Source organism: Stappia stellulata (assembly GCF_020176715.1).
Taxonomy (GTDB): domain Bacteria; phylum Pseudomonadota; class Alphaproteobacteria; order Rhizobiales; family Stappiaceae; genus Stappia.
This window is the reverse complement of the sequence record NZ_JAIVMF010000012.1, coordinates 1-115,343: the sequence shown is the minus strand read 5'-3', so window position 1 is coordinate 115,343 and position 115,343 is coordinate 1. Positions and strand designations below refer to the sequence as shown.

Sequence of the window (115,343 nt, the reverse complement as noted above, 5' to 3'; positions counted from 1 at the left end):
CGCCGAATAGCGGCCAACGACCGGAACCGCGCTCCTCAACCCAAAAAGCCGGGCATCATGCCCGGCTTTTTCGCGGTCGTGCCCGCAGGCTCAATCCTGATCGGGAACCGGCACCGTGTAGTTCAGCGGCAGACGACCGCCATCCGCGTAGATCGTCTGGCCGGTGATGTAGCTTGCATCGTCGGAGGCGAGGAAAGCCGCCACGCCGGCGATTTCCGACGGCTCGCCGACGCGACGCAACGGCGTGCGCGACAAGACGCGTGCCTTCGCGGCCGGGTCGGAGTTCACCGAGGCCAGCATCTCCGTCATGATCGAGCCGGGACCGATGCCGTTGACGCGAATGCCGTATTCGGCGAGCGACAGCGCCGCCACCTTGGTCAGCTGGTTCAACCCGCCCTTGGAAACGGAATAGGGCACCTGGTTGGCGATCGCGAAGACCGCATTGACCGACGACATGTTGATGATCGTGCCGGGGGTCCCGCCGTCCTTGACCTTGGCGACCATGTGACGGGCCACCGCCTGGGAACAGAGGAACGCGCCCTTCAGGTTGACGGACAGGACCCGGTCGAAATCCGCCTCGTCGAGGTCGAGGAAGTCCGCCCCGACGACAATCCCGGCGTTGTTCACCAGAACGTCGATATCGCCGTAGGCATCGAGCGTCGCGGCCACGAGATTGCGCACGTCCAGCTTCTCGGCGACGTTGCAATGGACGTAGAGCACGTCCCCGAGCGCCTTGAGCTCCGCTTCCGCCGCCTCGCCGCGGGTTTCGTCCTGATCGGCGATGACCACCTTCGCCCCGTCCTGCACGAAGCGCTTCGCGATGGCGAAGCCGATGCCGCCGGCCGCACCGGTGACAATGGCAACTTTGTTTTCCAGGGACACTGGCATCCTCGTTTGTCGCGTTGTCCATATCCGAAGTGACCGGCCAGGGCCGGACATTGCCGCGACCATAGGCCGGGGAACCCAGCCTGTCGATGGGGCGCACGGCAACGGCGGCCGGACCGCCCGTCGAGGCCGGTGGACGCTGCGTCACCGCGCGCCGGCCCTGCAACCGGCATCGTCACACGGCAAGGCCGCGCGCCTTCAGCGCCTCCTCGATTTCCTCCAGAATCGCCGGGTCGTCGATTGTCGCGGGCACCCGGACCTCGGCCCCGTCGGCGATCTGGCGCATGGTGGCGCGCAGGATCTTGCCCGAGCGCGTCTTCGGCAGGCGTTCGACGGTGATCGCCAGCTTGAAGGCCGCCACCGGGCCGATCTTCTCGCGCACCCGCTTGACCAGTTCCGCCTCGATCTCCGCGTGCGGACGGTTGACCCCGGCCTTGAGCACGACGAACCCGCAAGGCGCCTGTCCCTTCAGCGTGTCGACCACGCCGATCACCGCGCATTCGGCGACATCTGGATGGCCCGCCAGCACCTCTTCCATCGCGCCGGTGGAGAGCCTGTGACCGGCGACATTGATGATGTCGTCGGTGCGCGCCATGATGAAGAGATAACCGTCCTCGTCCATCACGCCGGCATCCGCCGTCTTGTAGTAGCCCGGAAACTCCTCGAGATAGGCCTTGTGGAAGCGCTCCGGCGCCTGCCACAGCGTGGGCAGGCAGCCCGGCGGCAGCGGCAGCTTAACGACGACATTGCCCAGCGTTCCGGCCGGCACCGGATGCCCCGCATCGTCCAGCACCTGCACGTCGTAGCCCGGCATCGGCACGGTCGGCGAGCCATGCTTGACCGGCAGCAGGCCAAGCCCGAGCGGATTGCCGACGATGGTCCAGCCGGTCTCGGTCTGCCACCAGTGATCGATCACCGGCACGCCGAGCTGGTCCTCCGCCCATTGCAGCGTGTCGGGGTCGGCGCGTTCGCCCGCAAGGAACAGCGAGCGGAAGCTGGCGAGATCGTAATCGGTGATCAGTTCGCCGCGCGGGTCTTCCTTCTTGATGGCGCGAAACGCCGTCGGCGCCGTGAACAGGCTCACCACATTGTGCTCCGAGATCACCCGCCAGAACACGCCCGCGTCCGGCGTCCCGACCGGCTTGCCCTCGAAGACGATGGTGGTCGCGCCCTGCAGCAGCGGCGCATAGACGATGTAGGAATGGCCGACGACCCAGCCGACATCCGAGGCCGCCCAGAACACCTCCCCCGGTTCGATGCCGTAGATGTTGGTCATCGACCACTTGAGCGCGACCATATGGCCGCCGTTGTCGCGCACGACGCCCTTCGGCTGCCCGGTGGTGCCGGAGGTGTAGAGAATATAGAGCGGGTCGGTCGCCTTCACCGGCACGCAAGGGACGGTGCGCCCGGCGGCGAGCGCCTCGTCCATCAGCACGCCGAGATCGTGGTCGCGCCCGTCGGTCAGCACCGCCTTCGACTGCTCGCGCTGCAGCACGAAGCAGTTGGCCGGCTTGTGCGCGGACAGATTGATCGCCTCGTCGAGCAGCGGCTTGTAGGTCACGACCCGGCCCGGCTCGATGCCGCAGGAGGCGGCAATGATCGCGGTCGGCTTGGCGTCGTCGATGCGGGTAGCCAGTTCGTTGGCGGCGAAGCCGCCGAAGACGACCGAATGCACCGCACCGAGACGGGCGCAGGCAAGCATCGCCATCACCGCTTCCGGGATCATCGGCATGTAGATGATGACGCGGTCGCCCTTGGTGACGCCCTGGTCGCTCAGGACGGCGGCCATCGCATTCACCCGCTCCAGCGTTTCCTCATAGGAATAGGTCGCCTTCGCGCCGGTGATCGGGCTGTCGTAGATGATCGCCGGCTGGCCGGGGCGCCCGCGCTCCACGTGGCGGTCGAGGCAATTGTAGCAGGTGTTGCATTCCGCACCCGCAAACCACTGCCCGTAGCCGCCAAGGGTTTGGTCGAACACCTTGTCCCAGGGCTTGATCCAGTCGATCTCAGCGGCAGCCTCCGCCCAGAAGCCTTCCGGATCGCGTTTCCAGCCCTCATAGACCTCGTGATAGCGGCTTGCCATCTGACGTTCCTCCCTGTGCGACGCGCCCGCGTCCGTGCTCCGGTTGGCCCGGCGCCGGATTACGGGCGGCAGTGTGTCTCCTGTCCCTCGTGCATCGTATGTGCCGCCAGCCGCCCGCGAAAGGCAAGACTTGGGCGGCTACGACATTCGGTGAATGGGGAGTTTGCGTATGGTGGCGATCAGGGCCCCGAGTCTTCCAGAAGCACCCGGGCCGACGGGCGCAAGGCGGAATCCGTCTTCGCCGGACGAACGTGACAGCCGTCTCCGCAAAGCCTATGACAACAGCCGACCCACCCGCCGAACGAGTGCCGAATGACCCCCATCGCCGACCCGATGTTCTACGCCTTCGCGGTGCCTGCCGTCATCATGGTGGGCCTGGCGAAGGGCGGCTTCGGCGGACCGCTGTCGCTGCTTGGCGTGCCCTTGATGAGCCTGACCATCGCGCCGGTGCAGGCCGCCGGTATCATGCTGCCGATCCTCGTCGTCATGGACATGGCCGGGCTCTTCGCCTATCGCGGCATCTACGACAAGACGAGCCTGAAAATCCTGCTCCCGGCCGCGATCGTGGGGATCGCGATCGGCTATTTCACCGCCGCCGTGGTCAGCGAGGCCCATGTGCGCCTGCTGATCGGCCTGGTCGCCATCCTGTTCACGCTCAACGCGGTGATCGGCGCGCGGGCCGGCAACGTCGCGCGGGCCCAGCGGCCCTGGCTCGGGCGCTTCTGGGGCATGATTTCCGGCTTCACCAGTTTCGTCAGCCATGCCGGCGGCCCGCCCTACCAGATCTACATGCTGCCGCTGCGGCTCGATCCGGTGCGCTTTGCCGGCACGTCGGTGATCTTCTTCACCACGGTGAATGCGATCAAGCTGGTCCCCTATGCCGCGCTCGGCCAGTTCGCGGCGGAAAACCTGGCCACATCGGCGGTTCTCCTGCCGCTGGCCCCGCTTGCAACCTTCGCCGGCGCCTGGCTGGTGAAACGCATTCGCCCGGGGATTTTCTACAAGATCACCTATGCGGGCGTGGCCATCATCGGGGTCAAACTGTTCTGGGACGGGCTGAGCGCGCTGATCGCCTGATCCGCCGCCACCATTGCTGTTGATCGCGCGGCGCATTGCCGCTTTGATGGCGCGACGAACGGCGACCGCTTCGCGGACCCGCCGGAGCCTTCGGAGGACAGAATGGCCGATAGCGGCAGCCCCTACACGCGCGATCTCGACAAGACCCAGGCGAATTACACCCCCTTGTCGCCGTTGAGCTTTCTGGCCCGCGCCGCCAGCATCTTTCCCGATCAAACCGCCATCGTCCACGGATCGAGCCGCACGGTCTACGCGGAGTTTTATGCCCGCAGCCGCCGTCTTGCTTCCGCGCTTGCCGCGCACGGGATCGGAAAGAACGACACGGTCACGGTGATGCTTGCCAATACCCCGCCGATGCTTGAGGCCCACTACGGCGTGCCGATGGCCGGCGCCGTGCTGCATTCGCTCAACACCCGGCTCGATGCCGCGATCATCGCCTTCCAACTCGACCACGCAAACAGCAAGGTGGTGATCACCGACCGCGAGTTCGCCCCGGTGATGAAGGAGGCGCTGGCGCTGACCAAGGTGTCTCCGCTCGTGATCGACTACGACGATCCCGAATTTGCCCAGGAGGGGGAGCGGCTCGGCTCGCTCGACTACGAGGCCTTCGTCATGAGCGGCGATCCGGCGTTTGCCTGGTCGCTGCCGGAAGACGAGTGGGACGCGATCTCGCTGAACTACACCTCCGGCACGACCGGAAACCCGAAGGGGGTCGTCTACCACCATCGCGGCGCCTATCTGCTCGCCCAGGCCAACATCCTGACCGCCGGCATGGCGAAACACCCGGTCTACCTGTGGACCCTGCCGATGTTTCACTGCAACGGTTGGTGCTTTCCGTGGTCGATGTCGGTCGTTGCCGGAACCCATGTCTGCCTGCGCCAGGTGCGCCAGAAACCGATCTGGGATGCGCTGGCCGATGAGGGCGTGACCCATTTGTGCGGCGCGCCGGTGGTGATGTCGACCATCCTCAACGCCGCGGACGCCGACAAGCGCGATCTCGGCGGACGCGTGGTGGATTTCTTCACCGCCGCCGCCCCGCCGCCGGAATCGGTGCTCGCCGCGATGAAGGACGCAGGCTTCAACGTCACCCATCTCTACGGGCTGACCGAGGTCTACGGACCCGCTGTCGTCAACGAGTGGAAGCGCGAATGGGACGCGCGCCCGGCGGCCGAACAGGCGGCGCTGAAGGCGCGCCAGGGCGTGCGCTACGTTGCCCTGGAAGATCTCACCGTCCGCGATCCGGAAACCATGGAGGCCGTTCCCGCCGACGGCGAGACGCTGGGCGAGGTGATGTTTCGCGGCAACGTCGTGATGAAGGGCTACCTGAAGAACCCGCAGGCCACCGCAGAGGCCTTCGCCGGCGGCTGGTTCCATTCCGGCGATCTCGGCGTGCTGCATCCGGACGGCTACATCCAGCTCAAGGACCGCTCCAAGGACATCATCATCTCCGGCGGCGAGAACATCTCCTCCATCGAGGTGGAGGACGTCCTGTTCAAGCATCCCCAGGTGATCGCCGCCGCCGTGGTCGCCCGTCCGGACGAGAAATGGGGCGAAACCCCTTGCGCCTTCGTCGAACTCAAGACCGGCGCCAGTGTCACCGAAGACGAGCTTATCGCCTTCTGCCGCGAGCGCATGGCCCGCTACAAGGCGCCCCGCCATGTCGTCTTCACCGAACTGCCGAAGACCTCGACCGGAAAGATCCAGAAGTTCGTCCTGCGGGAAATGGCGAAATCCGTCTAGCGGACAACGGCGCCTGAAACGACAAAAGCCGCGGCGATGCCGCGGCTTCTGGTGTCGTGCGGCGGGACAGGCCCACCGGATTGCGTCATTTTGACTTCAGTGCAAGGTCGCGTCCGATTGCAGTTTCTTGATCTCGTCCTTGAGGTGAAGCTTTCGGCGCTTGAGCGAGGCAATCTCGAGCGAATCCGTGCTCGGGTGCCGCATCGCTTTTTCCAGTTCACGTTCAAGGTCGGAGTGGCGTTTCTGCAACTCGACGAGATGCGACTGAAGGGACATGGATAACCTCCTTGCCTATGCGCTTTTGACGACACGAGTGTGACACAGCAGGGACCGCCTGTCGAACGCTTCCCGGTTGCAGCAATGGCAGGGTTACCCAGCGGTTACGGCCTGTTCGACACCCTGCGACACGATGTCCGGTCCCGACATCTGCGGCGGCATTTCGAACCGCGCACATCACGGCCCTACCGCAAACCGCGCCCGCGCTGTATCCTGTCCGCCGGCGGCATGTCTTTGCCCTGCGGAAGGTGCAGGCAGGCGCCGATATCCGGTCCGGGCCACTTCGGACCGCACGCGTGGAGTAAGGCATGGATTCTGGCATGGGCAGCGCTCACGACGAGAACGCGGTTCGCAACGAGCTTGCAAGATTGCGGCAGGAACACCGCGATCTCGACATGGCGATCTCGGCGATGAATGACACCGGACGCAGCGACGCGCTGCAGATGCAGCGCCTGAAGAAGAAGAAACTGTCGCTGAAGGACCGCATCGCCACGCTGGAAGACAAGCTTCTGCCGGACATCATCGCCTGAGCGGCGCGCCCCGCCCGTCCGCGTTTCCGCAACCGCACTTGCGCCCGCCCCCGCGCTGCATATAGTGCGTGGCCTTTCAGGGAGCCTCCCCGCCGGGGAGCGCCGGACCGAACCGATCTGGGGTAACGGGCGCATGACAACGACACGGCCGCCGGTGGCGATCATCATGGGCAGTCAATCCGACTGGCCGACCATGAAGCATGCGGCGGAAACGCTCGACGCGCTCGGGATCGCCTATGACGCGCGGATCGTCTCGGCGCACCGCACCCCCGACCGGCTCTACGACTTCGCCAAGAGTGCGAAGGAGGCCGGCTTCAAGACCGTGATCGCGGGCGCCGGCGGCGCCGCCCACCTGCCCGGCATGACCGCCTCCATGACATCCTTGCCGGTCTTCGGCGTGCCGATCGAGTCCCGCACCCTGAAGGGCGAGGACAGCCTGCTGTCGATCGTCCAGATGCCGGCCGGCATTCCCGTGGGCACCCTGGCGATCGGCCGCGCCGGCGCCGTCAATGCGGCCCTGCTCTCGGCCGCCGTGCTCGCGCTCTTTGATCCCGCGCTTGCCGAGCGCCTCGAGGCCTGGCGCACGCGCCAGAGCGAGGCGGTTGCCGAGCGCCCGGTCGACGAGAGCTGACGCCGCCTCCGCCCGTTTCGCGCAGTTCCCCGCGCACCGCCCCGCGCCTCCAACAGACCAGCCCCGCCTTTCAGCCCAAGGATGCGAACACCATGACCACTCAGGCACCGACCCGCCCGCTGTCGCCGGGCGACACGATCGGGATCCTCGGAGGCGGTCAGCTTGGCCGGATGCTGGCGCTGGCCGCGGCCCCGCTTGGCCTGAAGACGCATATCCTGTGCCCGGACCCGGACAGTCCGGCCTTCGAGGTCGCCAGCAGTTTCACGATTGCCGGCTATGACGACATTTCCGCGCTCGACGTCTTCGCGTCGGCGGTCGATGTCGTGACCTATGAATTCGAGAATGTCCCCGGCCCCACGGCCGCGCATCTCGCAGAGCGGGTCTGCGTGCGCCCCGGCCCGACGGCGCTGGCCGTCTCCCAGGACCGGCTGAACGAAAAGACGTTCCTGCGCGATGCCGGCATTCCGGTCGCCGATTTCGCCCGCATCGATGCGGCCGGCGACATCGCGCAAGCGCTCGCGCAGCTCGGCGGCACCGGCATCCTCAAGACCCGGCGGCTCGGCTACGACGGCAAGGGACAGGTGCTCCTGCGCGACGGCGCCGATGCCGCGGCCGCCTTTCAGCAGATCGGCAAGGCCCCCGCCATCCTCGAGGCCTTCGTGCCCTTCGAGCGCGAGGTGTCGGTGATCGCGGCCCGCGCCGTCGACGGGACGGTGCGCGCCTACGACGTGGCCGAGAACGTCCACCGCGACCACATTCTTAAGACCTCGACCGTCCCGGCCGCGCTCGATGCGGAACTGGCGGCGGACGCCCGCGCGATGGCCGAGCGCATTGCCGACCAGCTCGACTACGTCGGCGTGATCGGCGTGGAGATGTTCGTTCTGCCGCAGGGGGCGGAAAGCCGCCTTGTGGTCAACGAGATTGCCCCGCGCGTGCACAATTCCGGTCACTGGACGCAGGACGCCTGCCTCGTCTCGCAGTTCGAGCAGCATATACGCGCGGTCGCCGGCTGGCCGCTCGGCAGCGCCGAACGCCACAGCGACGTGGTGATGGAAAACCTGATCGGCGACGAGGTCGACCGCTGGCAGGAGATCCTGCGCGATCCGGCGGCGGCGCTGCATCTCTACGGCAAATCGGACACGCGCCCGGGCCGCAAGATGGGCCATGTGAACCGCATCCGCCCCCAGCGCGCCTGAAGGCATCCGCGGCGAGCCGGGCGCACGCGGATGCACCCGCACGCGCGCGTTCGTTTCAGACCAGCCCGAGCCGTTCGCGCGCCGCGAAGCGCCACAGCAGCACGATGGAGACGGCCGCCAGGCCGAAGGCGAGCCCCCACCAGATGCCGATGCCGCCAAGCCCGAGCGGAAAGGCGAGCGCATAGGCCAGCCCCATGCCGCCGACCCAATAGCCGATGACGGCGATGACCATCGGCGTCTTGGTGTCCGACAGCCCGCGCAGCAGGCTTCCGCCGACCACCTGCGCGCCGTCGAAGATCTGGAACACGGCGGCAATCGCCAGGAAGGTCACGCCAATCGCCAGCACCTCGTCGGACTGCGGATTGCCGAGATCGAGAAACAGCGACACGAAGGGCTCGGGCTTCAGCCAGAACGCGACGGCGCAAATCACCATGAAGCCCATCGACACGGTCAGCGCTGCCCAGCCCGCGCGCCCCACCCCGGCGCGGTCGCCGCGCCCGGCGGCAAGGCCGATGCGAATCATGCCCGCCTGCCCCAGTCCGAGCGGAACCATGAAGGTGATGGAGGTCAGCTGTAGCGCGATGCCATGGGCGGCCAGCGGCACGGTGCCGATCCAGCCCATCATCAGCGACGAGCCGGAAAACAGCGCCACTTCGACGAGCAGCATGATCGCGATCGGCCAGCCGAGCCTGAGGATTTCGAAGAACTTCGACCAGTCGCTGCGCCACAGCCGACCGAACACCGCATAGCGGCGCAACTGCCGTTGCCGCAGCGTGTAGACGACGATGATGAGGAAGGTGGCGAAGGACGTGGCGACCGAGGCGATGCCCGCCCCGATCAGTTCCAGCCGCGGCAGTCCGAAATTTCCGAAGATCAGCGCATAGTCGATGAAGGCGTTGAACACCGCGCCGGCGATGGTCGCCCACAGCACCACCTGCGCCTTTTCCAGCACGGTGATGAAATTGCGCAGCGCCATTGTCATCAGCGAGGGAAACACCGAAAACATCATGATCCGCGCGTAGTCGCCCGCAAGCGCCGAGACGTCCGGCTGCTGACCGAAGGCCAGCAGGATATCCTCGGTGAACCACATGATGCCAAGCGTGGGGATCGAGTAGAAGGCAACGAACCAGAACCCCATGCGCACGGAGCGGCGCACGTCGCGCGGGCGGCGCTCGCCGCGCGCCTTCGCCGCGAGAGGCACGACGGCCTGGAGAACGCCGATGCCGAACAGCCAGATGACGATATAGAGGTTGAAGGCCAATACGGCGGCGGCGAGTTCCACCGCGCCGAGCCAGCCGATCATCACCACATCGGTGGTGTTGATCGCCATCTGCGCGACCTGGGCACCGGCAATCGGAATGCCGAGCCGCAGGCTCTGGAAGACCTCGGTGCGCCACGCGCCCGCTGTCTCCGCCATGCTGGACGCATCCGGCGCCGACGCTGTCATCTTCCTTTTCTCCCCGATCGGACCGGCTGACGGCCCCCGCGCGTGCGACCGGTCCCCTTTTCTGCCGGCCTGTGGTATCGTGCGCTCGTTGCAGCGTCCAGTGACCATCTCGGCGACGGGTCGCGGATCGTAAATATGCAAACGAAATACACATGCGAAGCGGCGCTTCAGGCACTTATGGCGGTGGACAACAACTCTGGCCTCTGCTAACTAGACGGCCTGATTAGCGACGTGAAAGCGGCGCGCCGGTGTCTTTTGCACAGCGCGCCCCAGGTTTGCAGCTGATGGCAGAGGCAAGCCGGTTTCGCTTCCGAGTCACACAGCGAGTCCAACTGGGTGAGATCCGGCACCGGATGCGGCAGTCGCATGGGTGCAAGAACGATGGGAAAAAACGCGTGCAGGTTCTGGTTCGCGACAACAATGTCGATCAGGCGCTCAAGGCGCTGAAGAAGAAAATGCAGCGCGAAGGCATCTTTCGCGAGATGAAACTTCGCGGCCATTATGAAAAGCCGTCCGAGAAGAAGGCCCGCGAGAAGGCGGAAGCCGTTCGTCGTGCGCGCAAGCTGGCGCGCAAGCGCGCTCAGCGTGAAGGTCTTCTGCCGAGCAAGGCTCCGCGCCGCTAGTCGTTCTGGATCGGCCTGCGCGGGTTCGCGCAGGACATCCAACGCCAGGCGCCCGGCTTGTCTTACACGCAACCTCGAATCAGCAGCACCGGATGCGCTCCGCCACAGCAGCGGTCGATCCGGGTAGCCTGTCAGGGACGTGCGTGATCAGGCGTGACGCCCATCGCAGGGACACAATCCTGCGTCAGGGTCGCGTCGTCGGAGTGATCGGGACCGGCTGCAGGGTTTGCGCATTGCGGCTCGATTGCAAACGCCGATAGTCTTGGCTTGGCGACGTCTGGAGCGGAACACGAACCGTCCGGAAAGGGCAGCGATGCAGATGGCGAAGGTGCAACACCGGGCCTCCCTGGCCGCAGTGATCTCCTGTGGTCTTCTGCTTTCCGCGTGCCAGACCGCCGGCGTCTCCGGTGTTCCGATCGACCGGTCGGCCGGCTCCGCTGCCAATATCGATTCGCTCAACGCGGTGATCGAGGCCAACCCGCGCGATGCGGCCGCCTACAACACGCGCGGCATTGCCTATGGCCAGGCGGGGCGGTTCAACAACGCGCTGGAAGACTTCAACACAGCGCTTCGGCTCGCCCCGGACTCCTTTCAGGCCTATGCCAACCGCGCGCTGGTCCATCGCCGGATGGGCAACACCCAGGCCGCCGTCTCCGACTACAGCTCCGCCCTTCGGATCAAGCCGGACTATGACGTCGCGCTTGTCGGGCGCGGCAACGCCTATCGCACCCTCGGCCGAAACGATCTGGCCCTTGCCGACTTCAATGCGGCGATCGCCATCGATTCCAGCAACGCCCGCGCCTTTCACAACCGTGGCCTGATCTTTCAGGCGCAAGGCCAGCATACGCGTGCCGTCGAGGACTTCGCGACCGCCATCGGCCTCGACCCCAATGCCGCCGAACCCTATATCGCGCGCGGCGTCTCCTATCTCGCGCTGAACGATCCCAAGGCCGCCTTCTCCGACCTGTCGGACGCGGTCAACCGCGACAAGCGGTCGGCGGTCGCCTGGGCGAACCGGGGCCTTGCGCTTGAGCTTCTCGGCAAGCCGACCGATGCGCGCCGTTCGTTCAACCGCGCGCTCGGCATCGATCCGTCCAACGAAATCGCCCGCGACGGCATCGGACGCCTCGACCGGGGCGGCTGACCGGGCCGCAAGACGCGGCATCGCGCCCGTCCCCAAACGCCCCCAATCCACACATCCTCCACAGGCTGTCCACAGGCGAACATCCGCATGCGCCTACGCGCATGATCGTGCCTGCAAAGCCCGTGCAAGCCTCCGCTTGCCCTAGCGTGACAGCCGTGCCGGCATCGTGCAGATGGCGCCTCACCGGTCACAGTGATGTGGAAGAGGGATCCGTCCGCCAGTCCGCTCGCGCTGCTGTCGGTGGATGAGGATCGTGACACCCGCCCTGAAATCGGGCGCGACAGCCGTCAAATGGGCGACTGGAGGCGCCTATCCTAAAAGAAAAGGACCGCGCGACCACAAAGTGGTCGCACGGTCTTGTCTGTCAGGCGGCTTGCGTCAGCGCAGCGCGACGACCGGAAGCAGGACCACCGCCGGTCCGTCGTCGAAGCGGTCCGCACGCGGTGCAGAGCCGGCGCCAGTGTCGAACCGGTTGGCGAAGACACGTCCGCTTGGCGACAGCAGCAGCTCAAGCCGGCGCTGGTTGGGATGCGACAGCGAGGCGAAGGTGCGGGTGCGGGTGGTCGCTGCACCGGAAATCAGCGCCGGCATCGAGCGGTCCGGAAGCGCGGCGAAAACCGCCAGCGGATCCTTGATCACGGGCGCGGGCAACTGGCCGGACATCGATCCGGAGGGCGCGGAGGCGGACTTCACGTCAGCCGCGCTGCGTCTCTTGGGGAGGGCTACGGCCGCCGTCGTGCCACCGCCAGCCGATGCCGTCACCGCCGGGGCATAAGCAAGGGTTGCGGCCGTCAGCTCCGCTTGCGGCTTGCGCGCAGGCTGGATGCCGCCGGTTACCGCCGCGATCGCCGAAGCGCCGTCGCTCGGTGCCGGGCGCGGGACGATGCCCTCTGCGGTCGGTCCCTGGCGAAGCTCCGCCGTTTTCGGCCGCGGCGTGATGGTCGGAGCCGCGCTCGCAACCTGCACCGGCTGATCCGCATTTGCGGGCGGGGTCTGTTCGACGGCGGGAAGACCGCTGGCGATCCGCTGAGCCTGGGCGTCAAGCGTTCCAGGTGCGACCGATCCGGCCGTTGCCGCGGCGACGATTGCCGCGAAGCCGGCCGGCTTGCCGCGCGGAACAACCTCGGCCACGACGACCGGGTCGGTCGCGCTCGGAGCCGACGGTTCCTCGGCGTCCGGCGTGCGCACGCCCGGGGGCGCCTGCGGCGGAACCGGCGGCGGCGTATCGGCCTGCACCAGACGCGAGCGCAAGGGAGCCGGCGGGGTCGGTGCGGAGGCGGAGGAGGTTTCCTCTTCCTCGTCGCTGGAGAAGATCCGGGCGATCAGCCCGGGGGAACTCGACGTATCGGTCGTCGGCGGACGCGAAATCCGGCGCGTGTCTTCAGCCGAGATGTCGGAGGAATTGCGGCGCACCGGCTGCGGTGCCGCGCTGGCGACCACGGTAGCGCGCGAGGAGCCGCTCTTCTTGCGCGCCAGAGCTTCCGCGTAGCGCGGCATCTTCTTGCCGTCGGTGGGAACGTGAATGGTGTCGCCGCGCGGGAAGACCTTGGCGAGCTGCCTGCGGGTCATGCGCGGCCAGTGCCGCACCGAGCCCGTATCCATATGCACGAAGGGCGTGCGCGATGTCGGATAGTAGCCGACACCGCCGACCTCCTTGCGCAGGCCGAGGGCGCGCAGTTTGGAGACATTCACGCCGGGAATGAAGAAGTCCATCGCGCGGCCACGGGTATGCTGGCTGGTCTTGGCGACACCGCGCGAGCGCCGGCGCAGCATGTTGTTCGTCGCCGGCGAGCGATAGCCCGAAACCACATGGATCGGCTTGCTGGTTCCCGCCTTCTGGTAGACTTCCCAGACGAGGTCGAACAGCTTCGGATCCATCTTGGTGATTTCATTGCGACGCCAGTCCCGCAGGAACCGGTTCAGCTCACGCAGACCCGACGACAGATACCGCCCGTTCTTCTTGAACGTGATCGAGACCCGCTCGTGGGTATGGGTGTTGTAGAGCTTCAGCGTGCGCGTCTCGGCAGACGCCGGCGCGACCGCGAGCGTTGCCATCGACAGGCAGACCGCCAGCGTGATCGCTGCAAGCGAGCGTAAGCGGCATCGCAGCCTGGAGAACAGTGCTTCGAGCAATGTCAGTCTCGCTAGTTTGTCGGCGGGATCGCCGAACACCCGCCCCCCGTCGGACTGGTGTAGGTGAGCGAAGTTAAGAAGCCTTTACCGTATTCAAGAATGAGCGCAAATCGTGGCAAATGCGCATCACAATCGAAAAATTTTCACGTTTTCGTTAAAACAAAGGCAAGGAGCCCGGCTTTCGAGGCGCCTCACCGCGCGCGGTCTACGCAGCGGATGTGCCTTTTTTGCGGCAGCTCCCGACCGGGAGCTGCGATCCCGCTCGTCCCCTCAGGAAAGGGTGCGGCCGGCACCAGCCGGCGCTTCTGAGTGAAATCGCGACCCGTCTAGCGATAGAGATCGTTCGATCCGCGCTGGCGCAGGCGGAAGACCTTGGCGCGCTGCTCGCGGATCGACAGCGTCTCCACGGCTTTCTTCGGGGCGGCGCGACGCACGGGGGCTGCGCGTTTCACCGGATCGGCGACCGCGAATTTCTGCCAGTCCTGCCAGCCCTCGATCTCGAGCGCCTTGGTCAGCCGCGCATTGTGCCCGTAGATGTCGGGACGGCGCTGCAAGCGGCCGGCTTCGTCCACATGGGCGGTGAAATAGGTCAGATGCACCGGAATGTGGCGCTTCAGGTCGACGCGCTTTTCGCTGCCGCCGACCATCTTCTTCAGCGCCGCCGCATCCCACTGCGGGTCGAGCTGCAGGAGCGCGTCGGCGAAATCGAACGGATCCTGGACGCGCACGCAGCCATGGGAGAACGCCCGCGCCGAGCGGTTGAACAGTCTCTTGGACGGCGTATCGTGCAGATAGACGGAATGCTGGTTGGGAAACATGAACTTGATCCGGCCAAGCGCATTGCCCGAGCCGGGACGCTGGCGGATGCGCACCGAGCGCAGGTTCACGCCGCTCCAGTCGATCGACGAGGGATTGACGACGCGCCCGCCGGCCAGGACCTCGTAGTTGCGCGAGCCCAGGTAGCCGGACGGATTGGCCCGGATCGACGGCAGCAATTCCTGCGAAGCGATGGAATAGGGAACATTCCAGTAGGGATTGACGATCAGGTGGTCCATCTCGTCGGAAAACACCGGCGTCTGGTTGGCCGGCTTGCCGACGACCACGCGGGTCTCGTAGACCTCATGGCCGTCCCGCACCAGGCGCGCCTTGAATTCGGGAATGTTGACGAAGACGTGGAAGGCGCCGAGGTCGCGCGGCAGCCAGCGCCAGCGCTCCATGTTGGCGATGACGTCGGAAATCGCCATGCCGTCATCGGCGGTTGCATTCAGCGCCAGCAACGTGCGCGGCCCGACGATGCCGTCCGCATGCAGGCCGTTTTGCTCCTGAAAGGCGAAGACAGCATCCTTCACCCCCGCGTCGAACAGCGTCGGATCGCCCGGCGTCTCGGCCTGCGCCGCAACAGGCGCATTGGTAGCGGCATTGCTCGCGCCCGGCTCCGTCGTCCCCGCGGCACCGGCTTGCGCCGTCTCCTGCGCCTCGGCAGGGTCCGCGGCGACTGTCGTGACGGCGGTTGCATCACGCGCCTCGGCGGGCGCCAGTCCGAGCCGGGCACGCAGGACCGCCACGCGCTCGTCCCGGACCCCTTCCTTCAGCACCTTGCCGGCGGGCACCACCGGGGGACCGCTTTCCTCGGCCGCCGCCTTGCGCAGGTCGGCGAGCGCCTTGCGCAGCGCCTGGAAGCCGGCGTGCGGCGGATTGTAGCCATCGAGCGCCGAAACCGGATCGGCGCTCGACGCCAGCGTCTCGAGCACCAGGGCGGGCTCCGGCTTTTCCGGCGCGGCGGTGATATAGCCCGACAGGCTCGAGGGCTCGACCCGGCCGGCCTGGGCATGCTCCGCATAGGTCAAAAGCGCTGCCGACAGCGCGCGTTCGAAGCGTGCCGCATCATCGGCGTCGAGGCGACCGACCTGGGAAATGAGATCGGCAGGCAGCGCGTAATCCGAAGGGGACAGCCCGTCGTCTTCGGCCCGTTCCATGCGGGCGACCAGCCGGTAGGCCGTCAGCGTCGGCGCACCATCGGCCGTCCAGAGCGGCTTGTGGTGCCGCCCGGCATAAAACGCGGCGACGGCCTTTTTGCTGTCGGACGTGAGATAGGAGAGCTTTGCATCCGGATCGCCCCGCGACGCTGTCTCCTCCAGAAGCAGCTGCAGCGCGGTCACCGGCTTCGGGTCCACGACCGAGCGCGTTTCCGCCGGATCCGGCGTCGCCGCGCCGGTCGTCGCATTGGCTGCGGCCCCGGACACCGCGGCCAGGCCGAAGACCGCCCCGGCAAGCGTGGTACGCAAGAGAACGGAGCGGAGTGACGTCGGCATGGTCTGAGAATCCTGAACACAATGGGCGGACCCCGATTCGGGCCCGCGGAAGCGGATGTCGTAAGGTTAACAAGCCCGGCAAAGCCGCTTGATGCAAGTCACGCGACCGCGAGGACGCGCCTATTCGGCGGCCTCTGCGTCCTGTGTTGCATCCAGGCCATAGTCCTTCAACTTCCGATAGAGAGTTGAGCGCCCGATGGACAACCTGCGCGCGACTTCCGTCATGCGCCCGCCGTAATGGTCGATGGCGGTGCGGATCATCTCCGCCTCGATTGAATCGAGCGCGCGGACATGGCCCTGATCGTCGAGACTGCGCAGATAGCCGAAGGGGACACGGGGTTCGCTTGGCTCCGCATGCCTGTCGGCATCCGCCTCCCCGGCCGTGCTCGGGGCACTGTCCGGGGCGGCCGACGCGGTCCCGCCGGTTGCCGGTCCATGGCCAGGGTCGCTCGCTTCGGGACTGTCGACGGATGGTTGCGGCGGAGCGGCGGCATAGCCGGCCGGCGCGGCACTCTCCTGCCCGCCGCCGCTTCCCGCGACGCTTGCCAGCACCTGGGGAAAGTCGTCGCGGGTCAGGTGATCGCCCTCGCACAGCACGACCGCGCGGAACACCGCGTTTTCCAACTGGCGAATATTGCCGGGCCAGTCATAGGCCTGAAGCATTGCCACCGCGTCGGGCGCGACGGAGGTGATATGCGGCCGCCCTTCCTCGGCGACGAAGCGCGCGAGGAAGTGGCGCACGAGGTCGGGAATATCCTCCCGGCGGTCGCGCAGCGGCGGCAGCCACAGCGGAAAGACGTTGAGGCGGTAGTAGAGATCCTCGCGGAAGCGCCCGTCCTTGACCAGGTCGACCAGCCGCCGGTTGGTGGCGGAAATCAGCCGGAAATCCACCTTCACCGGGCGCCGGGCACCGATCGGATCGATCTCGCCTTCCTGCAGCGCCCGCAGCAGCTTGACCTGGATGTCGGGCGGAAGCTCGCCGACCTCGTCGAGAAACAGCGTTCCGCCATGCGCTTCCTGGAACTTGCCGACATGCTTGTCGACGGCGCCGGTGAAGGCGCCCTTCTCGTGGCCGAAGAGGATCGATTCCACCAGATGTTCGGGGATCGCGCCGCAGTTCACCGTGATGAAGGGGCGCGCGCGCCGCTCGCTGGTTCCCTGAATGGCGCGGGCGATGAGTTCCTTGCCGACGCCCGATTCGCCCTCGATCAGCACCGGGATCTGCGAATGCGCGGCGCGGCTGCCGACGCGGATCACCCGCTCCATCGCCTCGGAGCGCGTGACGATGTCGTCAAAGGTGAAGGTCCCGCTCGACTGCTTGTGGATGCGGGTGATCTCGCCTTCCAGCGCCTTGATCTTCATGAAGGTGCGGATCGCGACTTCCAGCCGCTCCGGCGACACCGGCTTGACCACGAAGTCCTGAGCCCCGGCGCGGATCGCGTTGACCGCAGCGTCGATGCCGGCATGCGCCGTCTGCACGATGATCGGGATCGCCGAGCGCATCTCGCGCAGCCGGGCGATCACGCCCATGCCGTCAAGCTCGGGCATCACCAGATCGAGAATCAGCAGGTCGATGTCAGCGCCGTCGGGCCCCGATAGCACCTCGACCGCCTGCGCGCCGTTCTCGACGGTTCTGGAGCGATAGCCGAAGCGCTTGACCGCTTCCTCCAGCAGCCGGCGCTGCACCGGATCGTCGTCGGCAATGAGAATGCGTCCGCTTGTCGGGATCATGCCAGTGCGGCGCCTTTCGATTTTCAACCCTGTCTCAATTCGGGTCACCGTAGCGCCGGAGCGGTAAACAAATCGTCCATCTTTTGCGCGATGCAACGCGCCGGGGACGATTGAACATTGCCCTCAGCCCGCAATCCACAATATCCAGAAGGACACGACAGCAATTCAGGACCCTCTCGGAGACCTCATGACATTTGCGCGCCACTTTCCGCACACGCTCGCCGCACGGCCGTTCATGACAGGGCCGGCCTTCGCCACCGCAGGCCAGGGGGCCGACAGGCAGGAAAGCCTCGGGGACCTGCCGGAGTGGAACCTTGCCGATCTCTACCCCGCCCATGACGCGCCGGAGGTTACCGCCGACATGGCCCGCGCGGCCAAGGACGCGGCCGCCTTCGAGGCCCGCTACAAGGGCAAGCTTGAGGACATGGCGAAACGCTCTGGCGCCGAACTGGCGGGCGCGCTGAAGGAAATGGAGGCGCTGGAGGACCTGATGGGCCGCATCGCCTCCTATGCGGGGCTCTTCTATGCCGGCGACACCACCGACCCCGTGCGCCAGAAGTTCTATGGCGACGCACAGGACAAGCTGACTGCCGCCAGCACGCATCTGATCTTCTTCACGCTGGAGCTGAACCGCATTCCCGACGCAGTGCTCGACGTGGCGGCGCAAGATCCGGGTCTGGCGCATTATCGCCCCTGGCTCGACGACATTCGAAAAGCGCGCCCCTTTCAGCTCGAGGACCGCATCGAGCAGCTCTTCCACGAGAAGTCGGTGACCGGCGCCTCCGCCTGGAACCGCCTGTTCGACGAGACCATGGCCGGCCTGCGCTTCGAGGTCGACGGCGAGGAACAGGCGCTCGAACCCACCCTCACGCTGCTGCAGGATCCCGACGGCGCCACCCGCAAGGCCGCCGCCGAGGCGCTCGGCAAGACCTTCAAGGAAAACCTGTCCACCTTCACGCTGATCACCAACACGCTCGCCAAGGACAAGGAGATCTCCGACCGCTGGCGCGGCTTTGAGGACATCGCCGACAGCCGCCACCTCTCCAACCGGGTCGAGCGCGAGGTGGTCGACGCGCTGGTGGAGGCCGTGCGCGCCGCCTATCCGGACCTGTCGCACCGCTATTACGCGATGAAGGCGAACTGGTTCGGCAAGGACGTGATCGACTATTGGGACCGCAACGCGCCGCTTCCTTCCGCCGACAGCCGCAAGATCCCCTGGGACGAGGCCCGGTCGCTGGTGCTGGAGGCCTATGGCCGTTTCTCGCCGAAGATGGCCGGGATCGCCGACGACTTCTTCACCAAGGGCTGGATCGACGCGCCGGCACGCCCCGGCAAGGCGCCCGGCGCCTTCGCCCATCCCACCGTGCCCAGCGCCCACCCTTACGTTCTGCTCAACTACCAGGGCCGCACGCGCGACGTGATGACGCTCGCCCATGAGCTTGGCCACGGCGTGCATCAGGTGCTCGCCGCGCCCAATGGCGCGCTGATGGCCCCGACCCCGCTGACGCTTGCCGAAACCGCCAGCGTCTTCGGCGAGATGCTGACCTTCAAGGAGCTTCTGGCGACCGCGGAAACGCCGGAGCGCCGCAAGATCCTGCTCGCCGGCAAGGTGGAGGACATGCTCAACACCGTGGTGCGCCAGATCGCCTTCTACAGTTTCGAGCGCAAGGTCCACGCCGCGCGCCGCGAGGGCGAACTGACCTCCAGGGCGATCTGCGATCTGTGGATGTCGGTGCAGGGCGAGAGCCTCGGCCCGGCGATCCGCTTCGGCGACGGCTACGAGACCTTCTGGACCTATATCCCGCACTTCATCCATTCGCCCTTCTATGTCTATGCCTATGCCTTCGGCGATTGCCTGGTGAACTCGCTCTACGCGGTCTACGAAGGCGCCGTGGACGGTTTCCAGGACAAGTATTTCGCCCTGCTGTCGGCCGGCGGCACCAAGCACCATTCCGAGCTGCTCGCGCCCTTCGGGCTGGATGCCAGCGATCCCGCCTTCTGGTCGAAGGGCCTGTCGGTGATCTCCGGCTTCATCGACGAACTGGAACGGCTGGAAGACTGATGCCCGGGGGAACGGCCCGCTTCGACGACCCTCGGCGCGCGCCCTTCGCGCACACGCCCTATGACGGGTCGTCGAAGCCCTTCACCGTCGGGCTGATGCCGCTCGATCCGAACGACTGGATCGAGCCGGACGACCGCTTCGCCGAGCAGATGGCGGAAAAGGACCGGCTCTTCGCCGGGGCCGCCAGGGCGCCGGTGTTTCTCGCGGAAGCGGACACGCACGCGGCGCAGGCGGAGGTGCTCAAGATGCTGCGGAGCTACCTGCCGCAGCGCTTCCCGGATCTCTACGAACGAACGGCGAGCGGCCTTCGCCTCACCGCGACCGGACGCGAGATCGATCTGGACGCGGCGGACGACCCGCCGCTCAAGACGGCGGCGCGCCTTGTGCAGGAGGACCTCGTGCTGATGCGCAAGGGCGAGGACGGCTACCGGCTTGCGGCGGCCGCGCTGTGCTTTCCCTCGTCCTGGTCGCTGGCCGAGAAATTCGGCCAGTCGATGACGGGGATCCACGAGACCGTGCCCGGCTTCAACGGCGCCCGCATGGGCCAAATGGTGGCCCGCATCTTCGACAATCTGCCGGTGGAGCGCCCGTCCTGGCGGCTCAACTGGTCGCTCTACTCAAGCCCCGAGCTGCACCAGCCCCACGCCAAGCGCATCGACCCGCAGGCGAGCGACCCGAACCGCGTGGACCGCGGCGCGCTGGCCGGCGGCGCGGCGGAGGTCCCGCTCTTCGTGCGCGTGGAACGCCAGACCCTGCGCCGCCTGCCGGAAAGCGGCGACATCCTCTTCACTATCAAGGTGCATCACGACCCGGTCGCCGCCTTCGCCCGCCATCCGCAAGGCGCCGAACTTGCCGAGAGTCTGCGTACTCAACTGGAAGCGCTTGATGCCGACCAGCTTGCCTACAAGGGGCTGACCGGCGCGCGCGAGGCCATCGCCGCCCTGCTCCGCGAGCTTGCGGAGATCGCCGCAAGGGGCTGAGGCGATCCCGCATTGCGGCAATCCGCTCTGTGACCAAGCACGTAGATCCGGGTAACGTCGATCCGGCCAAAACGGCCGCCGCCTTTTCCTCAACGGAGACATCCGATCCATGCCGACACCGCCACGCGACCGGGAACAGAACCGCATGAGCGCGAGGGTCGGGCGCTACGCGCGGGTCGGCGCCAATGTCGGCGGTCTGGCGGCGAAACTCGCCGGCGCGCGGGTGTTCGGCTATCAGATCGACAACGAGAAGCAGGCGGCGGAACTGGCGGCCGCGCTCGGCGGCCTCAAGGGGCCGCTGATGAAGGTGGCGCAGCTTCTTTCCACCATCCCCGACGCGATCCCGCCGGAATATGCCACCGAGCTGGCGCAGCTTCAGGCCGATGCGCCGCCGATGGGCTGGCCCTTCGTCAAGCGGCGCATGTCGGCGGAGCTCGGGCGCGACTGGCAATCGCGCTTTGCCGAATTCGACCGCGCGCCGGCCGCCGCCGCCTCGCTCGGCCAGGTCCATCGCGCCGTCTCCAAGGATGGCGCGCCGCTGGCCTGCAAGCTGCAGTATCCCGACATGGCCTCGGCGGTGGAAGCCGACCTGAAGCAGCTCGGCCTGCTGTTTTCGGTCCACCGGCGCATGCAGCCGGCAATCGACACCCGCGAGATCGCGCAGGAAATCGGCGAAAGGGTGCGCGAGGAGCTCGACTACAAGCGCGAGGCGAAACAGATCGCCGCCTACAGCGAGATTTTCAAGGACGAGCCGCGCATCCGCGTGCCGGAGGTGCATGAGGACCTCTCCACCGGGCGCCTCCTGACCATGGGCTGGCTGGAGGGCGCGCCGCTGCTGTCGTTCAAGGACAGCCCGCTGGAGGACCGCAACCTGCTGGCGGAGACGATGTTCAAGGCCTGGTGGCATCCCTTCAGCCACTTCGGCATGATCCACGGCGATCCGCATCTGGGCAATTACACGGTGTTTTCGCAAAGCGGCCGACCCGCGGGCATCAACCTGCTCGACTACGGCTGCATCCGCATCTTCCCGCCAGGCTTCGTCGCCGGCGTCGTCGATCTCTACCGCGGCCTGCTGGAAGAAGACGATGCGCTGGTGGTCTCCGCCTACGAGCGCTGGGGCTTCAAGGGTCTCACCCGCGAGCTGATCGAGATCCTCAACATCTGGGCACGCTTCATCTACGGCCCCTTGCTCACCGACCGGGTGCGCTCCATCGCGGACGGGGTCAAGCCGGCGGAATACGGCCGGCGCGAGGCGTTTCGCGTGCATCAGGCCCTGAAGGAAAAGGGGCCGGTCACCGTGCCGCGCGAATTCGTCTTCATGGACCGCGCCGCCATCGGTCTCGGCGGAGTGTTCCTGCACCTGCGCGCCGAGCTCAACTTCTTCCGCCTGTTCAACGAGCAGATCGAGAATTTCGAAACCGCCACGGTGCAAAAGCGCCAGTCCGACCTTCTGGGCGGGGTCGGGTTGCAGGGCTGAGCGGACCCGCGCCGGCTCCGTTTCGGCACATCGGTCCGCGTGCACCGCAAAACAGCGCGTTGCCGTTGCATTCTTAGCTGTTATAAGTAGCCGCAACTTCTTGAACGAGGCAATTACGAGGAAACCATGTCCGATCAGACATCCCCGGCAATGGACTACGCAGAACACGAGCGCACCTACACCGGCTTCCTGAACTTCTCGAAAGTCGGCGTCGTCGCGATGATCAACGTGATGATCTGCCTGCTGATGCTGACCATGGGCAGCGGCGCGGCCGTGTTCTTCGGAACCGTCTTGATGATCGCGACGCTGGTTGCCGCGGGCGTGGGCCTCTTCGCCGGTGCCAACGGCTGGATCCCGTCTGCGGTGATCACGCTGATTTCCGGGCTTCTCGCAATCGTCACCATGGCGTGATGCGCCGCCTGACATTCACATCCATTTGAGACTGGGAGGAGACAGCCGATGAAACTCGCAGTGCCCCGCGAAAGCGAGGCAGGGGAACCGCGCGTCGCCGCCACGCCCGATACCGTCAAGAAATTCGTGTCCCTCGGCTTTGACGTCGCCGTCGAGAAGGGTGCCGGCACCCTGTCGCGGATCGTCGATGCCGACTATGAGGCAGCCGGCGCGACGCTGACCGCCGACGCCAAGGCAACGCTTGCCGACGCGGATGTCGTCCTCAAGGTCCGTCGTCCCTCCGCGGACGAACTGGCCCTGATGAAGAAGGGCGCCATCGTCATCGCCAGCATGGATCCCTACGGCCACGAAGACGAGGTCAAAGCCATGGCCAAGGCCGGGATCTCCGCCTTCGCGATGGAATTCATGCCGCGCATCACCCGTGCGCAGGTGATGGACGTGCTCTCCTCCCAGGCAAACCTCGCCGGTTACCAGGCGGTGATCGACGCCGCGGCCGAATACGACCGCGCGATGCCGATGATGATGACCGCCGCCGGCACCGTGCCCGCGGCCCGCGTCTTCGTCATGGGCGCGGGCGTCGCCGGCCTCCAGGCCATCGCCACCGCCCGCCGGCTCGGCGCCGTGGTCAGCGCGACCGACGTGCGCCCCGCCGCCAAGGAACAGGTGGAATCGCTCGGTGCGAAATTCGTCGCCGTCGAGGACGACGAGTTCAAGCAGGCCGAGACCGCCGGCGGCTACGCCAAGGAAATGTCGGCCGAGTACCAGAAGAAGCAGAACGAGCTGGTCGCGGCCCATATCGCCAAGCAGGACATCGTCATCACCACGGCGCTCATTCCCGGACGGCCGGCTCCCAAGCTGATCAGCAAGGAGATGGTCGCCTCGATGAAGCCCGGTTCGGTGGTCGTCGATCTTGCGGTGGAGCGCGGCGGCAACGTCGAGGGATCCAAGGCCGGCAAGATCGCCAAGTCCGGCGAGGTCAAGATCATCGGCCATCTGAACGTTCCCGGCCGGATCGCTGCCTCCGCCTCCGCGCTTTACGCCAAGAACCTCGTCGCCTTCGCCGAGACGCTCGTCGACAAGGAAGCCAAGGCGATCGCGGTCAACTGGGACGATGAACTCGTCAAGGCGACCGTCCTGACCCGCGACGGTCAGGTCGTGCACCCGGCGTTTGCGCCGGACACCAAGTAAGAGGGGGTCCAGATGACGGAACAAAACGCCACTGAAGCGCTCGAACGCGCCAGGGCCGCGGCCGAAACGGCCCGCGATGCGGCCGAGACCGCGCAGGCGGCGGCGGATGCCGCCAAAGGCTACGCCGACCAGCTCGCCAGCGGGATGGGAGACACGCTCGCTCAGGCCGCCTCGGCGGCCACCGGCGGAGCGATCGATCCCTTCGTCTTCCAGTTCACGATCTTCGTGCTGGCGATCTTCGTCGGCTACTACGTGGTCTGGTCGGTGACGCCGGCCCTGCACACGCCGCTGATGTCGGTCACCAACGCCATTTCGAGCGTCATCGTCGTCGGCGCGTTGCTCGCCGTCGGCGTCGACCTGGCGGCCGAGGGCGCGGGCTACGCGCGCGGCTTCGGCTTCATCGCCCTGATCATGGCCAGCGTGAACATCTTCGGTGGCTTCCTGGTCACCCAGCGCATGCTCGCCATGTACAAGAAAAAGCAGAAATAGGAGGCCGGACACATGCTTTCCGCCAATGTCACGGCCGTCCTCTATGTGATTTCGGCCGTTCTCTTCATCCTTGCGCTGCGCGGGCTGTCCAGCCCGGAGACGTCGCGCCAGGGCAACTTCCTCGGCATGACCGGCATGGCCATCGCCATCGCCACGACGCTGCTCACAGCAGCACCCGGCGCGGGCGGTCTGCTGATGATCCTCGCGGGTCTCGGCATCGGCGGCGCCATCGGCGCCGTCACCGCCAAGCGGGTGCCGATGACCGCCATGCCCCAGCTGGTGGCCGCCTTCCACTCGCTCGTCGGCATGGCCGCCGTGTTCGTCGCCGCCGGTGCGCTTTACGCGCCGCAGGCCTTCGGCATCGGCGTCACCGGCCAGATCCCGGGCGCAAGCCTGGTGGAAATGTCGATCGGCGTCGCCATCGGCGCGATCACCTTCACCGGTTCGGTCATCGCCTTCGCCAAGCTTGACGGCCGCATGTCGGGCGCGCCGATCATGCTGCCGATGCGCCATGCCATCAACGCCGGCCTGGCGCTCCTGATCGTCGTGCTCATCGTCGTGTTCGTGCAGGGCGAAAGCCATACGGTCTTCTGGATGATCGTGATCCTGTCGCTGATCTTCGGCGGGCTGATCATCATCCCGATCGGCGGTGCCGACATGCCGGTGGTGGTTTCCATGCTCAACTCCTATTCGGGTTGGGCCGCGGCCGGCATCGGCTTCACGCTGGGCAACATGGCGCTGATCGTCGTCGGCGCGCTGGTCGGCTCCTCGGGTGCGATCCTGTCCTACATCATGTGCAAGGGCATGAACCGCTCCTTCATTTCCGTCATCCTCGGCGGCTTCGGCGGCGACAGCGTCGCGGCGGCCGGTGGCGGTGCGGAAGAGCGCCCCGTGAAGCAGGGCTCGGCGGAAGACGCCGCCTTCATCATGAAGAACGCCAGCAAGGTCATCATCGTGCCCGGCTACGGCATGGCGGTTGCCCAGGCGCAGCACGCGCTGCGCGAGCTGGCCGACACGTTGAAGGAAGAAGGCGTCGAGGTGAAATATGCCATTCACCCAGTCGCCGGTCGCATGCCCGGCCACATGAACGTGCTTCTGGCCGAGGCGCAGGTGCCCTATGACGAGGTCTTCGAACTGGAGGACATCAACTCCGAGTTCTCCCAGGCCGATGTCGTCTATGTCATCGGCGCCAACGACGTGACCAACCCGGCCGCCCGCGACGATCCGCAGTCGCCGATCTACGGCATGCCGATCCTCGATGTCGACAAGGCCGGCACGGTGCTCTTCGTCAAGCGCGGCATGGGCTCCGGCTATGCCGGCATCCAGAACGAGCTGTTCTTCCTGGACAAGACGATGATGCTCTTCGGCGATGCCAAGAAGATGACCGAGGGTATCGTCAAGGCGATGTGATCCTCCCTCCCCTGCGGCGCCCGGCGCCGCAGGGCGAAGGCATTCTTGCAGAAACGAAAAACGCGGCGCCCGATCCCTCGGGCGCCGCGTTTTCTTTTCCCTCCGGGCAGGCGGAGCTTACGCGTCGTTTGCCGGTCCCGCCATGCCGAGCGCATGCATGTAGAGATCGAGGATCGCTTCCTCTTCCTCGCGCTCGTGCGGCTGCTTCTTGCGAAGCGAAATGATCTTGCGCAGGATCTTCACGTCGAAGCCTGTGCCCTTGGCCTCCGCATAGACATCCTTGATGTCGTCGGCGATGACCTTCTTTTCCTCTTCGAGACGCTCGATGCGCTCGACAAAGGCACGCAACTGGTCGCCGGCAACACCGCCTGGATCGGACATGGATGAACACTCCTTGATCGTTTGAAACATGGTTCGAATGTGGGGAGCCGGTAACGGCGCAAAACCCTGCTTGCGCGCATTTTACGGCGAATTCAAGCTCCGTGAACGAATACGGAACGCTTATGCACACGACCTCCCCAGAGATCAGCCGTGCGGTTTGGATTTCTCGAAGGCCGCGGCCTGTTCCGGCGTTGCCTCGGTCTGATGCTTGGCCTTCCACTCGGCATAGGGCATGCCGTAGACGATTTCGCGCGCGGCCTCCTTGTCGAGGTCGAGCCCGTCCTCGCGGGCCGCATCCACATACCAGTTGGACAGGCAGTTGCGGCAAAAACCGGCGAGATTCATCATGTCGATATTCTGCACGTCGGTGCGGTTGCGCAGATGCGAGACCAGGCGGCGAAACACCGCTGCTTCCAGTTCGATGCGTTTCATGTCGTCGAGTTCAGCCATGACATCCTCCAGGGGTGGATCGTGAGAAAATGCGAGGGGCCGGTCCGTCAGTCGCTGCGCGAACCGTAATGCCTGATCTCCCCGAGTTCGGGGAGCGTGTCCAGCAACCGCCGCACCATCGGCTCCAGGCGCGCCGCCCAGGCCGCGACGCCGGCGGCATCGCCGATCAGATCCTGGCGCACCTCCAGCAGCGCATGGGCAAGCCCGCGCGCGGTGCCGTGCCGATACATGCAGTCGTTCTTCAGCGCGCCGTCATACGGTTCATTGTCGCCGACGACGAGATCCGGCTCCGCCCGCAGGCGGTCGAGCAGCGGCAGGGCGAACCGCGGATCGCTGTCCCACAGCACCCCGGCATGCCAGGGCCGCGGCACGCCGCGCCACACGGGCGTGAAACTGTGCACCGACAGGATCGCCGGCGGGCGCCCTAAGGCAATCGCGGCATCGATCCGCTCGGCGATTGCCGCGTGATAGGGCCGGTGATAGGCGGCCAGGCGCCGTTCGCGCTCGGCCGCATCATGCCGGGCATTTCCCGGCACCACCGCCCCGTCGGACAGGCGCATGATCAGCGTGGGATCGTCCTCGCCGCGGTTCGGATCGATCATCAGGCGCGAGAAGGTCGACAGCACCGCCGGAGCCTTCAGCGCGCGGGCGAGCGCGAAGGTCAGCGCCCGCACGCCGATGTCATAGGCGATGTGGCGCTCGAATTCCGCCGGCGGCAGCCCGAGGTTTCCATAGGCGCGCGGAACCGCATTGCCCGCATGATCGCACAGGATCAGCAGGCCACTTTGCGGATCGCCGGAATTCTGCTCGACCGGGGAGGTATCCGGGTGCGGCGCGGGGGGAAGGGATGCAGGCGCTGTCATGCCACCGATATGGGACAAAGCACCGGCCCCGCGCAAGGTCCGCAACGCCTGAAATCGGACCTTGGCCGGGAAACTCGGGGGAGACAGGGCCACCTCCCTTCCCTAAGGTTGTGCCAAATCGCGCGAATCGATCAGGCAGAAAGATCCAGGCTCCGGATGTCGCAGCACATGCAACACACAGATCTCATGCGCACACGGCTGACGCGCCTGTTCGAGGCAGCCGTCGCCGCCGCCCGGGCGGAGAACTGCCTGCCCCAGCATCTGCCTCCTGCGGAGACCAACGGCCGCATCCTCCTGCTGGCCGCCGGCAAGGCCGCCGGCGCGATGACGGCGGTGGCGGAACGCGTCTATCTCGACGAGCACGGCCTGTCTCCCGACCGTCTGACCGGCCTGTGCGTGACCCGCCACGGCTATGCCCGGCCGACACGCCACATCCCGGTGATCGAGGCCGGGCATCCCGTTCCCGATTCAGCCGGCGTCGAGGGCACGGCGAAATGCCTCGAGATTGCCGCCGGCGCCCGACCGGGCGACCGGATCGTGGTGCTCTTGTCCGGTGGCGGATCGGCCAATTGGGTCGCGCCGGTCACCGGCGTCTCGCTGGCCGACAAACAGGCGGTCACGCGGGCGCTGTTGCGCTCGGGCGCGGCCATCGACGAGATCAACACGCTTCGCCGGCACCTGTCGCGCATCAAGGGCGGGCGCCTGGCCGCTGCGCGCGGGGCAGGGTCCCTGATGACCACCCTTGCGGTCTCCGACGTCCCGAACGACGAGGCCATCGCGATCGCCTCCGGACCGACGCTCCCCGACCCCTCGACCCTCGCCGACGCCCGGGCGCTTCTCGCCCGCTACGTTCCGAACCCGCCGGCAAGCATCGTCGCGGCTCTCGCCGATCCCCGCAACGAGACGCCCAAGCCCGGAGATCCCCTGTTCGACGACACGCGGTTCGAGATCGTCGCGCGGCCGGCATTGTCGCTTGAAGCTGCCGCACAGGCGGCTCGCGACATGGGATACGAGGCGATCCTTCTCGGCGACAGCCTGGAGGGCGAGGCCTCGGAGGTGGCCGCCGCCCATGCCGCGCGCGCCATCGCCCTCGCGGAAGAAGGCCGGCGCTGCGTGCTGCTGTCGGGGGGCGAACTGACGGTGACCCTGCGCGGCGACGGGCGCGGCGGGCCCAACCAGGAGTATGCGCTGGCGCTTGCTGTCGCGCTCGACGGACATCCCGATATTTTCGCGGTCGCCGGCGACACCGACGGCACCGATGGCGGGTCCGGTGCCGCGGATGACCCGGCCGGCGCGCTTGTCGATCCGACGACGCTTAGCCGGGCACGGGCCGAAGGTCATGATGCCGCCGCATTTTTAGCGAGAAACGACAGCACAGGCTTTTTCGGGGCCCTGAATGATCTTCTTCGACCTGGGCCGACCTACACCAACGTCAATGACTTCAGGGCTGTCATCATTGACAAGCCTGAAGCCCGTCGGCCATAAGATGACGCGCATGGTCGTGGCACGAGAAATCGCATGATGAAAACAGCCGCAAGGCATCTGCGCACCACGGCGACACGCAAGCTCCGGTGGGGAGGAGCTCCTGTCGGCTTGGCAGCGCTTCTAACGGTTTTTCTTTCGCTGTTCTCCGCCTCTCCGGCGCAGGCCGAGCTTCGGCTATGCAACAAGACCGAGAGTCAGGTCGGCGTTGCAATCGGCTACCGCGAGAATGACGACTGGGTCACCGAAGGGTGGTGGAACCTGCCGGCGAACTCCTGCGAAACCCTGGTGGCGGGGTCGCTGGTGTCTCGGTTCTATTATATCTATGCAGTCGACTACGACCAGTTCGGTGAATGGGGCGGACGTGCATTCATGTGCACCCGCGAGAAGGAATTCACCATCTCAGGCATTGAGGATTGCGTCGCGCGCGGATTCGAGCGCACGGGATTCTTCGAAATCGATACAGGCGAGCAGAGCAGTTGGACTGTCCAGCTGACGGAGCCGGTACAAACAGGAACGGGTGGACGATGAAGCGTGACAGACGGGTCAAGATACTTGCAACACTCGGACCCTCTTCATCGGACCCCGCGACAATCGAAAAACTCTTCCTGGCCGGCGCCGACGTCTTCCGCATCAACATGAGCCATGCGGATCACGACCGGCTCAACACGCTGGTCAGGACGATCCGCGACATCGAGACCAAGGTCGGCCGGCCGATCGGCATCCTCGCCGATCTCCAGGGACCCAAGCTGCGCGTCGGCACCTTCGAGGGCGACAGCGCGGTGCTCGAGAACGGCGCGACCTTCACGCTCGACAGCGACCCCAAGCCGGGTTCGGCAAGCCGCGTGCACCTGCCTCACCGTGAAATCCTGGAAGCGCTCGAGCCGGGCCACCGCCTGCTGCTCGACGACGGCAAGATCCGCCTGCGCGTGCAGAGCTGCGATGCCAAACACGCCACGACCACGGTCGAGGTCGGCGGCAAGCTCTCCAACCGCAAGGGTGTCAGCGTTCCCGACACCGAAATTCCGGTCGGCGCGCTGACCCCGAAGGACAGCAAGGACCTGGACGCGGCCCTCAAGGCCGGCGTCGACTGGGTCGCGCTCTCCTTCATCCAGCGCCCGGACGATCTGGCCGAAGTGCGCAAGGTGACGCGCGGCCGGGCCGGCATTCTCGCCAAGATCGAAAAACCGCAGGCGATCGAGCGCCTTGCCGAGATCATCGACCTCTCCGACGCGCTGATGGTGGCGCGCGGCGATCTCGGCGTCGAGATGCCGCTGGAACGCGTGCCCGGCCTGCAGAAGCAGATCGTGCGCGCCTGCCGCAAGGCCGGCAAGCCGGTCGTCGTGGCGACGCAGATGCTGGAATCGATGATCACCGCGCCGGTCCCGACCCGCGCCGAGGTCTCCGATGTGGCAACGGCCGTCTTCGAAGGTGCCGACGCGGTCATGCTCTCGGCCGAATCGGCCGCCGGCGATTTCCCGGTCGAAGCGGTCGAGACCATGGATCGCATTGCCGGCGAAGTGGAGCGCGACCCGAACTACCGCGCCATCATTCATGGCCAGCGCCAGGAGCCGGAGCCCACCGGCGCCGACGCCATCGCGGCCGCTGCCCGCCAGATCGCCGAGACGCTGAACCTGGCGGCCGTGGTTTGCTACACGACGTCGGGCGCCACCGGCCTGCGCGCCGCGCGCGAACGCCCGGCGGTTCCGGTGATCGTGATTTCGCCGGTGCTGGAAACCGCGCGGCGCCTTGCGCTCGCCTGGGGGCTGCACTGCGTAGTCAGCGATGACGCCAAGGACGAGAACGACATGGTCGATCGCGCCTGCCGGATTTCCTTCCAGGAAGAGCTCGCAAAGCCCGGCCAGCGCATCATCACCACCGCCGGCGTCCCCTTCGGCACGCCCGGATCGACCAACATGCTGCGCATCGCCTTCATCGGAAGCGACGGCAGCAGCGGCCTCTGAGAGCCGCACCTTCCGGCACAGGCGCCGGACACCAGGACAAGCGAACGCGCCCGACGGTCAAAGCCGTGCGGGCGCGTTTTTCGTTTCGCTGGCGTTGGCCGCGCGCATGTGATCCGGATAGGTCTTGGCGACCACCGCCTCGATCTCGCGGACAACGGCGTCCGTTCGGGTGTGATGCGGCATGTGGCCGGCGCCGGCGAGATCGACCCGCCAGGCATTGGGCAGGTCCCGCACAAGCCCTGCGGAATGAATGTCGGGATAGACGATGGTATCCGCGTCGCCGGTGATCACCGCGGCCGGCTGGTCAATCTGCGGATAGCGCGGAGCCGCCGCCTCGACCTCGGGCTTCAGGCGGGAGACATCCCGGGCATTTGCGAGGAAACTGTGCGGACGAAACAGCAATGGCAGACCGATGGACTTCTGGTAGTTGTCCGGCGCCGGCTCCGGCGCGAAAACGCTGTCGACCCCGTTCGAGGCGACAAGCGAGGCAACCGCCGGCGCGATCGTATGGGAAAACACCGCGCCGACGACTGGCAGCGCCGCGACGTCGTAATACCAGTTCACGCCCCCCGGCCAGGGGTGGGTTGCGGGCGCGATGAACACCAGCCCGGCGAAGGTGTCCGGTGCCTGCAGCGCCAGCTGCGCGACCACCGCTCCGCCCCAGGAGTGGCCGACGGCAACCGCCTTCCCGACCTCCAGATGCGTGACCAGTCCGGCGATCAGCGCGGCCTGACGGGCGGGGCTATGCGCCGCGCCCTCCCCGCGCTGCGAATAGCCGTGCCCCGGCCGGTCGACAAAGATCAGCCGGTAGCGCGCCGACAGCGCGGGCCGGAACGCGGCGACCGGATCGCGCAGGTTCGCACTCGCGCCATGCACGAAGACCAGAACCGGGTCTCCGGCCTCCCAGCCCGGCGGCACATGGTCGACATAATGCAAGGCAACGCCATCCACCGTCTGCATCGCGCCAAGCGGCGGAAAGCGTGCCTCGGCGACGGACGTGCGTTGCATGGCATGAAGCGCGAGCGCGCCGAGGGCGGCAATGCTGCCGCCGGCGAGAATGAGCAGAAAAACAGTCATTCGGAGCTTTATGACACACCTCGTTTGAGCCGGGCGCCGCCGGTTCGGCGCCGGAGATCCGGGTTCCGCGCCGCGTCAGGCGCCGGCCGAATCGGGTCGGATCTGCAGGGGACTGCCCGGGTCAGGTCGGCGACCCGGCGGATTTCGTGGCAAGATCGTCAACTGCCTTACGTGCGTTTTCGCTTGCCGGATGGATCTTCAGGACTTCCTCGAAGATCCGCATCGCGTCCTTGTCGCGCTTGAGCCGGCGCATGATGATGCCGAGGCCCGACATCGCGCCCCAGTGACGCGGTTCCAGCGCCAGCGTGCGCTCAATGTCCGCGATGGAGCGGCCGAAATCCTGTGTCAGGTAATAGACCGTGGCGCGGCGGTTCCAGCCCTCCGCATAGTCGGGGGCAAGCCGCGTCACCATGTCGAGAAGATCGAGCGCAAGGGCGTTGTCCTTGGCCTTCATGGCGGTGCCGGCGCGCGACATCAGCAGGTCGACGGTCGCACTTCCGGACTGCATCCACTTGCGCTGGATCTTGGCGACGATCGGCCGGGCGGCCGCGGTGGACGGCGCCTGCGCCAGCGCGTCGAAGAGCGCATCGACCTCGTTTTGCGACGTGTCCTCGTCGGGGATCGCGGCGCGGGCACCCGATTCGATCTCGCTTTCGGGAAGCGGCGCAAGATCCTCCATCGCCGGCGGCTCCGCCTCGGGCGGAAGCACGCCGGGCGGTTCGCCCTGCGCAAGCGCGGGACCGCCGAGATACAAAAGCAGGAGACAAACGCTAAAAGACCGCATACCGGTGATTATGGATCACCGATTGCGGCCGTCAATGGCAGGCGCAAAGAATGTCCGTGCCCGCTTCGCGCGCTGCGCGCGAAGCAGATCCGGGTCTTCAGCCCTGGCGCGCCTTGAAGCGCGGGGCCTTCTTGTTGATGATGTAGACGCGACCCTTGCGACGAACCATGCGGTTGTCGCGATGCCGGCCCATCAGCGCCTTCAGCGAGTTCTTGATCTTCATCGTCTTCGTCCTCGTCGACGGAACCTCCGCAAGAGCGGGAGCCCGGCATTTCGTCTTCGGCGCTCTCGCACCCGTTTCGCCGGCCTCCGGCGCGCACTGTCGTCTGCGCGCGTCCCCTGAAGGGATTGCGGATCGCCCGGCGGGCGTACGTTCGGGTCCCTAACGGTCCGAACGAGAAAATGGTGGGCGTGACAGGGATTGAACCTGTGACCCCTACGATGTCAACGTAGTGCTCTCCCGCTGAGCTACACGCCCGAGACTGTGGCGCCGGTGTTGCCTGCCTGACGGCAGGTACCGGCAAGTCCGGTCACCGCGCCGACCAAGCGGCAGCGGTGGCAGGGGATATACCGAGGTTCGAAGAACGGTGCAAGCCCTCTCGTCAAACTTCTTTTGCGCGCATGGCGGCAGTGGAAAACATCAGGATAACAGGCCCGCGCACAAAGACCCGCGCACCTTGATCGCGAGGATCCGGCTCAGGCGACGAGCATCCGCTCGACCTCAAGCACCAGGTCCTTGAGATGGAAGGGCTTGGACAGGACCTTCGCATCCTTGGGGGCCTGCGAATCCGGATTGAGCGCCACGGCGGCAAATCCGGTGATGAACATCACCTTCAGGTCGGGGTCGAGCTGCGTCGCGCGCCGTGCAAGCTCGATGCCGTCCATCTCCGGCATGACGATGTCGGTCAGGAGCAGGGAGAACGGCTCTTCGCGCAGCCGCTCATACGCGCTTTTTCCGTTATCGAAAGAAACGACGTCATAGCCGGCTTTCTGCAGCGCCTTGGCGAGAAAGCGGCGCATGTCGTTGTCGTCTTCCGCGAGTAGGATCCGTGTCATTCGCTCCGTCCGTCTGCTTGGAACCGTCGCCTGCCCTGCCGGAACCGGCGACGTCCTGCCCGGCGCCCCGCCTGGGGCCAGCCGCCTCGCCATCGGAGCCCCGGCAGGCCACCCGGCCCGTCTGTTCCCGTTTTGGCACAGCGCGCCGTATCGTTATAAGGCCGACCCGTGGTAAACATCCAGTGAAACCGGGGCAAGGCCCCTGCGCCGGAGGCATTTCCCACCGGCCTTGTGGACATTAACCGCGATTCGGGGACAAATAGGCGCTTGGAATGATGACAAACGGCATCCAGGCGAGGGTTGCAGACGATGGAAGTGATCAGCGGGTTTGAGGACTTGGAGGCCTTCGAGGTCCTGCATCCCGCCGAGCAGAGCGTTCCCTTCGTGTTCAATTCGCCCCACTCCGGCCGACACTATCCGGATGCCTTCCTGCGCGCGTCGCGTCTCGACAAGACTGCCATCCGGCGCTCGGAAGACGCTTTCGTCGACGACTTGTTCCAGCATGTGGTCCCGCTCGGCGCGCCGCTCCTGAAAGCCCGCTTTCCCCGGGCCTATCTCGACGTCAATCGCGAGCCCTACGAGCTCGACCCCAAGATGTACGACGACCGCCTGCCGTCTTACGCCAACATCCGCTCCATCCGGGTCGCGGGGGGGCTTGGCACCATCGCCCGGGTGGTCGGCGAGGCCCAGGAGATCTACCAGGGCCGGCTGTGCGTGCGCGAGGCGCTCACCCGGATCGAGACCATCTACAAGCCCTACCACCAGACGCTGCGCCGGCTTCTGGCGCAAACCCATGTGGCCTTCGGCTATGCGGTGCTGATCGACTGCCATTCCATGCCCTCCGCCATCAAGACGACCGACGGCGGCCCGCGTCCGGACTTCATCCTGGGCGATCGCTACGGCACGAGCTGCGCGGCGCAGCTGGTCGACGCGGCCACCGAGGCGCTGCGCGACATGGGCTATCGGGTAAGCCGCAACAAGCCCTATGCCGGCGGCTTCATCACCGAGCACTACGGCCGGCCGGTCAAGGGGCTGCACGCGCTTCAGGTGGAGATCAACCGCGGTCTCTACATGGACGAGACGAAGACCCTCAAACACGCCGGCTTCGACGCCTTGACGCAGGATCTCGACCGGCTGGCAAAGGCTCTCGTGGCGGTGCAGGGCGCCTGCTTCTATCCGGACGCACTCGCGGCCGAATGATCCCGACATGTCGACGATCGACAACGCCAGTCCAGGCGGGCGTGCGACCGCGTCGGGCGGCAGACAGAAAAAAGGGCCGCACTCTTGCGAGGCGGCCCGAGTCTAGGGAGGAAACGCCCAAGGAGGGCGACGCTCAATGACTGCGTCATATCGCGCTGCACAAATGTTCCACCGCACCGCACAAAAGTCAATATCGAATTCGTGACGACGGTCGGTCGTTTTCCGAATTTTTCCGATTAAACTTTATAATTCAGGTATTTGGTTATTAGTAAATCGTCTTGAAAAAACATTCCAAAACGGTTTTTCTCGACGCCGGCCCGTCGGGCTGGTTTAACGCCAGACATCAACCTCGCCAGACAACACCGTCGCATCCCCCTTGCAGGAGAATGGTCCAAATGCCGTCGACCCCGGATCTCGTCGCTTTCACGGATCGTCTCGCGGACGCTGCCGGCCGGACCATCCTGCCGCATTTTCGGGCCGCACTTTCGATCGACAACAAGCTCGACGGCGGGTTCGATCCGGTCACCATCGCGGACCGCGCCGCGGAGGCTGCCATTCGCGAGATCATCGAGGCCGATTATCCCGAGCACGGCATTCTCGGCGAGGAGCACGGCAATGTGCGCCTCGATGCCGAACATGTCTGGGTGCTCGACCCGATCGACGGGACCCGTGCCTTCATCTGCGGCCTGCCGACCTGGGGCACGCTGATCGGCTTCATGTCCGGCGGCGTTCCGACCTTCGGCGCGATGGACCAGCCCTTCGTCGGCGAACGCTTCCATGGCGACCGGGAGAGCGCCTGGCGCCAGCACGCCGGAACCCGCACCCGCCTGAAGACGCGCGCCTGCGAGCGCATCGAGGATGCGATCATGTGCACCACCCATCCGGGCCTGTTCCAGGGCGCGGAAAAGACGGCCTATGACGCCATCGAGGACCGCGTGCGCACGGCGCGTTACGGGACCGATTGCTACGGATATTGCATGGTCGCGTCCGGACAGGTGGATCTGGTGATCGAAACCGGACTTCAGCCCTATGACATCGTGGCGCTGGTCCCGATCGTGGAAGGCGCCGGCGGGGTCGTCACCACCTGGTCCGGCGGGTCGCCGGCCGAAGGCGGCCAGATTGTTGCCAGCGGCGATCCTCGACTTCACGAGGCCGCGCTGGCGCAGCTTGCCTCGGCGGCCCGCTAAGGACAGCCGGCACCATTGGGGGTGTCAGGATCTGACGCTCTCAAGCGCCCCGTCGGCGACAAAGGCGTCGAAGGCGGCCAGGAACTGGTCCCGGTAGAGGTCATCCTCCATCAGGATCTCGTGGCGCGATCCGGCGATTTCCAGATAGCGGGCGGAGCGGGTCTGGCGGGCGAACGCTTCGGCCGCGCGGGTCGACACGATGATATCCTGCCCCGCCGCGACGATCAGGATCGGCAGCGGCATGGCGGCACCGAAGTCCGGCCCGCTCACCTGGCGCATCGCGCGGCAGGCGGCGGCAAGCCAGTCGACGGTCGGCATTCCGATTTCCAGATCGCCGCGCGCTTTCAGGACCGTTTCGTTGCGGGCAAAGCGGGCCGCATCCGATGTCAGCGGATTGCCGGCGAAATCGGTGCTGGCATTCGGCCCGATCCGCGGCAAAAACGCCGTCCCCAGGCCAATGGCCGACAGGGTCGCGGCAAGCGGGCAGACGATTTTCTGGGGCAGACCGACCGTTCCCAGGCCGATGAGAGGGGCAGAGAGCACGGCGCGCTCGATCTGGGTGCGCAGCCGCCGGGCGGCGAGCAGCACCACCAACCCGCCGGTCGAATGCGCCAGGATATTGTGGGGTCCCGGCATATGGGCCAGCGTGACCTCGCGCATCACCGTATCGAGGTCGACCACGAAGTCCGCGAAATCGTCGACATGCCCGCGCCTGGGGTTTCTCAGCAGACGCGCCGATCCGCCTTGCCCGCGCCAGTCGAAGGTGACGACTGCGAAGCCGCGCGCGCGTAGGTCCGAGATCGTCTCGAAGTATTTCTCGATGCATTCCGCGCGCCCCTGCAGGAGCGTCACGGTTCCCTTCAGCGGCCGATGGCTCGGCATCCAGCGCGCGGTGCGCAGAACGCGGCCGTCGACGGTCGTGACCTCGACGCAAATGCCGCCCTCGGGGACCGGGTTGTCCGGATGATCGAAAAGGTCCATGGCAATCCGGCAGGTGGATCGGCAAAGGCGCCGCGCGAAGGAAAAACCTCGCTTCGTCTTACAGGAGCCCGGCCGCCGGCTCAACACCGGCGGCCGCAGGGTGCCTGTCACGGGACGAAAAGGGGAGGCTCAGAAGCGACCCCAGATGCCCCAGCTGAACTGGCCGTCGCGATGACCGCCGCCCCAGCGGGGTCCGCCGCGGTGACCGCCGCCCCAGCGGCGACCGCCCAGAACGGTGCGTCCGATCACCTGGCCGGAATAGGCGTCGACCACCAGGCGCAGCGGTGCGCCACGGCGCCCGTTGGCCCGCACGACATAGATGTCGCCGCGCGCGCGGATGCGGGAAATATTGCGGAAACCCTTGCGGTGCAGCTTGCGCACGATGCGACGCGGCCCGAGGCGGCGGTCGCGATGGCGGCCATAGCGCTGGCCGACCTTGATCACCTGACCGGCGTCGGCGGTGGCGGCCGCGACCGGCTGGAACGATGCCGCCCGGGCGTCGAGCGCGTGGGCAGCCGGTGCGGTCATCATCAGCCCGGCGGCAACGGCGGCGAGGAGGGTCTTTTTCATCGTGATCTCCTGGGTTGCGGCGCCATCTGCGCCTGTTGAACGCCCCCAATGTGTCACCCGCGACGTGAACCGGATCGGAAGGCCCCGTTCAGATTCCGTTCATCGGCAAAAAAGCGCTGAAAGGCAGCCGCTCCCCCCTCTTGAAACCGCGAAATACCGCCCCCACCTTTCCTGTGCAGGCGCCAAAACGGGCCTGTACGACCGATCCCGATCCTGTCCGGCCAAGACGGCGGACGCCACGGGATCGCACCATCACATGTTGCTCAAGAGAGAGGACACACCGATGCGTCACATGGACTTTAGCCCCCTGTACCGTTCCACCGTCGGCTTCGACCGGCTGTTTGCCATGTTGGATGCCAATTCCCAGGATGCACCGAGCTATCCGCCCTACAACATCGAGCGGACCGGCGAGAATTCCTACCGCATCACCATGGCGGTTGCGGGCTTCCGCGAAGAGGATCTGACGCTTGAGGCCAAGGAACACGTCCTGACGGTCAAGGGCGAACGCCCGGCCGACGCCGACAGCGGCGAATTCCTGCATCGCGGCATCGCGGCACGCGCCTTCGAGCGCCGCTTCCAGCTTGCGGATTTCGTCGAGGTGCGCGGCGCCAGCCTGGAAAACGGCCTGCTGCACATTGATCTCGCCCGCGAGATCCCCGAGGCGATGAAGCCGCGCCGGATCGAGATCACCAGCGGCGACAGCGCCCGGCAGATCGAAAGCAGCGTGAACTAAAGAAGCGAACTAAGGCACACGATCCCTGCCCGCTCCGTCGCGACCACCTCCCCCCGGGCGACGGGCGGGCGCCTTCGGGATCGAAAACGCCGCCGCACGGTGAAAGCCATGCGGCGGCGTTCTCAATTGCGCCATGCGGTTCGCGAAGAACCGACTGTCACAGAAGCGCGACGAAGCGGTCGACCTCCTCGTCCGTGGTCGCGAAGCTCGCGACCAGCCGCACGACATGCTCATCAGTGGCGCAGCCCTCGCGCGACCACTCGTAAAACAGCGCGCCCTCGCCCCTGAGTTTCCCGATCTGCGTCCGGGTCAGGACCGCGAAGACCTCATTCGCTTCGCAGGGCCAGGCAACGCGCGCCCGGCCGCTGTCACCGATTCCCCGGGCAAGCCGCGTGGCGGCCGCATTGGCCCGGCCGGCAAGCTCGAGCCAGTGATCCCCCTCGAAATAGCCGTCAAACTGCGCCGCGACAAAGCGCGACTTGGAAAACAGATGCCCGGCGCGCGCCCGGTGGGTCGCAAGATGCGGCAGTCCCTTCGGATTGAACACGACGATCGCCTCGGCGCACCAGCAGCCGTTCTTGGTCGCCCCGAAGGACAGGACGTCTATGCCCGCCTTCCAGGTCAGCTCCGCCGGGCTGGCGTTCAGATGCACGAGCGCATTGGCAAAGCGCGCGCCGTCCATATGGCATACGAGCCCGCGCGCACGCGCAGGCTCCGTCAGCGCCGCGACCTCCTCGGGTGAATAGACCGTTCCGCATTCCGTTGCCTGGGTAAGGCTGAGAGCCGTCGGTGCGCCGAACCGACTACCCTCCTGGAAGCGCTCGAGCGCCCCGGCCACGGCGTCGGGCGCGATCCGCCCGGCCGAAGTGGCAAGGGGCACGATCTTCATGCCGTGGGAATAGAACTCCGCCGAGCCCCATTCGTCGCAATGCAGATGCGCGGTCTCGCTCGCCAGGATCAATCCGCCGGGGCGCGCGCAGGCCGCCATCGACAGCGCATTGGCGGCCGTGCCGGTCGCCGTGAACAGCACGGACACATCCGTCTCGAAGATATCGCGGAACCGCTTCGTGACGCGATCGGTGAGCGGATCGGTCCCGTAGGCGGGGGCGAATCCGTGGTTGTGGCGGGAGAGCGCATCCATCACCGGCTGCGATGCCCCTGCCCAATTGTCGCTCGAAAAATTCATGATCCGATCTAGGCCCGACAGGGCGCGGCTGGCAAGCCCCTTCGGCAAGCCACAGGCGACGCGACGTTCCATCGACAGAATATTTCAGCGGGCGTTTCGGACCTGGTCGAATGTGACAAATTGCTGCGCACCCGCGAAAGAAATAGTTTATAAGGCCATTCGCAAGCCGCTTGCCCCCATTTCGGAAATCTGGCATTGTGCGCCGCTCCCAATAGGACAGGAATGCTGTCCCATCTGGAGCAAAGAAATCCGGAGCCCCTGTGGTTCCGTGTCTCGCGCGCCCTAGGTTAAGCGGTTGCTTGATGGCAACGGCGCGTCGAGCAAGGGGATTTGAGAGCTGCCAGCGCAGCCACCGGCGGCGCGTCCGACGGAGGGTCTGGACAGGCAGCTTGGGGCGAAGGGTCAGGCTTGCATCTGGCACCGCCGGGGACAGGGACGGTCGTCCGCTGGCCCCTGCCGCGACAGCGGGCGGGCAGACGGAGCGGGACCGCTTCACAAAGTCAGCGTCAGGGCTTTTGCCTGTTCGCCGGACGAGCCGCGTTTTCCGAGGGGAACGCGACCCGAACGGGAGAGGACGGACCGGACGCCGGGATGAGACAAGAGGGCTGAGATGAGCAAGACCGACGCGATGATCGAAGCACAGGACTTCGCAGGAACACCCGCACCGGCCACTGCCCCCACGGCAAAAACGATGCGCGCCCGTCGCGAGGAAGCCGCGCAGAGCGGCCTGTATCATCCCGGCAAGGAACACGATGCCTGCGGCGTCGGCTTCATCGCCCACCTCAAGGGCAAGGCCTCGCATCAGATCGTCGCCGACGGTCTCCAGATTCTGGAGAACCTCACCCATCGCGGGGCCGTCGGCGCCGATCCGCTGATGGGCGACGGCGCGGGCATGCTGGTGCAGATCCCGCATGAGTTCTTCGCCGAGGAAGCCAAGGGCCTGGGCATCGACCTTCCAGAGAAGGGACGCTACGGCGTCGGCTTCATCTTTCTTCCGCGCGATCCCGAACTGCGCAAGACCTGCGAAGAGATCATCGAGCGCGTGATCGCCGCCGAGGGGCAGGCGTGCCTCGGCTGGCGCGACGTGCCGGTCGACAATTCCTCGCTGTCCAAGGCGCCGGAGATCGCCGCGACCGAGCCCTGCTCGCGCCAGGTCTTCATCGCCTGCCGCGACTGCGAGACGCCGGACGATTTCGAACGCCGCCTCTTCGTGCTGCGCAAGGTGATCTCCAACACCGTGCGCGCGGAAAGCGACGCGGTCGAGCACGGCTTCTACATCGTGTCGCTGTCGAGCCGTACGCTGGTCTACAAGGGCATGTTCCTCGCCTATCAGCTCGGCGCCTATTATTCCGACCTGAAGGATCCGCGCTTCGCCTCGGCGCTTGCGCTCGTCCACCAGCGGTTCTCCACCAACACCTTCCCGTCCTGGGATCTGGCGCACCCCTACCGGATGGTCGCCCACAACGGCGAGATCAACACGCTGCGCGGCAACGTCAACTGGATGGCCGCGCGCCAGGCGAGCGTCTCCTCGCCGCATTTCGGCGACGACATCTCCAAGCTGTGGCCGATCTCCTATGAGGGCCAGTCGGACACGGCGTGTTTCGACAACGCGCTGGAGTTCCTCGTCTCCGGCGGCTATTCGCTCGCCCATGCGGCGATGATGCTGATCCCGGAAGCCTGGGCCGGCAACCCGCTGATGGACGACAACCTGCGCGCCTTCTACGAGTATCATGCGGCCCTGATGGAGCCGTGGGACGGCCCGGCCGCGGTTGCCTTCACCGACGGGCGCCAGATCGGCGCGACGCTGGACCGCAACGGCCTGCGCCCGGCCCGCTACATCGTCACCGACGACGATCTGGTGATCATGTCGTCCGAGGTCGGCGTGTTGCCGGTGCCGGAAGAAAAGATCATCCGCAAGTGGCGGCTCCAGCCGGGCAAGATGCTGCTTATCGACCTGGAAGAGGGCCGCATCATCTCCGACGACGAGATCAAGCGCACCCTGTCGACGGCCAACCCCTACAAGGACTGGCTGCACCGCACCCAGATCGTGCTGGAGGACATGCCGGCCGTGCGCGGCCGTGCGCCGGTCGCCGCCGAAAGCCTGCTCGACCGCCAGCAGGCCTTCGGCTACAGCCAGGAAGACATCAAGCTCCTGATGCAGCCGATGGCCACCATCGGCCAGGAAGCCATCGGCTCGATGGGCACGGACACGCCGATCTCCGCGCTCTCCGACAAGCCGAAGCTGCTCTACACCTATTTCAAGCAGAACTTCGCACAGGTCACCAACCCGCCGATCGATCCGATCCGCGAGGAGCTGGTGATGAGCCTCGTGTCCTTCATCGGACCGCGGCCGAACCTGTTCGACCTCAAGGGCCTGTCGACGTCCAAGCGTCTCGAGGTGCGCCAGCCGATCCTCACCAACGACGACCTGGAGAAGATCCGCACCATCGGCGACACGTCGGACAACCAGTTCTCCGCCAAGACGCTCGACATCACCTATGACGTCGCCCATGGCGCGGAGGGCATGCGCGCGGCGCTGACCAACCTGTGCGCCAGCGCCGAGCGTGCCGTTTCCAACGGCTACAACATCATCATCCTGTCCGACCGCCTGCTGTCGCGCGCCCGCATCCCGATCCCGGCGCTGCTGGCAACGGCGGCCGTGCACCATCACCTGATCCGCAAGGGTCTGCGCACCTCCGTCGGCCTCGTCGTTGAGACAGGCGAAGCCCGCGAGGTGCATCATTTCTGCGTGCTGGCCGGCTATGGCGCGGAAGCGATCAACCCCTATCTGGCGTTCGAGACGCTGCTTGCCCTGCATGAGGATCTCGACTTCCCCGAGGAGGTCGATGCCGACGAGGTCGTCTACCGCTACATCAAGTCGATCGACAAAGGCATCCTCAAGGTCATGTCCAAGATGGGCATCTCGACCTATCAGTCCTATTGCGGCGCGCAGATCTTCGACGCGGTCGGCCTGTCGAGCGACTTCGTCAAGGAGTTCTTCTTCGGCACGGCGACGACCATCGAGGGCATCGGCCTCGACGAGGTCGCCGACGAGACCACCCGGCGTCACCGGGTCGCCTTCGAGGACGTGCAGGCGCTGCGCGACATGCTCGAGGTCGGCGGCGAGTACAACTACCGCATCCGCGGCGAGCGTCACATGTGGACGCCCGACAACATCGCCTCGCTCCAGCATGCCGTGCGCGGCAACCTGCCGGAGAAGTACCGCGACTTCGCGCGCGAGACCAACGAGGAGAACGGCCGGTTCACCATCCGCGGCCTGTTCCGCATCAAGTCCGCCGAAGACGTCGGCCGCAAGCCTGTCGCCATCGAGGACGTCGAGCCGGCGGCCGAGATCGTCAAGCGCTTCTCCACCGGCGCCATGTCCTTTGGCTCGATCTCGCGCGAGGCGCATTCCACCCTCGCGGTCGCGATGAACCAGATCGGCGGCAAGTCGAACACCGGCGAGGGTGGCGAGGAGCCGGAGCGCTACCAGCCGCTGCCGGACGGGTCGATGAACCCGATGCGCTCGGCGATCAAGCAGGTCGCCTCGGGCCGCTTCGGCGTCACCACCGACTATCTCGTCAACGCCGACATGATCCAGATCAAGGTCGCGCAGGGCGCCAAGCCCGGCGAGGGCGGACAGCTGCCCGGCCACAAGGTCGACGCGGTGATCGCCAAGGTGCGCCATTCGACGCAAGGGGTGGGCCTGATCTCGCCGCCGCCGCACCACGACATCTATTCGATCGAGGATCTGGCGCAGCTGATCTACGATCTGAAAAACGTCAACTCGGCCGCCGACATCTCGGTCAAGCTCGTCTCGGAAGTCGGCGTCGGCACGGTCGCCGCCGGCGTTGCCAAGGCGCGCGCCGACCACATCACCGTCTCCGGCTACGACGGCGGCACGGGCGCGTCCCCGCTGACCTCGATCAAGCACGCCGGCAGCCCCTGGGAAATGGGCCTGGCCGAGACCCAGCAGACCCTGGTGCTGAACGGGTTGCGCTCGCGCATCGCGCTGCAGGTCGACGGCGGCCTGAAGACCGGCCGCGACGTGGTGATCGGCGCGCTGCTGGGGGCCGACGAATTCGGCTTCTCCACCGCGCCGCTGATTGCGGCGGGCTGCATCATGATGCGCAAGTGCCACCTGAACACCTGCCCGGTCGGCATCGCCACCCAGGACCCGGTGCTGCGCAAGCGCTTCAAGGGCATGCCCGAGCATGTGGTGAACTACTTCTTTTTCGTCGCCGAGGAAGTGCGCGAGATGATGGCCGCCATGGGCGTCACCCGCTTCGAGGAGCTGGTCGGCGACACCACCATGCTCGACCAGGAAAAGATGCTTGAGCACTGGAAGGCGCGCGGGCTCGACTTCTCGCGCCTCTTCCACATGCCCGACGCCACGCCGGACCAGCGCCGCTGGAGCGAACGCCAGAAGCATCCGATCGACGACATTCTCGACCGCCGCCTGATCGCCGCCGCCGAACCGGCGCTGGAGCGCAAGGAAAAGGTGACGATCGCCGAGACGATCATGAACGTCGACCGCTCGACCGGCGCCATGCTGTCGGGCGAGGTTGCCCGACGCTACGGCCACAAGGGGCTGAAGGACGACACCATCGAGATCAATCTGACCGGCACCGCCGGCCAGGCCTTCGGTGCCTTCCTGACCCGCGGCATCTCGATGCACCTGGAAGGCGATGCCAACGACTATGTCGGCAAGGGCCTTGCCGGCGGGCGGCTGGTGATCCGGCCGAGCCCGAAGAGCGCGGCCGACCCGGACGCCTCGATCATCGCCGGCAACACCGTGCTCTACGGCGCGACCGAGGGCGAATGCTACATTCGCGGCATCGCCGGCGAACGCTTCGCGGTGCGCAACTCCGGTGCGCTCGCGGTCGTCGAGGGTGTCGGCGACCACGGCTGCGAATATATGACCGGCGGCGTGGTTGTCGTGCTCGGCTGGACGGGCCGCAACTTCGCGGCCGGCATGTCTGGCGGCGTGGCCTATGTGCTCGACGAGGACAATTCGTTCCGCTCGCGCTGCAACCTCGCCATGGTCGACATCGAACCGGTGCCGGAAGAAGACGACCTGCTCGAGAAGCTCCACCACCATGGCGGCGACATCGAGCACAAGGGCCGTGTCGACCTCACCGCCGACATGACCCGACACGACGACGAGCGCTTGCGCCAGCTGATCTCCAACCACATCGCGCACACGGGCTCGGCCTGGGCGCAGGAGATCCTCGACAACTGGGACGACTTCCGTCCCAAGTTCGTCAAGGTGATGCCGGTGGAGTACCGCCGCGCGCTCAAGGAAATGGAAGAAAAGCGGCTCGGCCTGGTGGCGGCCGAGTAAGGGGAGACGGAGAACATGGGAAAAGTCACCGGTTTTCTGGAAATCGATCGGCAGGAACAGAAGTACCAGCCGGCGTCGGACCGCATCCGCCATTTCAAGGAGTTCACGCTCCCGCTGGAGGACAAGGAAGTCGAGCGCCAGGCGGCCCGTTGCATGGACTGCGGCATCCCCTATTGCCACGGTCCGGTCGGCTGTCCGGTCAACAACCAGATCCCCGACTGGAACGACCTCGTCTATAACGGCGACTGGGAAGAGGCGGCGCGCAACCTGCACTCCACCAACAACTTCCCGGAGTTCACGGGCCGCATCTGCCCGGCACCTTGCGAGGAAGCCTGCACGCTGAACCTCGAGGACGTGCCGGTCGCGATCAAGACCGTGGAACAGGCGATTGCCGACAAGGCCTATGCGGAAGGCTGGATCCAGCCGGAACCGCCCGCCGTCAGGACCGGCAAGACGGTTGCGGTCGTCGGCTCCGGCCCGGCCGGCATGGCGGCGGCCCAGCAGCTCGCCCGCGCCGGCCACACCGTGCATGTCTATGAGCGCGAGCCCAAGGCCGGCGGCCTGATGCGCTACGGCATTCCCGACTTCAAGATGGAAAAGCACTATATCGACCGCCGCGTCGAGCAGATGGAGGCCGAGGGCGTCGTCTTCCATTACGGCGCCAATGTCGGCGTCACGGTCACGGTCGACGAACTCAAGCACCGTCACGACGCGCTGCTTCTGACCTGCGGCGCGGAACGCCCGCGCGATCCGGGCATTCCGGGCATGGACCTGCAGGGCTGCATGTATGCAATGCCCTTCCTGGTGCAGCAGAACCGTCGCGTCGGCGGCGAGGACGTCTCCGGCGAGGCGCCCTATTGGGCCGGCGGCAAGCATGTCGTCGTGATCGGCGGCGGCGACACCGCGTCGGACTGCGTCGGCACCTCGTTCCGCCAGGGCGCGCTGTCGGTCACCCAGCTCGACATCCGCCAGCGTCCGCCGGAAAAGGAAGACAAGCTCTCCGTGTGGCCCTACTGGCCGACGAAGATGCGCACCTCCTCCAGCCAGGCGGAAGGCGCGGAGCGCGAATTCGCCGCCGCGACGCTCGAGATCGTCGGCGAGGACGGACATGTCACCGGCGTGAAATGCGCCCGCGTCGACGAGAAGCGCCAGCCGATCCCCGGCACCGAATTCATCCTGCGCGCCGAGCTGGTGCTTGCGGCCATTGGCTTCGCCGGTCCGCTCGAAGGCACCTATCTGGAAGAGATGAAGGACGAGATTGCCCGTGACGCGCGCGGCAACGTCCTGGCCGACACCGACGCCTACAAGACCTCGGTCGACGGCGTCTTCGCCGCCGGCGACGTCCGCCGCGGCCAGTCGCTGGTCGTCTGGGCGATCCGCGAGGGTCGCCAGGCCGCCCGCGCCATCGACCTGCATCTGACCGGCACGACCAACCTGCCGCGCTGATCCGCCGGCACGACACGAAAAGGCCGCGCACCCCACCGGGATGCGCGGCCTTTTCTTTTGTCGCGGCTGTCTCCGGGACCAGTCCCGGCGAAAGACCCCGATCAGCCCGTCCGGGTCACTTCGCCGCCTGTGCGAGAAAGGCGCGGATCCGCTCGATAATGGCGGCATGAATGTCGCCGCGCGCCTGTGCGGATGTCCCGCACAGCGCCGGGTCGCCGCCGTCCTCTGAGAGGATCTTGGCGCCCGCCGGCGTGCACGCGGGGAAGGCATCGAACGGTCCGGCTTTGGCGAGCGTGACGAGACGGGCGGTGCCGTCATGGCCGGCCAGCGGCGCAAGGCGCGCCTCCGCCTCGCCGTTTGCCCCGAGCGCGATCGTCAACAACGGGACCGGGCTCCCCTCACCCTCGCGCAAGACCGCATCGGCATACTCCGGCGCGATTGCCACCACGGCCGAGACCTCGGGCAGCCGGTACGACCGCTCCAGCGGCGCAGGGTCGAGGGTTTCAAGCGCAACACCGCCAGCGGCAAACCACGCACAATCGGTACCGGCCCCGTCCGCGCACGAGCGCCGGACGGCGTCTACGTCGAACCGCCAGCCGCCAACGGCAAGAGCGGCCGTGCCGCCAAGCGCAAACCCGACAGCCGATATCCGGGTCCGGTCGATGCGCCGCGCCCATTGCGGATCGCCGAGAACGGCGGCAAGGGCACGCGCAAGATCCTGCGGACGGCGCCAGATCTCGTCGCCGCCCGCCCGCGCGCTCGTCGGACGCGGCGCATTGACCTCCACCACGATATGCCCGGACCCGGCAAGTGCCGCCGCGAGCCAGGCGCCCGAATCCGGGCTCGAGCGGACGCCGCCATGCGACAGCAGGACAAGGGGAAACGGCCCTTCGCCCGCGGCCGCATCGGGCGCGGCTTTTTGGCCAAGGAAAACGGCGTTTCCACCGACGACCTGCGCCGAACCGCCGCGTGCCGGATACCACAGCGACAGCGCGAGATCGCGCCCGCCCTTGGGATCCGCGACCGGCAGGACGGCCATGCCCGGCGCGTCCATCGCGCGCACCGGGCAGGCCGAAAGGAAAAACAGGAGAATCAGGACAAGAGGGCGCACGGGCGGGAGCCTTTTCGTGGCGGAGCAGCCGCAATGAGGCCGCCACCGGGACCGGTCCGCAATATCCTCGCGCAGGCCCGCGCGCAAGCCCCACGAGGGCGCCTCCCTCAGGCGCCCCGGAGGACGATGCGATCAGACGATGCGATCAGGCCGCGCTGCGTTCCTCGCTCGCATTGATGTTCTTGAGGAAGCCGCCGACCTGCTGATGCAAGGCACTCGAAAGATCCGCCAACTCCGTCGTGGCGCCGCGAATCTGGTCGGTTGCCGAGCGGGTGCTTTCGCTCGCCTGGGACAATTCCGACATGCTGGATGCGACGCTTTCGGTGTTTTGCGTGGCGAAATCGACGCTCTGGGTGATCTCGCCCGTAGCCGCCATCTGCTTTTGCACCGCGCTCAGGATGGTATTGGAGATCGAGTGGATCCGCTCGACGGTTTCCGCGATGGAGCGGATCGCGCCGACCGCCTGCTCGGAGACCTGCTGCACCGCCTCGACCTGCTGCGAGATGTCTTCCGTCGCCCGCGAGGTCTGGCCGGCCAGCGTCTTCACCTCATTGGCGACGACGGCGAAGCCGCGCCCCATCTCGCCGGCCCGTGCGGCCTCGATGGTGGCATTGAGGGCCAGGAGGTTGGTCTGGTCGGCGATCTGCTTGATCAGGTCGACCACCTCGCCAATGGCACGACCGCTTTCCGCCAGCCGTCCGACGATGGCATCCGTCGACCGCGATTCGTCGACCGCCGCCTGCGCCATCTTGGCCGATTCTTCCATGTCGCGGCCGATCGCGAGGATCGACTGGGTCATTTCCTCCGCGGCCTCGGCTGCGGTTGCGACGGAGCTCGACGCCTGCTGCGAGGAATCGGAAGCGATGCCGACGGCCTGGGCGGCCTGGTCGACCGCGCCGTCCAGATCATTCGACAATCCGCCGACCCGCTGCGCCGCCGTGCTCAGCCGCTGAACCACGCTGACGACCGACGTCTCGAAATCATGCGCGACCTGCCGCAGTGTGTCCGCGCGCTGGCGGGCCATGTCTTCCTGCTGCGCCATCGCCTGGCGGGCATCCTCGACCGCCTTTTCCGCGAGTTTTTCGCGAAAGCCGGCCACCGAACGCGCGATCGACCCGATCTCGTCGCCGCGGTCGGCGCCGGCGATCTCAATCTTGAAATCGCCCTGCGACAGCCCGTCCAGTCCGTTCTGCAACGCCTTGAGCGGCCTTTTGACGCCCATGGCCAGCACATAGGCCATGCCGAGAAACGCAAGCCCGACCGGCAGACAGATCAGCGCGATCTCCAGCATCTCGCCCAGAATCAACCCGTCCAGGCTCGCCGCCGCATCGGGTCCGAGAAATGCCGAGGCCTTGTCGGGGTCCCCCAGCGCTTGTGTGAGGGAGGTTCGGAACGTGTAGAACGCGAACCCCGTGCCGCCGAGCATGATCATTGCCGCGGTGCCGACCATGAGCATGAAACGCCCCAGAACGGTCAGGGAGAGAAGAGAAGAACGAGGAGAACTCATGACGCCGACCTTGTATTCGATCCGCGAACATCCTTCGTTGAATTGATGAAAAAAGAGAAAACCGCCGGTCGATTTCAACCTCACCGCTCAACCGGCCGGCCGGGCGCCTCTGTCCGTTGCGGTTCCGGGCGGCTCAGGGCGCGGAAAGGCGGAAGTCGTCGACCCGGCCGCTGGCCGGCGGAAGCATGACGCCCTGGACGATCAGCCGATACTGCGGTGTGTCCGCGATCGGCGCATTGCGTGCATCCTCCGCGCCCGCCAGTTCCGTTTCCGGTGACCCGATCCGCCCGGTCAGCACGACGAAGTTCGGATCGTCCTCGACCCCTTCGAAGGCGAAGGCGCCGGAGGAGCCGAGCACCCGGGCAATCGCCTTTTCGGCAAAGAAGGCAAGCTTGCTCTTGCCCGGCCAGGTGAAGCCCACGCCGGCGTTGTCGCGCAGGCGCCGGCGGCGGCCCTCGACATCCGGTCCAAAGGAGGTGTAGCCGCCCTCCTCGTCCAGGAACACGTCCCAGACGTCGACATAGATGGCGTTTGCGGCCTCGACGCGATCCTTGATCAGCGTGGTGACATATCTGAAGTTTGCGCGCCGCTCGCGCCCCTTGGGCGGCGGCAGGCCGACCCAGACAAGCGGCGTGCGCTGGCGCCGCGCGGCGGCAAGCAGCGCTTCGACGCGCCGTCCATAGGCGTCGGCCCAGGCTTCTGTGCGGAATTGCAGTTCGGCGCCGCCCGCCAGGGTGAAGTCGCGCGTGTCGGCCGACCCGATCAGCACGACGATCGCGCCGACCCTGCGCCCCTGCACCACGCCCTGCATCCGGTCGGCGATCTCGCCGCCCATTTCCGTCGTCAGCCCCTCGTCGGCGAACAGCAGCGTGTCGACCCGCACAGACGGGACCTCCGAATAGGTCGCCTCAAGTCCCTCGCCGAGATCCTTGGCCAGATCGCCGCCGACGACGAGCACGACGCGGGCGTCCGCATCCTTGGGCACCTCGACGATCACCGGCTTCACCGGTTCCTGCCTCGGCTGGATGCGCTGTTTCGGGCGTTGCTCCCTCAGCCGCGTGCGCCGGTTGTTGTCGACCCCGAACAGGCGCAGCAGCGGCGACAGGGGATGAAACCCGGTGCCGCGGGTGTCGCCCGGCTTGACGATTGGCCCGTTGCTTTGCGCAAGCGCCGGTGTCCCGCCGGTGGCGACAAGGCTTGCGGCGCACAGCAGAAGAACCGCGCACAGCGCGGCGCGGCGCATGGGGACGCCGATCAGGGACAACACGGGAAGGCCTGCGCGTTTCATGGCGTGACTTTAGCGAATTCCGGCGCGACAGTCCAAGCATGTGCGCGCCCCGGGCGACCGGAAGCCACCCGGGGGAAACCGGAATTCAGGAGCGACGGACCGGTTTCACCGGCCCGCGCTGATACGCTCCAGCAGGGCGACGGAGGCATATCCGTCCGGGATCAGGCCGACCGAGCGCTGATAGGCGCGAATGCCGCGCCGCGTGGCCGGACCGACCCGACCGTCGGCCGCGCCGACATTGAAGCCGCGCCGGTTCAACAACGTCTGCAGATCTTCCGCCTGCGACCGGGTGAGCGGCAGCGCCCTCTTGTCCCAGTCCTGGGCGAACGGCCCGCCGCCTCTCACCCGGTCGGCGAGATGACCGACGGCGAGCGCATAGGCGGTCGCGTTGTTGTAGCGCTTGATTACGTAGAAATTGCGCAGCATCAGGAAGGCCGGACCCGACGCGCCCGCCGGCAGGATCAGGACCGCATCGTCGGAGGGGCGCGGGAAATTCCGGCCGTTGGGTCGGCTCACGCCGAGCCGGCTCCAGGCCGCGATGGTCTTTTCCTCGTCGACGGCCTCATAATCGAAACCGCGCGGCAGCACGACCTCATAGCCCCAGGTCTTGCCGCTCTGCCAGCCGTGCCGCTTGAGATAATTGGCGGTGGACGCGAGCGCATCGGGAATGTTCGTCCAGATGTCGCGGCGACCGTCGCCGTCGTAGTCGGAGGAATACTGGCTCCAGCTTGAGGGCATGAACTGGGTGTGCCCCATGGCGCCGGCCCAGGAGCCTTCCATTCGGTCGGGCTGGACGTGTCCGGCATCCAGGATCTTCAGCGCGGTGACCAGCTCCCTGTTCCAGAAGTCCTTGCGGCGCGGCGCGGCATAGGCAAGCGTTGCCAGCGCGCGCACGACATAATGCTCGCCCATGAAGGAGCCGTAGTTAGTCTCCATGCCCCAGATCGCCACGACCGCCTCGCGATCGACGCCGTAGCGCTGCTCGATCGCCGCCAGTTGGGGGGCATAAGCGCTGAGCATCTCGCGCCCCTTCTCGACGCGCGTGTCGGAGACCGCGGAGGCGAGATATTCCCAGATCGGCTTGACGAATTCCGACTGCTTGTTCATCAGGCGGATCGTGTCGGGATCGGGCGTCACGCCCTGGAAGGCGCGCCGATAGGTATCGCGCCCGACGCCGGCGTCGCGTGCGACGGGCCAGAAGCCCTCGACCCAGCGGTTGAAGTCCGTGTCCGCCGCCGCCGGGGAGAGTGCGCCGGCGCTAAATGTCACCGCGGCTGTCAGCGCCGCCAGCGGCAGCCGGCCAGCCGAGCGCCGGGGCAACCCGCTGAACGCCGCGGCAGCTTTCCGGAAAATGCGCAAGACAGTCATCCAAACTCCTGGTGTGGTTTCAGATCTTCGCCCGGCTCTGGTCCGGCAAAGGATCACGCGCGCCCCCCAGCGCCCCGTAACTCGAATAAGTGGCGCTCAATGGCGAAACCGCAATCCGCCCTCGATTGCATTTTCGCTGTAGCCGGCCCCCGGCGTCGTCGAACTGAAGCGGCGGAACGTGTAGCGCCCCTGCACGGCGACATTCGAGGTCAGCGCCCAGGTCAGCGCCGCGGTGGCGCTCGCCTCGTCCTCGATCAGGCGGATGCCGGCGTAGTCTCGCCGCGACAGGCCGATGCCAATCTCGCCCGACACTGCATCGGAAAATCCGTGCGCGAGCCGCAGGTCGCCCGAGTAAAGCAGCGATCCGGGCGTGCCGGAAATGGTCGACGGCGCGAGGTTGGTCGCAAGCGTGGCGGTGACCGTGGTCAGGCGCGTCGGCGACCAGATCAGCGATCCGTCCACCGTCAGTCCCTCCAGCCGCGCCAGACGGGTATCGTCGAGCGTTTCGCTGCGCCAGCCGGCACCGATGTCGCCGGTGATCTTGCCGCCGGCGTCGAAGGCGATGCCGGCACGCAGGGCATATCCCTTGGAATCGCGATCCGCGCAAAGGGTCAGATCCGTGCAGCGCTCGAAGTAGCGGCGGGTGAACAGACTGCCCTCCACGAAGGGCTGGAGCCCGGCGCCCGTATTGCTGTCGAGCCTGAGCGTTGCGGAAAACAGCGCGTTGTCGCGCTCCCGGTTGGCGGCGGTGGAGTTGCCGCCGGAATAGACGGTGGAATCGACCTGGCCGCGCAGTTCGGCGCCGATCAGCCCGACCGACCGGCGCAGCGCAAGCCCGCCGCCCAGTTCGTGAATGTCGCGCCCGCCGCCGGTGGCCTCGGCGCTGCCGCTGTCTTCCAGCGACAATCCGTAGCGCGCCGATACATCCACCTCGGTGCGGTCGCTGACGTCCAGCCGCAGCAGCGCATCGAGCGTCGCGCTCGGATCCGCCTCGACCGTGCTGTCGGGGTAGGCGGTGAAACTGCCGCGAAAATTCACGCCGAGGCTGTGCCGCGACCAGTCCGACTGCGCCCGCAGCGTCGGCGCGATCCGGTAGAGCAGCCCCGATGTTCCCGAGGTGTCGCCGGAGCGGTTGTCGGTCCAGCCAAGCCCGGTGAAAAGCTCCGGGTAGAGCAGGAAAGAGCCGACGCGGATGCCGCGCGGCGCATCGCGCTGCGTGTCGCCGTCGTAGACGTCATTGATCAGCGACCCGCCGCCTCCGGTCGCGCCGCGCCGCGACACGGCCCGCAAGCGCTCGGAAAACGGCTGCACGGCGCGGATCCGGCCGGCCTCGGCCAGCGGCTCGGCCACCTCGCCGGCATCGGTATCGAGCGCCGGCGCACGGGCGCCGGGATCGTCAGCCCCGCCCGTATCGTCCTCGGTCCCGTCGCCCCCGAGATCGTCCTGGGCGAAGACGGTTCCCTGCGGCGCCGCCCCGCCCAGGCTGCCGCGCAACGGCGCATCCTGCGCGCGCACCGTTTGCGCGGGTGCGGCAAGAAGGACGGCAACAAGGACGGGCGCGACAAACCGGTTCATAAACGGGACCATTCGGGAACGGCGGGCGACCACGGCCCACTTTGGCCATGATCATGATCTGTTAAGGTTAACCAAGCGTTGCCGACGCGCGCGAGGGTCCGGCAGACCGTCCGTGCGAGAGACGGGAAATGACCGCGCAACGCGCCCCCGCAGGTCGCGCGGCCCGCCGGATCGCCTGTCCGCATGCCGACGCTTGCCGGAAGAGCGCGCGGCGGGTAAGACCGGCGGCAGGAAATCACTGGATTGAGAGACCATGACGGCAGCCAAGCTTCAGTCCCCTTCGCGCCCGCACGACCCGGGTTCGGCCCGGTCCTCGTCGCTGCGCACGATCGATACGGAACTGGCCGGCCTTGGCATCCTGCGCGAGGCCTTGGCCAACGGTCTGGCGGACCCCTTCGCGCGCGCCGTCGAGACCATTGTCAAGGCGACCGGCCGCGTCATCGTCACCGGCGTCGGCAAGAGCGGTCACGTCGGCGCCAAGATCGCCGCGACCTTCGCCTCGACCGGAACGCCGGCCTCCTTCGTTCACGCAACCGAGGCAAGCCACGGCGATCTCGGCATGATCACGGACCAGGACGTGGTGCTGGCGATCTCCTGGTCGGGCGAGACCCAGGAACTGGCCGCCACCATCGCCTATACCCGGCGCTTCAAGGTGCCGCTCGTCGCGATGACCTCGCGCATCGACAGCGCGCTCGGCTCCGCCGCCGACATCGTGCTTTCCCTTCCCAAGGTCGAGGAGGCCTGCCCGCACGGCCTGGCCCCGACCAGCTCCACCCTGCTGCAGATGGCGACCGGCGACGCGCTGGCCATTGCCCTGCTCGAGGCGCGCGGCTTCACCGCCCAGGATTTCAAGATCTACCATCCCGGCGGCCGGCTCGGCGCGACGCTGCTGCATGCGCGCGACATCATGCATTCCGGCGACAAGCTTCCCCTGACGACGGCCGAGACCTCGATGCGCGACGCCATCGTGCTGATCACCCAGAAGGGCTTCGGCGTGCTCGGCATCGTCGATGCGGACGGAAAGCTGATCGGCATCATCACCGACGGCGACCTGCGCCGCCATCTGAGCAGCGATTTCCTCGAAAAGACCGCCGGCGACGTCATGACCCGGGGCCCCAAGACGATCGGGACCGACCTGCTGGTCGCCTCCGCGATGGAGTTCATCAATCGCACCTCGATCACCGCCGTATTCGTCGTCCAGGACGAGCGTCCGGTCGGCATCATTCACCTGCACGATTTGTTGCGCCATGGCGTCGCCTGACCGGACCGCCTTCAGGTTGAGGTGCTTTATACTCTGTTTACCTTGATCTTTTTTTCGGCATTCTCATCGTTTGCTTTTCATCCGCTTAGGGATTGATTAGCCCTGACGAGCCTATGATCTGCCCTGCTTCCAGTCGATCGGAATGGTTTCCGGAGCGTGGTAGGATCATGGATCTCAGTTCAATCATCGGCATTGTCGCCGCCTTCACCGTCGTGGTTATCGCCATTCTGCTTGGCGGCAACATCACGCAGTTCATCGACGTCCCGTCGATGCTGATCGTGATGGGCGGAGGCTTCGCGGCAACGCTGGTGCGCTTTCCGCTTTCCGGCATCACCAGCGCCTTCGTGGTCGGCAGCAAGGCCGCCTTTACCCACAAGAAGGTCAACCCGCGCGACCTGATCGAGGAAATCACCACCCTGGCCGACACCGTTCGCAAGTCGGGCCCGCTCGGCCTGGAGAACGTCGAGGTCAGCGATCCGGCCCTTGCCAAGGGCGTGCAATATATAGCCGACGGCTATGAGGCCGATTTCATCAAGGACAGCATGGAGCGGGAGCGCGACCTCTATCTGGACCGGCTGCAGGCGGGCAAGAAGGTGTTCAAGGCGCTCGGCGATTCCGCCCCGGCCTTCGGCATGATCGGCACGCTTGTCGGCCTGGTGCAGATGCTGGCGACCATGGACGACCCCTCCACCATCGGCCCCTCGATGGCGATCGCGCTTTTGACGACGCTCTACGGCGCGCTGATCTCCAACGTCGTCTGCCTGCCGATCGTGGACAAGCTGGATTCCAAGTTCGACGTCGAGGAAGTCAACCAGACGCTGGTCATCGACGGCGTCATGCAGATCCGCGAGAACAAGAGCCCGGCGCTGATCCGCGACATGCTGATCGCCTATCTGCCCGAAAAGCAGCGCGCCGAGCTGGTCGAGGCGGCCTAGGCGGCAAACCGGCGTATCGACACACGCGCGATGGCGATGCCGCGGCCCGAAAGCTGACGGCGCGCCCGCGACACGGGAGACAAGACGATGGCTCGGAAGAAACCTGCTGGTGGCGGCGGCGCTCCGGAATGGCTCGTGACCTTCGCCGACCTCATGTCCCTGCTCGTCTGCTTCTTCGTGCTTATCATCTCCTTTTCCATCCAGGACAAGCAGAAGCTTCAGGTCGTCGCCGGCTCCATGCGCGAGGCCTTCGGCATCAAGGAGACGTCGCGGCGCACCGGCATCATCGAGGTCGAGGGCATTCCGATCCGCGACTACATGAAGGACATCACGCAGGTTCCGGAGGAGCTCGATTCCGACTTTGCCGAGCAGCGCCACGAAAAGCGCCGCAAACAGGGACCCGAGGCGAACACCCACGACGTGCGCGAGGCGGAGATCGAGCGTCCGCGCCAGTTCGCCACCGCCGCCGCCTCCCTGCGCCAGGCCTGGCAGGAAATGCCCGACATCACGGAAATCTCCTCCAACATCATCCTGGAGGAGACCGAGGAAGGGTTGAACATCACCCTGGTGGACCAGGACGGCCGCTCGATGTTCCCGGAAGGGTCGAAATATCCCTATGAGATCACCCGGCGGCTTCTGTCCGCCATGGCGCCGGTGGTCGCCCGCATGCCGAACCGGATCGAGATCACCGGGCACACCACGGCTGGCGGCGCAGCGATAAATCCCGGTTATACGGCCTGGGAGCTGTCGGCCGACCGTGCCAATGCCGCGCGCCAGATCCTGTCGGAATACGGCATTCCCACCGATCGCTTCTACAGCGTCGTCGGCAAGGCCGACACAGAGCCGCTGTTTCCCAACGACCCCTATCTGGCGGCCAACCGCCGGATCGGCATTCTGCTGATGCGCGAAGAGCCGCCGATCCCGCTCGGTCACAATCCCTGAGGGTGACGGCCGCGCCGGATCAGGCGGTGTCCCTGGGCTGAACCGCAACAACGACCAGCAGAGGTCCGTCGAGCCGTTCCACGCGGATCCGCGTGCCTGCGGGCATGTCGTCCCCGGTCACGCGCCAGATCGTGTCGTCGATCCGGACCCGGCCGTCGCCTTGCGAAATCGGCTGCTCCAGCACGAACTCGCGGCCCACCAGCCGGCTGCCGCGGCGGTTGAGGCCCGGATCGCCTTCCGCATCCCCGCTCCGGCGCATGAACGCCCGGCCCACCAGCAGACTGGCGAGCGACAGGACACCGAACAGGACGAGCTCGACTTGCCAGGAAATGTCCAGGAACAGCGCCAGCGTCCCGACAATCAGCGCGGACAGGCCGAACCAGAGGAAAAAGGTTCCAGGCGCCACCACCTCAAGCCCGAGCAGCAAGAGCCCCCCGATCCACCAGGACCAGGGGCCGAGCTCGAAGATGATCCGCTCGATGATGCTCATGTGCCGCTCTCGTCGGGCCGCACACCGGCGCTTGGCACGCGTCCGGCGGCACCGCGCGGACGGGCCCGGTTTTCGTCACCGAAGGCTTCCTTGGCGATTTCCGCAATGCCGGCGAGCGAGCCCAGCACCGACGTGGTCTCGGTGGGCAGGATCAGCAGCTTCTGGTTCGGCGAGTTCGCGAATTTTCCAAGCGCCTCGACATATTTGTTGGCGACGAAGTAGTTGATCGCCTGAAGATCGCCGGCGCCGATCGCCTCGCTGACCATGCGTGTCGCCGCCGCTTCCGCCTCGGCGGAGCGCTCGCGCGCCTCCGCGTCGCGGAAAGCCGCCTCGCGCCGGCCCTCGGCTTCCAGGATCAGCGACTGCTTCTCGCCTTCCGCCTGCAGGATTTCCGACTGCCGCTTGCCTTCGGCTTCCAGAATGGAGGCGCGCTTCTCGCGCTCCGCTTTCATCTGCCGGCCCATGGCGTCGACCAGGTCGCGCGGCGGGTTGATGTCCTTGATCTCGATGCGGGTCATCTTGATGCCCCAGGGCGCGGCCGCGGCATCGACCACCCGAAGCAGGCGGCCGTTGATCTCGTCGCGATTGGACAGAAGTTCATCGAGATCCATCGAGCCCATGACCGAGCGGATGTTGGTCATCGTCAGGTTCAGGATCGCGTTTTCCAGCCCCGACACCTCATAGGCCGCCCGGGCCGCGTCGAGCACCTGGTAGAAGGTCACGCCATCGGCCGTGACGGTCGCATTGTCGCGCGTGATCACCTCTTGCGAGGGCACGTCGAGCACCTGCTCCATCATGTTGATCCGGTGGCCGATGCGATCGACGAAGGGCACGATGAAATTCAGCCCCGGCGTCAGCGTCTTGCTGTAGCGCCCGAAGCGCTCCACCGTGAAATTGAAGCCCTGCGGCACCGTCTTGACGCCGGCAAAGACCACCAGGACGGCAAGCACGAACAAGACCACGACGAGAATGTCGAAGCCGGCGATACCATCGATCATGAAATTGTCCTTCCCGGCAAATGCAGCCGACGCGGAAGGAGACCGCGCGGCCGTCCGGCGGCAGGGCTGCCGCCGGATTGCACGCCCAGATGTACGCACTCCGCGCCAATGTGCAAGTTCGGGAAGACACGACGGCGGATCATCCACCGTCGATTGAGCGCGGGTCGGCTCAGATCCAGCCGGACAGCTCGCGCTCGACGATGGTCTTCAGGACCGACATCCCTTCCGCGCTGTCGTTCAGGCAGGGGATATGGGCGAAATGCTCGCCGCCGTGCTCCTCGAAGATCTCCCCGGCCTCGCCGGCGATTTCCTCAAGCGTCTCCAGGCAGTCCGCCACGAACCCCGGATTGATGATCGCGAGCTTCTTCACCCCCGATTTGGCGAGGCTCTCCACCGTCTTGTCGGTGTAGGGCTGGAGCCATTCCTCCGGGCCGAACCGGGACTGGAAGGTGATCTTGAGCTTGTCTGCCGGCCACCCCAGCCGCTCGCGCACCAGTCGCGTCGTCTTGTGGCAGTGGCAATGATAGGGGTCGCCCTTCTTGAAATAGGACTGGGGAATGCCGTGGAAGGAGGCCAGCACCAGTTCCGGCTCGAAATCGAGCGAGGCAAGGCTCTGCTCGATGGAAACGGCCAGCGCGTCGATATAGGCCGGATCGTCGTGATAGGGCGGCACGGTCCGAAGCGCCGGCTGCCAGCGCAGCTTGGTCAGCTCGTTGAACACCACGTCGTTCACGGTGGCGGTGGTGGACGCCGAATACTGCGGGTAGAGCGGGAAGACCAGCAGACGCTCGCAGCCCTGCTCGCGCAAATGCTCGAGCCGCGACGGGATCGAGGGATTGCCGTAGCGCATCGCCCAATCGACGACGATGCGCCCGTCCGGGTCGGTCATGTCAGCGGCGAGCTTGTCGGCCTGCGACCGAGTGATCGTGCGCAGCGGGGATTCGTCCAGCTCCCGATTCCAGATCTCGTCATAGGCCTTGCCGGATTTGGTCGGACGGGTGTTGAGGACAATGCCGTAGAGGATCGGGTACCAGAGCGCGCGCGGCCACTCGATCACCCGCTTGTCGGACAGGAATTCGCGCAAATAACGCCGCATCGAACGAAAATCCGTGCCGTCCGGCGTGCCGAGATTGACCAGCAGGACGCCGATCTTTCCCGCCTTCACCTTCGGATGGTCCGAGGGCAGCCGGATCTGCCGCATTTGGCGTGCGCGGTCTTCGTTGTCGGTTTCCTGGTCGATTGCGGTCATGCTGTCCATGGGGCTCCCGGTCGCATCCTCTTGCTCTACCGCCGCCTAACTAAGGCGCAAGGCGGCGATTATCCACACACTAGCCCTTGTACGCGCACAAATGCACAAAGGTTTTGCCCCTTTCGCGACATGCTGCCGCACGCGATTTGCGGGCATTACCGCCCGGGGCAGGAGCGGAATTAACGCAGCCTTCAGGGAGATAGTGAAATATGACAGTGTATCAACACTCCAATCCCGCCAATGGCGCAGAAAACGGACAGGCATGCGATTCACGTCCAACTCCGGATCCGGTCGGCGCAATGCGGTCATGCTGGTGGAACGCAGTGCCTTCACCCGGCGGTTGATCAAAAGCCTGCTGAAGGAACTCGGGATCGACGACGTCATCGAGGCGGCAAATGCCACCGCCGCGGAACAGATGCTGAAAACCCATCCGGTCGACGCGATCCTGCTCGACTGGAGTCAGCCCGAGCTCGAAAACGCGCGCATGCTGGCCAGGTTGAGACGCGCCGACAATCCGAAGACCGCCATGACGCCGGTGATCATCACCAGCACCCGTGTCGACCTGGAACTGCTCGAGCGCGCGGCAAACCTCAATGCCAGTTCCGTGCTGGTCAAGCCGTTCTCCCAGACGGTGCTGCGCTCCCACCTCCTGGCAGCCCTTGGCGACCTGGACGCGCCGGTGGCCGAAAAGCCCCCGCAGGACGCCGCGCAAGACGACACCCCGGCCTCGCCCGATCCAACGCCGCAGCCGGACCCCCGGCAGGTCCCGCCGGAGGACAGCGAGATATTCTATCTCTAGCCGGCATTGGGTCCGGTTGGGTGACCTTGAAAACCGGCCCGTCGATGCACCGCCTTGGGAGCGGGGATCGAACGCGGGCACAGGCTTGAAATCATGACAGGCTTGCCACGCTTTGCGACGCTGAAGGGTATTCGAAAGGCGCCGGGCATGGAGACGGGCAGCGCACCAGGGAGCGATTTGCGCGTCAGTCCGCCGGAAAGCGCTCCGCCACCTTGAACCAGAACTCCACGATCGTGTGCAGCACCTCGCTCATGCCCGCGAGGCTGTCGGCCTTGGTCACAACCGCATTGGCACCCGCCGCATAGGCGGAGCGGATCGTCACCGGATCGTCGGCGGTGGTGAAGACGCACACGGGGACGGCGCTGAAAAATGCATGCGCGCGCAGCCGCGCCAGAAACTCGGTTCCGCCCATCACCGGCAAATTCAGATCGAGCAGAATCAAGTCGGGAGCGGACTGGCCGGCTGCCGCCAGCCGGTCGAGTTCCGCAAGCGCGTCGACCCCGTTTTCGACCGTGGTGATGCGAACCGGAACGGGCGAGGTTTCGAGCGATTTCAGGATGATGCGGATATCATCGGGATCATCCTCAACGAGCAGGATGCTGGCGCCGTGATCCCCCTTGTTCGCGTCCTGCATTGCCGCGCTTGCCCTCGTTTGCTGTGCCTGACACTCAGGCTGAATAGGCACAATCGGGATCGATTGTGCAACAGAAACGAGAATATCTTAGGCCCTACACCCCAACATTCCTAACGAATCGCTAACACTATTGTCAGGATTCGTAGTTTCTCTCGTCGGAAATCACCTTCCCGTCATTGGGCAAACTGCCCATCTTCACCCGCTCGACCTGGCCTCCGAGCTTCGTAACATCCCGCAGGCTGGCGGCCAGCGCATCGGCGATTTCCGCGCCCTCCGCCTCGAACAGCAACCGCATCGCGTCCTGCTCGCCGTTGCGCTCGACCACGAGGCGGGCCCGCGCGACCTCGGGATGGCGCGCCAGCACCTCGGCGATCTGCTTGGGATCGACGAACATGCCCTTCACCTTGGTCCTCTGGTCGGCCCGGCCCATCCAGCCCTTCAGGCGCATGTTGGTGCGCCCGCAGGCGGAGCGGCCCGGCAGCAGCGCCGAGAGATCCCCGGTTCCAAAGCGAATCAGCGGATAGCTCTGCTTGAAGGTGGTGACGACCAGTTCGCCGACCTCGCCATCGGCCACCGGCGTTCCGGTGCCCGGGCGCACGATCTCGACGATCATGTTCTCGTTGACGATCAGCCCGTCGTCCGGGATCGTTTCATAGGCGATCACGCCGAGATCGGCGGTGGCATAGGCCTGAAGCACCGTGACGCCGCGGCTCTCGTACTCCGCGCGCAGGCTTGGAAACAGCGCGCCGCCGGACACCAGCGCCTTGGTCAGCGACGAGACATCGCGGCCAAGCTCCGCCGCCTTGTCGAGCAGAACCTTGAGATAGTCCGGCGTGCCGGCGTATCCGGCCGGGCGCAGCGCCGTGATCGCGTCCACCTGCGCCTCGGTGTTGCCGACCCCGGCCGGATAGACCGCGCAGCCGAGCGCGCGCGCGCCGTGATCGAGGATGAAACCGCCCGGCGTCATCTGGTAGGCAAGGGCATTGTGGACGATGTCGCCGGCGCGGAAGCCGGCGGCATGAAAGGCCCGCGCCGCGCTCCAGGGGTCGTCGCCCTCGCCCTGCGGCTCCCAGATCGGGCCGGGCGACATGAAGATCCGCGCGAAGCTCGAGGCGTCGCCTGCGGCGAAACCGCCGAAGGGCGGGGCCTTTTGCTGGGCCGCCATCAGCTCGGGCTTGCGCAGGACCGGCAGGCTTGCAAGCGCCGCCCGGTCGCGCACCGTCTGCGGATCGACGCCGGAAAGATGTGCGGCCCAGCCGGGTGCGTTGGTCATCGCATGCGAGATCTGCCCCGGCAGCCGAGCAAAGAGATCCGCCTCGCGCCGGTCCGGGTCCTGTCCTTCCAGGCGGTCGAAATGGTGTTCGCTCATCGCTTTCCCCATGCACTCAGGCTGATGGTGTTCCCGGTCGCCCCGGGCAATACGACGCCGGTCCGCTGAAAGGCTTCGGCGGCGACGGACGATCTCAAAACTCTGTGTCGGACCAGATCCCGCGGCCGGTCAGGCCAGCCAGCGCTTGCGCCGCTTGTAATGCTTCACGTTTCGGAACGACCGGCGCCCCTCGCCGCCGACCCCAAGGTAGAATTCCTTGACGTCCTCGTTTTCCCGCAATGCCTTGGCGTCGCCGTCCAGAACGATGCGCCCCGATTCCAGGATGTAGCCGTAGGTCGCGTAGCGCAGGGCGACATTGGTGTTTTGTTCCGCCAGCAGGAAGGACACGCCTTCCTTGCGGTTCAGTTCCTTGACGATCTCGAAGATTTCCTCGACCAGTTGCGGGGCCAACCCCATCGACGGTTCGTCGAGCAGGATCATCTTCGGCCGGCTCATCAGCGCCCGGCCGATGGCGCACATCTGCTGTTCACCGCCGGAGGTATAGCCCGCCTGGCTCGACCTGCGCTCCTTCAGCCTCGGAAAATAGGCATAGACCTTCTCCAGGTCCTTCTTGATCGCGGCCGCCCCGTCGCGGCGCGTATAGGCACCGGTCAGGAGGTTTTCCTCGATCGTCAGATGGCCGAAGCAATGCCGGCCCTCCATCACCTGAATGCAGCCGCGCTTGACGAGATCATTCGGCGACAGCGCCTGCACCTCCTCGCCCTCGAACAGGATGGCGCCCTTGGTGACATCGCCGCGTTCGGCGCCGAGCAGGTTGGACACCGCTTTCAGCGTGGTGGTCTTGCCGGCGCCGTTGGCGCCGAGGAGGGCAACGATGCCCCCCTCGGGTACGGTGAGCGAGACGCCCTTCAACACCAGGATCACGTGATCGTAGATCACCTCGATGTTGTTCACCGAAAGGATTGGATTGGCGGACGTCTCGTTCATTTTCAGCTCCACATTATCGGGATCGTGACCGTCGCGACGGTCAGTTGCAGTCCCGCGGAGTGATGTTGTTTTCCGCCGCATAGGCCGCGGAATCCTCTTCGATCAGCGGCATGATCACCGACCGGTCCGGCTCGATCCCGGAGGCAACCACGCGCCAGGTCCCGGCGGCCGCGTCCCACTGCTGGATCAGCACCGTGCCCGGATCGGAATGCACCGCACAGGACATCGTGACCGGATAGGTGAAGTTCGGCAGGCCAAGCTCGCCGAGCCGCTCCTCGGTGACGTTCAGCGCCTCGAGGCCTTCACGCACGTCCTTGCCGGTGATCTCGTTGGAGCCCTTGATCTCCATCGCCTTGCGGATGGCCTCGACCGTCCACACGGCAGCGACGAGACCGCGGTTGTAGAGCACCTCGCCGACGCGCTCGCGCTCGCCCGCGCCCATGTTGGCGTCATAGACCTTCTCCAGGATTTCCTGGTGCAGCGGGAAGTCGGCGCCCGGTGCGTGGAAGGTGGCGGAGAGATAGCCGTTGGCGCCCTCGCCCGCCGGCGTCACGTCGTGCTCGGACCCGGCCCACCAGTTGCCGATGAAACGGTCCATCGGGAAGCGGATCGAGGAGGCTTCCTTGACCGCGACCTGGTTCATGACGCCCCAGCCCCACATCAGCACCCAGTCGGGCTGCATGCGGCGGATCTGCAGCCAGGTGGCCTTCTGCTCCTGGCCCGGATGGTCGACCGGCAGAAGTTCCAGCTTGAAGCCGTGCTTGCTGGCAAGCTCCTCCAGCGTGCGGATCGGCTCCTTGCCGTAGGCGGAGTTGTGATAGACGAGCGCGATGGTCTTGCCCTTGAGCTGGTCCTCGCCGCCCTCGATCGCCGCCGCATAGTTCACCATGCCCGACGCCGCGTCCCAATAGGTGCCGGGGAAGTTGAAGATCCACGGGAACACCTTGCCGTTGGCGGCCGAGGTCCGGCCGTAACCCATGGTGAACAGCGGGATCTCGTCGACAGAGGCTTTCGGGATAAGCTGGTAGGTGATGCCGGTGGAGAGCGGCTGATAGACGAGCGCGCCGCTGTCGCCCTGCCCCTTGGTGTTTTCGTAGCACTCCACGCCTTGCTGCGTGTTGTAGGCTGTCTCGCATTCCACGAAGTTGATCGTGGCGCCGTTGATGCCGCCGTCGCGCTGCTCAAGCAGCTTGAAGTAATCCGCGTAGCCGTTGGCGAAGGGAATGCCGCCCGGTGCATAGGGCCCGGTGCGATAGACCAGCGACGGGATCGTCAGTTCATACGCCTGGGCGGTTGTCACCGCCAGCGGCGCGGCGACCGCAAGGGCGGCCAGACCGGCTGTCAGATGCTTCAGTTTCATTTCGTTTCCTCCCATGGAACAGGATATCGGGCAGTTGGCTGAGGACGCGTGTTTATGTGTTGTGTCGCGCTGCCTCAGTAAGGGAAGGGCCACATCCGCAGCTTCTCCTTGGTGATCTGCCAGAGCCGGGCAAGGCCATGCGGCTCGACGATCAGGAAGAAGATGATGAGAAGGCCCATCAACAGGATTTCCACATGCTTGGCCGTGACCGGCATCATGCCGAAACCATCGACCATGAAGTTTTTCAGGAAGATCGGCAGAAGCACCAGGAAGGCCGCGCCCATGAAGGAGCCGACAATGGAGCCGAGCCCGCCGATGATCACCATGAACAACACCAGGAACGACACGTTGATGCCGAACACCTCGCCGACCTCGACCGCGCCGAGATAGACGGAAAAGAGCAGCGAGCCGGCCATGCCGATGTAGAAGGAGGAGACCGCGAAGGCCGACAGCTTGGTCAGGAGCGGACGCACGCCGATCAGCTCGGCGGCGATGTCCATGTCGCGGATCGCCATCCAGTTGCGGCCCAGCCGCCCGCGCACCAGGTTCTTTGCGATCAGCGCAAAGACGGCGAGAATCGTCAGGCAGAACAGGTACTTCACCCAGGGCAAAGCCGACGGGCCGGTCAGCAGGAAGCCGAACATCTCGCGGTCCGGCGCTGTGATCTGCCCGGTCATCGAGTAATTGTAGAACCAGCCGACCTTGTTGAAGAGCCAGACCAGGAAGAACTGCGCGGCCAGCGTCGCCACCGCGAGGTAAAACCCCTTGATGCGCAAGCTGGGCAGGCCGAACAACGACCCCACCGCCGCCGTGATCCCGCCCGACAGCAACACGACGAGGATCATGTTCATCTCGGGAAAGGAGGTCATCAGCTTGTAGGAGGCATAGGCGCCGACCGCCATGAACCCGCCGGTGCCGAGCGAGATCTGGCCGCAGTAGCCGACCAGGATGTTGAGGCCCAGCGCCGCCAGCCCGTAGATCAGCAGCGGCAGCAGAACGGCATTCGTCCAGTAGTCGTTGACGAAGAACGGCACGACCAGGAATGCGACCGCGACGAACGTCCACACCACCCAGCGGTCCTGGGCGATCGGAAAGATCGCCTGGTCGCGCTGGTAGGACGTCTTGTATTGGCCGGCTTCACGATAAAGCATTGAGGTATCACCCGTCCTGAGGAATAGCCCGCGTCAGACGCGCTCGATGATGCGTTCGCCGAACAGCCCTTGCGGGCGGACCAGCAGGAAGGCGAGCGCCAGCATGTAGGCAAACCAGTTTTCGATCGCGCCGCCGACGATCGGGCCGACGTAGATCTCGGCCAGCTTCTCGCCGACGCCGATGATCAGCCCGCCGACGATGGCGCCGGGAATGGAGGTGAAGCCGCCAAGGATCAGCACCGGCAGCGCCTTCAGCGCGATCAGCGACAGCGAGAACTGGACGCCCGACTTGGCGCCCCACAGCGTTCCCGCGACCAGCGCCACGAAGCCCGCGACCGACCAGACGATGACCCAGATGGTCTGCAGCGAAATGCCCACCGAAAGCGCTGCCTGGTGATCGTCGGCCACGGCGCGCAGCGCCCGGCCGATGCGCGTCTTCTGGAAGAAGATCGCCAGGAAGCCGACGAGCACGGCGGCAATCAGCGCCGCGAAGACCTCGAGCTTTTCGACGTAGATATTGAAATTGTCGAGCATGTAGTCGGAGGCGCCCGACGGCAGGCCGATGTCGAGCACCTTGACGTCCGATCCCCACAGGATGTCGCCGACGCCTTCCAGCACATAGGCAAGCCCGATGGTCACCATGAACAGGATGATCGGCTCCTGGTTGACCAGATGGCGCAGCACGAAGCGCTCCACCGCCCAGGCGACGAAGACCATCACGCCGATGGTCATCACGAAGGCGATCGGCCAGGGCAGGCCGGTCTTTTCCATGATGCCGGCGAAGGTCAGCGCGGCGAACAGGCACATCACGCCCTGCGCGAAATTGAAGATGCCGGATGCCTTGAAGATCAGCACGAAGCCGAGGGCGACCAGCGAGTACATCACGCCGGCCATCAGGCCCGACAGGATCGTTTCGATCAGAAACTCCATCTCACGCTGTCCTTTAGTGTTCGTGCGGAACGCCGAGATAGGCGTCGATCACATCCTGGCTGGCCTGCACCTCGTCGGGCGGGCCATCGGCGATCTTGCGGCCGTAGTCGAGAACCACGACCCGGTCGGAAAGGTCCATGACGACGCCCATGTCGTGCTCGATCAGGGCGATGGTGGTGCCGAACTGCTGGTTCACGTCGAGGATGAAGCGGCTCATGTCCTCTTTTTCCTCAAGGTTCATGCCGGCCATCGGCTCGTCCAGCAGCAGCAGTTCCGGTTCCATGGCGAGCGCGCGGGCGAGCTCGACGCGCTTCTGCAGCCCGTAGGGCAGACGCCCGACCGGCGTCTTGCGGATCGCCTGGATCTCGAGGAAGTCGATGATCTCCTCCACCTTGCGGCGGTGCTCGATCTCCTCCTTGAGCGCCGGGCCCCAGTGCAGGCACTGCCAGATAAAGTTGGACTTCATCTTCAGGCCGCGGCCGGTCATGATGTTGTCGAGCGTCGTCATGCCCTTGAACAGCGCCACGTTCTGAAAGGTGCGGGCAATGCCGTTGCTCGCCGCCTCATAGGGCTTCATCTTGCGCCGCACCTTGCCGCGCCAGGTGATGGTGCCCTCCTGCGGATGGTAGAAGCCGTTGATCACGTTGAGCATCGACGTCTTGCCTGCGCCGTTCGGCCCGATGATCGCGCGCACCTCGCCCTTGACGATGTCGAAGGAGATGTTGGTGATCGCCTTCACGCCGCCGAAGGCCAGCGACACATTGTCGACGCGCAGCAGCACCTCGCCCTTTTCCATGCCGGAGTGGCCGGCCATGCGGGCGGGATCGACAAAGGCACTCATTCCGCCGCCTCCTGAATGTTGCGCCCCGAGGCGGGGTGAAGGGTCATGTCGCGGATCTCGACGGTTGCCTCGAGCGCGCCCTTGCGGCCGTCCTCATAGGTGACTTCCGTCTTGACGTGTTTCTCGGTCGAGCCGTCGTAAAGCGCCTCGATCAGCGGCGCATAGCGCTCGGCGATGAAGGAGCGGCGCACCTTCTGGGTGCGGGTCAGCTCGCCGTCGTCGGCGTCGAGCTCCTTGTGCAGCACCAGGAACCGCTTGATCTGCGCGCCCGCCATCATCGGCTCGCCGGCAAGGTCCCGATTCACCTGGTCGACGTGACGCTCGATCATGTCATAGACGAGCGGATGCTGGGCCAGCTCCTGATAGGAGGCGTAGTTGACGTTGTTGCGCTCCGCCCAGGAGCCCACCGCCGTCAGGTCGATATTGACGAAGACGCCGCAGAAGTCGCGCCCGTCGCCGAAGGCCACGACCTCCTTCACATCGGGGAAGAACTTCAGCTTGTTCTCGATGTATTTCGGCGCGAACAGGGCGCCGCTCGTCAGCTTGCCGACGTCCTTGGCCCGGTCGATGATCTTGAGATGGCCGTTGTCGGCGATGAAGCCGGCGTCGCCGGTCAGCACCCAGCCATCCTCGGTCTTGGTCGACTTCGTCGCCTCGTCGTTCTTGTAGTAGCCGACGAAGACGCCCGGCGAGCGGTAGAGCACCTCGCCGTTTTCCGCGATCCTCAGCTCCACCTGTGTGGCCGGCTTGCCGACCGTGTCGCCGAAGATCTCGCCGTCGGGCTGCATGGTTATATAGACGCTGGCTTCCGTCTGGCCGTAGAGCTGCTTCAGATTAAGACCGAGCGAGCGGTAGAAGCGGAAGATCTCCGGGCCGATGGCCTCGCCGGCGGTGTAGCCGACCTTGAGGCGGGTGAAGCCCATCTGGTTCTTCAGCGGTCCGTAGACCAGGATCTCGCCGAGCCAATAGGCCAGACGATCCTTCAGGCCGACGTCCTCGCCGTTCAGGATGCGCTCGCCGACCCGCTTGGCCACGCCCATGAAGACGTCGAACATCTTCTTCTTGAGTTTGCTGGCGTCCTCCATGCGCACCATGATGTGCGTCAAAAGGCCCTCGAAGACGCGCGGCGGCGCGAAAAAATAGGTCGGCGCGATCTCGCGGCGGTCGGACAGCACCGTCTCCAGGCTCTCCGGACAATTGACGCAATAGCCGGCCGTATAGGCCTGGGCGAGCGAGAACACATGGTCGCCGATCCACGCCATCGGCAGATAGGCGAGCGTTTCCTCGTGCTCGTCGAGCTTGTCGAAGGCGTTGCCGTTGCGACCCGAAATCACGAGATTGTCGAAGGAGAGCATCACGCCCTTGGGCCGTCCCGTGGTGCCGGAGGTGTAGAGCATCACCGAGATGTCGTCGCCCTTGCCCTTGGCGATCCGCTCCAGCCAGGCGCGTTCGCGCGCCGGATCGGCATCGAGCGCCTTGCGCCCCACCGCTTGCATCTCCTCGAAGGAATGCAGCCGCGTGTGGTCGTAGTCGCGCAGGCCCCTGGGATCGTCGTAGATGACGTGTTCCAGCCGCGGCAGCCCCTCCGACATCGACAGGAGCTTGTCGACCTGCTCCTGGTCCTCCACGCAGGCGAAGCGCACCTCGGCGTGCTCCAGCACGAAGGCCATTTCCTCTGCGACACTGTCGGAATAAAGCGGCACCGGCACGCCGCCGAGCGACTGCGCGGCGACCATCGTCCAGTAGAGACGCGGCCGGTTGGTGCCGACGATGGCGATCCTGTCGCCCTCGGTGAAGCCGATGTCCTGCAGGCCGATGGCAAAGGTCCGGATTTCCTCCAGGACCTCCGACCAGCTCCAGGCCTGCCAGATTCCGAGATCCTTTTCGCGCATTGCCGGACGGTCAGCAAAGACCTTGGCGTTGCGCAACAGGATTTTCGGAAAGGTGTCCTCGTCGAGGCGCTCGACGACGGGCGACCCTGCCATTGCGTTTCTTCCCCTCTTTGCGCCCCTGTTTTGTCGGGGTCGCATAATTCTTTGGCGCTATCAGACTACCAACGATCCGCCGGATCAAGCCTTTCTCTCTTTTTGGAGAATTACAGGCGAGTGACGCGGAACTGAGCGCAAGGGAAGGCTACGGCCCGGTCATTGCGCCAGTATGTGCCAATTGCAACGAAATGTTTCAAAGCAGCGGGCCGGCGGACGGGTGTTTTCGTTCGACAGCCCGGCGACTTTGCGTAAACTCGCCCCATGTCCAGCGGCGACCTTTTCCGCGACCGCCTCGATCTGCTGCAGGCGGCGCTCGACCACATCAACCAGGGTTTTTCCGTTTTCGACGGCGATCTGCGGCTTGTGGCGTGGAACCGCCAGCTTTTCGAGATGCTGGACTTTCCGTTTCACCTGGCAAAGCGCGGCACCCATCTGGCGGCCTTCCTGGAGGTCAACGCGGCGCGTGGCGAATATGGCGAGGGCGATGTCGCCGAACTGGTCGCGCGCCGGGTGGAGCGCGCACGCCTTTTCGAGCCGCATAATTTCGAGCGCATCCGCCCCGACGGTCAGGTGGTTCTGGTCACCGGGGCACCGCTGCCTGAGGGCGGCTTCGTCACCACCTATACCGACGTCACCCGCGAGCGAGAGCATCAGGCGTCGCTGGAGCGCACGGTGGAAGAGCGCACCCGCCAGTTGCGCCAGAGCGAGGACTGGCTGCGCCTCGTCACCGACAATGTGCCCGCGCTGGTCGCATATCTCGGCCCCGGGCCGGTCTTTCGCTTCGCCAACCGCCGCTACGCCAAATGGTTCGACCAGACGGTGGAATCCATGATCGGCAAGCGCGCGGAGGACGTGATCGGACCGGAGCTCTACCGGGAGATCGCCCCGCATATCGAGAAGGCGTTTCGCGGCCATGCGGTCTCCTACGAATATTCGCGCGCCCGCGCCGACGGCCGGCTCGTGCACATGCGCTCGACGCTGATCCCCGACCGCACCCTCGACGGCCGCACGCTCGGCTGTTTCGTGCTGTCGCTCGACGCCACCGACCAGAAGCGCAGCGAGACGGCCCTAGCCCACGCCCAGCGCATGGAGGCCGTCGGCCAGCTCACCGGCGGCCTTGCCCATGACTTCAACAACCTTCTGACCATCATCATCGGAAACGTGCTGGCGCTGCGCCGCCGGGCCGACGCGCCCGCCATGCCGGATCTCGCCGCCCATCTCGACCCGATCCTCCACGCCGCGCAGCGCGGCGCCGATCTCACCCGGCGGCTTTTGGCGTTTGCGCGCGGCGATGCCCCCAACACCAGGCCGGTGCGCCTGTCCGGCGTCATCGCCAATATCGAGGGGCTGGTGGCCGGCTCGCTCCCCTCCGCGATTTCCTGGTCGACCGCCATCGGCGATGACAATCTGGTGGCGGAGGTCGACCCGGCCGAGCTGGAAAACGCGCTGGTCAATCTCGTGCTGAACGCCCGCGACGCCATGCCGGACGGCGGTCGCGTGTCGCTCTCGCTCACCCGGCTGCAACTGTCCGACACCCAGGCCGACCGGCTTGGCGTGGAGCCCGGCGCCTATGCGCAGATCCTCGTCGGCGACACCGGCACGGGCATGAGCGAGGACGTGCGCCGGCAGGCGTTCGACCCCTTCTTCTCCACCAAGCCCTTCGGCACCGGCAGCGGCCTCGGCCTGCCGACCGTCTACGGCTTCGCGCGCCGGACGGGCGGCAATGTCGCAATCGATTCGCAACCGGGCCGCGGCACCGACATCCGCATCCTTTTGCCCGCGCTGTCAGGCGCGGACATGCAGGGCGACGGCGCCGACGAGCCGCATGCCGCGGAGGGCAACGGCGAACTGGTGCTTCTGGTCGACGACGACGAGGCGGTGGCGAATGTGGTGCGGGACCAGCTCTGCGCCCTCGGCTACACCGTGCTGGTGACGACGGAGGCCCGCGACGCCATCGATCTCGTGCGCGATGTTCCCGACATTCGCGCGGTGCTCAGCGACATCGTCATGCCGGGTCAGGTCAACGGCCTCGCGCTCGTCGAGGAACTGCGCCGCATCCGCCCCGGCCTGCCGATGGCGCTGATGACCGGCTACCGCGAAGGCCCGGCCAAAGAGGCGACCCGCCCGGCTTGTCCCGTCCTGCCCAAACCCTTTACAAGCAGCATGCTGGCGAAAACGATGAGCGAGATACTCGCCCCATGACCACCTCCGGATCCCATCGCGACACGGCCGCGCCCGAAGGCGACGGCACGCAGATCCTCGTCGTGGAGGATGACGCCGACATCCGCGCCTTGCTGTGCGACACGCTCGCCACCTACGGCTTTCGCGCCAGCGGTTTCGCCACCGCCGAGGCCGCGCTGCATGAGATCGCCCGGCAAATGCCGGCCGCCGTGATCCTCGATCTCGGCCTGCCGGACATGGACGGCATGGAAGCGATCAACCGCATCCGCGCGCGGGGGTCCGTGCCGATTCTGGTGCTGTCGGCGCGCGCCCATGCCTCCGACCGGATCATGGGGCTTGAGTTCGGCGCCGACGACTATGTGGTAAAACCCTTCGACCCGCGCGAGATCGTCGCCCGCATCCGCTCGCTGCTGCGCCGCGCCAACCCGCCGGACCAGCAAGCCGAAACGGACGTGAAAGCCGCGCGCTTCGCCGGCTGGCGCTTCGAGCCGGGATCGCACCGGCTGGTCGCCCCCGACGGCGAGGAGAGCTTTCTCTCCACCGGCGAGGCGACCCTGCTGACGGCCCTGCTGAAAGCCCCGAAGCGGGTGCTGACCCGCGACCACCTCTTGGAACACGGCGGGCGCGACGACACGCTCGACCGGGCGATCGACGTGCGCATCTCGCGCATTCGCAAGAAGCTGACCCGCCCGGACGAACCGACCCTGATCCGCACCGTCTACGGGTCCGGCTACATGCTCACCGCCCAGGTCGACTGGAGCTGACGCGGGCCGCAGGGCCCGCGCGCGGCCCTTCCCCCTATTCGGCGGCGAGCTTCGCCGCTTCCGGATTGCGATAGGCCGCAAGCAGGTCCGGCACCTTCGCCTCCGCCCGCTTCGCGGATGTTTCCCGCACCGGTCCGAAGCCCTTGATGCCTTCCGGATAGGCCAGAAGCGCCAGCGCCTGATCGGCATTGGCCTGCGAGAGCGTTCCCGCGACCTCCTCGACCACCGCGACATAATCGTCGCGCAACCGGCGCTCCATGCGCCGTTCCGCCGTGCGGCCGAAGACATCCAGCGCCCCGCCGCGCAGCCCTTTCAGCCGCGCCAGCATGCGGAACACCGGCATAACCCACGGTCCGAAGCGGCGCTTGGCCGGCCGGCCGGTGCGCGGGTCCGTGCGGCTCAGCATCGGCGGCGCGAGGTGGAACTCCAGCCGCTCGTGGCTTTCGAAGGTCTCCGCGAGCTGGTCGGCGAAGGCCCCGGAGGTAAACAACCGCGCGACCTCGTATTCGTCCTTGATCGCCATCAGGCGGAACAATTCGCGCGCCGCGGTGCGGACGATCTCCTCACCCTTGTCGCCGAGACCCGCCGCCCGCTGGCGAAGGGCCGTGACACGCTGCGCATAGCGCTTGGCATAGTCGGCGTCCTGATACTCGGTAAGGAAGGCGACGCGGCGCGCCACCATCTCGTCCAGCGTTTCCGACAGCCGGCGGTGCGCCAGCGCCTCCGGACGGCTCCTGGCCAGACGCTCGACGGCCTGCGGATCGACGGCGGCGACCCGGCCCCAGGCGAAGGCGGCAAGGTTCATCTCGACCGAGACCTTGTTTAGGCGGATCGCCTCCTCGATCGCATCGCGGGTGAGCGGCAGTGCGCCGAGCTGCCAGCCGTAGCCGAGCAGGAACATGTTGGCGGCAATCGCGTCGCCGAAGATCTGCGTGGCGACCTCGGTCGCATCGATGAACCGGCTGGCGTCGCTGCCCGCCGCGGCTTCGATTGCGGCAACCAGGCGACGGCCCGGCAGGCTGAAATCGGGATCGCGGGCGAAATCGCCGGGCAGCGTTTCATGCGTGTTGATGACCGCCGTCGTGCGGCCCTGTTTCATCGCCGTCAGAACCTTGGCGGATCCGGCCACCACGATGTCGCAGCCAAGCACCAGGTCGGCGCTCCCCGGTCCGACGCGGATCGCGGAAATATCCTCCGGCCGCGGCGCAAGCTTCAGGTGACTGGTCACCGCGCCGCCCTTTTGCGCGAGCCCGGCCATGTCGATGATGCCGCAGCCGAGGCCGTCGAGATGGGCGGCCATGCCGAGCACCGCGCCGATGGTCACCACGCCGGTGCCGCCGACACCGGTGATCAGCACCGAATGGGTCTGCGTCAGCGGCGCGATCTTTGGCTCCGCAACCTCCGGCGCCGGCGGCGGCGACACCGCGCGCCCCTTGAGCACGCCGCCCTTGACGCTGACGAAGGAGGGACAGAAGCCCTTCACGCAGGAAAAATCCTTGTTGCAGGACGACTGGTCGATGGCGCGCTTGCGGCCCCATTCCGTCTCCACCGGCTGGATGGCGACGCAGTTCGACTGGATGCCGCAATCGCCGCAGCCCTCGCAGACCAGTTCGTTGATCACGATCCGCTCGTCGGGATCGGGGAACAGGCCGCGCTTGCGCCGGCGGCGCTTTTCCGCCGCACAGGTCTGGTCGTAGATCAGGACGGTGAGCCCTTCGATGCCGGCCAGTTCCCGCTCCACCGCGATCAGGTCGTCGCGATGGTCGATGCTCGTGTTCTCCGGCCAGTCGGTCGTCGGCGGGTATTTTTCCGGCTCGTCGGTGACGATCGCCACGCGGCGCGCGCCCTCCGCCGCCACCTGGCGGGCGATCTCGGGAACCGTCAGCCCGCCGTCATGGGCCTGGCCGCCGGTCATGGCGACCGCGTCGTTGTAGAGGATCTTGTAGGTGATGTTCACGCCGGCGGCATGGGCGGCGCGGATCGCCAGCGCGCCGGAGTGATTGTAGGTGCCGTCGCCGAGGTTCTGGAACACATGGCCGGTGCGCGAGAACGGCGCCTCGCCGATCCAGTTGGCGCCCTCGCCGCCCATCTGGGTGTAGCCTTCCGTGTTGCGGTCCATCCACTGCACCATGTAGTGGCAGCCGATGCCGGCATAGGCGCGGCTTCCTTCCGGAATGACGGTGGAGGAATTATGCGGACAGCCGGCGCAGAAATAGGGGCTGCGCACCGCGACATCGCCGGTGCGGGCGAGCCGCTCGCGACGACCTTCCAGATCCGCGAGCGCGGCACCGAGCGCTTCGGTCGGGCGGCGCTCCTGCAGCCGGCGGCCGATCTCCAGCGCGATATGCATGGGTTCGAGCGCGGCCGGCGCGGGGAAGAGCACGCGCCCCTCCTCGTCCTGCTTGCCGATGATCGCCGGCGCGTCGCGCGTGCCGTAAAGGATTTCCTTCGCCTGCCCCTCGATCAGGCCGCGCTTTTCCTCCACGAAGACCAGCAGCTCCAGCCCCTTGGCGAAATCGCGCATCCGGCTCGCATCGAGCGGCCACGGGCAACCGATCTTCAGGAAGGCCAGCCCGTGGTCGGCCGCCGCCACCTCGTCGAGACCGAGCATGTCGAGCGCTTCCAGCACATCGAGATAGCTCTTGCCGGTGGAGACGATGCCGATCCGGGGCGTGCGCCCGCCGGACAGAACCACCCGGTCGAGCGGATTGGCGGCAATGAAGGCGCGGGCCGCGGGAAGCTTGACGTTGTGCAGCCGGGCTTCCTGGGTCAGCGCATGTTCGGCGGGGCGGATGTGCGGCCCGCCCTCGGGAAAGGCGAAATCGGGAAAGATCGGCATGACCCGGTCGATCCGCCCGTCGATTGAGGCGGTCGACTCGACATTGTCCTTGACGAGCTTCAGGCCCGTCCACAGCCCGGAGAAGCGCGACAGCGCCCAGCCGTAGAGGCCGAAGTCGAGGATCTCCTGCGCGCCGGCGGGATTGAGGATCGGCATCATCGCGTCGACCAGCGCGAATTCCGACTGATGCGCGGTCGTCGAGCTTTCGCAGGTGTGGTCGTCGCCCATCAGCGCCAACACGCCGCCATGCGGCGAGGTGCCGGCGAGATTGGCGTGGCGGAAGGCATCGCCCGAGCGGTCGACCCCCGGCCCCTTGCCGTACCAGATGCCGAAGACGCCGTCGTATTTGCCCTCGCCGCGCATCTGCGCCTGCTGGGTGCCCCAGAGCGCGGTCGCGGCCAGGTCCTCGTTGATCGCCGGGCGGAAGACGACATCCGCCGGTGTCAGCAGCTTCGTCGCGCGCTGGAACTGCTGGTCGAGCGCGCCGAGCGGCGAGCCGCGGTAGCCCGTCACATAGCCGGCGGTGTTGAGGCCGGCCTGCCGGTCGCGTTCCTTCTGCATCAGCACCAGGCGGATCAGCGCCTGCGTGCCGGAAATGAAGATCCGCTCCTTGCTGAGGTCGAACTTGTCGTCGAGCGAAACCCGATTGCGCGTCATGTGATGTGCGATCCCTTGGCAAGTAGGCACCCGGTCGGGCGCAGGCATGTCTCAAGCCCCGAAGGGCACCCGACAGGGCGCGCCCGCTCCGGGGCTTGCGTGTTGCGACCAGTTAACAGCCTAGCCCCCGCCCGGATCAAGCGTTGCGCGAGGGCAGGAGGAACCTGTGCATCCGCAAAGAAAAACGGGCGGGCGCATGGTCTGCGTCCGCCCGTTGGTGATGTGCCGGCTTTCTAGAAGCTCAGCGACACGTCGCGATGGCTGGAGTTGCAGGCGGCGACATAGAGCGCCTGCTCGCGCGGCAGCGCCGGCTGGCCGCGCAGGCCGATGGTGTCCTTGATTGCGTCGTTATAGGCCATCAACTGCGGCAGAAGCTCCTGCTTCGCCCGCTGGCGCCAGGCCATGTCGGCCTCGAACAGCGTGATGGCCTCGGCGATCGCGGCGCGCGCCGCCTCCGGGTCCGGCGTGCGCGAGCGCATCGCCGAGCGCGCATCGTTGACGGCGGAGCGCACGTCGCGCGCGCCCTCGATGTCGCTGTAGATGCTGCGCACGTCGGTGACCCGCTCCACGAAGGCCTCCGGTTCCATCGTGTCCAGCTCCTGGGCGAGGCCGCGCAGGGTGTCCTCGCTGGCGGCCAGCCTGTCCACGTCGGAGATCACCTTCATGAGTTCGCCAAGCGGCTCATAGGCATCGTCCACGGCCCGGCGATAATCGCGCCGCGCCTGATTTTCCGCGTTCTGGATCTTGGCGAAGGTCGTGTGGGTGTCCTCCCAGGCCGCGGGGATCTGCGCGACCAGCGCGGCGCGGTCGGTCTTCAGGTCCTCGATCTGCCGGGTGGCGCGTTCGCCGCGCGCGGTCGAATAGATCTGCCCCTCGCCCGACCGGCGCACGATCAGCTCGAGATCGGCGATCCGCTCGTCGATGCGCCGGATGTCGCGCTCGATGGCGCGCACCGTCACATGCAGCGGGCGATAATCGACCGCGGCGACCGCAACGGCGGCTTCCGCCTCGACGATCTGCGACATCAGCGTCAGGCTTTCCTCCGCCTTGTCGAAGCTCTCGGCCAGATCCTCGCGCAGGTCTTCCGGCACATAGGACAGATCGAGCGCCTTCGCCGTCTGGATGGCGGCGCGAATGTCGGCGCCGTTTTCCGCGAATTGCTCCTGGACGTAGTTTTCCATGCAGTACTGCAGCCGCGGATTGAGCGGCGGCGGCGCCGTCTCCGACAGGAGCGACGACCGGTTCGGCAGATAGTTCACCAGCGACGGATAGAAGCCGACGATGCCGAGCGCCACAAGCTGCAGCGCGATGAAGGCGATCACGCCCTTGTACATCGCCGTCGTCTTCACGGTCGCTGGCGCCACCCCGCGCAGGTAGAACAGCGCGAAGCCGAAGGGCGGCGTCAGGAACGACGTCTGGATGTTCAGGCCGATCATCACGCCGAGCCACACCGCCGTCACATTGGCGGACGGATCGGCGAGCAGGATCGGCGCGACGATCGGCACGACGACCACGGCGATCTCGATGAAGTCGAGGAAGAAGCCGAGGACGAAGATCACCAGCATGACGATCAGGAACTGCATCCAGAAGCCGCCGGGCAGCCCTTGCAGGAATTCCTTGACCAGTTCCTCGCCGCCGAAGGCGCGGAAGGCCGAGGTCAGCATGGCCGCGCCGAGCAGGATGATGAAGACCAAGGACGACGTCTTCGCCGTCTCGACCATCACCCCTTTCAGCGTGTCCTGGATTTTCAGCGTGCGCCAGCCGCTCCAGAAGATGGCGAAGAGCAGCAGCGACACCGCGATCAGCGCGACGATCAGGCCGACCACGTCGGCGCTGGTGTCGATCCGCTTGATGTTGATCTCATGGAAGCTGACGACCAGCGCGATGGCCAGGAGAGCCAGCACGGCCAGGATCGCGGGCGTGTATTTGCCCTTCTCGCCGTCGCTCAGCCGGTAGCCGGCCATGATCATGGCGCCGATCGCGCCGATCGCGCCGGCCTGGTTGACGGTCGCGACGCCGGCGATGATCGACCCCAGCACCAGGAAGATCAGGGCGAGCGGCGGGAACAGCGTCAGCACGACCTTCACCAGGAAGTCGCGGTCGAACTTGCCGCCGTAATGCACGGCCGGCGCCGACTTCGGGTTCAGGATCGCGAACCCCATGATGAACAGCATGTAGAGACCGACGAGCACCAGTCCCGGCAGGAAGGCGCCGAGGAACATCTCGCCGGCGCTCGTCGAGGTGACCGCGAAATCCGACGGCATCGACAGTTCGCCGGTGCTTTCCTTGTAGAGCGTCTGGCGGATCGACCCGGCCTGGTCCACGGCACTTGCCAGCTGGTCGGCCAGGATGATGAGCACGATGGAGGGCGGGATGATCTGCCCGAGCGTGCCGGAGGCGGCGATGGTGCCGGTGGCAAGCGAGGGCGAATAATTGTTGCGCAGCATCGCCGGCAGCGAGATCAGGCCCATCGCCACCACGGTGGCGCCGACGATGCCGGTGGTCGCCGCCAGCAGCGCGCCCACGAAGACGACGGAAATGCCAAGCCCGCCCGGGATCGGGCCGAACAGCTGCGCCATGGTGACCAGCAGGTCCTCGGCGATCTTCGAGCGCTGCAGCATGATGCCCATGAAGACGAACAACGGGATCGCGATCAGCGTATCTCGCTCCGCCTCCCAGTAGACGCCGCGGAAGTTGGTGACGCCGGCGCTGAGCCATTGCGACGGCCCGCCGTGCGAGAAGAAGGCATCCGTTTCACCGGCGAACAGATAACCGCTCAGGGCGGCGATCCCGATCGTCAGGATCGCGGATCCGGGAAGCGCGAAGGCAACCGGAAAGCCCGACCCGAGTGCGCCGGCCATCAGGATGACCAGCAGAGCGAGAAAAAAGAGTTCCATCGTCCGAGACCCGTCGGCATGAGGCTACGGAGAGCTGTCGCACGCGACAGCGTCCGCACCGGCTAGAAGGTTTCAGGAGCAGCCGGACGGCTGCCCCTCGATCGCAGAATTCAATGTGCGGCGGCGCCCGACATCTCGCGTCCGCCCGGATCCTCGCGAATGTCGGCTGTCGCCTCCAGCAGATAGGCCGTGAAGAGGATCAGCATCGACACGGCGAAAACGCCGAGAAAGCCCGCCATCATGTATTTGACATAAAGCCCGAAGCCGGCCTGCGTCGTCTCGTAGGACAGGATCGGCGCGTTGATGATGTTCTGCTTGCCGCCCATGCCGATGATCAGGATGGTCCAGCACAGGCTCATGCCGAGAAAGACCGAGCCCACCGCATTGACGTAACCCTTGGTGCGCGACTTGAAGGCGGCATAGAACACGTCGACGCGCACATGGCCCTCGTCCCACAGGGTATAGGCGCTGGCGAAGAGGAAGAGCGCCGCATACCAGAACCGCACGAGGTCGGCCATGAACGCCTGCTCGTAGGAAAAGATGAAGCGCCCGATCACGATCAAGAGCTCGGCCGCGACGACCAGCAGCGCCAGCCAGGTAAACCCGAGCGTCCGGGTGAAGGCGGCAATCACAACCGAAAGCGCGATCAGCGGCATGTGCAGATAGGGACCGCGGAACTGCGACCGGCCGAGATCGCTGGAGAGCGCCTCGCCGACAATGCCGTCGAGCAGGCCCTCGACCCGCAGGAAGGAGATCACCGCATCGACACTGCCGACGATCAGCACGGCGAAGAAGGCGGCGCGGATAAGGAACCCGTTGATCGCGACCATTTTCCGGCTGTCGCTGCGCAAGGCCACCGATGGGGAGCGCAGCACGTAACCGGTTGCGACGCCAATCAGCGCCGCATAGAGCAGCAGTTGGGCCCAGGACAGCGCCATGCCGCCGTTGCCGTTCGCCACGCCGCCGAAGATCGGGGCGATGCCGGGGAGATCGTGCCAATACGTCAGGTAGTTGTTGAGAATGAACGCCGTCATCACGGCCAGCATGGTCCATCCGAACCAGCGAACGGTGAGCGCGCTCCGATCAGAACCCCGCATCGGGCGGAGAGGCCCATTGGCGGCGTCCGAAGCCCCTGCGAAGGACGACATGTCGGATTAGCCTCTTGCAATGAGGGACAAGGGGGTGCGGAAACGGGACGGGGCGCTCGACCCCGTCCCGCAAGTCACACCGGCAAGACGATCGATCAGATCGAGATGCCCAGCACGCGGTTGCGCTGAACCGTGTAGCCCGTGTCGGCAAGCAGCATCCAGCGGCCGATTTCCGAGCGCGCCTTCGCGAAGCTGTCGTGGGTCCGCGCAGCGAGATCGCTGTGCTCGCGGGTTTCCTCGAACACTTCCGCGGCCGCCTCGCCGAACGCGTCGTAGACCTCGTCGTTGAAGCGCTTCAGTTCGACGCCGTGCTCGTTGATCAGCTTGTCGAGATAGATGCCGTTGTTGGCGTTGCTCTCGGCCATCTGACGGGCATTCTCTTCGTTGCAGACGGCTTCGATGATCGCCTGGTCGGTCTTCGACAGGCCATCGTACCACGCCTTGTTCATGCCCATCGCGAGCTGCGAGCCCGGCTCGTGCATGCCCGGATAGTAGTAGTACTTGGCGGCTTCGTAGAACTTCATGAAGTAGTCGTTCCACGGACCGACCCACTCGGTCGCGTCAACGGCGCCGGAAACCAGGTTCTCGTAGATCTGGCCACCCGGCAGCGACACCGGAGAGGCGCCAAGTTTCGCCATGACGTCGCCGCCAAGGCCCGGGATACGCATCTTCAGACCCTTGAGATCGTCTGCGGTCTCGATTTCCTTGTTGAACCAGCCGCCCATCTGCACGCCGGTATTGCCGGCGGCGAAGTTCTTGACGCCGAATTCGCCGGCAAGCTCGTCCCAGAGCTCCTGGCCGCCACCGTACTTGATCCAGGCGTCGATCTCGGCATAGGTCAGGCCGAACGGAACGGCCGTGAAATAGGCCCAGGCCGGGTGCTTGCCCTTCCAGTAGTAGTCGGCGCCGATGTAGGCCTGCGCGTTGCCGGACGCGACTTCGTCGAAGGAGTCGAACGCACCGACGCGCTCGCCCGCGGCGAAATACTGGACGTTGATCCGGCCCTCGGTCAGCTCGCCGATGCGTGCGGCAAGGCGCTGCGCGCTCGTGCCCAGGCCCGGAAAGTCACGCGGCCACGTCGACACGATAACCATGTCGGTGGTGGACTGCGCAATGGCCGGTGCGGCGAGCGTGGTGGCTGCAGCAGCGGCACCAGCGCCGAGCCCGGCGTTTTTCAGAAATGAACGGCGATCCATACTTCTCCTCCCACAGAGAAAGAAAAACCCTGTCGACAACGTGTTCCGCTGCGCGACCTTGAAAGTGCCTTCTTGGTTTTAGGCACCGTGTCTATGATATAAAGCCCATGTCGATGCCTGAGACAAGTGCATCCGATTGCAAGTGGGGAATTTTTTTTACCACTCGCGCGTTTCGTCCCGCCACCGTCGCCCGGTCCCGCAATTTCTCCGGAGCCTTCATGAAAAAGCCTGTCGTCCTTGTCAGCACCGACATCAAACCGCTTGATGGATTCGAATGGCACGCTGTCATTTCCGCCTATGTCGATGCCGTCGCCCATGGCGCGGATGCCGTTCCGCTGATGCTTCCCTGTCTCGGCGCGGCGCTGGATCTGGACAGCGTTCTGGACCGCGTCGACGGCGTCCTGCTCACCGGATCGCGGTCGAACGTCCATCCCTCCCTCTACGGCGGCGAGGCCAGCGAGGCGAACGGCCCCTACGACACACGTCGTGACGGAACCACCCTTCCGCTGATCCGCCGCGCCGTGGAGCGCCGCTTTCCGATCTTCGGGATCTGTCGCGGGCTGCAGGAGGTCAATGTGGCGCTCGGCGGGTCGTTGATCACCGAGGTGCAGGAACTGGACGGCCGGCGCGACCACCGCGCGCCCGAGGCCGACGACCAGGACGCCCGTTTCGCGCTCGCCCATCATGTCGAGATCTCTCCCGGCGGGCGCCTCGCCAAGGTGCTGGGCGATGCCCGCATCGACGTCAACTCGCTGCACCGCCAGGCCGTCGGGCGCCTCGCCCCCGGGTTGAGTGTCGAGGCAACGGCGGAAGACGGCACCGTGGAAGCCGTTTCCTTCGATGCCGTGCCGGGCTTCGCCTTTGCCACCCAGTGGCATCCCGAGTACTGGGTCGGCAGCGATGCGGCATCGGCCCGGCTGTTTGCAGCCTTCGGCGACGCGCTGCGCGCCCATATGCGGATGCGCCACGACGCGCTGGACGCTGCGGAATGACACCCTCGCGCCCGCCGCGTGAACGAGACAGGACCTCGCCCCATGGCTCACGAACATCCGCATGAACACTCCCACGATCACGGCGATCACGACCACGGGTCCCATCTGGACGAAACGGACGCGCGGGTGCGCGCGCTTGAATCCGTGCTTGTCGAAAAGGGCTATGTCGACCCGGCCGCCCTCGACATCCTGATCGAGACCTATGAGACCAAGGTCGGCCCGCACAATGGCGCGAAGGTCGTCGCGAAAGCCTGGAACGATCCGGAGTTTCGCGACTGGCTGCGCGAAGACGCCACCGCCGCCATCCATTCGCTCGGCTACATCGGCCGCCAGGGCGAGCACATGGTGGCGGTGGAGAACACGCCCGAAGAGCACAACATGGTCGTCTGCACCCTGTGCTCCTGCTACCCGTGGCCGGTGCTCGGCCTGCCGCCGGTCTGGTACAAGTCCGCGCCCTACCGGGCCAAGGCCGTGCGCGACCCGCGCGGCGTGCTGGCGGATTTCGGCGTCACCCTGCCGGACCGGACCCGGATCCGCGTCTGGGATTCCACTGCCGAAATCCGCTATCTGGTCATCCCCATGCGCCCCGCCGGCACCGAGAGCTGGAGCGAGGAGGCGCTTGCCCGTCTCGTCACCCGCGACAGCATGATCGGCACCGGGCTCGCGCTTTTGCCGGGCGACGCCGAAGGCGCGGCGCAATGAACGGCGCACAGGACCTCGGCGGCATGATGGGCTTCGGCCCCGTCGTGCCCGAACCGGTGAAGCCGCTGTTTCACGCCAAATGGGAACCGCGCGCCTTCGCGCTGACGCTTGCCATGGGCGCCACCGGCGAATGGACCATCGACATGGCGCGCTTTGCCCGCGAGAGCCTGCCGCCTCCGGTCTATCTCACCTCCAGCTACTATCAGATCTGGCTGGCCGGTCTGGAACGGCTTCTGGAGGAGCGCGGACTTGTCACGGACGAGGAGATCGCGGCGGGCCGAAGCCTCGTCGACAGCCGCCCGGTCAAGCGCGTGCTCGCCGCCGACAAGGTCGCCGAAACGCTTGCGCGCGGCGGCCCGACCGAGCGCGACGCAGCCACCCCGGCGCGTTTTAAACCGGGTGACCGGGTCCGCGCCAAGACGATGAACCCCACCGGCCACACCCGCATCCCGCGCTATTGCCGGGGCCATGTCGGCACCGTCGAGGCGATCCACGGCGTGCATGTTTTTCCCGATACCAGTGCGGCTGGCGCCGGGGAAAACCCCGCCTGGCTCTACGGCGTCGCCTTCGACGGCCGGGAGATCTGGGGCGAGGACAGCGCGCAAGACGTCAGCCTGCGCATCGACCTGTGGGAGCCCTATCTTGACCCTGCCTGAGACCCCGCCGTCCGGCGCGCCGGACCATCCGCCGCAAGACCTGTTCGCCGATCTGCCCCGCGCGCAGGACGAGCCGGTGTTCCGCGCGCCCTGGGAGGCACGCGCCTTCGCGCTCGCGGTCTCCCTGCATGCCCGGGGCCTTTTCACCTGGAGCGAATGGGCTAGGACGCTCTCGCAGACCATTCGCGACGCGCAGGCGGCCGGCGACCCCGATTGCGGCGACAGCTACTACCGCCACTGGCTGGCGGCGCTGGAACGGCTGGTCACCGATCGCCGCGTCACCACCCGCGACCGCCTCGACGCGCGGCGCGACGCCTGGGAGCGGGCGGCCGCGGCAACCCCGCATGGCGAGCCGATCGAGCTCGGACGCGACGGGCGGCCGGTGCCGCCGGCCTGATCGCCGAAACCTGCATTTGAAGGGCTTGTTTTCCCTCCGGCGCCGCTGTTGGAGTGCACCGGCGCGAGCGCGGCTGCGCAGATGCGCGTTGCGGTTGGTGGTCGCGGCGCGGCACTCGCGTCATAAGGCAGGCTGGAAAAACCTTGCGGAGAAGCCTACAACTGGCCGCAACCCCTGGTTTTTCTGGTCTTGTAACCCGACCGCCTCGCTGGATGACACCCATGCCGATCGCCGACCGCCCGATGCTCGGTATCCTTCTGATGACCGGCTTTTGCGTGCTCGCGCCGCTTGGCGATTCCATTGCCAAGATCCTCGGCGACACGATCCCGCTTGCGCAGCTCTTGTTCGTGCGGTTCGCCATGCAGGCGATGATCCTCGTGCCGCTGGCAGTTGCCAGCCGCATCGACCTGCGCCTGTCCGCAAGGGCGCTGCGGCTGACGGTCCTGCGCACGCTGCTGCATATTGTCGGGATCGGCGCGATGTTCGCCTCGCTGCGCTACCTGCCGCTTGCCGATGCCATCGCCATCGCCTTCGTCATGCCGTTCCTGATGCTGTTGTTGGGCAAATTCGTCCTCGGCGAACAGGTCGGCCCCTACCGGCTCGGCGCCTGTCTCGTCGGCTTCGTCGGCACGCTGCTGGTGATCCGCCCGAATTACGCCGAGGTCGGCGCCCCGGCACTTCTGCCGCTTGTCGTGGCCATCGCCTTCGCGCTGTTCATGCTCGTCACCCGACAGGTCGCCAAGGCCGCCGATCCGATCGCGCTTCAGGGCGTGAGCGGCGTGATCGCGAGCGTTCTGATCGGCGCGATGATAGTCCTCGCCCCCGACCACAGCGGCGTGGCCTTTCCCTTCGACCTGCCCTCGCCGCGCGACACAGCCCTTCTGGCCGCCATCGGCGTGCTCGGCACGGTGGCGCATCTCTTGATGACATGGTCGCTGCGGCTCGCGCCCTCGGCGACACTCGCCCCCATGCAATATCTGGAAATTCCCTTCGCGACGCTGATCGGCTGGATGATCTTCCGCGACCTGCCGGACGCCATGGCCTCTGCCGGCATCGCGCTAACGGTCGGCGCCGGGCTCTATGTCATCCACCGCGAGCAGATCGCCGCGCGCCGCGCGACCCGCCAAGCCTGAGGCTCAGGCCCCGCCCCAGCCGGCCGCCGCAACAAACAGCGTCGCGCCCAGCAGGAAGACCAGAAGCGCGCCCAGGCCTTCCGCGACCCGGTGCACGGTGACAGCGCCGCCCGATCCGGTGAGCTTCAGCGCCACATCCTTGGCCGTGACCGCCAGCGTCGCCAGGACCGACACCGTCAGCCCGGTGCCGATCGCCATGGCGAAGGTCGCCGCAACGCCCGCCAGCGCCAGCCCCTGCGAGATCGCGAAGACCAGCACCACCAGCGCGCCGGTGCAGGGCCTGAGGCCGACGGCGAGGATCACCGACCAGGCCCGCGCCAGCGACACAGGCTCTTTCAGCATCTCCACCGGCGGCGCATGTACATGGCCGCAGCTGGAACAGGCTTCGCCAGGGTGAGCGGCGTGATCATGCGCGTGGTGATGATGGTGATCGTGGCCATGGCCATGGTGGTGATGGCGATGGGAGTGGTCATGATCGGTATTGCCGCAACCGGTCGCGGCGACGGCCTGCGCGCCCAGCGCGGCCGGACGGCGCACCGGCAGGAGCGGGCGCAGGATCTTCTGCCAGACCAGATAGACGCCAAGCAGCATCACCGCGAGATAGGATCCAAGCTCGAACCAGCGGGTCGTCTCGGTAATGGCAATGGAGGTCATGCGCAGGATCGCGGTGGCGACGCCGATCAGCACGATCGCCGTCACCGCCTGGGCCAGGGCGGAGGCGAAGGAGAGCACGATGCCCCGCTTCAACGTCTCGCCGTTGGCCAGCACATAGGAGGAGATCACCGCCTTGCCGTGTCCGGGCCCGGCGGCATGGAAGACGCCGTAGCCGAAGGACAGGGCCATCAGCCACCACACGGCGGTCCCGTCCGCCTTGATCTCCTTGATCGCAGCCGTGAGCGCGGAATAGAAGGCGGTCTGCTGCGCCGCGACCCAGGCAAAGACACCCGACAGCGGACCGCCCGGCGTCATGGTCTGTTCCGGCAGGCCGACCCCGAAGGGCGACGGCGCCGCAACGGCCCCGCTCGCGGACAGGCCACAGACGGCCATGACGACAAGCGCTGCGGCAAGCGCGGCGAGCGAGGCCCGGCGGGACACGAATTCTTCCAAGGGTTTTGTCTCCTAAGAACAGCCGATTGTCGCGGAGTTCGACAAGGTTTCCGTGACTTCCAGAAGGTCCGATGAAAGCTGGCGCTCGGTTGCCGGGATCTGTGCCAGCGTCGTCGCCGTCTGCGGATCGAGTTCCGGCGGCGGGGTGAAGTCCAGCTTGCAGGTCTGCGGCGCGTCGACCAGCGCGAAAGGCTGTTCCTTGGCCATCTCGAAGGCGACGAAATAGCTCGGATCGAACACGTCGAGCGTCAGCTTGGAGGCATCCGCGATCACCGCGTCCTTCAGCGGCAGCGTGTAGAACAGCGTCAGCCGGCCGCCATAGAAGTCGAGCCAGTATTCGACCGGCTCGGCGAAGGCGACCTCCGCCCCGCCCTGATAGAGGAAGGTGAAGAAGTCGAACTCGGCAAGCGATTCGACGTTGATCTGCGCCAGCGGCTGCAGCTCCTCGCGGGTCAGCTCGCCGTCGCCGTTGGCATCCAGCCCCTGGATCGCGAAGGCGGTGAAGGCCTCGTCGAACCGCCAGACGTGCCGCACGGCCTTGACCCGGCCGTCACCGTCGAACACCACCTCGGCGCGCGCCTCGACGAAGACATGCGGATGCGCCTGCGCCGCCGTCGCCACCAGCCCCATGGCCAAGGCCACAATCGCCGCACGTATCCCCATCGCCCTGTCTCCTTCCAGCCTGCCGGATCGATCCGCGTCGCACATATTGGCGCGCTTCGCGGCAACAGCAAGGCGTCCCGCGAAGGTCGCCGCACCGCAACACAAAATCAGGGAAAAATTATCCCCGTTTCGATCAGTTTTTGCGAATTCCTGAACAAATTCGCGAATTCTTGCGTGAAAAAAGAGCGATATTGCACCGGATTTCACTCATATTTTCCAAAATTATGGCGCGGCCCGACGTTTCCCCGTCCGCGCGGGGATATCCGCCCGCATCTTGCGCCCGGCGCGTTTCGACCGCCGGACCATACCGTGGAGACACTCATGAACGCCCCGATGACACGCCGCAACCGGGCGGCGGACACCCCCGCCGTTTTCGATCATCCCGAATTCGCCGGCCACGAGCAGGTGGTGCAGGGTCACGATGCCGCCACCGGCCTCAAGACCATCATCGCGGTGCATGACACCCGGCTCGGCCCGGCGCTCGGCGGCTGCCGGATGTGGTCCTATGCCTCGAGCGGCGAGGCGCTGACCGACGCGCTGCGCCTGTCGCGCGGCATGACCTACAAGAACGCGCTCGCCGGTCTCGACCTCGGCGGCGGCAAGTCGGTGATCATCGCCGACCCGCGCAGCGAGAAGACGCCGGAGCTGCTGCGCGCCTTCGGCCAGCAGGTGGAGCGATTGTCCGGCACCTATCTCACCGCCGAGGACGTCGGCATCTCGGCCGACGACATGGAGATCGTGGCCGAGGAAACCGCCCATGTGCGCGGCACGCGCGCCACCGGCCTCGGCGATCCCTCGCCCTATACCGCGCTCGGCGTCTTCGTCGGCATCAAGGCGGCGCTGCGCCACCGGTTCGGCAGCGACGATCTCTCGGGCCGGACCGTCTGCGTGCAGGGTCTCGGCCATGTCGGCTATTCGGTCGCCGAACTGCTGCACGAGGCCGGCGCGCGGCTCATCGTCGCCGACATTCACGCACCCTCCGCGGAGCGCGCGGTGAAGGCCTTCGGCGCAACCGCCGTTCCCACTGAGGCCGCCCATGCGCAATCGGCCGAAGTCTTCGCTCCCTGCGCGCTCGGGGCGGTGCTGAACGATCGTAGCATCGCGGAGCTTGGTGCGCATATCGTCGCCGGCGCGGCCAACAACCAGCTGGCGGAACCGCGCCACGGCGAGGCGCTGCGCGACCGCGATGTCCTCTATGCGCCGGATTACGCGATCAATGCCGGCGGGGCGATTTCCATCGCGCTTGCCCGTCCGGGCGGCGACGACAAGGCCGTCCGCGACAAGGTCCTGCAAATCGCACAGACGCTGACGCATATCTTCCAGCGCGCCGACACGCTCGGCCTGTCCACACAGACGGTGGCGGACCAGATCGCGGAAGAGCGCCTCGCGGGCGCCTGATTCTTCACGGCCGGACCGTCAGCAGATCTCCCCGCGCCGGCGCTTATCGGCAAACCAGTTCGACAGGAAGTCGACGAAGGCGCGGACCTTGCCCGACAGGTGGCGGCGGTGGGGATAGACCACGTGGATCGCCTGCCCGTCGGGCTGATAGTCCGCCAGCACCTCCACCAGCCGACCGGCCACGATGTCGCGGTGCACGAAGATATGCGGCGTGCGCAGGAAGCCGAGGCCCTCGCAGGCCGCAACCCGCGCGGCTTGCGCGCTGTTGACCTCGACCCGCCCCTTGACCGCAACGCCCATCTTTGAGCCGTCGACATCAAACTGCCAGTTGTTGCGGAAGCGGTAGTTGTTGTCGATGATGCAGGGCAGGCCCGCCAGGTCCTGCGGATGACGCGGCGTGCCGAAGCGCTCGACCGCTTCCGGCGAGGCGCAGACGGTGGCGCGAAACGGCGCGAGCTTGCGCGCGATCAGGCTGGAATCGGTCAGTTCCGTCACCCGGATCGCCGCGTCGAAGCCTTCCTCGACCAGATCGACGAAACGGTCCTCCAACCTGAGATCGACCGAAATATCCGGTTCGGCCACCAGAAAGGCCATGATCGCGGGATTGATGAAATCGTCGCCCATCGAGCGCGGCGCGGAGACCCTGAGCGTGCCGCGCGCGGCCTGATGGGTGTTCTGAACCGACGCCTTGAGATCGTCGATCCGGGTCAGGATGTCGGTCGCCTCCTTGTAGAAGGCATGGCCGACCTCGGTCATCGAGATCTGCCGCGTGGTGCGGTTGAGAAGCCGCGCGCCCAGTTCGTCCTCAAGCTCGCCGACATATTTGGAGACCAGCGCCTTGGAGCGCCCGAGCGCGCGCGCGGCCGCCGAGAAGCCGCCCTCGTCGACCACCTTCAGGAAACACCGCATCCGGCTCAACGTGTCCATTTGTCTCTCCCGCCCTTGCCGTCAGGCTTTCGCCGATCCGCGCCGGCGCATCCGCCGGGTCAACCGTCCAGTGAGCCGGCCCGCGAGCCCGAGCCCGAGAACGGCGGCGAGGAACCCGCCGCCGGCGGCGACAGCCCCTTCCATGGTGACCGGCACGGCCGGCTCGAAATCGTCATAGGTCGCGCTGGCAAGCTGCGGGTCGAGATCCGTGACGAAGGTTCCAAGACGCGCGAACGGTCCCGCCTCCTGCAAGGCCGCGCGCTGCCGGGTAAGGGCCGCCAGCCTGTCGATCGATTGCTCCATGCGCTGCCCGCGCAAGACCACCAGCGGATCCTGCGCGCTCGACAGACGCTGCAAGGCCTCGGGAACGGTCAGCCCGTTGCTGGCCGCATCCTCGCGAAAATCGGTGACGACCTGGGACAGGGCATCGATCGCCCCGCCCATGCGCTGCCGATACTGCTGCGCGAACTCGGGAAGCTGAGAGGTCGTCGCCCCGCTGACGACGGCCACGCCGAGCACCAAGGTGCGAAAGATCATGCCCGGTCTCCTTCCCTCTCGCGGTCCAGGCCCTAAAGCGAGATCACGCCGGCCTCGCCCGCCTCCGTGCCGAACAGCAGCCGGGTGCCGCCGGCGTCCCAGCACAGCGCCGAGACCGGCGAGCCGCCCGGGCGGCGCAGCAGCACCTCCTGGCTGTCGGCGAACCGCGCGACCAGCACCATGCCGTCCTGATAGCCGATGGCAACCACCTCCTCCGCCGGATGGCAGGCAACCTGCGACACCAGCTGATCGCCCCTTGCGCCAAGCTGCAAGGGCTGCTGGCCCATCGGGCCGGTCTTGCCGAAGAACGGCCACAGGATCGCGGCATTGGCGCCGGAGGTCGCCAGATAGCGTCCCTTCGCCGACCAGTGCATCGACTTCACCTTGCCCGGATAACCGGTCATGCGCATGTCCTGGCCGTCGGACAGCCGCCAGCCATGCAGCGCGTTCTCCTGCATCGTGGTGACGAGATATTTTCCGTCCGGCGAAAAGGCAGCGGCCGCATGCGCGCCCTTCCAGGAAAGCTCCTGGGCCGGCGCCTCGGTGTTGACCCAATGCAGCGTCGCGCCGTCGTAGCGCGCGACCGCAAGCCGCAATCCCCTGGGCGCGAAGGCAAGCCCGCCGACGGCGCGCGACGGCGAGACGTCGCGCAAATCGCCATTGGGCAGGCGCACCATGGCGGTGCGACCGGAGGCAAAGGCAATCGCGCCCTGCGGACCGGCGGCCAGCAGGTCGATCCACTTGCGCGGCAACTCCGCCATCAGCGTCGCCTCGCCCTCCGCGTCGGTGCGCATCACCCGCCCGTCGCCGCCGCTGGTGAGGATCGCGGATTTGTCCTGTGTCATGCAGGCGGCCAGCAGACCGCCGCCATGCACCTCCACCCGGCGCTCGCCGTCGGAGGTCAGCATCAGCAGCGTGCCGTCGCCCAGCGCGAAGACCGGATCGGTATCGAGGAAGGCCGCCGCGACGACGTAGCTTCCCGCGTCATAGGGCGCAACGGAGACCATCCCGCTCACGCCTCGCAGGCCTTAAAGCCGGTCGTCAGCGCGTCGAAATCGAGATCGCGGCCGATGACGACGAGACGGCTCTGGCGTGGCTCCCCGTCCTTCCAGTCACGCTGGTGATCGCCTTCCAGGATCATGTGCACGCCTTGCACCACATAGCGCTGCGGATCGTTCTTGAACGCCATGATGCCCTTCAGCCGCAAGATGCCCGGTCCCTGGATCTGGCTGACATTGCCGATCCACTGGAAGAACACATCCGGATCCAGTTCTCCCGCCGTCATCGAGACGCTTTTCACCGAATGCGGATCTTCATGCGCGTGCGCGCGCCCGTGATCATGTCCGTGCCCGTGGTGGTCATGATCGTGGTCGTGATGATGGTGATCGTGATCGCAGTCCGGTCCGCACTCATGGGTGTGCTCATGCTCGTCCAGAAAATGCGGATCGAGCGTCAGGATGCGGTTGAGGTCGAAGGCGCCGCGATTGAGAACCGTGTCGAGCGGCACGTCGCAGCGCTCGCTGCGCATCAACCGGGCATAGGGGTTGATCGTCTGGATGCGGGCCTCCACCGCCTTCAGTTCCTCCGCCGTGACAAGATCGGTCTTGTTCAGCAGGATGACGTCGGCGAAGGCGATCTGGTCTTCCGCCTCGCGCGTGTCGGCGAGCCGCTGCAGCACATGCCGGCAATCGACGACGGCGACCACGGCATCGAGCCGGGCCTTGTCGCGCACGTCGTCGTCCATGAAGAAGGTCTGGGCGACGGGCGCGGGATCGGCGACGCCGGTGGTCTCCACGACGATGGCGTCGAAGCTGCCCTGGCGCTTCATCAGGTTCTCCACCGTACGGATCAGGTCGCCGCGCACGGTGCAGCAGATGCAGCCGTTGTTCATCTCGAAGATTTCTTCGTCCGACTCAACCAGCAGGTCATTGTCGATGCCGATCTCGCCGAACTCGTTGACGATCACCGCATAGCGCACGCCGTGGTTCTCGCTGAGGATGCGGTTCAGGAGCGTCGTCTTGCCGGCGCCGAGATATCCGGTCAGCACGGTGACGGGGGTTTTCGTGTCCTGGGTGAGGGTCATGTGCCTGCCTGGTCGTCTTGCGGTGGACGGATCCGCGACAATGGACGGATCTCGCTCTCTTGATCCCGCATATGGGGTGTCTCGCCTGTCGGACTATAGCGTTTCGCCGCATTTGGCAAAGCATGCGGACCCACGCGGCTGCGGCAGACGCGGGCACGGGGGCCGGATCCGGCGCCCGCACTCACAACAGGAACCGGAAGCCGCCTTCGAGCCTGAGCAGCGCGATCTTGGTTTCCACGCCGCCTGCGCCGGAAAAACCGCCGAGCCCGGTCGCCGACACCACCCTGTGACAGGGAATGACGATGGGGATCGGATTGCCGCCGCAGGCCTGGCCGACCGGCTGGGCGGAGGTGCCGAGCGCCTTGGCGATCTCGCCATAGGTCGCGGTCTCACCACGCGGAATGGCCAGCATCGCCCGGTAGACATCCTGACGAAAGGCGTTGCCGGCCGGCGCCAGCGGCAGGTCGAACGCCGTCAGCTCCCCGGCGAAATAGGCCGCGATCTGCCGGGCGGCCTCCTGGAGAAGCGGCGTGGAGGGCGCCGCGTCGCCGCTTGCCCACGACAGGCGCACCAGCGCGCCGTCGCGCTCTTCCAGTTCAAGATCGCCGACCGGGCTTGGCAGATGGGCAATCGTCATGGCGGGACCTTTTCGTCGGGATCGGCTGCAGGCCGCCGCCTGATACGACGTCTGACGCAACGCAAACGGTTTCGAAAACCGGGGCCGGGCGCTACAAGATGAGCAGGACACAAGGGCCGGAGCAAGGCCGGACGAGGGTCGGACGATCCCTGCGGGAGGAACAATGCTGAAAACAATCGAGGGCTTCAACCGGATCGGCGAGGAAAACGCCTTCGCCGTGCTGGCGCGGGCCACACAACTGGCTGCCGAGGGCCGCGACATCATCAACCTCGGGATCGGCCAGCCGGATTTCCGCACGCCGGAGCATATCGTCGAGGCAGCGGTCAAGGCCCTGCGCGACGGCCACCACGGCTACACGCCGGCGACCGGCATCCTGCCGCTGCGCGAGGCGGTGGCGAAGGACCTGCACAGGCGCCTTTCCGCCGAGGTCTCGCCGGACAATGTCGTGATCGTGCCCGGCGGCAAGGTCACCATGTTCATGGCGATCCTGATGTTCGGCGCACCGGGCGTCGACATCCTCTATCCCGATCCGGGCTTTCCGATCTACCGCTCGATGATCGAGTTCACCGGCGCCCGCCCCGTGCCCGTGCCGATCCGCGAGGAAAACGGCTTTGCCTTCTCCGCGGAGGAAACCCTGTCGTTGCTGACGCCCGAGACCCGGCTGGTCATCCTGAATTCGCCGGCGAACCCGACCGGCGGCGTCACGCCGCGCGCCGAGATCGAGGCGCTGGTCGAGGGTCTGGAGGCACGGCCCGACATCGCCATCCTGTCCGACGAGATCTACGGGCAGATGACCTATGACGGCGCGCCGCATTGCTCGCTGCTGGAGTTCGAGGCAGTGCGCGACCGGCTGATCCTGCTCGACGGCTGGTCGAAGACCTACGCGATGACCGGCTGGCGCATGGGCTACGCGGTGTGGCCGGACCAGCTGATCGACAAGGCGCGCAAGCTTGCCGTCAACGCCTGGTCCTGCGTCAACGCGCCGGCGCAATATGCCGGCCTCGCCGCGCTTGAGGGACCGCAGGACGCTGTCGCGGAGATGATGCGCGAATTCGACATCCGCCGCAAACTGGTGGTGGAGGGACTGAACGCGCTGCCGGGCGTCTCGGCACGCACGCCGATGGGGGCCTTCTACGCCTTTCCCAACATCAAGGAGACGGGCTGGAAGGCGAAACCGCTCGCCAGCGCGCTTCTGGAAAAGGCGGGCGTCGCGGTGATCGGCGGACCGGATTTCGGCATTCTGGGCGAGGGCTACATTCGCCTGTCCTACGCCAATTCGGCGGAGAACATTTCCCGCGCGCTGACGCGCATGCGCGACTTCCTCGACGAAAACGCCGCTTGACCGGACAACGGGCGCACCGGGGTCAGACCCCGGCGATGCCGGTCCCGAAGAACAGCAGCGAGAACAGCGCCCACGACAGGACGGTGCCGACCCGGCTCATGTGAATATGCATGGGCTTTCCCCCAACGCAGGCGGGCGCGGACTTGCACCTCGCCGACCGCTCGCACGGCCTCCCCGGCCGTTTCTTCTCCTAAAATGCGACCGGTTTCGTTAAGGGGCGGTTAAGACAGGTTACCCTTTCGCAACGAACGGGGTCTCGGCAACCGGGGTGAGCGGGCGGCCGTCGCGGAACCAGGACGCCAGATTGTCGACGACAAGCTGTCCCATCCGGTCGCGGGTATGGCGGGACGCCGACCCGACATGCGGCAAGAGCACCACATGCTCCATGTCCTTCAGCGCCTGCGGCACCTTCGGCTCCTTCTCGAACACATCGAGACCGGCCGACAGGATGGTCCCGTCCTGAAGGGCTGCGACCAGCGCCGGCTCGTCGATCACGGTTCCGCGTCCGACGTTGACGACGATACCCTCCGGTCCGAGCGCCTCAAGCACCCGCCGGTCGACAATCCCGCGCGTTGCCTCGCCGCCCGGCGCCACCACCATCAGCGTGTCGCAGGCCCGCGCCAGCCCCTCCAGCGTGTCGTGATAGGGATAGTCGACATCTGTGCGCTGCGTGCGCCCGTGGTAGCGCACCTCCAGGCCGAAAGCCTCCGCCCGCCGGGCAATCGCCAGACCGATCCGCCCCAGCCCGAGAATGCCGAGCGTGCGGCCGCGCAAGGTGGCCGGCGTCAGCGGATAGGGTCCTTCCGCCTCCCAGCGCCCGGCGCGCAGGTAGCGTTCGGCGGCCGAGAGCTGGCGCACGGTCATCAGCAACAGCCCGAAGGCGGTATCCGCGACCTCCTCGGTCAGGACATCGGGCGTGTTGGTGACGCAAATCCCGCGCTCGCCGCAAAAGGCGGCATCGACGGAATCGTAGCCGACCCCGAAATTGGCGACGATCTCCAGCCCCGGCATGCGCTCGATCAGCGCCCGGTTGACCGGCACATGCGCGCCGCTGGCGATCCCGCGCACCCGCGACAGCAGGTCGGGCGACAGCGCCTCGACCTCGCCGGGACCGGCGCGGTGCACCGTGAACTGGCGAGAGAGCTGCTCCCCGACGATCGCGGGCGCGCGCCCAAGCATCAAAATTTCGGCCAAGGCCATCAAAATCCTCCCAAAGTGTCGATCCGCGCCGCATCCTGAGCGGGCGGACGGTCAGGTCGTGTTCGTTGTTCAGGCACCGCGCGCCTGGCCCTCGCCGCCCGGCTTTGGCGGCGGGGTCGATTCGCGCACCCGCAGTTCCGGCAGGATGGGCGCGGGCATTTCCGTGACCGGCGCGCCGGCGATCTGGCGCAGCATGAGAGCGGCCGCGGTCTTTCCGATCTCGTCCGGCTTGTTCCATACGGAGGTCAGCGCCGGCGTGCGGCTGGCCGCGCCGTCCGTGTCGTCGTAGCCGGCAACCGCGATGTCGCGCCCCGGCTCCACGCCGGCGCGGCGCAGCGCCGAGAGCAGGCCATGCGCGATCAGGTCGTTGAAGGCGAAGACCGCTGTCGGGCGCGGCGTCGCGCTCAGGAGTTGCGCCACCGCATCGCGTCCGTCCGCCGTCGTCATCAGCTCGGGAATGTCGAGTTGCGCCGCCACGTCGATGCCGGCCTCTTCGAGCGCCAGCTTCCAGCCGAGATTGCGGTCGTGGCCCGAGGAGCTTTGCCGGCGTCCGCCGATCATCGCGATCTGCCGGTGGCCCTGGGCGATCAGATGCGACACCACCATGCGTGCGCCAGCCACATCGTCGCTGCGCACCACCGGCACGCGGGCGCCGGCGACGTCGCGACAGATAAGCGTCACCGGAATGCCGCTGTCGGCCAGGCCGTTGATGTCCTCGACCCGCGTGCCGACGGAGGCGCAGATCACCAGCCCGTCGACGCGGTGCTGCATCAAGGTGTCGATGAAGCGCTGCTGGCGGGCGACGTCGTCACGGTGGTTGCAGATCAGGACCACCTGGTTCTCGCGCCCGAGCTCGTCCTCCAGCGCGCGGAACACCTCCGCGAAATAGGGATTGAGAATATCGTGGACCGCCACGCCGATCATGTTGGAGCGCGCCGTGCGCAGGGCCGCGGCCGAGCGGTTGTAGACATAGCCGGCGGCCAGCGCATGGGCCTTGATGCGCTCGCGCGTCGCCGGCGCGACCAAAGGCGAATCCCGAAGCGCGAGCGACACGGTGGCGGTGGAAACCTGAAGCGCCTCCGCCATGTCGCCGAGCGTGAGCCGGCGCGCGCCTCGCGCCCTGCCGGGCCCGCGACTTGAAGCGACAAGCGGTTCGCCCGGCGCGGCCTGCACCGCTGGGGGTCCTTTGGGTGTCTTTATGGTCACCGCTCGGCCTCTGATTCAATCGATTGAAGTGTTGCCAATCGCGGCCCGGCTGGCAAGCGCGAATGCCGGTCGAATCGGCACCGCCCGCGCCTAGAGCCCGCCGTCGGCGTGCGCCTCGCCCCGGGAGATCTTGCGCTCGCGGTAGAGAATATAAAGCCCCGAGCTGACCACGATCGCCGCCCCGAGCACGGTGAATGGCCCCGGCACGTCGTCGAACACGAGATAGCCGAGCCCGCTCATCCACAGGATCTGGATGTACATGAAGGGCGCGAGCACGGGCGCAGGCGCCAGCACATGCGCGCGGATCAGCGCGAAATGGCCGATACAGCCCCAGGCACCGGTCGACAGCAGAAGCGCCCAGGTCCACAGATCGCCGGGTGCGGTCCAGGCAGCGAGGCCGAAGGGCGTGATCGCAAGCGTCGCCACGACCGCGGAAATGATCAGCATGCCGACGGGCGATTCCGAATGCGCCAGCATGCGCGTCGTCAGCGCATAGAGCGCATAGCAGGTCATCGAACAGACCGAGAGAAGGGCCGCCCAGTTCAATCCGCCAAGCCCCGGTCGCGTCACCACAAGCACGCCGATAAAGCCGACGATGATCGCCATCCAGCGGCGAAAGCCCGCCCATTCGTTGAGAAGCGGTCCGGCGAGCGCCGTCACCACGAACGGCGCGGCGAACATGATCGAGACGGTTTCGGCCAACTGGAGGTGGCGCACGGCGAAAAAGTTGAACACGGTGGAGCCGAGCAGGAACATCGAGCGCAGGATCTGCAGGGGCCAGCGGTCGCTGCGCAGCGCGCCCGGAATGCGCCAGACCCGAAACAGCAGCACGGCAAAGACCACATGGGTCAGGAAACGCATCCACACGATCTGTTCGGCGGGAAGCGTCTGCCCGAGATATTTTGCCGTCGCATCGAGCCCGGAGAAGGAAAAGAACGCGAAGGAAATCAGTGCGATCCCCATGAACCGCTCCGGCACCGCGATGGCCGAGAGAACGGGAGATCGCAAATATCCGCCACGCCGCATTCTTTGTCCTTCGTTTAAACCGGAAGCGCCGCCTCCGGCGCTTCTATTTGTACGACAAATTCCGAGTGTGGAAGGGATTGCGTCCAATGTCATGATACGGAAACGCACATCCGCTATGCGCCCAGAGCAACCCGCCCCTCCCGTTTTGCAAGGCCCCAGATGACCGAACCGCCGCATCCGCCGGACCCCGCGCCCGCAAGCGCCCCTGACGCTGCCGAATTCGCCTGGCTGGCGCGGCGCTCCTTCAGCATCGGCCTGCTCTCCTTCGGCGGTCCGGCGGCCCAGATCGCGCTGCTGCACAAGGAGTTCGTCGCCGACGGCAAGCGGATATCGGAAGGCCGTTTCCTCAACGCGCTGAACTATTGCATGCTCCTGCCCGGCCCCGAAGCCCAGCAGCTCGCCACCTATTGCGGCTGGATCGTCGCCGGCACGCGCGGCGGCATCGTCTCGGGGCTGTTGTTCATCGCCCCAGGCGCGCTCGCCATGCTGGCGCTGTCGCTCGTCTATGTGACCTTCGGCGCCTCCCCGCTTGTCGCAGGCCTGTTCTTCGGCATCAAGGCCGGCGTGCTCGCCATCGTGCTGCAGGCGCTGGTGCGGCTGTCGGCACGGGCGATGACCTCAGCCGCCGCCCTTGCCATTGCCGCCGCCTCCTTCTGCGCGCTGTTCCTTTTCGACCTCCCCTTTCCCCTGGTGATCGTGGCCGCCGGCCTGTGCGGACTTCTTGTGCCGCGCGCCGCGGCCACTCCCTCCCCGGCACAGGATGAAAGCCGGGCCCGGCCGGCAGCCGACCGGTCGCTGCACGCGCGCGCGCTGCGCATCCTCGCCACCGGGATCGCCCTGTGGGCGCTGCCGGTGGCGGCCATCGTCATCTTGCTGTCGCCCGGTCACGTCTTCGCCAACATCGCCGCTTTCTTTTCCACGATGGCGCTGGTGAGTTTCGGCGGGGCCTATGCGCTCCTGAGCTACATGGCCCAGGTGGCGGTGGAAACCAACGGCTGGCTGACGGCCGGAGAGATGCTCGACGGCCTGGGGCTGGCCGAAACCACGCCCGGACCGCTGATCCTCGTCACCCAGTTCGTCGGCTATCTGGGCGGCTACCGCGCGCCCGCGCCCTTCGACCCGGCGGTCGCCGGGCTGCTGGCGGCCGGCCTCACCACCTGGGTCACCTTCGCGCCGAGCTTCGTCTTCGTGCTCGCCGGCGCGCCCTATGTCGACCGCATCCGCGGGGTCGCCTGGCTATCGAACGTACTGTCCGCCATCACGGCGGCGGTCGTCGGCACGATCCTCAACCTCTCGGTCTGGTTCGCGATCAACGTCCTCTTCGCGACGGTGACGGTGCTGGACGCGGGATGGACCTCGCTTCCCCTGCCGGTCGCCGGCAGCCTGCAGCCGTGGAGCCTTGCAATTGCGGCGGGCGCGGGGGTCATGCTGTTCGCGCTGAAGCGCAGCGTGGCGGAGGTGGTGATCGCGGCAAGCCTCGCAGGCCTCGCCCTCAGGATGAGCGGTCTGGCAAGCTAGGGACGACGCCCGGCCCGGTTCAGGCGCCGGGCTCGCCGTCCTCCGCATCGACCTCATCGACCGTGCGCGAGCCGAGGTTCTTCTCGATCTGGCGCAGCAGCTTGCGCAGCTTCTTGCGGTCCTTCTCGTCGAGCCCGACCAGTGCCTCGCGCTCGAGCCGTTTCCAGGACGTGTCGATGGTCGCGACCAGCGCGCGCCCCTCCTCGGTGAGAAACACACGGGCAAGCCGCCCGTCGGCCTCGGATGCGGCGCGGCGCAGGAACCCTTGCGCGGAGAGCCGCGTCACCATCTTGGTGACCGTCGGCGGCTGGACGGCGAGCGTCGCGGCAAGCTGGCTCATCGTCTGCCCGTCGTTATCCACGAGGATCTTCAGGACGGTTTCCTGGCCCGGATGCAATCCGATCCGGGCAAGATGCGTTCCGGCGCGCGCGCGATGGGCCTTGGCGGCCTGCGCCAGACGGAACGTCACGCTTTTCTTGAAATTGAATGCCATGCCACAACTTCTAACGCCGGCAAATGACCGCAAGATGACACCCGACCTTGCGGAAAGCACGCGCCGGCTGCGCCGCAACGGTCGGATTCGCAACCGTGAGGATGCACGTGCCCGCCCTTGCGATCAAAGGCTTTCGGCGCCCGGGCGCCAATCTCCCGCAAGCCGGCCTACCAGCGGGAAAAAAACGTCTCGACGCGCTGCAGGAAGCGCGCGCGGCTTTCCGGCGTCGAACTGTCCATGTTGTAATGCGCCAGATATTTGGTCTTGCAGCGCGGCGCGCAGAGCGCGCGAATGCCGCGCAGGACGGTCTTGCGACCGGGCTCGCCCATCAGCTTCGACACCAGCCAGGACGCGCCGCAGGTGGTGACCACACTGATGCGGCCGATATGCTGCATGCGCGGGCGCATCGGGCTGGTCGCTGTCGGGATCTCGAAGGTGACATGCGGCACCCAGACGCGGTCGAGATAGCCCTTCAGCATCGCCGGCAGGCCGAACCACCAAGTCGGATAGACGAAAACCAGCGCCTCCGCCCACAGGATGTCGTCGACATGGCGCTCGACCGGCGCCCGGTTCAGCTCCGCGTCATTGTAGCGAAGCCACTCCGGCTCGAGCATCACCGGATCGAAACGGCTGGCATAGAGATCCGTGACGCGCAGCTCGTGTCCGCCGTCGGCCAGCGTCTTGCAAACCGTCTCGGCGAGGCTGGCGCCGAAGCTTTCCGCGCTTGGATGACACTGAACGATCAGGATGCGCATGCTGGAACTTTCTAGAGCCGGGCCATGTCCGCCTCGACGCGGTCGAGAAACGCCGTGCGGGCGGCATCGTCCGCGCGGTTGAGATCGTAAAGGGCGAGATAGGCGAGGCGCGCGGCCGGCGCGACCAGCGAGCGCAGCACCCGCCGCACGATGCGCCGGGGCGGATCGCCAAGGAAGAAGGCGCGCCAGCGCGGCCCGCCGTAGGTGGTGATGGCGACGAGCCGGTTGATGTGCTGCAGGTTCGGCTTTACCCGTCCGTTCTCCATGCGGAACGAGACCCCCGGCAGGAACACCCGGTCGAAATAGCCCTTCAGGATCGCCGGAAAGCCGAAATTCCACACCGGATAGACGAGGACCAGCGCCTCGGCGCGCTGCAGCTGCTCGACCTCGGCTGCAACGCTCTCCCGGTTTTCCGGCACATCGTGATAGGCGAGCCGCTCCGCGCGGCTCAGGACCGGATCAAAACCCTGTTCGTAGAGGTCGAGCACCTCCACCGAATGCCCGTTCGCAACGAGCGTCTTCAGCGCGCGCTCCTTGAGTGCCGCGCAAAAGCTGGTCTCGACCGGATGGGCGTAGATCAGGAGAACCCGCATCGCGTCCGCGCCCTCAGGACAGGCCGGGGAAGAGATAAGTCTGGTTCGACGAGAAATCGAAGTCCGGGTTCTCCCAGGCGATCATCTTGCCGGGGTTGAGCAGCCCCTTCGGGTCGGCTTCCTTCTTGAAGGCGAGCTGCACCGCGTCGGTCTGCTTCATGCCGCCCTCTTCCAGCGTATAGCGGTGCGGATTGAAGATCGGGCAACCGTGATCCTCGTGGATCCGGATGATCTCGTCGAGCCGCTCCTCGGTGGTGTAGCGCACGATCGGAAGGCCGAAACAGGTAATCTTGCCGTCGAACCGCACGAACTCCAGATGCCCGAGCACCTCGTCGCCGAAGAGTTCGGCGAGCTGCACCGCCTTCTTCACATGGTCGGGGAAGGGATAGAGCACCTGCAGGTAGGTGATCGTCGGATCGACCCTGAGACCGCGCAGCGTCGTGTGGTTCCAGGTCAGTTCCGGCACCGGCGGCAGGCTCTTCAGATCGCTCTGCGATGCCTCGTCGGAGCGATAGACGAGCTCCGCCCCCGCCCGCCGCGCCAGGAAGGCGGAAAAGGCATCCATCGCGAAGGGCGCCACCATGATCGCGCAGACCGACTGGCTGGAGCGCAGGAACTTCTTGTGCCGCAGGAAATACGCATGCGGGATCGGCGCGGAGATCGGCGCGATCTCCTTGGTCAGGATGCCGTCCTGATTGGCCAGCGCATCGGCGAAAGAGGCCGCATCGGCGAAGCTCTCGAAGCCGACCAGCACATCGACCCAGTCGTAGGACGCGGTCAGCGGCATGGTCACCTCGGTGATGATGCCGTTGGTGCCATAGGCATGGCTGACCTTGTGCAGGTCGGAGCCGGACAGCGTCAGGACGCGCGGCTCCTCCTCCATGGTGACCACGCGCAGGGAGAGGATATTGCCGAAATCGCGCAAGCCGCCCCAGTTGATCGACCCGATCCCGCCCGATCCGCCGGCGACGAAGCCGCCGATCGTCGCGGTGCGATGGGTGGAAGGGTGCATCCTGAGTTCCTGTCCGCTCTCGTGCGCGGCGGCGTCGATGGCCGACATGATGGCGCCGGCCTCGGCACGCACGCTGCCGCGCGCGACCTCCAGCACCTTGTTCATCTCGGCGAGATTGAGCACCACCCCGCCCGACAGGGGCATCGCCTGGCCGTAGTTGCCGGTGCCGGCGCCGCGCGTGGTCACCGGCACGTCATGCGCGTAGCAGGCCTTGAGCACGCGGATCACATCCGCCTCGCTTGTGGCATTGACCACGATGTCCGCCGTCACCTCGTCGAGCTGGCGCTTGAGAACCGGCGAATACCAGAAGAAATCCCGGCTTTTCTGCCGCACGATCTGCGGATTGTCTTCGATGGCCAGGCCTTCGAGGGCGGCCTTTACCGCGGCAATGTCGCTCATATTCCTAAATCCCCAGATCCTTGCTCGCCATGAGATCGTCGAGTTCGCGGTAGTCGGGAAGCGTCCGCGAAATCGCCCGTCCCCCACGCAGGACGGTACGCGCTCCGCCCGGTCGTGCAATCAGTTCGTTCCAGTTTCTCGCCGCAAAGACAATCATGTCGGCCGGCGATCCGACGTCGAGCCGCCCGCGCGTGCTGTCGCCCAGAAGTCCCGCCGGCGTCGACGTGGCCGCGCGGATCCAGTCGCCGGAGGGATGATCGAGATGCAGGATCCGCACCGCCTGGGCATAGACCTCCACCATGTCGAGATCGCCATAGGCATAGAAGGGATCGCGCGTGTTGTCGGAGGCAACCGCGACGGGAATGCCGCGCGCCTTCATCTCGTGCAGCAGCGTCACCCCGCGCCAGCGCGGCGTGCGCCCGCCCGCCCGGTCCATCAGATACATGTTGCAAAGCGGCAGGCTGACAACGCCGATCCCGGCGCGGGCCACGAGATCGAGCGTCCGGTCGACCGCATCATCCGGTTGCCGCGCCAGCGAGCAGCAATGGCCGCAGACGATCTGGCCGGAAAATCGCGTGCGGATGGCGGTCTCGGCGATGATCCTCAAGGAATCCGCATTCGGGTCGGCGGTCTCGTCCACATGGAAGTCGAGCGCCAGGCCGCGGGCCTGCGCGGCGCGGAACATTGCCTCGACATGGGTCTCCAGCCCGTCGATCATGAAGGTGACGGCGCCGAGCACGCCGCCGGCCTCCGCCACCCGGTCGGCGATTGCCGGCAGGAACGCCGGATCTTCCAGACCGTCGATCCCGAAGAGGGCGGAGGCCTGCAGGTCGATGCGGTCGGCCCAGTCGCGCCGCACGTCCTTGAACACCTCCCAGCTGATGCCGTCCTGCGGCGGAATGCTGTCGAGATGGGTGCGCATCAAGACCGTGCCATGGGTATGGGCGCAGGCCAGTGCGAAGGACATGCGCCGGCGCACGTCCTCGGCCGACCACTGCGCCTCACGGTCCGATTTCACCGCCTCGAGCGCGCCGTCGAAACTGCCATCGGGATTGGGCCGGCGGGCCCAGATATGTCCCTTGTCGAGATGGGTGTGCATGTCGACCAGACCCGGCAGGACCAGCCCGCCGTCGAGATCGATCCGTTTCGCATCGCCGTATTCGATCAATTCGCCGCAGGGCGCTATTGCCGCGACCTCGCCCTTGTCGATCAGGATGTCCGCGCGCCCCAGCCCGTCGCCGATGTGGTTGAGGATGCCGGCGGTGACGGCGCTTGGAAGCGTCGCGTTTGCCAGCAGCACCGGGCCCTCGCCCCGGGGAATCTCGTGTGTGTCGATTGCGTCAGCCATCCCGTTTGATCGCGCTTTCGTGCCAGCGCCGCAACATCAAATGCGACAGGATGCTCAGGCTCGCGAAGATCACGATCCCGGTGAGCGAGATCAGCACGATGGCCGCGAACATGCGCGGGATGTTGAGCCGGTAGCTCGCCTCCAGGATCTTGAACGCCAGCCCCGACCCGAGCCCGCCGGTGCCGGCGACGAATTCGGCGACGATGGCGCCGATCAGCGACAGGCCGCCGGCGATCTTCAGCCCGCCGAGGAAATACGGCAGCGCGGAGGGAAGCCGCAGGTGCCACAGGGTCTGCCACCGGCTGGCGCCATAGAGCTGGAACAGGTTGCGCAGGTTGTGATCGGCGGAATTCAGCCCGAGCGTCGTGTTCGACAGGATCGGGAAGAAGGCAACGATCCAGGCACAGATCAGCAAGCCCACGATCTTGGACGGCACATAGATGAAGATCAGCGGCGCGATCACGATCACCGGTGTCACCTGCAGGATCACCGCGTAGGGGAAGAAGGACATCTCCACCCATTTCGACTGGGCGAAGAGCACCGCCAGGCCGACGCCGCCGATGGTGGCGATGACCAGCGCGCCGAGGGTGATCTGCAGCGTGACGAGAAGCGCCGGCCACAGCGTCGGCCAGTCCTGAAGGAGGGCTGCGACCACGCGGTCGGGTCCGGGCAGGATGTAATGCGGCACCTGATAGGCATCCACATACCATTGCCAGCCGGCGATGGTGGCGATCATAACCACGGCCGGGAGCGCCCAGCGCGCGATCCGGTCGATCCGCGCGCGCCGGAGCTTGCCGGCTTCCGCCGCATCCAGCGGCGGCAGCGCCGCCGCTGCCAGGCGATCCGGTTCGGTGTCTGCGGTCATCGCGTCTTTCCCCTCATGCGTCCGGCGCCTCGCCGGCCATAGCCGCCTGCAGCGCGTCGGAGGCCCGCCGGCAGTGGTCGGAATACAGATGCGAGGTCCGGAACTCCTCGCCGCGCGGATAGGGCGCATCGACATCGAGATCGGCGACGACGCGCCCCGGGCGCGCGGCCATGATCACGATCCGGTTCGACAGATAGACGCTCTCGAACACGGAATGCGTCACGAAGACCACCGTCCAGCCGAACTCCTCCCACAGGCGCAACAGGTCGTTGTTGAGCCGGAAGCGGGTGATCTCGTCGAGGGCCGCGAAGGGCTCGTCCATCAACAGCAGTTTCGGCTTGGTCACCAGGGCACGGGCAATCGAGACCCGCATCTTCATGCCGCCGGACAATTCGCGCGGATAGCTCTCAGCAAATCCCTCCAGACCGACCATCTCAAGCGCCTCCATCACCCGGTCGCGGGCGACGCGGGCGCTCTCGCCCTTCAGCTTGAGCGGCAGATGCACATTGGCGAAAACCGTCGCCCAAGGCATCAGGGTCGGCTCCTGGAACACGAAGCTGATGTCGTGATCCTTTTGCCCCGGCCGTTCGCCCGGCCAGACGAGACGCCCGGCGCTCGGGCTCGACAGGCCGGCGACGATCCTGAGTGCCGTCGACTTGCCGCAGCCCGACGGACCCAGCAGGCTGACGAACTCTCCCTGCCGGATGCTCAGCGACATGTCCTTGAGCGCGACCGTCGCGTTGGAAAAGGTCTTGGAGACATTCTGCAGCGAGACGACCGTTCCGGCCGTCTCGCCCGCACGTCGTGAGGACGCGAGTGTCACGTCGGTGCCTCCACCGCGTCGCGATCCCTTGCGCGTTCTGTGGTCAGGATCAACACGCCGCTCAGTTTCCGGTCAGTTTTTTCTTGAGGTCCAGACCCACGCCCTTGTTGATGAACTCGAGCGTGTAGCTTTCCTTGATGTCGATGCCGTCCTCGATGACGCCGGCCTTGACCATCTTGGCGTAGAAATCGGCGTTGCGCTCGTCGGTCATCGCGCCGATGCCCAGCGTTTCCGCATCTCCGGAATCGACGATGCCGTATTCCTTCATCTGCGCGATGGAGAAATCGATCTGTTCCGCCGACATTTCCGGATTGGCCTCCATGATCAGCGCATTGGCCGCTGAATTGTCGCCATAGAGGTAGTTGGTCCAGCCGATCGCCGAACCGTCGACGAAGCACTTCACCGCCTCGGGCCGGTTGGCGATGGTGTCCTGCATCGCCTCGATCGTGGTCGAGTAGCTGTTGAAGCCATAGTCCGCGATCAGGAAGACATCCGGCATGAAGCCGCCCTCGCGCTGGATCGAGAAGGGCTCGGAGGTGACATAGCCCTGCTGGCCGGCGGTCTCGTCCGCCAGGAAGGGCGCCGGGTTGAACGTATAGGGACGCCGCTGCTCGACGGTGAAACCGTACTCGGAGATCATCCACTGGTAGTAGGAGGCAAAGCCGTTGTCGCCGATCATGAGCGGCGCGGTTCCCGCCAGGCTCTCCCAGGTCTCGTATTTGCCGGGATGGGTGAGAATGACCTGCGGCTCCTTCTGGAACGCCGACGCGACCACCACGACGGGAATGCCCTCGCGCCGCGCATAGAAGGCCTGCAGCATGTTGCCACCCATGTGGAAGTCCATCTTGCCCGCCAGCATCAGCGCGCGGTTGTTGACCTGCGGCCCGCCCGGCACGATGGTCACGTTGAGACCGCAGGCCTCATAGGTTCCGTCCGCGACCGCCTGGTAGAAACCGCCGTGTTCGGCCTGGGCCAGCCAGTTGGTGCCGAAGGTCACGCTCTCCTGCGCGCTTGCCGCTCCGGCGACAAGCCCCATCAGCGCCGACGCCGCAACACCGCATGCCGCCCGTGCGGCTCCCGTTTTCAAGAAATTCCCCATCGCGCTTTCCGCCTCCAAATAGCTGTTTCAATCGACCCAGCCCGCCGTTGACCGGCCGGCGCTTTATGATTGGCCACCTCCGCAGCGAAGGTGGCGGCAACGCTCGGGGAACGCCCCCTCCTGCAAAAACCCGGCGCGCCGCTCCGCAAAAGACAAAGCAAGCGGCATGCCATGCGCCGGACCGCTCCGCCTCCCTGCGGCACGCCGGGACCCTGTCTCCAGCCGGCCCGGATTTCGGGCGGTTCCGGCGCATCGCGAAACCCGCGACGCTTCACACTAGCTCAGGTTCGCCGCACAAAAAAGCGCCATGCACTGACGCGAAAACACACCTGAAAACAGACCGATTCGCGAAACGGGGGATTTCTTCCCGCGCGCGGTTGCCTAGAGTGGGGGTCGATCGAGCGGCATGGAGACAGGACCGATGAAGACCGTCACGCCAGGGGAAATCGCCCCGCCCTTCGCCCGCTACAGCCACGCGGTGGAGGTCCCGCCGGGCGCGCGCATGCTGGTGTGTTCCGGCCAGCTCGGCATCTCGCCGGAGCTGACTGTGCCGGACGGCGCGGAAGCGCAGACGGTGCTGTGCTTTGAAAACATCGGCGCCATCCTGCGCGCGGCCGGCATGGACTACGCCGATATCGTGCGCATCAACGCCTTTGTGACGGGGCGCGAGCATCTGGCCGGCTACATGAAGGCCCGCGACCGCTTTACCGCCACCCCGCCGCCGGCCTCCACCTTGATGATCGTCTCGGGCTTTGCCCGGCCCGAATTCGTCGTCGAGATCGAGGTGATCGCGGCGCGCGCCTGATCGCGCGACCGTTGCCGCATCGCCTCCGGCAGTTTAATTTCGATCCCGCGCGGCATGGCGCCATGCCGCAAGGCTCAACTCCCTGTCTGGAACTCGGGCGGTCGTCGGGATCGCTATCCAAGCCTGCAGGTCGACAAGACGACAGGACGAACCCGCATGCGCAAATGGATCAAGACCCCGCTCGCCATTCTTGCTGACAACGCGGAGGGCGGCATCGTCGTCGAGGGCGGCAGGATCGTGGAATGCATCCCTGCGGGCGGGCAGCCCGAAATCCCGGTCGACGCCACCTTCGACGCCTCGCGCCACGTGGTGATTCCGGGGCTGATCAACACGCACCATCACTTCTTCCAGACGCTGACACGCGCCCATCCGAGCGCGATCAACAAGGAACTGTTTCCCTGGCTCCAGTCGCTCTATCCGATCTGGGCGAAGAACGTGACGCCGGAAACCTTCCGGATGGGCACGCGGCTGGCCTTGACCGAACTGATGATGTCGGGCTGCACCGCCGCCTCCGACCATCACTATCTCTTCCCCGACGGGCTTGAGAGCGCCATCGACATCCAGGTGGAGGAGGCGACACGGCTCGGCATCCGCATGACGGTGACGCGCGGCTCCATGAACCTCAGCCAGAAGGACGGCGGCCTGCCGCCCGACAGCGTGGTGCAGGACGAGGACACCATTCTCGCCGACTGCGAGCGCGTGCTGTCGCGCTACCACGACACCCGCGAGGGCGCGCGCATCCAGGTGGCGCTGGCGCCCTGCGCGCCCTTCACCGTGACCAAGCGGCTGATGCGCGAAAGCGTGGCGCTCGCCGAACGCTTCGACTGCCGCCTGCACACCCACCTCGGCGAGACCATCGACGAGGACGACTACTGCCTGCACCACTTCCAGTGCCGGCCGGTCGACTATCTGGAGGATTGCGGCTGGCTGAACGACCGCGTCTGGCTGGCCCATGGCATCCACTTCAACGACGACGAGATCAGGCGGCTCGGCCATGCCTGCGTCGGCGTGTGCCATTGCCCGACCTCCAACATGGTGCTCGCCTCCGGCCAATGCCGCACCAAGGAGCTGGAAGCCGCCGGCTGCCCGGTCGGGCTCGGCGTCGACGGCTCCGCCTCCAACGACAATTCCAACCTGATGGAAGGCCTGCGCCACGCGCTGATGATCAACCGCCTCACCTATGATGCGGCGAGCGTCACCCATCACGACACCTACCGCTGGGCGACCGAAGGCTCCGCCCGCTGCCTCGGGCGCGACGATCTCGGCGCCATCGCCATCGGCAAGCAGGCCGACCTTGCCATGTACACGCTGGACGAATTGCGCTTTTCCGGCTCGGGCGATCCGCTGGCCGCCCTCATCCTGTGCGGCGCGCATAGCGCCGACCGGGTGATGGTCGGCGGCGAATGGACCGTGGTCGACGGCGATCCGGTCAACATCGACGTCGAAAAGCTGCGCGCCGAACATGGCGCCGCCGCCAAGCGTTTCCTGGAAGCGTTGTAAGGCGGCGGACCGTTTCGCGGGCAGGCACGGAGACGCGCGACGATGACGCTGCCCGGCTTGCGCGCTATGGTCGGCATACGACAATGCGCCGTGCCGCATCCCCACCCCCATATCCGTTTCATGAGGCCGTCATGACAGAACTTCCCCGCCGCTTCTGGCACGAGATGACCGCTTACGATTTCGCGGAAAACGACACGTCGTCGTGGATCGCCGTGCTGCCCGTCGCCGCCATCGAGCAGCACGGACCGCATCTGCCGGTCTTCACCGACACCTGCATCGCGGAAGGCCAGATTTCGCGCGTGCTGGAACTGCTTCCGCCCGATCTTCCGGTGACCTTCCTGCCGGTGCAGGCGGTCGGCAAGTCGAACGAACATATCTCCTCGCCCGGAACGCTCACGCAATCCTGGGACACGGTGACCCGCGCCTGGGAGGAGATCGGCGACAGCGTGCATCGCGCCGGCGTGCGCAAGCTGGTGCTCGTCACCTCGCACGGCGGCAACGTGCCGATCATCGACATCGTCGCCCGCGAGCTCCGGGTGAAACACGACATGCTGGTGACCGCGACCGGTTGGGCCCGGTTTGGCCAGCCGCACGGCGTCTTCCCGCCGGAGGAATTCACCTACGGCATTCACGGCGGCGACATCGAGACCTCGATCATGCTCTATCTGCGCCCCGACCTCGTGAAGATGGACAAGGCGCAGGACTTCCGCTCCACCCAGCTCGACTTCATCGAGGAGTTCAAGCACCTGCGCGGCCACGGCCCGGCGCAATTCGGCTGGAAGGCGCAGGACCTCAATCCGGGCGGCGCCGTCGGCAATGCCGCCGCCGCCACCAGCGCCAAGGGCGAGGCCTCGCTCGATCATGCCGCGCGCGGCTTCGTCGAACTCCTAAAGGACATTCACGCCTTCGACATGGCCCGGCTGTGGACGCCCGAGGGTTGAGGGATCAGGTCAGCGTGCGCCAGGAGGCCTCGTCGAAGCCGATCAGCCACTGGTGGTCGGCCTCCAGGATCGGTCGCTTGATCGCGGAAGGGTTGTCGACCAGCACCGCGACGGCGGACGCCGCGTCGGTGACGCGCTCGCGCGTCGCCTCGTCGAGCTTTCGCCAGGTGGTGCCGCGCGTGTTCACCAGCGCCTGCCAGTCGAAGGCCTTGAGGAACCGCTCCAGCAGGGCGGCATCCACGCCGTTCTTGCGGTAGTCGTGAAAGACATAGGCGATGCCATTTTCGTCGAGAAAGCGACGGGCGCTCTTCACCTTGTCGCAATTCGCTATACCGTAGAGCGTGACAGTCATTGCAGGGTCCCGGGATCTTGACGTCGACATCAGGCGTGGCCGCGACGCCCGGCGCAGGAGGCGGGCGGACGCGGCGACCGCCGGGCGATGGGACACCAGACAAGGGCATTTGGCAATGGCAGCAAGAAAACAGCGCAAGGCCGACAGCGGCGCGGGACTGCGCCAGAACCTCAGGCTGGCGAGCGGGCTGGTGCTGCTCACCTTCGCCTTCACCCATTTCCTCAACCACATGCTGGGCATCTGGTCGCTCGATGCCATGGAGGCCGGACGGCTGGTGTTCCTCGCCGTGTGGCGCAGCGCGCCCGGCGAAGCGGTAATGCTCGCCAGCCTTCTCGCCCATGTCACCCTCACCCTGTGGAAAACCGGCCGGCGGCGGACCTTGCGCCTGTCGGCCTGGCAATGGGCACAACTCCTGCTCGGGCTGTCGATTCCCGTCCTGCTGATCCCCCACGCCATCGGCACCGGCGGGCTCGCTGCCCGTTTCGGCTATGACGACACCTACAAGAACGTGCTTTCGATCCTGTGGCCCGGCCTCGTCGTGAACCAGACGCTTCTCATGCTGCTGGTGTGGACACACGGCATGATCGGCCTGCACTTCTGGCTCAGGGTCAAACAGGGCTACCGCCGCTGGTTTCCGGTGCTGCTCGCGGTCGCTTTCCTGGTTCCGGTGCTGGCCTCCTGGGGGTGGATCGACGCCGCGCGCCGGCTGAAGCTGACGCAAAACGTTCCCTTTCCGCTGACGGGCGAGATGATCGCCTGGTCCGATCCGCTGATCCTGTGGCTGAAGTGGGGATTTTACGGCTTTGCCGGACTGGCGGTGGCCATTGTCGCCCTGCGCATCCTGCGCCGGCGCTTCGTGGAGACCATCGAGATCACCTATCCGGGCGACCGCAAGGTCCGTGCCCCGGCCGGACCGACCCTGCTGGAGATCAGCCGGATGAACGGCATTCCCCATGCCGATGTCTGCGGCGGGCGGGCGCGCTGCTCGACCTGTCGCACCCGCATCCTGGTCGGAGCCGAAACCCTGCCGCCGCCGGCCGCCAACGAACAGAAGATCCTCGCGCGCATCGGCGCCGACGAGACCATTCGCCTCGCCTGCCAGATCCGTCCGCAATCGGCCCTGAACGTCCAGCCGCTGGTGCCGGCGCGCGGGGCGGCAAGAGTGTCGGGCCTTGCCGGCGACGCCTATCAGTGGGGCGTGGAGCAGCCGGCGGCGATCCTCTTTGTCGACCTGCGCGATTTCACCGGCCTGTCGGAACACCGTCTGTCCTATGACGTGGTGTTCCTGCTCAACCGCTATCTCGGCGAGACCGCCCATGCGATCGAGGCCTGTGGAGGATATGTGGACAAGTTCATCGGCGACGGCGTGATGGCGATCTTCGGCATGAGCGACGGCCTGCAGGCCGGCTGCCGCAACGCGCTCGCCGCCACCAATGCGATCGCCGAGCGCATGGAGCATCTCAACGCCGAACTCGCCGGACAGCTCGACGCGCCCTTGCGCGTCGGCATGGGCCTGCATGCCGGCCCGGTGATCCTCGGTCGCATCGGCGCGCTGGACACCAATGGCGCCAACGCCCGCATTACCGCCCTCGGCGACGTCGTCAACACGGCCAGCCGGCTTGAATCGAGTTCCAAGGAACTCGGCCATGCGCTTGTCGTCTCCACCACGGTTCTGACGGCCGCCGGCTACAGTTGCGACGCGACCCGGGTGCGCGAGATTTCGATCCGTGGCCGCAAGGACCCCTTGCGCGTCTATGCGCTCGACCCGCCTTCGCCGCTTGCCGACACGCTTGCGCCTGCCGCCAGACCTTCTTCATGACACGGAAAACCGACATGCCCGAGACCTTGACCGCCCGCGACATGCTTGCCCGCCTCGTTGCCTTTCCCACCGTTTCCAGCGTCAGCAATCTCGACCTGATTTCCTTTGCCGAGGACTATCTGGCCGGTCACGGCATCGCCTCGACCAGGGTCTATGACGACACCGGCACCAAGGCCGCGCTCCATGCCTGCATCGGCCCGCGGATCGACGGCGGCGTCGTCTTGTCCGCCCATACCGACGTCGTCCCGGTCGAGGGACAGGACTGGAGCCGCGATCCCTTCACGCTGCATGAGGAGAACGGCCGCCTCTACGGACGCGGCACCTGCGACATGAAGGGCTTTGCCGCCCTGATGCTCGCCGGCGTTCCCGGCATGGTGAAGGCTGACCTGAAGCGGCCGATCCATCTGGCGCTGTCCTATGACGAGGAGGTCGGCTGCCTCGGCGCGCCGCCGATGATCGACAACATGCTCGGCGACGGCCCCCGTCCGTCGACCGCCATCATCGGCGAACCCAGCATGATGAAGGTGATCACCGGCCACAAGGGAACGAGCCTTCTCAAGGTCACGGTCCGCGGCCATTCGGTGCATTCCAGCCAGTGGGACCGGGGGGTCTCGGCGGTCGCCAATGCCGCGCGAATCGTCGCCTGGCTCGACGACCGCACCCGCGAGAACCGTGATTCGGCGGACCGGAGCCTGCCCTTTGATCCGCCCTTCACCACCCTTCACTGCGGCATGATCAAGGGCGGCACGGCGGCCAACATCGTGTCGAAGCACTGCGAATTCGTGACCGATATCCGCAGCCTGCCGGAGGAGACCATCGACATGTGGCAGGAGCGGCTGGAACGCTATATCGGCGAGCACATCCTGCCGGAGATGAAACGCGTGACCCCCGAGGCCGACGTGACGATCGAGCGCCTGGCGCATGTCCCGCCCTTGCGGCCGGAGGACGACGGCGCGGCCGAAACGCTGGCGCGCCGGCTGACCGGCGACAACGGCGAACATATGGTCGTCTACGGAACCGAGGCCGGACAGTTCCAGGAGCGCGGCCTGTCGGCCATCGTCTGCGGTCCGGGATCCATCGACCAGGCGCATCAACCCGATGAATACATCGACGTCACCCAGTTGCAGGCCGGCGAAGCCTTCGTATCGCGCCTGATTGCAACGCTTGGCAATGACTAGGCGAAAGCACGCTGGACGGGGACCCGCCAGCTTGCTTAGATGCGCATTCCAGAGACAGCAACTGCTGGCTTGACCTGTTTCCCGACCGGATCGTCGCATCGGCAAAAGCACCGATAAACGGAACCGGATGCGATGGTCGGGAATGCTGCAACGCAAAAGACGCCAAGAGGGGACTATGCGATACTTCAAACCACTGGCCACGGCCGCGCTTGTCGCGTCGCTGATGGGAACGGCGGCTCATGCCGAAACCCTTCGCTACGCATTCCAGGGAACGCTGAACCAGCTCGATCCCTACACGCTGAACGAGACCTTCACGCTCGGCTCGCACGGCAATGTCTATGAAGGCCTGACGCGGCGCGCCGGAGACCTGGCGATCGAGCCGGCGCTGGCCGAACGCTGGGAGGTGATGGAGCCCAATCGCTGGCGCTTCTATCTGCGCAAGGGCGTGAAGTTCCACAACGGCAACGATTTCACCGCCGACGACGTGGTCTTCTCCGCCGACCGCGTGCGCTCGGAAGGCTCCGACCTGAAGACGCGCATCAATGCCGACGTCAAGGTGGTCAAGGTCGACGACCACACCGTCGACTTCATCCTGCCCGCGCCCAATCCCATCCTGCACTACGAATGGGACACCTGGTACATCATGGACAAGGAGTGGACGGAGGCGAATGACGCCGTGGCCGTGACCTCCGCCTCCGACACGACGCCGAATCACGCGGCGCTCAACGCCAATGGCACCGGTCCCTACAAGGTCATGAGCCACGAGGCCGGCGTGAAGACGGTCTACGAGCGCAACGACAACTGGTGGGATACGCCGGACGGCAACATCGAGACGGTCGAGTTCACCCCGATCGGCTCGGACGCGACCCGCATCGCGGCCCTGCTCAGCGGCGAGCTGGACATGGTCTATCCGGTGCCGGTTCAGGACATCAAGCGCGTCAACGACAACGAGGGCACGCGGGCGCTGACCGGTCCGGAACTGCGCACGATCTTCCTCGGCATGGACCAGAAGCGCGACGAGCTGCTCTACTCCGACGTCAAGGGCAAGAACCCCTTCAAGGACGTGCGCGTGCGCAAGGCCTTCTACCAGGCCATCGACATGGACGCGATCCGCGACAAGGTGATGCGCGGCCTGTCCACGCCGTCGGCGCTCCTGATCTCGCCGTTCCTCTATTCGCGCTCCGACGAGTTCGAGCGCTACCCCTATGATCCGGAAGCGGCCAAGGCGCTGATGGCGGAAGCCGGCTATGCGGACGGCTTCTCGGTCGGCATGGACTGCCCGAACGACCGCTATGTCAACGACGAGGCGATCTGCCAGACGATTGCCGCCTTCCTGGCGCGCATCAACGTCAAGGTCGACCTCAACGCCCAGCCCAAGGCGCAGTATTTCGCCAAGGTGCTCGCCTCCAACGGCTACGACACCTCCTTCTACCTGCTCGGCTGGACCCCGGGGTCCTTCGACAGCTGGAACGTGCTGCACAACATCACCGGCTGCCGTGACGACAAGGGCGCCGGCGGGCCGTTCAACCTCGGCGGCTACTGCAGCCCGGAGGTCGACGCCATCGCCGCCAAGGTGCTTGAGGAAAACGACCCGACGAAGCGTGACGAGCTGATCGCGCAGGCCTTCACCATCCTGCACGACGAGGTCTCGCACATTCCGCTTCACCAGCAGGGTCTTGCCTGGGGCGTGTCTGCCAATGTCGAGCTGACGCAGCGCGCGGACAACCAGTTCCACTTCCGCTGGGTCACCAAGAAGTAAGCGGTCGGTCTTCACCGCAACCGGCCCGGCGGACGCTCCGCCGGGCCGGCCGATTTCGCTCTCGCATCATCGAGGCAACATGCTCGCCTTTTCCATACGGCGTCTGCTGCAGGCCATTCTGGTCATGCTGGTCGTGGCGCTGATCTCTTTCACGTTGTTCCGCTTCGTCGGCGATCCGGTCAACCAGATGGTCGGCGTAGAGACGACCCCCGAGCAGCGCGAGGCGCTGCGCGAGCGGCTCGGGCTCAACGATCCGATCATGACCCAGTTCGGCCGCTTCATCGTCAAGGCGGCGCAATTCGACTTCGGCACCTCCTACCAGTTCCGCCAGCCTGTTTCCGACCTGATCGGCAAGCGCCTGCCGGCGACGCTGGAACTATCCCTGGTCTCGGCGATCTTCGCGCTTCTCGTCGGCATTCCGATGGGCGTCTACACCGGGTTGCACCGTGACAGCGTTCTGTCGAAGCTCTTCCTGTCGATCTCGCTGATCGGCATATCGCTGCCGACCTTCTTCATCGGCATCCTGCTGATCTTCCTGTTTTCCGTGACATTGCAATGGCTGCCGAGTTTCGGGCGCGGCGACACGGTCGCGATCGGCTGGTGGAGCACCGGCCTGCTGACGGTCAGCGGACTGAAGGCGCTGGTGCTCCCCTCCATCACGCTCGGCCTGTTCCAGATGACGCTGATCATGCGCCTGGTGCGGTCGGAAATGCTGGAAGTGATCCGCACCGACTACATCAAGTTCGCCCGCGCACGCGGCTTGCGCCAGCGCAGCATCAATTTCCGCCACGCGCTGAAAAACACGCTGGTGCCGGTGATCACCATCACCGGTCTGCAGGTCGGCTCGATCATCGCCTTCGCGATCATCACCGAGACCGTGTTCCAGTGGCCCGGCATGGGACTTTTGTTCCTGCAGTCGGTGCAAAACGTCGATATCCCGATCATGGCGGCCTATCTGATGCTGATCGCCTTCCTCTTCGTGGTGATCAACCTGATCGTCGACCTGCTCTATTTCGTCGTCGACCCGCGTCTGCGGGCCGATCGCGCAGCGCTGTGAGGCCGGCATGACAGCAAACACCGCAAAAGACGCCGCAACCGATGCCGCCGCCGATGCGGCGGCCGG

At 66.3% G+C, this 115,343-nt stretch carries 100 protein-coding genes and 1 tRNA gene (1 of these 101 running past the window's edge); 44 read left to right on the top strand and 57 right to left on the bottom strand.

Annotated elements, in window-relative coordinates; all coding sequences use genetic code 11:
- Positions 1–10, top strand: the end of a protein-coding gene (locus LC092_RS14765; RefSeq protein WP_412103588.1) for an ABC transporter transmembrane domain-containing protein. It extends 1,931 nt beyond the left edge of the window; only the last 10 of its 1,941 coding nucleotides appear in the window; the start codon falls outside the window, past its left edge; it ends in the stop codon at positions 8–10.
- Positions 11–90: 80 nt separating this feature from the next.
- On the opposite strand, the gene LC092_RS14760 is transcribed toward LC092_RS14765, so the two are convergent.
- Both LC092_RS14760 and LC092_RS14755 read right to left on the bottom strand, forming a co-directional pair.
- Positions 91–888: an SDR family oxidoreductase gene (locus LC092_RS14760; RefSeq protein ID WP_263627154.1), complete on the bottom strand. Its 798-nt coding sequence runs from the start codon at positions 886–888 to the stop codon at positions 91–93.
- Between the two features lie 172 nt (positions 889–1,060).
- Positions 1,061–2,968, bottom strand: coding sequence for a propionyl-CoA synthetase (locus LC092_RS14755; RefSeq protein ID WP_224807809.1), 1,908 nt, complete (start codon positions 2,966–2,968; stop codon positions 1,061–1,063).
- 312 nt (positions 2,969–3,280) lie between these two features.
- Here LC092_RS14755 and LC092_RS14750 point away from each other — a divergent pair, with 312 nt between their 5' ends.
- Together LC092_RS14750 and LC092_RS14745 are read left to right on the top strand one after the other, a co-directional pair.
- On the top strand, positions 3,281–4,045 hold the full coding sequence (locus LC092_RS14750) for a sulfite exporter TauE/SafE family protein (RefSeq protein WP_224807807.1): 765 nt from the start codon (positions 3,281–3,283) through the stop codon (positions 4,043–4,045).
- Positions 4,046–4,147: 102 nt separating this feature from the next.
- Positions 4,148–5,785 carry an acyl-CoA synthetase gene (locus LC092_RS14745; protein ID WP_224807805.1) on the top strand — a complete coding sequence of 546 codons (1,638 nt, stop codon included), beginning with the start codon at positions 4,148–4,150 and terminating at the stop codon, positions 5,783–5,785.
- Between the two features lie 96 nt (positions 5,786–5,881).
- Here the strand turns inward: LC092_RS14745 and LC092_RS14740 are convergent, their stop codons facing one another.
- Positions 5,882–6,061, bottom strand: coding sequence for a YdcH family protein (locus LC092_RS14740; RefSeq protein ID WP_224807803.1), 180 nt, complete (start codon positions 6,059–6,061; stop codon positions 5,882–5,884).
- Positions 6,062–6,369: 308 nt separating this feature from the next.
- Between LC092_RS14740 and LC092_RS14735 the strand changes: the two genes are divergently transcribed.
- The 3 genes from LC092_RS14735 (at position 6,370) to LC092_RS14725 (ending at position 8,418) form a co-directional block, all read left to right on the top strand.
- Positions 6,370–6,591: a YdcH family protein gene (locus LC092_RS14735; RefSeq protein WP_224807801.1), complete on the top strand. Its 222-nt coding sequence runs from the start codon at positions 6,370–6,372 to the stop codon at positions 6,589–6,591.
- Positions 6,592–6,724: 133 nt separating this feature from the next.
- Complete coding sequence (purE, locus tag LC092_RS14730) at positions 6,725–7,222, top strand: 5-(carboxyamino)imidazole ribonucleotide mutase (protein ID WP_224807799.1); 498 nt, start codon at positions 6,725–6,727, stop codon at positions 7,220–7,222.
- Positions 7,223–7,314: 92 nt separating this feature from the next.
- Positions 7,315–8,418: a 5-(carboxyamino)imidazole ribonucleotide synthase gene (locus LC092_RS14725; RefSeq protein WP_224807797.1), complete on the top strand. Its 1,104-nt coding sequence runs from the start codon at positions 7,315–7,317 to the stop codon at positions 8,416–8,418.
- A 55-nt stretch (positions 8,419–8,473) separates the two neighbouring features.
- Here LC092_RS14725 and LC092_RS14720 read toward each other — a convergent pair whose 3' ends face one another.
- Positions 8,474–9,865, bottom strand: a complete 1,392-nt coding sequence (locus LC092_RS14720) for an MATE family efflux transporter (protein WP_224807795.1) — start codon at positions 9,863–9,865, stop codon at positions 8,474–8,476.
- Between the two features lie 395 nt (positions 9,866–10,260).
- Here LC092_RS14720 and rpsU point away from each other — a divergent pair, with 395 nt between their 5' ends.
- Complete coding sequence (rpsU, locus tag LC092_RS14715) at positions 10,261–10,488, top strand: 30S ribosomal protein S21 (protein WP_029059436.1); 228 nt, start codon at positions 10,261–10,263, stop codon at positions 10,486–10,488.
- Positions 10,489–10,807: 319 nt separating this feature from the next.
- On the top strand, positions 10,808–11,632 hold the full coding sequence (locus tag LC092_RS14710) for a tetratricopeptide repeat protein (RefSeq protein ID WP_224807791.1): 825 nt from the start codon (positions 10,808–10,810) through the stop codon (positions 11,630–11,632).
- Between the two features lie 378 nt (positions 11,633–12,010).
- Here the strand turns inward: LC092_RS14710 and LC092_RS14705 are convergent, their stop codons facing one another.
- The 3 genes from LC092_RS14705 to LC092_RS14695 form a co-directional block, all read right to left on the bottom strand.
- Complete coding sequence (locus LC092_RS14705) at positions 12,011–13,765, bottom strand: DUF882 domain-containing protein (RefSeq protein ID WP_224807781.1); 1,755 nt, start codon at positions 13,763–13,765, stop codon at positions 12,011–12,013.
- Positions 13,766–14,091: 326 nt separating this feature from the next.
- Positions 14,092–16,077, bottom strand: coding sequence for a L,D-transpeptidase family protein (locus tag LC092_RS14700; protein WP_224807779.1), 1,986 nt, complete (start codon positions 16,075–16,077; stop codon positions 14,092–14,094).
- 120 nt (positions 16,078–16,197) lie between these two features.
- Positions 16,198–17,808, bottom strand: a complete 1,611-nt coding sequence (locus LC092_RS14695) for a sigma-54-dependent transcriptional regulator (protein WP_224807771.1) — start codon at positions 17,806–17,808, stop codon at positions 16,198–16,200.
- Positions 17,809–18,043: 235 nt separating this feature from the next.
- Here LC092_RS14695 and LC092_RS14690 point away from each other — a divergent pair, with 235 nt between their 5' ends.
- From LC092_RS14690 to LC092_RS14660, 7 genes are all read left to right on the top strand, one after another.
- Positions 18,044–19,870 (top strand): M3 family oligoendopeptidase, encoded by a 1,827-nt coding sequence (locus tag LC092_RS14690; RefSeq protein ID WP_224807889.1) that lies wholly within the window; start codon positions 18,044–18,046, stop codon positions 19,868–19,870.
- A complete protein-coding gene (locus tag LC092_RS14685) occupies positions 19,870–20,850 on the top strand; it encodes a heme-dependent oxidative N-demethylase family protein (RefSeq protein ID WP_224807770.1) in 981 nt (326 codons plus the stop codon). Before LC092_RS14690 ends, LC092_RS14685 begins: the two co-directional genes overlap by 1 nt.
- A 109-nt stretch (positions 20,851–20,959) precedes the next feature.
- The gene (locus LC092_RS14680) at positions 20,960–22,327 is read left to right on the top strand and encodes an ABC1 kinase family protein (protein ID WP_224807769.1); all 1,368 of its coding nucleotides are present in this window, start codon (positions 20,960–20,962) and stop codon (positions 22,325–22,327) included.
- Positions 22,328–22,453: 126 nt separating this feature from the next.
- A complete protein-coding gene (locus tag LC092_RS14675) occupies positions 22,454–22,738 on the top strand; it encodes an aa3-type cytochrome c oxidase subunit IV (protein WP_224807768.1) in 285 nt (94 codons plus the stop codon).
- A gap of 48 nt (positions 22,739–22,786) precedes the next feature.
- On the top strand, positions 22,787–23,926 hold the full coding sequence (locus LC092_RS14670) for a Re/Si-specific NAD(P)(+) transhydrogenase subunit alpha (protein ID WP_224807767.1): 1,140 nt from the start codon (positions 22,787–22,789) through the stop codon (positions 23,924–23,926).
- 12 nt (positions 23,927–23,938) lie between these two features.
- Positions 23,939–24,415, top strand: a complete 477-nt coding sequence (locus LC092_RS14665; RefSeq protein ID WP_224807764.1) for a proton-translocating transhydrogenase family protein — start codon at positions 23,939–23,941, stop codon at positions 24,413–24,415.
- 12 nt (positions 24,416–24,427) lie between these two features.
- The gene (locus LC092_RS14660) at positions 24,428–25,825 is read left to right on the top strand and encodes an NAD(P)(+) transhydrogenase (Re/Si-specific) subunit beta (protein ID WP_224807763.1); all 1,398 of its coding nucleotides are present in this window, start codon (positions 24,428–24,430) and stop codon (positions 25,823–25,825) included.
- A 117-nt stretch (positions 25,826–25,942) separates the two neighbouring features.
- On the opposite strand, the gene LC092_RS14655 is transcribed toward LC092_RS14660, so the two are convergent.
- The 3 genes from LC092_RS14655 to LC092_RS14645 form a co-directional block, all read right to left on the bottom strand.
- Entirely contained in the window at positions 25,943–26,206 is a 264-nt protein-coding gene (locus LC092_RS14655) for a DUF2312 domain-containing protein (RefSeq protein ID WP_224807762.1), read from the bottom strand.
- A gap of 144 nt (positions 26,207–26,350) precedes the next feature.
- Complete coding sequence (locus tag LC092_RS14650; protein WP_224807760.1) at positions 26,351–26,656, bottom strand: DUF1244 domain-containing protein; 306 nt, start codon at positions 26,654–26,656, stop codon at positions 26,351–26,353.
- A gap of 47 nt (positions 26,657–26,703) precedes the next feature.
- Positions 26,704–27,519: an N-formylglutamate amidohydrolase gene (locus LC092_RS14645; protein WP_224807758.1), complete on the bottom strand. Its 816-nt coding sequence runs from the start codon at positions 27,517–27,519 to the stop codon at positions 26,704–26,706.
- A gap of 168 nt (positions 27,520–27,687) precedes the next feature.
- Here LC092_RS14645 and LC092_RS14640 point away from each other — a divergent pair, with 168 nt between their 5' ends.
- Genes LC092_RS14640 through pyk form a run of 3 tightly spaced genes read left to right on the top strand, consistent with a single transcriptional unit; the run spans position 27,688 to position 30,965 of the window.
- Entirely contained in the window at positions 27,688–29,004 is a 1,317-nt protein-coding gene (locus LC092_RS14640; RefSeq protein ID WP_224807757.1) for a glycerate kinase, read from the top strand.
- A gap of 33 nt (positions 29,005–29,037) precedes the next feature.
- Entirely contained in the window at positions 29,038–29,532 is a 495-nt protein-coding gene (locus LC092_RS14635) for a DUF1036 domain-containing protein (protein WP_318245929.1), read from the top strand.
- Entirely contained in the window at positions 29,529–30,965 is a 1,437-nt protein-coding gene (gene pyk, locus LC092_RS14630) for a pyruvate kinase (protein ID WP_224807756.1), read from the top strand. Before LC092_RS14635 ends, pyk begins: the two co-directional genes overlap by 4 nt.
- 57 nt (positions 30,966–31,022) lie before the next feature.
- Here the strand turns inward: pyk and LC092_RS14625 are convergent, their stop codons facing one another.
- The 5 genes from LC092_RS14625 to cpdR form a co-directional block, all read right to left on the bottom strand.
- Positions 31,023–32,042, bottom strand: coding sequence for an alpha/beta fold hydrolase (locus tag LC092_RS14625; protein ID WP_224807751.1), 1,020 nt, complete (start codon positions 32,040–32,042; stop codon positions 31,023–31,025).
- A gap of 121 nt (positions 32,043–32,163) precedes the next feature.
- A complete protein-coding gene (locus LC092_RS14620) occupies positions 32,164–32,826 on the bottom strand; it encodes a tetratricopeptide repeat protein (protein WP_224807750.1) in 663 nt (220 codons plus the stop codon).
- Between the two features lie 97 nt (positions 32,827–32,923).
- Positions 32,924–33,049, bottom strand: a complete 126-nt coding sequence (gene ykgO / locus LC092_RS14615; RefSeq protein ID WP_029059454.1) for a type B 50S ribosomal protein L36 — start codon at positions 33,047–33,049, stop codon at positions 32,924–32,926.
- A 180-nt stretch (positions 33,050–33,229) separates the two neighbouring features.
- Positions 33,230–33,304, bottom strand: a tRNA-Val gene (locus tag LC092_RS14610).
- A gap of 218 nt (positions 33,305–33,522) precedes the next feature.
- A complete protein-coding gene (cpdR, locus tag LC092_RS14605) occupies positions 33,523–33,882 on the bottom strand; it encodes a cell cycle two-component system response regulator CpdR (protein ID WP_029059455.1) in 360 nt (119 codons plus the stop codon).
- Positions 33,883–34,191: 309 nt separating this feature from the next.
- Between cpdR and LC092_RS14600 the strand changes: the two genes are divergently transcribed.
- Together LC092_RS14600 and hisN are read left to right on the top strand one after the other, a co-directional pair.
- Entirely contained in the window at positions 34,192–35,082 is an 891-nt protein-coding gene (locus tag LC092_RS14600) for an N-formylglutamate amidohydrolase (protein WP_224807749.1), read from the top strand.
- Positions 35,083–35,477: 395 nt separating this feature from the next.
- The gene (gene hisN, locus LC092_RS14595) at positions 35,478–36,269 is read left to right on the top strand and encodes a histidinol-phosphatase (protein WP_224807748.1); all 792 of its coding nucleotides are present in this window, start codon (positions 35,478–35,480) and stop codon (positions 36,267–36,269) included.
- Positions 36,270–36,293: 24 nt separating this feature from the next.
- Here hisN and LC092_RS14590 read toward each other — a convergent pair whose 3' ends face one another.
- Positions 36,294–37,250 carry an alpha/beta fold hydrolase gene (locus LC092_RS14590; RefSeq protein ID WP_224807743.1) on the bottom strand — a complete coding sequence of 319 codons (957 nt, stop codon included), beginning with the start codon at positions 37,248–37,250 and terminating at the stop codon, positions 36,294–36,296.
- A gap of 129 nt (positions 37,251–37,379) precedes the next feature.
- Positions 37,380–37,820 (bottom strand): hypothetical protein, encoded by a 441-nt coding sequence (locus LC092_RS14585; RefSeq protein WP_224807742.1) that lies wholly within the window; start codon positions 37,818–37,820, stop codon positions 37,380–37,382.
- A 283-nt stretch (positions 37,821–38,103) separates the two neighbouring features.
- On the opposite strand from LC092_RS14585, the gene LC092_RS14580 reads away from it, so the two are divergent.
- Positions 38,104–38,553: an Hsp20 family protein gene (locus tag LC092_RS14580; RefSeq protein WP_224807741.1), complete on the top strand. Its 450-nt coding sequence runs from the start codon at positions 38,104–38,106 to the stop codon at positions 38,551–38,553.
- 157 nt (positions 38,554–38,710) lie between these two features.
- Here LC092_RS14580 and LC092_RS14575 read toward each other — a convergent pair whose 3' ends face one another.
- Positions 38,711–39,739 carry a threonine aldolase family protein gene (locus LC092_RS14575; protein ID WP_224807734.1) on the bottom strand — a complete coding sequence of 343 codons (1,029 nt, stop codon included), beginning with the start codon at positions 39,737–39,739 and terminating at the stop codon, positions 38,711–38,713.
- Positions 39,740–40,349: 610 nt separating this feature from the next.
- Between LC092_RS14575 and gltB the strand changes: the two genes are divergently transcribed.
- Together gltB and LC092_RS14565 are read left to right on the top strand one after the other, a co-directional pair.
- Positions 40,350–45,083, top strand: a complete 4,734-nt coding sequence (gltB, locus tag LC092_RS14570) for a glutamate synthase large subunit (RefSeq protein ID WP_412103586.1) — start codon at positions 40,350–40,352, stop codon at positions 45,081–45,083.
- Positions 45,084–45,098: 15 nt separating this feature from the next.
- Complete coding sequence (locus LC092_RS14565; RefSeq protein WP_224807731.1) at positions 45,099–46,529, top strand: glutamate synthase subunit beta; 1,431 nt, start codon at positions 45,099–45,101, stop codon at positions 46,527–46,529.
- Positions 46,530–46,644: 115 nt separating this feature from the next.
- On the opposite strand, the gene LC092_RS14560 is transcribed toward LC092_RS14565, so the two are convergent.
- The 5 genes from LC092_RS14560 to LC092_RS14540 all read right to left on the bottom strand — a co-directional run bounded on the left by LC092_RS14560 (position 46,645) and on the right by LC092_RS14540 (position 53,378).
- The gene (locus LC092_RS14560; RefSeq protein ID WP_224807730.1) at positions 46,645–47,640 is read right to left on the bottom strand and encodes an alpha/beta hydrolase family protein; all 996 of its coding nucleotides are present in this window, start codon (positions 47,638–47,640) and stop codon (positions 46,645–46,647) included.
- 145 nt (positions 47,641–47,785) lie between these two features.
- Entirely contained in the window at positions 47,786–49,147 is a 1,362-nt protein-coding gene (locus LC092_RS14555; RefSeq protein ID WP_224807728.1) for a methyl-accepting chemotaxis protein, read from the bottom strand.
- A 133-nt stretch (positions 49,148–49,280) separates the two neighbouring features.
- The gene (locus LC092_RS14550; protein ID WP_224807727.1) at positions 49,281–50,435 is read right to left on the bottom strand and encodes a DUF459 domain-containing protein; all 1,155 of its coding nucleotides are present in this window, start codon (positions 50,433–50,435) and stop codon (positions 49,281–49,283) included.
- 105 nt (positions 50,436–50,540) lie between these two features.
- On the bottom strand, positions 50,541–51,704 hold the full coding sequence (locus LC092_RS14545; protein ID WP_318245928.1) for a lytic murein transglycosylase: 1,164 nt from the start codon (positions 51,702–51,704) through the stop codon (positions 50,541–50,543).
- A 195-nt stretch (positions 51,705–51,899) separates the two neighbouring features.
- Entirely contained in the window at positions 51,900–53,378 is a 1,479-nt protein-coding gene (locus LC092_RS14540) for an outer membrane beta-barrel protein (RefSeq protein WP_224807725.1), read from the bottom strand.
- Between the two features lie 253 nt (positions 53,379–53,631).
- Between LC092_RS14540 and LC092_RS14535 the strand changes: the two genes are divergently transcribed.
- The 3 genes from LC092_RS14535 (at position 53,632) to LC092_RS14525 (ending at position 56,516) form a co-directional block, all read left to right on the top strand.
- A complete protein-coding gene (locus tag LC092_RS14535; RefSeq protein ID WP_224807724.1) occupies positions 53,632–54,639 on the top strand; it encodes a KpsF/GutQ family sugar-phosphate isomerase in 1,008 nt (335 codons plus the stop codon).
- Positions 54,640–54,806: 167 nt separating this feature from the next.
- Positions 54,807–55,574: a motility protein A gene (locus LC092_RS14530; protein WP_224807723.1), complete on the top strand. Its 768-nt coding sequence runs from the start codon at positions 54,807–54,809 to the stop codon at positions 55,572–55,574.
- 87 nt (positions 55,575–55,661) lie between these two features.
- Positions 55,662–56,516, top strand: a complete 855-nt coding sequence (locus LC092_RS14525) for a flagellar motor protein MotB (protein ID WP_224807722.1) — start codon at positions 55,662–55,664, stop codon at positions 56,514–56,516.
- A 19-nt stretch (positions 56,517–56,535) separates the two neighbouring features.
- On the opposite strand, the gene LC092_RS14520 is transcribed toward LC092_RS14525, so the two are convergent.
- The 3 genes from LC092_RS14520 to hemH form a co-directional block, all read right to left on the bottom strand.
- Positions 56,536–57,000 carry an NfeD family protein gene (locus tag LC092_RS14520; RefSeq protein WP_224807886.1) on the bottom strand — a complete coding sequence of 155 codons (465 nt, stop codon included), beginning with the start codon at positions 56,998–57,000 and terminating at the stop codon, positions 56,536–56,538.
- Between the two features lie 2 nt (positions 57,001–57,002).
- On the bottom strand, positions 57,003–58,004 hold the full coding sequence (locus LC092_RS14515) for an SPFH domain-containing protein (RefSeq protein WP_224807720.1): 1,002 nt from the start codon (positions 58,002–58,004) through the stop codon (positions 57,003–57,005).
- Between the two features lie 169 nt (positions 58,005–58,173).
- Positions 58,174–59,205, bottom strand: a complete 1,032-nt coding sequence (gene hemH / locus LC092_RS14510) for a ferrochelatase (protein ID WP_224807885.1) — start codon at positions 59,203–59,205, stop codon at positions 58,174–58,176.
- Between the two features lie 310 nt (positions 59,206–59,515).
- Here hemH and LC092_RS14505 point away from each other — a divergent pair, with 310 nt between their 5' ends.
- Positions 59,516–60,052: a response regulator gene (locus tag LC092_RS14505; protein ID WP_224807719.1), complete on the top strand. Its 537-nt coding sequence runs from the start codon at positions 59,516–59,518 to the stop codon at positions 60,050–60,052.
- A gap of 184 nt (positions 60,053–60,236) precedes the next feature.
- Here the strand turns inward: LC092_RS14505 and LC092_RS14500 are convergent, their stop codons facing one another.
- From LC092_RS14500 to LC092_RS14465, 8 genes are all read right to left on the bottom strand, one after another.
- The gene (locus tag LC092_RS14500; protein WP_224807717.1) at positions 60,237–60,686 is read right to left on the bottom strand and encodes a response regulator; all 450 of its coding nucleotides are present in this window, start codon (positions 60,684–60,686) and stop codon (positions 60,237–60,239) included.
- A gap of 133 nt (positions 60,687–60,819) precedes the next feature.
- Positions 60,820–62,055, bottom strand: a complete 1,236-nt coding sequence (locus LC092_RS14495) for a phenylacetate--CoA ligase family protein (protein WP_224807716.1) — start codon at positions 62,053–62,055, stop codon at positions 60,820–60,822.
- A gap of 129 nt (positions 62,056–62,184) precedes the next feature.
- Positions 62,185–63,003, bottom strand: coding sequence for an ABC transporter ATP-binding protein (locus tag LC092_RS14490; protein ID WP_224807712.1), 819 nt, complete (start codon positions 63,001–63,003; stop codon positions 62,185–62,187).
- A gap of 40 nt (positions 63,004–63,043) precedes the next feature.
- Entirely contained in the window at positions 63,044–64,363 is a 1,320-nt protein-coding gene (locus LC092_RS14485) for an ABC transporter substrate-binding protein (protein ID WP_224807710.1), read from the bottom strand.
- Between the two features lie 74 nt (positions 64,364–64,437).
- Entirely contained in the window at positions 64,438–65,514 is a 1,077-nt protein-coding gene (locus LC092_RS14480; RefSeq protein ID WP_224807708.1) for a branched-chain amino acid ABC transporter permease, read from the bottom strand.
- 33 nt (positions 65,515–65,547) lie between these two features.
- Positions 65,548–66,444, bottom strand: a complete 897-nt coding sequence (locus LC092_RS14475) for a branched-chain amino acid ABC transporter permease (protein ID WP_224807706.1) — start codon at positions 66,442–66,444, stop codon at positions 65,548–65,550.
- A gap of 13 nt (positions 66,445–66,457) precedes the next feature.
- A complete protein-coding gene (locus tag LC092_RS14470; protein WP_224807705.1) occupies positions 66,458–67,285 on the bottom strand; it encodes an ABC transporter ATP-binding protein in 828 nt (275 codons plus the stop codon).
- Positions 67,282–69,270, bottom strand: a complete 1,989-nt coding sequence (locus LC092_RS14465; protein ID WP_224807704.1) for an AMP-binding protein — start codon at positions 69,268–69,270, stop codon at positions 67,282–67,284. Before LC092_RS14465 ends, LC092_RS14470 begins: the two co-directional genes overlap by 4 nt.
- Before the next feature lie 264 nt (positions 69,271–69,534).
- Here LC092_RS14465 and LC092_RS14460 point away from each other — a divergent pair, with 264 nt between their 5' ends.
- Both LC092_RS14460 and LC092_RS14455 read left to right on the top strand, forming a co-directional pair.
- A complete protein-coding gene (locus LC092_RS14460) occupies positions 69,535–71,475 on the top strand; it encodes a PAS-domain containing protein (protein ID WP_224807701.1) in 1,941 nt (646 codons plus the stop codon).
- The gene (locus LC092_RS14455; RefSeq protein WP_224807699.1) at positions 71,472–72,218 is read left to right on the top strand and encodes a response regulator transcription factor; all 747 of its coding nucleotides are present in this window, start codon (positions 71,472–71,474) and stop codon (positions 72,216–72,218) included. Before LC092_RS14460 ends, LC092_RS14455 begins: the two co-directional genes overlap by 4 nt.
- A gap of 34 nt (positions 72,219–72,252) precedes the next feature.
- Here LC092_RS14455 and LC092_RS14450 read toward each other — a convergent pair whose 3' ends face one another.
- From LC092_RS14450 to LC092_RS14435, 4 genes are all read right to left on the bottom strand, one after another.
- Entirely contained in the window at positions 72,253–75,714 is a 3,462-nt protein-coding gene (locus LC092_RS14450) for an indolepyruvate ferredoxin oxidoreductase family protein (protein ID WP_224807697.1), read from the bottom strand.
- A 233-nt stretch (positions 75,715–75,947) separates the two neighbouring features.
- Positions 75,948–78,611, bottom strand: a complete 2,664-nt coding sequence (locus LC092_RS14445) for a TRAP transporter large permease subunit (RefSeq protein ID WP_224807695.1) — start codon at positions 78,609–78,611, stop codon at positions 75,948–75,950.
- Positions 78,612–78,721: 110 nt separating this feature from the next.
- On the bottom strand, positions 78,722–79,657 hold the full coding sequence (locus tag LC092_RS14440; RefSeq protein WP_224807685.1) for a TRAP transporter small permease subunit: 936 nt from the start codon (positions 79,655–79,657) through the stop codon (positions 78,722–78,724).
- A 197-nt stretch (positions 79,658–79,854) separates the two neighbouring features.
- The gene (locus LC092_RS14435) at positions 79,855–80,955 is read right to left on the bottom strand and encodes a TRAP transporter substrate-binding protein (protein WP_224807681.1); all 1,101 of its coding nucleotides are present in this window, start codon (positions 80,953–80,955) and stop codon (positions 79,855–79,857) included.
- A gap of 218 nt (positions 80,956–81,173) precedes the next feature.
- Between LC092_RS14435 and LC092_RS14430 the strand changes: the two genes are divergently transcribed.
- From LC092_RS14430 to LC092_RS14410, 5 genes are all read left to right on the top strand, one after another.
- On the top strand, positions 81,174–81,947 hold the full coding sequence (locus LC092_RS14430; protein ID WP_224807679.1) for a gamma-glutamyl-gamma-aminobutyrate hydrolase family protein: 774 nt from the start codon (positions 81,174–81,176) through the stop codon (positions 81,945–81,947).
- A gap of 42 nt (positions 81,948–81,989) precedes the next feature.
- Entirely contained in the window at positions 81,990–82,649 is a 660-nt protein-coding gene (nthA, locus tag LC092_RS14425) for a nitrile hydratase subunit alpha (RefSeq protein WP_224807678.1), read from the top strand.
- Positions 82,646–83,305, top strand: coding sequence for a nitrile hydratase subunit beta (nthB, locus tag LC092_RS14420; protein WP_224807676.1), 660 nt, complete (start codon positions 82,646–82,648; stop codon positions 83,303–83,305). The genes nthA and nthB overlap by 4 nt, the downstream gene beginning before the upstream one ends.
- Complete coding sequence (locus tag LC092_RS14415; RefSeq protein WP_412103587.1) at positions 83,298–83,702, top strand: nitrile hydratase accessory protein; 405 nt, start codon at positions 83,298–83,300, stop codon at positions 83,700–83,702. The genes nthB and LC092_RS14415 overlap by 8 nt, the downstream gene beginning before the upstream one ends.
- A gap of 221 nt (positions 83,703–83,923) precedes the next feature.
- Positions 83,924–84,835: a DMT family transporter gene (locus tag LC092_RS14410; RefSeq protein ID WP_224807673.1), complete on the top strand. Its 912-nt coding sequence runs from the start codon at positions 83,924–83,926 to the stop codon at positions 84,833–84,835.
- Between the two features lie 3 nt (positions 84,836–84,838).
- On the opposite strand, the gene LC092_RS14405 is transcribed toward LC092_RS14410, so the two are convergent.
- Positions 84,839–85,942 (bottom strand): nickel/cobalt transporter, encoded by a 1,104-nt coding sequence (locus LC092_RS14405; protein ID WP_224807671.1) that lies wholly within the window; start codon positions 85,940–85,942, stop codon positions 84,839–84,841.
- 12 nt (positions 85,943–85,954) lie between these two features.
- Positions 85,955–86,605, bottom strand: a complete 651-nt coding sequence (locus LC092_RS14400) for a DUF1007 family protein (protein ID WP_224807670.1) — start codon at positions 86,603–86,605, stop codon at positions 85,955–85,957.
- Between the two features lie 321 nt (positions 86,606–86,926).
- On the opposite strand from LC092_RS14400, the gene LC092_RS14395 reads away from it, so the two are divergent.
- Positions 86,927–88,003, top strand: coding sequence for a Leu/Phe/Val dehydrogenase (locus LC092_RS14395; RefSeq protein WP_224807669.1), 1,077 nt, complete (start codon positions 86,927–86,929; stop codon positions 88,001–88,003).
- Positions 88,004–88,021: 18 nt separating this feature from the next.
- On the opposite strand, the gene LC092_RS14390 is transcribed toward LC092_RS14395, so the two are convergent.
- The 5 genes from LC092_RS14390 to LC092_RS14370 all read right to left on the bottom strand — a co-directional run bounded on the left by LC092_RS14390 (position 88,022) and on the right by LC092_RS14370 (position 92,187).
- Positions 88,022–88,930 (bottom strand): LysR family transcriptional regulator, encoded by a 909-nt coding sequence (locus LC092_RS14390; protein ID WP_224807668.1) that lies wholly within the window; start codon positions 88,928–88,930, stop codon positions 88,022–88,024.
- A 21-nt stretch (positions 88,931–88,951) separates the two neighbouring features.
- Positions 88,952–89,467 (bottom strand): DUF2937 family protein, encoded by a 516-nt coding sequence (locus LC092_RS14385; protein ID WP_224807667.1) that lies wholly within the window; start codon positions 89,465–89,467, stop codon positions 88,952–88,954.
- Positions 89,468–89,499: 32 nt separating this feature from the next.
- Complete coding sequence (locus LC092_RS14380; RefSeq protein ID WP_224807883.1) at positions 89,500–90,474, bottom strand: WD40 repeat domain-containing protein; 975 nt, start codon at positions 90,472–90,474, stop codon at positions 89,500–89,502.
- Positions 90,475–90,479: 5 nt separating this feature from the next.
- Entirely contained in the window at positions 90,480–91,550 is a 1,071-nt protein-coding gene (locus tag LC092_RS14375) for a CobW family GTP-binding protein (RefSeq protein WP_224807666.1), read from the bottom strand.
- Positions 91,551–91,731: 181 nt separating this feature from the next.
- Positions 91,732–92,187 (bottom strand): methylated-DNA--[protein]-cysteine S-methyltransferase, encoded by a 456-nt coding sequence (locus tag LC092_RS14370; protein WP_224807665.1) that lies wholly within the window; start codon positions 92,185–92,187, stop codon positions 91,732–91,734.
- A gap of 163 nt (positions 92,188–92,350) precedes the next feature.
- On the opposite strand from LC092_RS14370, the gene LC092_RS14365 reads away from it, so the two are divergent.
- Positions 92,351–93,529: a pyridoxal phosphate-dependent aminotransferase gene (locus LC092_RS14365; protein ID WP_224807664.1), complete on the top strand. Its 1,179-nt coding sequence runs from the start codon at positions 92,351–92,353 to the stop codon at positions 93,527–93,529.
- A gap of 231 nt (positions 93,530–93,760) precedes the next feature.
- Here the strand turns inward: LC092_RS14365 and LC092_RS14360 are convergent, their stop codons facing one another.
- The 3 genes from LC092_RS14360 to LC092_RS14350 form a co-directional block, all read right to left on the bottom strand.
- Positions 93,761–94,729, bottom strand: coding sequence for a 2-hydroxyacid dehydrogenase (locus tag LC092_RS14360; RefSeq protein WP_224807663.1), 969 nt, complete (start codon positions 94,727–94,729; stop codon positions 93,761–93,763).
- Positions 94,730–94,798: 69 nt separating this feature from the next.
- The gene (locus LC092_RS14355; protein ID WP_224807662.1) at positions 94,799–95,902 is read right to left on the bottom strand and encodes a LacI family DNA-binding transcriptional regulator; all 1,104 of its coding nucleotides are present in this window, start codon (positions 95,900–95,902) and stop codon (positions 94,799–94,801) included.
- Positions 95,903–96,025: 123 nt separating this feature from the next.
- Entirely contained in the window at positions 96,026–96,898 is an 873-nt protein-coding gene (locus LC092_RS14350) for a DMT family transporter (protein ID WP_224807661.1), read from the bottom strand.
- A gap of 222 nt (positions 96,899–97,120) precedes the next feature.
- Here LC092_RS14350 and chrA point away from each other — a divergent pair, with 222 nt between their 5' ends.
- Positions 97,121–98,479, top strand: a complete 1,359-nt coding sequence (chrA, locus tag LC092_RS14345) for a chromate efflux transporter (protein ID WP_224807659.1) — start codon at positions 97,121–97,123, stop codon at positions 98,477–98,479.
- 19 nt (positions 98,480–98,498) lie between these two features.
- Here the strand turns inward: chrA and LC092_RS14340 are convergent, their stop codons facing one another.
- The 8 genes from LC092_RS14340 to LC092_RS14305 all read right to left on the bottom strand — a co-directional run bounded on the left by LC092_RS14340 (position 98,499) and on the right by LC092_RS14305 (position 105,866).
- Positions 98,499–98,972 carry a MarR family winged helix-turn-helix transcriptional regulator gene (locus LC092_RS14340; RefSeq protein ID WP_224807653.1) on the bottom strand — a complete coding sequence of 158 codons (474 nt, stop codon included), beginning with the start codon at positions 98,970–98,972 and terminating at the stop codon, positions 98,499–98,501.
- Between the two features lie 167 nt (positions 98,973–99,139).
- A complete protein-coding gene (locus tag LC092_RS14335; protein ID WP_224807652.1) occupies positions 99,140–99,727 on the bottom strand; it encodes an NAD(P)H-dependent oxidoreductase in 588 nt (195 codons plus the stop codon).
- Between the two features lie 11 nt (positions 99,728–99,738).
- Positions 99,739–100,320: an NAD(P)H-dependent oxidoreductase gene (locus LC092_RS14330; RefSeq protein ID WP_224807651.1), complete on the bottom strand. Its 582-nt coding sequence runs from the start codon at positions 100,318–100,320 to the stop codon at positions 99,739–99,741.
- Positions 100,321–100,333: 13 nt separating this feature from the next.
- Positions 100,334–101,731, bottom strand: a complete 1,398-nt coding sequence (locus LC092_RS14325; RefSeq protein ID WP_224807650.1) for an FAD-binding oxidoreductase — start codon at positions 101,729–101,731, stop codon at positions 100,334–100,336.
- Between the two features lie 4 nt (positions 101,732–101,735).
- On the bottom strand, positions 101,736–103,079 hold the full coding sequence (locus tag LC092_RS14320) for a cytosine deaminase (protein WP_224807649.1): 1,344 nt from the start codon (positions 103,077–103,079) through the stop codon (positions 101,736–101,738).
- Complete coding sequence (locus LC092_RS14315) at positions 103,072–103,944, bottom strand: ABC transporter permease (RefSeq protein WP_224807648.1); 873 nt, start codon at positions 103,942–103,944, stop codon at positions 103,072–103,074. The genes LC092_RS14320 and LC092_RS14315 overlap by 8 nt, the downstream gene beginning before the upstream one ends.
- A gap of 13 nt (positions 103,945–103,957) precedes the next feature.
- Positions 103,958–104,767, bottom strand: a complete 810-nt coding sequence (locus LC092_RS14310) for an ABC transporter ATP-binding protein (RefSeq protein WP_412103585.1) — start codon at positions 104,765–104,767, stop codon at positions 103,958–103,960.
- A 61-nt stretch (positions 104,768–104,828) separates the two neighbouring features.
- Positions 104,829–105,866 carry an ABC transporter substrate-binding protein gene (locus LC092_RS14305; RefSeq protein ID WP_412103584.1) on the bottom strand — a complete coding sequence of 346 codons (1,038 nt, stop codon included), beginning with the start codon at positions 105,864–105,866 and terminating at the stop codon, positions 104,829–104,831.
- A 421-nt stretch (positions 105,867–106,287) separates the two neighbouring features.
- On the opposite strand from LC092_RS14305, the gene LC092_RS14300 reads away from it, so the two are divergent.
- The 3 genes from LC092_RS14300 (at position 106,288) to LC092_RS14290 (ending at position 109,112) form a co-directional block, all read left to right on the top strand.
- A complete protein-coding gene (locus LC092_RS14300; protein ID WP_224807647.1) occupies positions 106,288–106,671 on the top strand; it encodes a RidA family protein in 384 nt (127 codons plus the stop codon).
- A gap of 156 nt (positions 106,672–106,827) precedes the next feature.
- Positions 106,828–108,171: an 8-oxoguanine deaminase gene (locus LC092_RS14295; protein WP_224807646.1), complete on the top strand. Its 1,344-nt coding sequence runs from the start codon at positions 106,828–106,830 to the stop codon at positions 108,169–108,171.
- Positions 108,172–108,302: 131 nt separating this feature from the next.
- Complete coding sequence (locus LC092_RS14290) at positions 108,303–109,112, top strand: creatininase family protein (protein WP_224807644.1); 810 nt, start codon at positions 108,303–108,305, stop codon at positions 109,110–109,112.
- A gap of 4 nt (positions 109,113–109,116) precedes the next feature.
- Here LC092_RS14290 and LC092_RS14285 read toward each other — a convergent pair whose 3' ends face one another.
- Complete coding sequence (locus tag LC092_RS14285; RefSeq protein WP_224807640.1) at positions 109,117–109,464, bottom strand: ArsC family reductase; 348 nt, start codon at positions 109,462–109,464, stop codon at positions 109,117–109,119.
- A gap of 115 nt (positions 109,465–109,579) precedes the next feature.
- Here LC092_RS14285 and LC092_RS14280 point away from each other — a divergent pair, with 115 nt between their 5' ends.
- The 4 genes from LC092_RS14280 (at position 109,580) to LC092_RS14265 (ending at position 115,277) form a co-directional block, all read left to right on the top strand.
- Positions 109,580–111,283 carry an adenylate/guanylate cyclase domain-containing protein gene (locus LC092_RS14280; protein WP_224807639.1) on the top strand — a complete coding sequence of 568 codons (1,704 nt, stop codon included), beginning with the start codon at positions 109,580–109,582 and terminating at the stop codon, positions 111,281–111,283.
- A 14-nt stretch (positions 111,284–111,297) separates the two neighbouring features.
- On the top strand, positions 111,298–112,461 hold the full coding sequence (gene argE / locus LC092_RS14275) for an acetylornithine deacetylase (RefSeq protein WP_224807638.1): 1,164 nt from the start codon (positions 111,298–111,300) through the stop codon (positions 112,459–112,461).
- Between the two features lie 175 nt (positions 112,462–112,636).
- Entirely contained in the window at positions 112,637–114,220 is a 1,584-nt protein-coding gene (locus tag LC092_RS14270) for an ABC transporter substrate-binding protein (RefSeq protein ID WP_224807637.1), read from the top strand.
- A gap of 79 nt (positions 114,221–114,299) precedes the next feature.
- Positions 114,300–115,277: an ABC transporter permease gene (locus tag LC092_RS14265; RefSeq protein ID WP_224807635.1), complete on the top strand. Its 978-nt coding sequence runs from the start codon at positions 114,300–114,302 to the stop codon at positions 115,275–115,277.
- Positions 115,278–115,343 lie beyond the last annotated feature (66 nt).

Bases quoted from the DNA above. Each gene is read 5' to 3' on its own strand.
- LC092_RS14480 (WP_224807708.1), bottom strand. From the start codon at position 65,514: ATGCTTTATCGTGAAGCCGGCCAATACAAGACGTCCTACCAGCGCGAC.
- LC092_RS14285 (WP_224807640.1), bottom strand. From the start codon at position 109,464: ATGACTGTCACGCTCTACGGTATAGCGAATTGCGACAAGGTGAAGAGC.
- LC092_RS14620 (WP_224807750.1), bottom strand. From the start codon at position 32,826: ATGCGGTCTTTTAGCGTTTGTCTCCTGCTTTTGTATCTCGGCGGTCCC.
- LC092_RS14625 (WP_224807751.1), bottom strand. From the start codon at position 32,042: ATGACTGTTTTTCTGCTCATTCTCGCCGGCGGCAGCATTGCCGCCCTC.
- chrA (WP_224807659.1), top strand. From the start codon at position 97,121: ATGACCGAACCGCCGCATCCGCCGGACCCCGCGCCCGCAAGCGCCCCT.
- LC092_RS14720 (WP_224807795.1), bottom strand. From the start codon at position 9,865: ATGACAGCGTCGGCGCCGGATGCGTCCAGCATGGCGGAGACAGCGGGC.
- LC092_RS14300 (WP_224807647.1), top strand. From the start codon at position 106,288: ATGAAGACCGTCACGCCAGGGGAAATCGCCCCGCCCTTCGCCCGCTAC.
- LC092_RS14290 (WP_224807644.1), top strand. From the start codon at position 108,303: ATGACAGAACTTCCCCGCCGCTTCTGGCACGAGATGACCGCTTACGAT.
- LC092_RS14390 (WP_224807668.1), bottom strand. From the start codon at position 88,930: ATGGACACGTTGAGCCGGATGCGGTGTTTCCTGAAGGTGGTCGACGAG.
- LC092_RS14500 (WP_224807717.1), bottom strand. From the start codon at position 60,686: ATGCAGGACGCGAACAAGGGGGATCACGGCGCCAGCATCCTGCTCGTT.
- LC092_RS14585 (WP_224807742.1), bottom strand. From the start codon at position 37,820: ATGAAAAAGACCCTCCTCGCCGCCGTTGCCGCCGGGCTGATGATGACC.
- LC092_RS14465 (WP_224807704.1), bottom strand. From the start codon at position 69,270: ATGGCAGGGTCGCCCGTCGTCGAGCGCCTCGACGAGGACACCTTTCCG.
- LC092_RS14325 (WP_224807650.1), bottom strand. From the start codon at position 101,731: ATGAGCGACATTGCCGCGGTAAAGGCCGCCCTCGAAGGCCTGGCCATC.
- LC092_RS14735 (WP_224807801.1), top strand. From the start codon at position 6,370: ATGGATTCTGGCATGGGCAGCGCTCACGACGAGAACGCGGTTCGCAAC.
- LC092_RS14360 (WP_224807663.1), bottom strand. From the start codon at position 94,729: ATGGCCTTGGCCGAAATTTTGATGCTTGGGCGCGCGCCCGCGATCGTC.
- LC092_RS14635 (WP_318245929.1), top strand. From the start codon at position 29,038: ATGATGAAAACAGCCGCAAGGCATCTGCGCACCACGGCGACACGCAAG.
- LC092_RS14395 (WP_224807669.1), top strand. From the start codon at position 86,927: ATGAACGCCCCGATGACACGCCGCAACCGGGCGGCGGACACCCCCGCC.
- LC092_RS14270 (WP_224807637.1), top strand. From the start codon at position 112,637: ATGCGATACTTCAAACCACTGGCCACGGCCGCGCTTGTCGCGTCGCTG.
- LC092_RS14320 (WP_224807649.1), bottom strand. From the start codon at position 103,079: ATGGCTGACGCAATCGACACACACGAGATTCCCCGGGGCGAGGGCCCG.
- LC092_RS14695 (WP_224807771.1), bottom strand. From the start codon at position 17,808: ATGATCCCGACAAGCGGACGCATTCTCATTGCCGACGACGATCCGGTG.
- LC092_RS14650 (WP_224807760.1), bottom strand. From the start codon at position 26,656: ATGGCTGAACTCGACGACATGAAACGCATCGAACTGGAAGCAGCGGTG.
- LC092_RS14375 (WP_224807666.1), bottom strand. From the start codon at position 91,550: ATGACCCTCACCCAGGACACGAAAACCCCCGTCACCGTGCTGACCGGA.
- LC092_RS14470 (WP_224807705.1), bottom strand. From the start codon at position 67,285: ATGAGTGCCTTTGTCGATCCCGCCCGCATGGCCGGCCACTCCGGCATG.
- LC092_RS14700 (WP_224807779.1), bottom strand. From the start codon at position 16,077: ATGCCGACGTCACTCCGCTCCGTTCTCTTGCGTACCACGCTTGCCGGG.
- LC092_RS14440 (WP_224807685.1), bottom strand. From the start codon at position 79,657: ATGCTGGCCGTGATGACGGCGTTCATTCTCAACAACTACCTGACGTAT.
- LC092_RS14755 (WP_224807809.1), bottom strand. From the start codon at position 2,968: ATGGCAAGCCGCTATCACGAGGTCTATGAGGGCTGGAAACGCGATCCG.
- LC092_RS14600 (WP_224807749.1), top strand. From the start codon at position 34,192: ATGGAAGTGATCAGCGGGTTTGAGGACTTGGAGGCCTTCGAGGTCCTG.
- hemH (WP_224807885.1), bottom strand. From the start codon at position 59,205: ATGCGGCAGATCCGGCTGCCCTCGGACCATCCGAAGGTGAAGGCGGGA.
- LC092_RS14315 (WP_224807648.1), bottom strand. From the start codon at position 103,944: ATGACCGCAGACACCGAACCGGATCGCCTGGCAGCGGCGGCGCTGCCG.
- gltB (WP_412103586.1), top strand. From the start codon at position 40,350: ATGAGCAAGACCGACGCGATGATCGAAGCACAGGACTTCGCAGGAACA.
- purE (WP_224807799.1), top strand. From the start codon at position 6,725: ATGACAACGACACGGCCGCCGGTGGCGATCATCATGGGCAGTCAATCC.
- LC092_RS14675 (WP_224807768.1), top strand. From the start codon at position 22,454: ATGTCCGATCAGACATCCCCGGCAATGGACTACGCAGAACACGAGCGC.
- LC092_RS14645 (WP_224807758.1), bottom strand. From the start codon at position 27,519: ATGACAGCGCCTGCATCCCTTCCCCCCGCGCCGCACCCGGATACCTCC.
- hisN (WP_224807748.1), top strand. From the start codon at position 35,478: ATGCCGTCGACCCCGGATCTCGTCGCTTTCACGGATCGTCTCGCGGAC.
- LC092_RS14680 (WP_224807769.1), top strand. From the start codon at position 20,960: ATGCCGACACCGCCACGCGACCGGGAACAGAACCGCATGAGCGCGAGG.
- LC092_RS14515 (WP_224807720.1), bottom strand. From the start codon at position 58,004: ATGATCGATGGTATCGCCGGCTTCGACATTCTCGTCGTGGTCTTGTTC.
- LC092_RS14535 (WP_224807724.1), top strand. From the start codon at position 53,632: ATGACGGCAGCCAAGCTTCAGTCCCCTTCGCGCCCGCACGACCCGGGT.
- LC092_RS14485 (WP_224807710.1), bottom strand. From the start codon at position 64,363: ATGAAACTGAAGCATCTGACAGCCGGTCTGGCCGCCCTTGCGGTCGCC.
- LC092_RS14750 (WP_224807807.1), top strand. From the start codon at position 3,281: ATGACCCCCATCGCCGACCCGATGTTCTACGCCTTCGCGGTGCCTGCC.
- LC092_RS14685 (WP_224807770.1), top strand. From the start codon at position 19,870: ATGCCCGGGGGAACGGCCCGCTTCGACGACCCTCGGCGCGCGCCCTTC.
- LC092_RS14760 (WP_263627154.1), bottom strand. From the start codon at position 888: ATGCCAGTGTCCCTGGAAAACAAAGTTGCCATTGTCACCGGTGCGGCC.
- ykgO (WP_029059454.1), bottom strand. From the start codon at position 33,049: ATGAAGATCAAGAACTCGCTGAAGGCGCTGATGGGCCGGCATCGCGAC.
- LC092_RS14490 (WP_224807712.1), bottom strand. From the start codon at position 63,003: ATGAACGAGACGTCCGCCAATCCAATCCTTTCGGTGAACAACATCGAG.
- LC092_RS14330 (WP_224807651.1), bottom strand. From the start codon at position 100,320: ATGCGGGTTCTCCTGATCTACGCCCATCCGGTCGAGACCAGCTTTTGC.
- LC092_RS14335 (WP_224807652.1), bottom strand. From the start codon at position 99,727: ATGCGCATCCTGATCGTTCAGTGTCATCCAAGCGCGGAAAGCTTCGGC.
- LC092_RS14370 (WP_224807665.1), bottom strand. From the start codon at position 92,187: ATGACGATTGCCCATCTGCCAAGCCCGGTCGGCGATCTTGAACTGGAA.
- LC092_RS14435 (WP_224807681.1), bottom strand. From the start codon at position 80,955: ATGGATCGCCGTTCATTTCTGAAAAACGCCGGGCTCGGCGCTGGTGCC.
- nthB (WP_224807676.1), top strand. From the start codon at position 82,646: ATGAACGGCGCACAGGACCTCGGCGGCATGATGGGCTTCGGCCCCGTC.
- LC092_RS14555 (WP_224807728.1), bottom strand. From the start codon at position 49,147: ATGAGTTCTCCTCGTTCTTCTCTTCTCTCCCTGACCGTTCTGGGGCGT.
- LC092_RS14475 (WP_224807706.1), bottom strand. From the start codon at position 66,444: ATGGAGTTTCTGATCGAAACGATCCTGTCGGGCCTGATGGCCGGCGTG.
- LC092_RS14575 (WP_224807734.1), bottom strand. From the start codon at position 39,739: ATGAATTTTTCGAGCGACAATTGGGCAGGGGCATCGCAGCCGGTGATG.
- LC092_RS14640 (WP_224807757.1), top strand. From the start codon at position 27,688: ATGCAACACACAGATCTCATGCGCACACGGCTGACGCGCCTGTTCGAG.
- LC092_RS14460 (WP_224807701.1), top strand. From the start codon at position 69,535: ATGTCCAGCGGCGACCTTTTCCGCGACCGCCTCGATCTGCTGCAGGCG.
- LC092_RS14495 (WP_224807716.1), bottom strand. From the start codon at position 62,055: ATGAGCGAACACCATTTCGACCGCCTGGAAGGACAGGACCCGGACCGG.
- LC092_RS14525 (WP_224807722.1), top strand. From the start codon at position 55,662: ATGGCTCGGAAGAAACCTGCTGGTGGCGGCGGCGCTCCGGAATGGCTC.
- LC092_RS14540 (WP_224807725.1), bottom strand. From the start codon at position 53,378: ATGAACCGGTTTGTCGCGCCCGTCCTTGTTGCCGTCCTTCTTGCCGCA.
- LC092_RS14580 (WP_224807741.1), top strand. From the start codon at position 38,104: ATGCGTCACATGGACTTTAGCCCCCTGTACCGTTCCACCGTCGGCTTC.
- LC092_RS14295 (WP_224807646.1), top strand. From the start codon at position 106,828: ATGCGCAAATGGATCAAGACCCCGCTCGCCATTCTTGCTGACAACGCG.
- LC092_RS14710 (WP_224807791.1), top strand. From the start codon at position 10,808: ATGGCGAAGGTGCAACACCGGGCCTCCCTGGCCGCAGTGATCTCCTGT.
- LC092_RS14530 (WP_224807723.1), top strand. From the start codon at position 54,807: ATGGATCTCAGTTCAATCATCGGCATTGTCGCCGCCTTCACCGTCGTG.
- LC092_RS14690 (WP_224807889.1), top strand. From the start codon at position 18,044: ATGACAGGGCCGGCCTTCGCCACCGCAGGCCAGGGGGCCGACAGGCAG.
- LC092_RS14380 (WP_224807883.1), bottom strand. From the start codon at position 90,474: ATGGTCTCCGTTGCGCCCTATGACGCGGGAAGCTACGTCGTCGCGGCG.
- LC092_RS14665 (WP_224807764.1), top strand. From the start codon at position 23,939: ATGACGGAACAAAACGCCACTGAAGCGCTCGAACGCGCCAGGGCCGCG.
- LC092_RS14385 (WP_224807667.1), bottom strand. From the start codon at position 89,467: ATGATCTTTCGCACCTTGGTGCTCGGCGTGGCCGTCGTCAGCGGGGCG.
- LC092_RS14410 (WP_224807673.1), top strand. From the start codon at position 83,924: ATGCCGATCGCCGACCGCCCGATGCTCGGTATCCTTCTGATGACCGGC.
- LC092_RS14450 (WP_224807697.1), bottom strand. From the start codon at position 75,714: ATGACGCGCAATCGGGTTTCGCTCGACGACAAGTTCGACCTCAGCAAG.
- LC092_RS14590 (WP_224807743.1), bottom strand. From the start codon at position 37,250: ATGGACCTTTTCGATCATCCGGACAACCCGGTCCCCGAGGGCGGCATT.
- LC092_RS14505 (WP_224807719.1), top strand. From the start codon at position 59,516: ATGCGATTCACGTCCAACTCCGGATCCGGTCGGCGCAATGCGGTCATG.
- cpdR (WP_029059455.1), bottom strand. From the start codon at position 33,882: ATGACACGGATCCTACTCGCGGAAGACGACAACGACATGCGCCGCTTT.
- LC092_RS14655 (WP_224807762.1), bottom strand. From the start codon at position 26,206: ATGTCCGATCCAGGCGGTGTTGCCGGCGACCAGTTGCGTGCCTTTGTC.
- LC092_RS14305 (WP_412103584.1), bottom strand. From the start codon at position 105,866: ATGGGGAATTTCTTGAAAACGGGAGCCGCACGGGCGGCATGCGGTGTT.
- LC092_RS14365 (WP_224807664.1), top strand. From the start codon at position 92,351: ATGCTGAAAACAATCGAGGGCTTCAACCGGATCGGCGAGGAAAACGCC.
- LC092_RS14350 (WP_224807661.1), bottom strand. From the start codon at position 96,898: ATGGGGATCGCACTGATTTCCTTCGCGTTCTTTTCCTTCTCCGGGCTC.
- LC092_RS14455 (WP_224807699.1), top strand. From the start codon at position 71,472: ATGACCACCTCCGGATCCCATCGCGACACGGCCGCGCCCGAAGGCGAC.
- LC092_RS14670 (WP_224807767.1), top strand. From the start codon at position 22,787: ATGAAACTCGCAGTGCCCCGCGAAAGCGAGGCAGGGGAACCGCGCGTC.
- LC092_RS14565 (WP_224807731.1), top strand. From the start codon at position 45,099: ATGGGAAAAGTCACCGGTTTTCTGGAAATCGATCGGCAGGAACAGAAG.
- LC092_RS14745 (WP_224807805.1), top strand. From the start codon at position 4,148: ATGGCCGATAGCGGCAGCCCCTACACGCGCGATCTCGACAAGACCCAG.
- LC092_RS14725 (WP_224807797.1), top strand. From the start codon at position 7,315: ATGACCACTCAGGCACCGACCCGCCCGCTGTCGCCGGGCGACACGATC.
- argE (WP_224807638.1), top strand. From the start codon at position 111,298: ATGCCCGAGACCTTGACCGCCCGCGACATGCTTGCCCGCCTCGTTGCC.
- LC092_RS14430 (WP_224807679.1), top strand. From the start codon at position 81,174: ATGAAAAAGCCTGTCGTCCTTGTCAGCACCGACATCAAACCGCTTGAT.
- LC092_RS14400 (WP_224807670.1), bottom strand. From the start codon at position 86,605: ATGGGGATACGTGCGGCGATTGTGGCCTTGGCCATGGGGCTGGTGGCG.
- pyk (WP_224807756.1), top strand. From the start codon at position 29,529: ATGAAGCGTGACAGACGGGTCAAGATACTTGCAACACTCGGACCCTCT.
- LC092_RS14265 (WP_224807635.1), top strand. From the start codon at position 114,300: ATGCTCGCCTTTTCCATACGGCGTCTGCTGCAGGCCATTCTGGTCATG.
- nthA (WP_224807678.1), top strand. From the start codon at position 81,990: ATGGCTCACGAACATCCGCATGAACACTCCCACGATCACGGCGATCAC.
- LC092_RS14445 (WP_224807695.1), bottom strand. From the start codon at position 78,611: ATGGAACTCTTTTTTCTCGCTCTGCTGGTCATCCTGATGGCCGGCGCA.
- LC092_RS14550 (WP_224807727.1), bottom strand. From the start codon at position 50,435: ATGAAACGCGCAGGCCTTCCCGTGTTGTCCCTGATCGGCGTCCCCATG.
- LC092_RS14280 (WP_224807639.1), top strand. From the start codon at position 109,580: ATGGCAGCAAGAAAACAGCGCAAGGCCGACAGCGGCGCGGGACTGCGC.
- LC092_RS14340 (WP_224807653.1), bottom strand. From the start codon at position 98,972: ATGGCATTCAATTTCAAGAAAAGCGTGACGTTCCGTCTGGCGCAGGCC.
- LC092_RS14660 (WP_224807763.1), top strand. From the start codon at position 24,428: ATGCTTTCCGCCAATGTCACGGCCGTCCTCTATGTGATTTCGGCCGTT.
- LC092_RS14740 (WP_224807803.1), bottom strand. From the start codon at position 6,061: ATGTCCCTTCAGTCGCATCTCGTCGAGTTGCAGAAACGCCACTCCGAC.